Raw genomic sequence first — 110,942 nt, forward strand, 5'->3', positions numbered from 1 at the left:
CACGGCGACCACCTTCAGCAGGTCGACGGAGTCGGAGGGCTGCGCGGCGGCCGTGGCCGCCTCGGTGGACGGTGCCACCGTGGAAGCCGGTGCGCCACCGAGCAGTTCGGCCTCCAGGCTACGGGCGAACTGGGCGATCAGGTTGCCCGAGACGTCGGCGAGAACGCCGCGGCCGAACTGGGCGGCCTTTCCGGAGATCGCGAGATCGGTGCAGATCACCACCGTCGTCGAGTCGCCCTCGTCCTTGAGTTGCGCGGTCACGGTGGCGGCCGCGGTGCCGTTGCCCCGGGTTTCCTTGCCTTCGGCCTTGAGCACGATCCGCTGGGCGGCGCTGTCCTTCTCCTGATAGGTGGCAACACCCTTGTAGGACACGGTGATCGGTCCGACCTTGACCTTCACCGCACCGGTGAAGTCGTCGCCGTCGACGCTGAGCAGGGTGGCGCCGGGCAGGCACGGGGCCACCCGTTCGACATCGGTGAACACGTCCCAGACTGTGGCCGCGGGTACCGCGACCCGGAATTCGTTGTTGAGCTCCATGTTTCAGCGGGTCCCTTCTGCATGTGCCTCGATGAGTTCGATGATCTTGGCCGGGGTGGCGGGCATCTGGGTGACGGTCACGCCCAGTGGGGCCAGCGCGTCGTTGATGGCATTGATGACCGCCGGCGGCGATCCGATGGCGCCGCCCTCACCGGCACCCTTGTAGCCGCCGACGCCGGGTCCCGGGATCTCGATGTGGCCGAACTCGATAGCCGGAACCTCGGTGGCGGTGGGCAGCAGGTAGTCCACGAAGGTGGAGGCGATCGGGTTGCCTGCGTCGTCGTAGGCCAGCTGTTCGAGCAGAGCGCCGCCGATGCCCTGCACGGTGCCGCCGGCCACCTGGCCTTCGACCACATTCGGGTTGATCATCGGCCCGACGTCCTCGCTGACGATGTAGCGGGTCAGCGTGACCTGGCCGGTCACGATGTCGACTTCGCAGGTGCAGGCGTGGGTTGCGTTGGCCCAGTGGATCATCGCCTGCGAATTGAATCGTGCGGTCGCCTCCAGGGTGGGGGAGACGCCGGCCAGCTGAGCGGGGTCGTAGTAGGACCGGTACGCGATATCGGCGAAGCTGACGCTCTTGTCGCGGTCACCGATGAGGACGGCCCGGGAATCAGCGAGCTCGATATCGTCGGGCTCGGCGCCGAGTATCTGGGCCGCGATCGCGACGATCTGTCCGCGCAGGACGGTGCCCGCTTCGTTGACCGCGCCCGCGGTCATCGGTGCGCTGCGACTGCCTTGGGTGCCCGCGCCGTACGGTGTCACCGCGGTGTCACCCTGGATGGTGGCCACGTCGTTGATATTGGCGCCCAACACGTCTGCGGTGAGTTGGACGACGGTGGTCTCGATGCTGTTGCCGCTGGAGCCGCCGTTGACGTAGACGTTGATCTTGCCCGTCGATTCCATCCTGATGGTGGCGCCCTCGGTGGCGAGGTTTCCGGTCGCCGCGCCGGTGGGCTCGATATAGGCCGAGAATCCGAGCCCGATATAGCGGCCCTGAGCCAGCGCCTCGGCCTGTTCCTTGCGGAAGCCCTCGAGGTCGAGGATCTTGACCGCCTGCTCGAAGGTGTCCGCGGGGGCACAGTTGTCATACGGCATCCCGTTGGGATTGAAGAACGGCATCTCGTCGCCGCGCAGGATGTTGATGCGCCGCAGCTCCGCGGGGTCCATCCCGATCTTTCGCGCTGCGATGTCGAGAAGCATTTCCCGGGTGAGGGTTTCGTACTGCCACGGGCCGCGGTAGGCGTGCAGCCCGGGGGTGTTGGAGAACACCGTTTTGTAGTTGAAGCTCGCCTTGGGCACCCGGTAGGGGCCGGGGAAGAACATGCCGATCGCGGCGGTGGTGAGCACCGGGTACGGCGTGGGGTAGGAACCGATGTCCTGGACGAAGTCGATGTCGGCGGCCAGGATCTTGCCGTCGGCATCGAAGGCCATCCGGACGGTGCCGTCGACGTGCCGGGACTGCCCGGCCGACATCAGGTTCTCGCGGCGGTCCTCGATCCACTTCAGCGGCGCAGGCACCCGGCGCGCGGCGAGCATGATGCTCATGTCCTCGCGCATCGGGACGACCTTCTGTCCGAAGCCGCCGCCGGTGTCGCGAACGATGACCCGCACGCCGTGGGCGGGGATGCCCAGCAGCCGGGCGGCGAAGGCGCGCAGTTCGTGCGGTGTCTGCGTCGACCCCCAGATGGTGAGCTCGGAGGTGCCGGCCGTCCACTCGACGACAATGCCGCGGGTCTCCATTGGTACCGGCACATACATCTGCTGGTAGATCCGCTCCTGCACCACATGGGCCGCCGAGGCGAACAGTTCCTCGTCCGGCGGCATGCCGCCCATGCCGCCCGCGACGTTGTCGGGGTAGGCCTCGTGCACGACGACATCCGACCCGATTGCCGTGCGGAAGTCGGCGACGGCGGGCAGCTGGGTGTAGTCGACGTCGACGAGATCGACGGCATCCTCGGCCAGGCGGCGGCTCTCGGCGATCACGATGGCCACCGGGTCGCCGACGAATTTCACCTCACCTTCGGCCAGCGGCGGGCGCGGGGTGTCGGGGACATCCTTACCGGCGACGGCGTGCCAGGCCTCGTGCACGCCCGGGTTGATATCGGCGGCGGTGAACACGGCGTGCACACCGGGCAGCGCGAGCGCGGCCGCGGTGTCGATGCCGTTGATGGTGGCGTGCGCGAAGGGGCTGCGCACGAAGCAGGCGTGCAGCATGCCGGGCCGCTGCACGTCGTCGACGAAGGTGCCCCTGCCGGTGAGCAGACGGGCATCTTCGATGCGCGGCACCCGGGTGCCGGCGTAGCGGGCGGCGACGGTTCCCGTCACGGGGGCTCCTGTTCATCGACTACTTGCGCGTGTAAGTGGGCTGAGTCACACGCACTATGCGAGCGGCGTTAGCCTACCCCGAGAAGGAGCGTTCCAAAAGAAGAGAGTGGCGTTACCGCACGTTGGCGCTGGTAGTCAGGCCGGTTCGTGGTGGATTCGGCCGTCCACCGCGGTCAGCGGGCGGCCACCGCCGCCCCACCGGCACGCGATGATCTCGGCGACGATCGACACGGCCGTCTCCTCGGGTGTGCGCGCCCCGAGGTCCAACCCGATCGGGCTGGACAGTCGCGCCAGATCGGGTTCGGTGAGCCCCGCCTCGCGCAACCGGGCGAGCCGGTCGAGGTGGGTGCGCCGCGATCCCATGGCCCCGACATAGCCGATCTGCGGCAGGCGCAGTGCCACCTCGAGGGCGGGCACGTCGAACTTGGGGTCGTGGGTGAGCACGCAGATCGCGGTGCGGGCGTCGACGGCGCCGAGCTCCTGCTGACCGCGCAGGTAGCGGTCGGGCCAGTCGACGACCACATCATCGGCCGCCGGGAAGCGGGCCGCGGTGGCGAAGACCGGCCGTGCATCGCAGACCGTCACCCGGTAGCCGAGGAAGGTCCCCTGCTGGGCCAGGGCTGCCGCGAAATCGATGGCGCCGAAGATCAGCATGCGCGGCCGCGGGGCGTAGCTCGCGACGAACACCGCCATGCCGGTCTCGGCCGTCTCGTCCAGCCGCTCGCCGTCGGGTCCGTAGGACAGCACCGCGGTGCGGCCGGCCAGCAGCAGACCCCGGGCGTCGTCGGCGACCGCGGCATCGGCACGCGCGGACCCGAGACCACCGGTCGCGACATCCGGTTCGACGATGAGCCGGCGGCCCAGCCAGGCGGTATCGGGGTGGGCGATGATCGTGGCGACCGCGATCGGGCGGTGCGCGTCGATGGCGTCAGCGACCTGGGCGAGCTGTGGAAAGGTCTGCTGCGACACCGGTTCCACGAACACGTCCAGGATGCCGCCACAGGTCAGTCCGACGGCGAAGGCGTCATCATCGCTGAAGCCGTAGCGCTGCAACGCCGGTGTCCCGGTGTCCACCACCTCGGTGGCCAGTTCGTAGACCGCCCCCTCGACACAGCCGCCGGATACCGATCCCGCCACGCTGCCGTCGGGTGCGACCACCAGTGCGGCCCCGGCCGGCCGCGGCGCGGACTTGATGGTGCGCACGACGGTGGCCAGGCCGGCGGTGCCACCGGCCCGCCAGGTGGTCATCAGGTCGTCGAGGACTTCGCGCACATCTGGGAGTCTAGGTGCGTGGGTCGGGGCGACGGCTCGGCATCGATTAGCTGTGCTAATTTTTAGTGGGTGTCGGGTGCTCCCGATGGGCGCATCGATGACGTGTCGGGGGACTTGAGCATCGAATGCCGGCTTGGGAAGAGGGGAGATCATCGTGATCGGATTGAAGAAACTCGTACGGAGTGCGGGCATCGTGGGCGCGGTCGGCGCCGGATCGCTCGGAATGGTGCTGGGAATCGGCGCCGGGGCCGCCCATGCCGCGCCGCCCGGCGGTGGCGGTATCGAGTTCGCTCAGGACCCCCCGTGGGTCAAGGATCGGCACGACGACCGCGGGTGGCGCGGTCATGACAACGGCTGGCGTGACGACGGGCGCCGATCCGGTCTGCACATCAACCTTCCGTGCGTGACCGGCCCCTATGGCGTCGTGACGTGGTGCCCCTAGGGGGAGCGGACCCACAGGCAGTGCCCGGACATGGTGATATCGAACAGTCTGGGCGCCACCTCGAATGAAAGCTGTTGTCCCGGAGCGCCTTCGGTGATCGCCGGAGGCCCGACGACGCCCGCGCTGATGACGGTCTGCTGAGTCGCCGTGCATCGGGTGTCCGGGTCCAGTGGTGTCGCGGTCCAGGCGCCGGGCAGCAGATTGGGGTTGCGCAGACCTTCACCGTGCAGCGCGATGGCCGGACCGAAGCTGACCCAGCGGTCGCTGGGATCGGCGGGAGCCGCCGTCGCCCGCCAGCGTCCGCCCGAACAGACCAGCGGCGCCGAGGTGCCCGGGGGCAGTGTGGCGGCCGCGGTCAGATCCGGTGCGCACACCGAGTCCAGCTGCGGCACAGCCGGTTCGGCGTGGGCGGGAGCGGCCGAGGCGAAGGCCGCGCCGAGTAGGACGATGACGACGCCGCGCACGGCTACAGCTTGGTGAGATCGGTCTTGACCAGCCAGACGTTGTAGTCGTTCCAGACCGACAGGTTGAAGTACAGGTCGTCACCGGTGCCCAGGGTGGACGGCGACCACGGGTGCATCATCGGGGCGTAGATGCCGCCGCCTTGCTGACCCATCACGACGGTCGGGCCGGACCAGGCGCCCTCAGGAGTATCGGAGGTGCGCAGGATGACGTTGTTGAACTGATCGCCGTGCATCGCCACGTATTTGCCGAGCGTCTTGTTGTACTGCACCGACATCTCGCTGACCTGGTTGCCGGCCTTACCGACGCCGCAGGCGCCGCTCTCCTTGCCGAAGATCGGTGAGGCCTTCGACGGGTCGTTGCGGTACCAGCCCGCCTTGTAGGCGCCCCACCCGAAGATCCCGCCCTTGCTGCCCTTGCTGTAGTACTCGTATTTGGTGACGTTGAGGATGTCGGCCTCGGCGACCCGGGAGAGGTAGGCCTGGCCCTGCCGCCCGTTGGGCGTGCCGTAGGAGTACACGAAACCGTCACCGGGGCGCACGAAGGCGGCCTGCTGGAAGTTCTTGTTGCCGCCGATCGGCGAGTTGGTCCGCACACTCTGTGGCGCGACGTACCAGTTCTCGCCGTTGTCCTCGGAATAGGCGATCGCCGAGTAGTTCGTCGACCAGGAACCGGCCGCGCCCCACTGTTTGACCGACATGAAACTGAGGTACTGGGTGACCCCGAACTGGGTGCCCGGGGTGGGCACCGAGATGCCCGCGGTGGGGATGAGCGTCACCCCGGTCGGCAGACCACGCGGCAGCCGCTCCGGCAGGATGATCTGGCGGGCGTAGTGCTCCTCCCACAGCGGCGATCCGCCGAACATGTTGCCGTTGAGCCACTGCCCGTCCGGGACGGCCATTCCGTTCGACAGGTCACGGTCCGGGCTGCGGAACAGGGTGTTCAACCTCCAGGTGCCGGTCATGTTCGGCCCGCCGAAGGTGTCACCGAAGGCGATGAGGACCTGGTTCTCGTTGATGGGGGTGGCCGGGTCATCGGGAATTCCGTTGTCCCACATGGTCCCGATATCGGTACCCCAGATGCCATACCGGTTGAAGGTGTCGTTCGGTGCCCAGTTCCCGGTCACCCAGTCCACGAAACTGGTGGACTGACTGAACTGGTAGCCCGGACGGGGGAAGGTCGGGCGCGGGTTCACCGCGGCCAGCGCCCGCGAGATGGTGTCGGTGGCAACACCTCCGGTGGATACCGCGCTCGACGGGTTCATCCGGGTCAGCAGGTTGTCGACCTCGCGGCGGGCGAAGGCCAGCAGTGTCCAGGCCAATGTGGGGCTGGCCGGCGATCCGGGAACGGCGCCGGCCGCCCAGTCCAGCACCTTGGCCACCACCTTGACGACCGGCGTCAACGGGTGCGGCGGCGCCGCCGCGATCGGCGTGACCCGGCGCTCGACCTGTGTTGCGGTCGCCGATGCCAGGGCCGCTGCCGAGGCGAAGACGGCCACCTTGTCCGCGCTCTGGAGAGTGTCGGTGGGGTCTTCGGCCCGGACGGGTTCGGCGGCCAAGGGTGCTGTCGTCGTCACCGGTGCGGTGGCCGCCGCTGCGGTTGCCTTCGTTTCGGGAACCGCGGTGGACGCCGCAGGCCGGCCGGCCCGCCTCGGCGAGAACGGCTTCTTGTCGGCCGTGCGCAGGCTGGGCCGCGGCTTCACGGTGCTCGGCCTGTCCGGCTTCCCCGGATCGGTGATGGTGTCGGTCTCGGATGCGCCGTCGGACTTCGTATTCGTCTGGGTGTCGCCGGATTCGGTCGTGTCGCCGGAACCGGAGGTGGACTCGGACCCGGCGGAGCTGGTGGTGGAGTCCTTAGCTGAGGACCCGGCCGACGAGTCGCCGGGAGCGGCCGCGGCGATGCCGTGGCCGGTGGCGATCGCGGTGCCGACGCCGAGTGCGACGGCCAGGCCCCCGACCCGGCCGATTGCCAGCCCACCGCCCCGCCCAAAATAAGCCGATGAGCCCATGAAGGTGCCTCCGTGCTGTCCGCCCCCGGCCCAACAAGTACTGCAATCAAACCTCAGCGCGGCCGATAGTGGAAGAGGCAAATACCCCACGGGTCACAGGCGTTGCAGGTGATCTGGTCTTTCAGTGGATCAGACCGGCCTCGCGCAGGGCGTCGGTGTACAGGTCGGTGGCCTCGTCGAGGCCGTCGTTGACCCAGGCGTCGACGATGCCGACCCGGTCGGCGACGATCTGCACCCGGTTGACCCAGCTTTCGAAGTCGGCGTCGCGCCGCAGCTGGTCGATCTGCTGCGTACTGCCCTGCACCAGGAAGAAGCCGCCGAGTTCGCTGGTCTGCGGCCGCAGGATCACCGCGTCGTACCGTTCGATGCGGCCGGTCTCGGCGAGTTCGGCCAGGAAGGCCCGCGACCTCTTGAGCGTGTCGAGGGCCTGCGGTTCGCGACCCTGGGTCGGCAGACCCCACGCGATCCAGAATCCGGCGTCGGACATGGTGAACCTCCTGCTGGGCGTCTGCCCCGAAGCTACACAGCTCTCAGGGCGCCACCGCGGTGCGCAGCGTCCGTGTCGGCGGCGGGCGCAGCGCAGCCGCCAGGTCGGCCAGCGGCACCGGGTCGGTGACCAGGCGGTGCCACGGATGCCGGTCGAGCGTGCGGTCCAGGAATCGCACCGCCTCGTGCAGGTGCCGGGGCTCGTAGTTGTGCACCCCGGTGATGGTCAGCCAGCGCCGGACGACTGTCTCCGGATCCACGCCAAGCGTGGGCCCGGGTAGTACCGACCCGGCCAGCACCAGCACGCCGCCGATATCCAGCCGGGCCAGCGCACCACTCACCGCGTCGGTGGAGCCGGTGTAGTCGATGGCCACGTCGACGGGTCCGCCGTCGCTGGACAGCGCCCCGAATCCGGTGGCCAGTGCGAGCCGGTCGGGGTGATTGTCGATCACCTGGACCTGCGCGCCGGCGTCCAGGCATGCCGCGACGGCCGTCAGTCCGAGCATTCCGGCACCGCCGATCAGTACCCGCTTACCCGACAGCGGGCCGGCTGCTTCCAGGGTCGCCATCACGGTGGCCGTCGCGCAGGCCGCCGGCGCGGCGACGGCGTCGGGCATCCGGGCCGGCACCACGGCCACGGCGGTCCCGCGGGGCAGCACGATGTGCTCGGCGTAGGAGCCCGACAGCGGCCAGTCCCCGTGAAACGGTTCGTGACCGGTCTTGCGCACCGCCGTGCATTTGGCCGTGCGACCGGATCGGCACCGGGAGCATTCGCCGCAGCTCACCGTCACCGACCAGACGATGCGTTGTCCGCGTTCGGCGCTCGCGCCGGGCCCGACGGCGATGACGTCACCGACGGCCTCGTGCCCGAGCACCGACGGGCACGGCGCGGGCCGCCGCCCGGTGACGGTGTGCAGGTCGCTGCCGCAGATGGTGGCCAGCCGTACCCGGACCAGGGTCTCGCCGTCCCGCAACGGCGGGATGTCGACCTTTTCGAGCGAGATGCCGGATCCGCCCGTCCACACCGCGGCGGTGGTCACACCAGGCGCGAACGTATCCATCCGGACAGCCTTTCGATCGAGTACACGATGACGAAGATGATGATCACGATCGCGCCGGCCACATCGAAGTTCAGCGTCCGGATCGACTCGAAGAGCAGGAAGCCCACCCCGCCGGCGCCCACGATGCCCAGCACCGTGGAGGTGCGGATGTTGACGTCGAACAGGTAGAGACTCGATCCGACCAGCGCGGGCATCGACTGCGGAATGACCGCGGAGAACAACGTCTTCCACCAACCGCCGCCCACTGAGCGGACAGCCTCCATCGGTCCGGGATCGATCTCCTCGACCGCGTCGGCGACGAGTTTGGCCAGGAATCCCACCGAGCCGATGGCCAGGGCACAGGTACCCGCGATGGGTCCCAGACCCAGCGCGGCGACGAACACCACGGCCAGGATCAGTTCGGGTACCGCGCGCACGGCCAGGATCCAGCCGCGAGCCAGCCAGTACACGGTGGAGCTGGGAGAGACGTTGCGGGCGGCCAGGATTCCCACCGGGATGGACAACACCACGCCGATCGCGGTGGACACCACCCCGATCGCGACGGTCTGCGCGGCGGCGTCGAACAGGTCCCAGCCCAGCGCGCTGAAGTTGGGCGGGATCATCCGGGTGAACACCTCGGCGGACGGAATGATCCAGGTGAACAACGACAGCGGGTTGATCCGCAGTACCACGAACGCCGCGATGACGGTGCCGACGAGCAGGCCGGAGAAACCGAATCGCATGGCCCGGTCACGCCGCGGGTCGGACTGTGCCGGCGCCAACAACATTCGCCGGATCACGATGGACAGCAGTTCCATCGCGACGATGATCACCAGGATGACGCAGACGATGCCGAGCGCCCGCGGATAGATCAGGCCGCGCAACGCGTCCTGCAAGGCGAAGCCGATACCGCCGGCGCCGACGAATCCGAGCACCACCGACATCCGCAGGTTGATGTCGATGCGGTAGACGAACGTGCCGATCCAGGACGGGATGACCTGCGGGATGACGGCATTGAGCATCTCGCGGAAGTAGCCGACGCCGGTGCTGCGGACCGCCTCGCGGGGGCCGGGATCGGTCTGTTCGATGGCATCGGCGAACAGCTTGGCCAGCATGCCGATGGAGTGCAGTGCCAATGCCAGGATGCCCGGGAGAACCCCGATGCCGAGCGCGCGCACGAACAGCACCGCGAACAGCAGATCCGGCATGGCCCGGCAGAACGTGATGATCGCGCGGGCTACGGCGTAGACGGCCGGGTGCGGCGTGGTGTTGCGGGCGGCCATGAACGCCAACGGAACCGAGACGATCGCGGCGAGGACGGTGCCCAGCACCGCCATCAACAGGGTTTCGACGGCCAGCACGCCGATTCGCCCGGGGTCGTCGAGGCGCGGCGGCAGCATGCGTTCCAGCAGTCGCACGATGTCGTCGAATCCGTCGACGAGTTCGGATGGGAAGAAGTCGATCGACCACGCCGACAGCAGGGTGGCGATCAGCGCCGCCACCGCGACCAGGTGCAGCAGGTCCGGCCGCGGCCGCTTGGCGCGATCGGGGGCGGTGCGGCGGTCCGCGACGGGTACGGTCACGTCCGCTGCTTCACGGACGGATCGACGGCCGGGTCGACGCGCTGGTAGATCGCCATCACCTCGTCGCGGGTCATTCCGACGGCGGGCCGGTCGAGCACCTTCTCGCCGTTGCGCAGCCCCACCAGCCGGTGCGCCCAGCCCAGTGCGAGGTCGACCTGATGCAGGGTGCAGACCACGGTGAGCTTCTCCTCGACACAGATCTGGAACAGCAGATCCATGACGACACCGGCATTCTCGGGGTCCAGGGAGGCGACCGGCTCATCGGCCAGCAACAGCGCGGGACGCTGCATGAGCGTGCGTGCGATGGCGATCCGTTGCTGCTGGCCACCGGACAGCGTGTCGGCGCGGCGCTCGGCGAAGTCGGCCAGGCCGACCCGGTCGAGGTGCGCCAGGGCGGCTGCCCGCATGTGCTTCGGGTAGGTCAGCGCGCCGTAGCGGGGGAACTTCAGTTGCCCGAGACCGCCGATCAGCACGTTCTCCAGGCAGCTGAGCCGGCCGACCAGATTGAAATGCTGGAACACGAAACCCACCCGGGTACGCAATGCCCGCAGCTGGGCCGCCGAGGCCTGGTCGACCCGGGTGCCGCCGACGTCGATTTGGCCTGAGGTGACCGGGTGCAGCCCGTTGAAGCACCGCAGCAGTGTCGATTTCCCGGAGCCGGAGAGCCCGAGCAGCACCAACAGTTCGCTGCGCCGCACATCGAGCGAGACGTTGTTCAGCGCAACGGTGTCACCGAACTTCTTGGTGACGTCGCGGGCGACGATGACGAGGTCGTCGCCCGCGACGGGATGGCCGGGACCGACCGGGAGCGCCATATCAGCCCTTGCACTTCTCGGAGCCGGTGACGTCACAGACGTGGCGCACACCGTCGTAGTCGGCATCGGAGGCCGGGACGACACCCCAGGCGCGCTCGTCGGTGATGCGGCATTCGTCGCCCTTGCAGAAGCCCTCGGCCTCAAGGCTGTTGGCATTCACCTTCTCGGTGAACAGGGCGGTGAGCTTGTCGATGGCCTCGGTGCCCAGCGAGTCGTTGGCCGCGAACACCGAGCCCGCGATCATCTCCGACTTCCACACCGTCTTCAGCTGACCGGGCTGCAGATCGCCCTTCTCGATCATGGTCTGGTCGACCATGGTGTCGAAGGCGAAACCGGCATCGCAGTCACCGTTGGCGATGGACAGCGCCGAGGCGTCATGTCCGCCGGCGAAGACCGGCGACATGGCCGCCGATACATCGGCCTCCGACCCGGACGTGATGACGCCTTCTTCGATGAGGCCAGCCGTCGGGTAGAGGAAGCCGGAGGTGGAGCCCGGATCGACGAAGCAGACCTTCTTGCCGGCAAAGTCTTTGAGGCCGTTGATATCCGAGACATCGGAGCGCGTCAGTCCGTAGGACTGGTAGCCGGGCTGCTCGCCCTCCTCGCCGATCACCGCGCCGAGCGGGGTGATCTTGGCGCCGTTGACCTTGGCCACCACATAGGCGAACGGGCCGAAGAAGGCGAGGTCGACGTTCTCGGCGATCATGCCCTCGACGACACCGGCGTAATCGGAGGCCTGGACGAACTCGATCGTGGAGCCGGTCTCCTTCTCCAGCAGCTTGATCAGTGGTTCATAGCTGGCCTTGAGGTCCGAGGAGTTCTCGGCCGGGATGGCGGCCAGCGTGATGGTGTCCGGGAAGCCCTGGGCATTGGCGGCCTCGGAGCCGGAGTCGGTGCTCGAACAGCCGGACAGGGCGAGGGTCGCCGCTGCGGCTGCCACTACGGCGATACGGATCTTCATGTCTGAGAGGTCCTTTCAGTGCTGGGGGAGGAAGAGTGCGGGGAAATCAGCGACCGAGGCCACCACGTGGGTGGCCCCGGCGGCGGTCAGGGTGTCGGCGCCGTGCGCGCCGGTCAGGGTGCCTGCGACGACGGAGGCGCCGGCGCGCAGGCCGGACAGGATGTCGCTGGAGGTGTCGCCGAGCACGGCGACCTTGGCGACATCGTCGATACCGGTGCGCAGCAGGGAGTTCAGGATCAGGTCGGGGTAGGGCCGCCCGCGCCCGCCGTCGCCGGGAGCGAGCGCGAGATCGGCGATATCGGCCCAGTCGAGCGCGTCGATGATGCGCTGCTGGGTGGCTGGGCTGAAGCCGGTGGTGAGTGCGACCTTCACGCCGGCCGCACGCAGTCGGGTGATCGCCTCGGTGGCGCCGGGCACCGGGGCGACGCCGCCGTCGATGCTGTCGGTGTAGACCTGTTCGAAGGTCGCGTTGGCCTGCTGGGCACGGTCCTCGGCGCCGAAGAGGTGCCGGAACACCTCGATCTTGGACTGGCCCATGGTGTCGCGGACATAGGTGCGTGCGGCCTCGCGTTCCTCGCCGGATTCGGGGACCCCGACGGCGGTGGCCGCTTCGTCGAAGGCGCGCAGGACCAGTCCGTCATCGGTCACGGTGGTGCCTGCCATGTCGAGAACGGCGAGTTCGATCGTGTGCATGAGCCCACCCTGACAGTTGGTCTATACCAAGGCGTGTATCGATGGCGAACGCTCGGTGAACACCATTCAACGTCTTGGTCTAGACCATGGTCTATGCCAACGTTTGCTATGGTCAGAAGGGTGATGGGCAGTGCGCAGCCGCGGGTGCTGAAGCATCAGGTCGTGCGCGCGCAGCTGGATCGGCTGCTGGACGGGCTGCAGGTGGGCGACCCGTTCCCGGCCGAACGCGAGATCGCCGACATGTTCGACGTGGCCCGCGAGACAGTGCGCCAAGCGGTGCGCGAACTTCTGCTGGCCGGCCGCGTCGAACGGCGTGGGCGCACCACCGTGGTCGCCGCACCCAAGCTGCTGCAACCGCTGGGCATGGGGTCCTACACCGAGGCCGCCCGCGACGAGGGGCACAGCGTGGACCGGTTCCTGGTCGGCTGGACCACCTTCGATGCCGATGAGGCGCTGGCCGGGGTGCTGCACGTCGAGGTGGGTGCACCGATTCTGCAGCTGGAGCGTGTCTTCACCACCGACGGGGTACGGGTCGGGCTGGAAACCTCGAAGCTACCCGCGCATCGCTACCCGGGCCTGCGCGAGAGCTTCGACTACCGAACCTCGCTCTACGCCGAGATCCGCAGCAGGGGAGTGATATTCGGGCGCACCGTCGACACCATCGACACCGCGCTGCCGGATGCCCGGGAGTCGGCCCTGTTGACCGTCGACGCGCGCACCCCGATGTTCCTGCTGAACCGGGTGTCCTATGACCAGCACGGGGTGCCGATCGAGCAACGACGCTCGCTGTACCGCGGCGACCGGATGACGTTCACCATCACCATGGAGGACCGCTAGAAGGACTTGCCCTCGGCGTAGCGCTGACGGCGGAAGGCGCGTCCGCTGCCGCGGTTGCGGCTCTTGTAGGTCGGCAGCTGGGAATCGCAGTTCGGGCAGACCAGACGCAGGTTGTCGCGGCGGTTGTTGTCCGGGTTGCCGTCGATGTGGTCGAGGACCAATGTCAGCGGGAGGCCCTGCCAGGTGTTCAGGGCGCTGCAGATCGAGCAGCACCCGGACTGGTCGGCGATCAGGTACTCGCGGATGTAGTGGCCTTGATGGCTACCAGGTCTGGCCACGCCTGATTCCAACCACAGCATGGTGGCCGCAACTCGCCGAGCAGTCGCCTGGCATGCGTTGCCGCAGTATATTTTCTGGCTGCGCTTGGAAAGCGTTGCGCCACATTCGAGGCAGAGTCTCATGAGCTGACGCTACGGGTGGGCACCGACAAGTCGGATGACGCGTGGAGCCCCCGGTCGGGATTGAACCGACGGCCTACGCTTTACAAGAGCGCCGCTCTACCACTGAGCTACGGAGGCGTTGTTACGCCGGATAGCTTAGCGGTCCTCGTCGATGATCCGTTCGGAGACCACCGCGCGCGGCCCGCTGCTACTGCGCCGGCTGCGCTGCCGCGGCAGCGGGATGCGCCCGGCGATATTGCTCAGCGGATTGACCACCTGGCTGAGCGTGATGACGGCCTCGTGCAGGGCGTCGATCGTCGGGGCCAGGGCCTCCAGCCCGGGCGCCAGCCGGTTCAGGGTGTCGGCGACGTCGGCCAGCTTGAGCAGCGGGCCGTCCGGATCGGTCAGGGTGTCCAGCAGCCCGCCCTCGGACAGCAGGGTGTCGGCCACGCCGTCCTCACGCAGGATCCGCTCGATCAGTCCGTCGTCGGCGAGCAACTGGTCGGCCAGCCCGCCGGGTGCGATCACCCGGGACAGCGCGCCGCTGTCGGTGGTGAGCCGGTCGATCAGGCCGCCCTCGGCGGTGATCTGGTCGACGAGCCCGCCCTTGGCCAGGGCGCGGCCCACCGGGCCGTTTTCGGAGAGCAGCTGTTCGGCGACGCCGTCCTCACGCAGCGCCCGTTCCACCAGGCCCTCGTCGGCCAACAGCCGGTCGGCCAGCCCACCGGGGGCGATCACCCGCTGGACGACCCCACCTTCGACGGTCAGCCGATCCACCAGCCCGCCCTCGGCGGTCACCTGGTCGATCAGGCCGTCCGGGGCGAGGGCGCGGGCGACCGGCCCGCTCTGGGCGTTGAGCCGGTCCAGCAATCCGCCGGGGGCGGTGAGCTGGTCAACCAGCCCGCCCGGGCGGAGCAACTGATTGAGCGGGCCCTCCGGGGCCAGTGCCCGGCCCAGCGGGGCGTCATCGTCCATCAGCCGGGCCAGCCGGTTCGCCCGGTCGACGGCATCGTCTATGCCGAGCATCGCCGCAAAGCCGGTGGTGCCGCTGGACGGGCTCGCGTCGTTGAGCGACCGCTGGACGACCTTGAGCGTGCCACCTGCGATGTTCAGACCCAGATCGGCGACGGCGAGGCCGACCCGGACCGGGGCCGTAGCAACCTGCACGATCGAGTTGGCCAGGTTCATGCCGTCAGTCTAGGGCGACGCCCGACCGCATTCTCAGCAAGTTCACAACTACTACGCAGCTTGGCTTCATCCAGAGGGAGGACTGTGTAGGAATGGCAATGGCGGCAATATCGGAATCAGCGGACAGCATCCCCGAGGCGCGGGTGCTCGTCGTCGACGACGAGACCAATATCGTCGAACTGCTGTCGGTGAGTCTGAAGTTCCAGGGTTTCGAGGTGCACACCGCCTCCAGCGGCACCGATGCGCTGGACAAGGCCCGCGAGATCCGGCCCGACGCGGTGATCCTGGACGTGATGATGCCCGGTATGGACGGGTTCGGGGTGCTGCGCCGGATGCGGGCCGACGGTATCGACGCACCGGCACTGTTCCTCACCGCCCGCGACAACCTGCAGGACAAGATCACCGGCCTCACCCTCGGCGGTGACGACTATGTCACCAAGCCGTTCAGCCTCGAAGAGGTGGTGGCGCGGCTGCGGGTCATCCTGCGCCGCGTCGGCCGCGGCGTCGAAGAACCCCGCAATGCCCGGCTGTCGTTCGCCGATATCGAACTCGACGAGGAGACCCACGAGGTGTGGAAGGCCGGCGAACCGGTGTCGCTGTCGCCCACCGAGTTCACCCTGCTCCGGTACTTCGTCATCAACGCGGGCACCGTGCTGAGCAAGCCGAAGATCCTCGACCACGTGTGGCGCTACGACTTCGGCGGTGACGTCAACGTCGTCGAGTCCTACGTCTCCTATCTGCGCCGCAAGATCGACACCGGTGACAGACGACTGCTGCACACGCTGCGGGGCGTGGGCTACGTCCTGCGTGAACCGCGCTAGTCGCGGGGGATGACCAAGGGTCACGTCGGCGAGCGAAGCGACGGGGGAAACCGTCCGGGCGAGCGAAGCGACGGGGGAATGCTGCGCGGGGTTCCGCTCCGGGTCGGTTTGGTCGCGGCCACCCTGGTCCTGGTGGGACTGGGCCTGCTGGCGTCCGGCGTGGCGGTCACGTCGCTGATGCGGCACACCGAGATTCAGCGCATCGACCAGACGCTGCTGGAGGCATCGGGTGGCTGGGCGCGAGCGCCGATGATGACCCCGACGCACACGCCCGATCCGAGCCCGGCCTATCCGCCGTCGAACTTCTACGTGCGTGGCACCGACGCCGACGGCAGCGTCCGGCTGGCCGTCAAGAACGGGGTGTCCGACCCGGTGTTGCCCGCGAACAACGATGTCGGCCCGAACCCGGTGACCGTCGGCTCCGATGATGCCTCGGAGGTGGAGTGGCGGGCGGTGACGGTGCGTGGCCCCGACGGTGAGCTGACCACCGTCGCCATCGATCTGACCGAGGTCGAATCCACCATGCGGGCCCTGATCTGGTCGCAGTTCGCCATCGGGGCGGCTGTGCTTCTGGTGCTCGGCGTGGTCGGCTACGCGGTGGTGCGGCGCAGCCTGCGCCCACTCGCCGAAGTGGAGCAGACCGCCGCCGCGATAGCCGCCGGCGAGCTGGATCGCCGTGTGCCGCAACGTGATCCGCGCACCGAGGTGGGGCGGCTGTCGCTGGCGCTGAACGGGATGCTGGCGCAGATACAGCGCGCGATGGCGTCCTCGGCGCAGTCGGCGGAAATGGCACGCGAATCGGAGGAACGCATGCGGCGTTTCGTCGGCGATGCCAGCCATGATCTGCGGACCCCGCTGACCACCATCCGCGGCTATGCCGAGCTGTACCGCCAGGGTGCGGCCCGCGATACCGACATGCTGATGGGGCGCATCGAGAGTGAGGCCGGTCGGATGGGCCTGCTCGTTGAGGATCTGCTGCTGCTGGCCCGCCTGGATGAACAGCGTCCGCTCGACCAGCGCCGGGTGGATCTGCTGGCGCTGGCCAGCGATGCGGTGCACGATGCGCAGACGGTGGCGCCGGAGCGCAAGATTCGGATGGAGGTGTTCGACGGCCCGGGCACCCCCGAGGTGCTGGGGGACGAGGCCAGGCTGCGCCAGGTGTTCAGCAATCTGATGTCCAATGCGGTGCAACACACCCCGACGTCGGCCGGTATCACGGTCCGGGTGGGCACCGACGAGGACAACGCGGTGCTGGAGGTGTGCGATGAAGGACCCGGCATGAATGCCGAGGACGCCCAACGGGTTTTCGAGCGCTTCTACCGCGCCGACTCCTCGCGGACCCGCGCCAGCGGAGGGTTCGGATTGGGCCTGTCGATTGTCGACTCGCTGGTCGACGCCCACGGCGGTGCGGTATCGGTGGACACCGCACCGGGGCAGGGCTGCCGGTTCCGGGTCAGCCTGCCCAGAATCGTGGACGCGGCGGCTCAGTCCAGCTGAGCCAGCGCGGCCCTGATCTTGGCCTGTGCCTCGTCCAGGGACTCCGGTGACGGATCACGGTCGACGCCGGCGAACCCGAAATCGCTGAGGTTGCGGGCCGGGAACACATGCACATGCAGGTGCGGCACCTCCAGGCCGGCGATGATCACACCGGCGCGCTCGGCGTCGAAGGCCGCGCACACCGCCTTGCCGATCCGCTGAGCGACGGCCATCACCCGGCCGAACAGGGCGGGGTCGAGTTCCTGCCAGTTGTCCACCTCGGCGCGCGGCACGACCAGCGTGTGGCCCTGAGTCATCGGCTCGATCGTCAGGAACGCGACGATCTCGTCGTCCTCGTACACGAATCGACCAGGGATATCGCCGTTGATGATCATGGTGAATACGGTCGCCATGTGGTCGAGCATAGGCGGGTCGCTCAGCCAATTCACGGCCGCGCCATTTATGCTGATCTTGACCGCCACCTCGGCGCACTCCGCAGAAACCGACGTGCTGGAGCCACAACTCGGTGATCCGTAGCCCTCAGCGGCGACTTGGACGATTCCGACGGGATGTTTGGCTCATGCAGAAACCGATGGCAGATGCCGTGCTGTTGCACGAGCTTGAATCGATTGCCGAGGACAACGTCAACCGGCATCTGGCCACCACCAAGGACTGGTACCCGCACGACTATGTGCCGTGGCAGGAGGGCCGCAATTTCGCGGCCACCGGCGGCGCGGACTGGGAACCCGGGCAGTCCTCGCTCGGCGAGGTGGCGCGCGCGGCGATGATCACCAATCTGCTGACCGAGGACAACCTGCCGTCCTACCACCGCCAGGCCGCGGGCAGTTTCTCCCAGGACGGTCCGTGGGGTGCGTGGGTGAACCGTTGGACCGCCGAGGAGAACCGGCACGGTATCGCCATCCGCGACTATCTGGTGGTCACCCGCGCGGTGGATCTGGCTGCGCTGGAACGGGCCCGCATGGAGCATGTGACGAACGGTTTCGCGGCGACCAAAGAAGAACTGTCCAAATATGATTCGGACTTCCTGATGTCCGTCGCCTATGTGACGTTCCAGGAACTGGCCACCCGGGTGAGCCACCGCAACACCGGAAGGGTCTGCGACGACCCGATCGCGGATCGGCTGCTGAGCCGGATCGCAGCTGACGAGAACCTGCACATGATCTTTTACCGCAATATTTGTGATGCGGCTCTTGACCTTTCACCCGACCAGACACTGGATGCGGTGGCAGCCGTCGTGGAGAACTTCCGGATGCCCGGGCAGGGCATGCCCGACTTCCGGCGGAACGGGGTGATCATGGCCAAGCACGGAATCTACGATCTGCGTCAGCACCTGGACGAGGTGGTGGTGCCGGTGCTGCGCAAATGGCGGATCTTCGATCGCACGGATTTCAGCGCCCACGGCGAGGCCCGCCGCGACCAGTTGGCGGCCTTCCTGGAGGGCCTGGCCGTCAATGTGGTCCGGTTCGAGGAACAGCGCGATCGGTTGCTCGCCAGGGAGGCGGCCCGGCGCGAGTTGCGGGTCGGCTGAGCGGGCTACCGCGTGCCGATCAGCCCGTGCACTTCTTCGACGGTGTACGGCGCGGTGTCGTGGTGGTCGCGGTAGCCGATGAAACCCGGTGCCGGGCGGGCGAACTCGCCGACGAATCCGCCCGCGGCGATGAAGATCCGGCCGGTGACGTCCATGGCCAGATCGCTGGCCAGATACGCGTAGGTTGGGGCGACGTATTCGGGCGGCCCGGCGTCCAGTGCACCCGCCAGGCTGGCGTCGTCGAGTAGCCCCCGGCGGTTGAGGTCGGTGACGTGCTGTTCGTAGTCGGCACCGGTCGACAGCCGAGTCCTGGCACCGGGGCAGACCACGTTGGCCCGCACGTTGTGGGCCTTGAGTTCGGCCGCGACGGCCAGGGTGAGGCCGTTGACGCCGCCCTTGCCCGCCGGGTAGCCGGTGCCTCCGTAGTCACCGAGGAAGGCGAACGAGCTGGTGTTGACGATCGCCCCGGAACGCTGCCGCACCATATGCGGAGCGGCCGCCCTGGCGACCTCGAACGCGGTGAGCAGATGGGCGTCGAGCAACTCTCGGAACTCGGCACTGGTCGCATTCACGATCGAGGAGCCGGCCGGTTCGGCGGTCCCCGCGCAGTTGATCAGGATGTCGATGCTGCCGAATTCGGCCACACAGGCGTCGACCAGCGCATCGGCGACCTGTGGGTCGGCCGGCGAGCCGGCCTGACCGATACCCGAAACACGTTGTGCGGCTTCGTGCACCGCATCCGGGTCGCGACCGTTGACCACCACCCGCGCCCCCTGGGCGGCGAGCAGTTCGGCGACCGCGAGCCCGATACCGCGGGTGCCGCCGACCACGACCGCGGCGCGGCCGGCGAGCAATCCACTAATCGGCTTTCTCTCCCTCGGCGAATGTCATCGCGTCCATGTTCCAGTAGCCGCGCAAGTTCGTGATCAGCCCGGCGTCATCGACCCGGTAGGTGAACACGCCGCGCACGGTGGCGGTGAAGCCGTTCGGAAACTCGGTGCGCAGCACCAGGATGTAGGCGATCTCGGTCGGCGAGCTGGACGGGAACGTCTCCTCACAGGTGACCGTCAGGGTATTGGGGCCGATGTTCGCGTCGTAGAACGCGGCCAGTGCCTCCTTGCCCCGCACCCCGGTGCCGTCCGGGTTGGTGACGGCCTCACCGATGGGGTCTTCGACGACGATGTCCTCCGACATCAGCGCCAGCCACCCCTCCCGGTCACCGGATTGCACGCAGCGCCACGAGTTCTGAGACGCTGCGACAACCGGTGCCAATACCGTTTCGGTCATGACTGGCTACCGGTCCGCGTCGGTGTAGCGGATGACGCCGCGGATGTTGCGGCCCTCCAGCATGTCCTTGTAGCCGTCGTTGATCTGCTCCAGCTTGTACTGGCGGGTGACCATGTCGTCGAGGTTGAGACGCCCGGCCTTGTACATCGACAGCAACTGCGGGATGTCGTGATGCGGGTTGCCGCCACCGAAGATGGTGCCCTGCAGGTTCTTCTGCAGCAGGGTCAGCATCGACAGGTTCAGCGTCACATCGGACTTGGCCATGTTGGCGACCGCGGTCACCACGCACGTGCCACCCTTGGCGGTGATGTTGAGGTAGTTGTCGATCTCCTCGCCGTGCAGCTCACCGGTGGTGATGATGGTCTTGGAGGCCATGCGGCCCGCAGTGACCTCGGCGACGCCCGCCATCGCGGCGAAGATGTCGGGGTAGGCGTGGGTGGCGCCGAACTTCAAGGCCTGGTCGCGCTTCCACTCGACCGGGTCGACGGCGAAGATGTTGCGGGCGCCGGCGTTCAGCGCACCCTGCAGTGCACCCATGCCGACGCCGCCGATACCGGCGATGACGACGTCGTCGCCCGGGCGGACGTTCGCGCTGCGCACGGCGGAGCCATAGCCGGTGGTGACGCCGCAGCCCACGAGGCAGGCGACCTCGAACGGGATGGACGGATCGATCTTCACCACGGAGCTCTTGTGCACCACCATGTACGGGCTGAAGGTTCCCAGCAGCGTCATCGGGATCACGGGGGCGCCGTCGGCGGTGTGGATGCGGTGGGTGTTGTCCGAGACGGCGGTGCCCTGCAGCAGCATGGCCCCCAGGTCGCAGAGGTTGCGCAGGCCCGCCTGACACGACGGACACGCACCGCAGGACGGGATGAAGGAGAGCACCACGTGATCGCCGGGCTCGAGGCCTTCGACCCCGGGGCCGACCTCGGTGATGATCCCGGCGCCCTCGTGGCCGCCGAGCACCGGGAAGCCGGCCATCGGAATGTCGCCGGTCACCAGGTGGTGATCCGAGTGGCACATCCCCGAGGCTTCCATCTGGATCTTGACCTCGTCCTTCACGGGGTCGCCGATCTCGATCTCCTCGATCGCCCAGGGCTGGTTGAACTCCCTGATGAGAGCGCCTTTGGTCTTCATCCGCATGTGCCTTCCACTAGAGCTTCGATGCCCCCAGACTAGAGCCATTAGTTACGTGCGTCACAGCCACCCCCAAGCAACTGCTTGGCCGGGTTTTTCACCAGATGGGGACGGGTGCCTGACCCAGCGGGTAGTAGCCCGGGAGTTTCTCGCCGGCCATCGACCGCTCGATGCGCTTCTGCATGGTGGGCGTGAGGTCACCGGACTCGATGAGCTTCAGGAAGGCCTTCTGCACGTGCCCGAAGTCGAAGAAATCCCGCTGCCATTCGATGAGGAGCTGATCGTTGAGCCGGAACCAGCTGCCGCCGATCCCGTAGATCTCATCGCTGGTGCCGTCGCTCTTGTTGGCGATCTGCTTCCAGAAGCCGACGATCTCGTTCTGCTTCTCGTCGATGAGAGTTTTCTGGTACTCGTAGACCCAGTTCTCCAGACCCTCCATCTCCAGGCCGAGCGCGACATCGCGGATCTCGTCGCGGTTGACGCACATGACGTCTTCCTTGGGGCCGATGTTCCAGCCGTAGGTGGCGTCCTCGGTGTAGAAGTCCGCCAACGGTTTCCAGTCACCAGCCGCCTCGGCATCCTGGTTGGCCTTGAGCCAGCGGGCGACCCAGTCTTCCAATTGTTCGCGTGACGCCATTGTCATTGTCTCCTAGTCTTTTTCGATCAGGGTAAGGGCTCGGGTGGGACACATGTCGATTGCCAGCTCCACGGCATCGCGGAGCTCGTCGGGCGGTTCGGGGTCCAGGATCTCGACGACGCCACGCTTGGGCACCCGGAACACATCCGGGGCCTCCAGCTCGCACATGGCGTGGCCCTGGCACAGGTCCTCGTCGAGTTCTATTCGGTAGCAGCCCACCGAACTAATCCTTCGTACGCTTGCGGTAGCGCACCTTGGCCGGTTGTGCCAGCTGCACGACCATCTTGGAGTGGTCGTTCTGGTAGCTCTCCGGTGGCTGCGACAGTTCGAACTCATACTCGCGCAGCAGAACCGAGAAGATCGCCTTGATCTGCATCTGCGCGAACGCGGCACCGACGCAGCGGTGCTTGCCGGCGCCGAACGGGATCCAGGTCCACCGGTTGATCAGATCTTCCTGGCGGGGCTTCTCATAGCGACTGGGATCGAAGGCATCCGGGTCCGGGAAGTCCTCGGGAATCCGATTGGAGATCGCCGGCGAGGCGGCCACCATCTGGCCCTTGTGGATCGGATGGCCGGCGACCTCGAACTCGTCCTGGGCGACCCGCATCAGGATGATCAGCGGCGGATGCAGGCGCAGTGTCTCCTTGAGTGCGTTGTCGATCTTCGGGATCTGGCGCAGTGCATGGAAACTCACCTCCTGGCCGTCGGCGTAGAGCTCGTCGAGTTCGGTCTGGACTTGGGCGTAGAAGTCGGGATGGCGAAGTAGCTCGATCAGCGTCCACGACGAGGTGCCCGAACTGGTGTGGTGGCCGGCGAACATCAGTGAGATGAACATGCCGGTGACCTCGTTGGCGGTGAAGCGCGGGTTGCCCTCGTCATCCTTGATCGAGACCAGCACATCGAGCAGGTCGCGGTCGCTCTTGTCCGTGGGTGGGTTGGCGATCCGGCCATCCATGATTTCCTGCACCAGCGCAACGAGTTTGACGCGCGACTCGTCGCGGATACGGAAGCTCTCGATGTCCAGGTAGGGGTCGACGTAGCAGAGCGGGTCGGTGCCGCGCTCCAGCTGGTGGTAGTACTGGGCGAAACGGCTGTCGAGCTGCTCGCGGAACTTCAACCCGATGAGGCAGGCCGTCGAGGTGTAGATCGTCAGCTCCGAGAAGAAGTCGAGCAGCTCGATCTCGCCTTCGTCGCCCCAATCGGCGATGACCTTCTTGACCTCGTTCTCGATGGTCGCGGCATGGCCCTTCATCTGCTCACCGCGCAGCGCGGTGTTGTGCAGCATCTCCGCCCGGCGCTCGGGGTCGGCGTCGAACACCACGCCCTCCCCGAAGATCGGGGTCATGAAGGGGTAGGCCTCCGCCTGATTCAGCTCGCTGTCGCTGGAGCGGAAGAAGAACTCGTTCGCCTCGGCGCCGGACAGCAGAACGACCTGCTTGTCGGCGAGCTGGAACCAGCCGGCGTCACCGCATTCGTTGCGGACGCGCCACATCAGACCGATGGGGTCGGTGCGGAATTCCTCCAGGTGACCGTGCTCTTCCGCCTCGCCACCCGAGACGCGTTCCACTTCCTTCAGTGTCATGACGGCATTCCTTCTTCGCCGAGGGCGAGTTTCTGGCGGTCCTTGACGTCGGCCAGTGGAGCCTCGGGCTGCAGTTCCATGTTCGCGATGAAGCCGCCGCGTGGCGTCTCGGCGACAAAAGCGATGGCCCGCGCGAGATCGTCCGCGCGCAGGAAGTAGTCGTGGCGTGCCTGTCCCCACTTGGCCCAGTCCTCAAGTGCAGGACCGATCAGTTCGGCGGGCAGGCTCCAGCCCATGGAGGTCTTGGTCGGTCCCGGATGCACGATCGACGCGCGCACGCCGGTGCCTTCCAGCTCCATCTGATAGTTGTTGACCATCGCCACCAGGGCGGCCTTGGCCGCACCGTAGGCGCCCATATGCGGCCGCTGGCGCAGCGAGACATCGGATCCCACGAAGATCAGGTCGCCGCGGCGGCGCTCGATCATGCCGGGCAGCACCGCGGAGGCCACCCGGTTGGCGCCGACCAGATGGATCTGGATCTGCGAATCGAACTGCTCGGTGCTGATCGAGTCCAGCTTGCCGAAGTAGGTGTCGCCGGCGCCGGCCACCAGTACCTCGATGGCGCCGAGTTCGGAGGTGGTCTGTTCGACCGCGGCCTTCACCGAATCCGGGTCGGTGACGTCGAGGTGCACGGCGATGGCTTCGCCGCCGTCGGCGCGGATCTTGGCGACGATCTCATCGAGCTTCTCCACCCGGCGTGCGCCGAGCGCCACGGGGAAACCGTTGCGGGCGAGTCTGATCGCGGTGGCTTCGCCGATACCGGAGGAAGCACCGGCGACCAGGGCGGGACGACGGTCGGGAAGGGGGTCAAAACGGGGCATGCAGCGGGCCTTTCAGCGGAGCTGGACAGTTATCGGGAGATGAGCGAATCCGCGGACGCTGCTGGAGTGGACGCGGACGGCATTGGCCTCGTCGACCTCATATCCGCGGATTCGCTTGAACAACTCGGTCAGTGCCACCCGGGCCTCCATGCGCGCGAGATGCGCGCCGAGGCAGAAGTGGGCGCCGCTGCCGAAACTCACCAGCTTCGGTCCGATCTCGCGGTCGATGCGGTACTCGTCGGGGTTCTCGAAGACCCGCTCGTCGCGGTTGGCGGAGCCGATCAGCAGCACCAGTACGTCATCCGCGGGGACGACGGTGTCGTAGAACGTGAGGTCTTCGACGACCGCGCGCGCCAGGATCTGGCTGGAGGCGTCATAGCGCAGCGTCTCTTCGACCCACGGGGTGACCAGGTCGTGGTTGTCGAACACCGGGGCCAGCTGGTCGGGGTTCTGGTAGCCCCAATATGCGGCATTGGCAAGGAGTTTGGTGGTGGTCTCGTTGCCCGCGACGACCATCAGGAACAGGAACGCCATGATCTCGTCGTCGGTGAGCTTGTCCCCGTCGATCTCGGCCTCCACCAGTGCCGAGGTCAGATCATCGGAGGTGTGCTTGCGGCGAGAAGCGACCATGTCGGCGTAGTAGACCAGCAGTTCCCCGGACGCCTCGATGGCCGAGGTGGGCACGTCGGCGACACCGTCCTCGCGGTGCATCACCCCGTCGGCGAGGGCTCGGATCCGGACCCGATCCTCGTCCGGCACCCCCATCAGTTCGGAGATGACATCCATCGGCAGCTTGCCCGCGAACTCGTCGACGTAGTCGAACGAGGCGCTCTGCAGTGCCACATCCAGGTGTTGGTGGGCGATCTCGGTGACCCGTCCTTCGAGCTCGCGGATACGCCGCGGGGTGAAGCCCTTGGATACCAGCGTGCGCAGGCGAAGATGGCCGGGATCGTCGAGAGCCAGGAACGACATGACACGGTGGGCTTCGTCGTTGCGGGAGATCGGGTCCAGTGCCACACCGTGCTTGTTGGACAAGGTGACGCTGTTCCGGAAGCCCGCCACCACGTCCTTGTGCCGCGACAGCGCCCAGAAGTTGCGCTCCTCGTTGTGATAGAGCGGGGCTTCGTCGCGCAGGCGCTTGTAGTACGGGTACGGGTCTTCGTGGAAGTCGTAGTCGTAGGGATCGAGGATCGGCGGGGCTGTTTCGAGGCTCAACGGTTTTCTCCGAGCATGAGGCTGACCGAATACGTGAGCCGGTCGGCGATCTGGTGGTAGGTGAACGCGCCGCTGCCGGCGTTGACCAGCGCACCGAAGAACGTCATCTCCAGGGCTGAGACAATTCGGGCGTCGGCGTCGGGGCCGACCGCCGAACGGATGCGTTTGTGGATCTCGGCACCGATGCGGTCGCGGACGGTGCGCACGGCCGGGTCGCTGCCCCCACCCAGCAGGGCGGTGGTGCAGGCGGCGGCGACCTCGGGTTCGTCGGCGACAACCAGGGTCAGGGCGCGTACCGCCTTGTCGACGCGGGTGGTCATCGAGTCGTTGACGTCGGTGAAGTACGGGACTTGCTTCACCAGGTCGAGATAGACCTCGGCGATCAGATGGTTCTTCGACGAGAAGTAGGTGTACGCGGTGGCCGGCGCGACCTTGGCGCGGGCGGCGACGGCGCGCACCGTGAGGTCGGCATAGGACGACTCACGCAGCATCTCGACACCGGCTGCGAGCACCTTGCGGAAGGTTTCTTCCTGACGTCGGTTGCGCGGCGTTCCCACTGGCTCGCCGTCTGGCTGGGCTGTGACGGCAACCACCGAATCGCTGGACACATGTCCAAGTTATCGGAAAGGGTCGGCGATGGGCAAGCGATCCTGCGAAATTGCCAGTACAGATGGGTTGATGACTCATCGGGGTGCTTGGTGCACACGATCGGTCTTGCCACCGCCGCGCGCGTGAGGTTATGGTGCGGTGGATTGTTGTCGGACACTTGTCCAGAGAATATGGGTCACCAAAACCTAGGAGTGGGATGTCGATTCTGGCGGATCGCGAGAGCCGGTTGTTCATAGACGGCAAGCTCGTCGCCGGAAGCGGGGGAACGTTCGAGACGGTCAACCCCGCCACCGAAGAGGTACTGGGTGTTGCGGCCAACGCCGACGAAGCGGACATGAGCGAGGCCATCGGCGCCGCCCGCACCGCCTTCGACGACACCGATTGGTCCACCAACACCGAGCTGAGAGTGCGCTGCCTGCGCCAGCTCCGCGAAGCGATGCAAGCCAACCTGGAGGACCTGCGGGAGCTGACGATCAACGAGGTGGGAGCTCCACGGATGCTGACCTCGGGAGCTCAATTAGAGGGCCCGATCGACGATCTGGCATTCTCCGCCGACACGGCCGAGAACTACGCGTGGCGCTCCGATCTGGGATACGCGACACCGCAGGGTATTCCGACCAATCGCGTCGTCGCCCGGGAAGCCGTCGGTGTCGTCGGCGCCATCACCCCGTGGAACTTCCCGCACCAGATCAACCTGGCCAAGGTGGGTCCGGCGCTGGCCGCCGGCAACACGCTGATCCTCAAGCCCGCCCCGGACACCCCGTGGATGGCCGCGGTGCTCGGCGAGATCATCGCCGAGCACACCGATTTCCCGGCCGGCGTGATCAACATCGTCACCTCCGATGATCACGGTGTCGGTGCGCTGTTGTCCAAAGACCCGCGGGTGGACATGGTGTCGTTCACCGGATCGACCAACACCGGCCGGGCCGTGATGACGGACTCGGCGGTGACCATCAAGAAGGTGTTCCTGGAGCTCGGCGGCAAGTCGGCCTTCATCGTGCTCGACGACGCCGACCTGGGCGGTGCCTGCGCCATGGCGGCCTTTACCGTCGCCATGCACGCCGGGCAGGGCTGTGCGATCACCACCCGGCTGGTCGTTCCGAGGGCCAAGTACGACGAGGCGGTCGAGGCTGCGGCGGCAACGCTCGGCGGTATCAAGCCGGGGGACCCCAACAGCAAGCGCACCGTGTGCGGCCCGGTGATCTCGGCGCGCCAGCGCGATCGCATCCAGGGCTACCTGGACTCCGCGATCGCCGAGGGCGGCCGCTTCGCTTGCGGTGGCGGACGCCCGGACGACATGGAAACCGGTTTCTTCATCGAACCGACCGTCATTGCCGGACTGGACAACTCGGCCAAGGTGTCGCGGGAGGAGATCTTCGGACCGGTGTTGACGGTGATCGCCCACGACGGTGACGACGATGCGGTGCGCATCGCCAACGATTCCCCGTACGGTCTGTCGGGCACGGTGTTCGGCGACGACGACCGCGCCCAGGCCGTGGCGTCCCGGCTCCGGGTGGGCACCGTCAACGTCAACGGGGGTGTCTGGTACTCCGCGGACGCACCGTTCGGCGGCTACAAGCAATCCGGGGTCGGCCGCGAGATGGGTGTGGCCGGCTTCGAGGAATACCTGGAAACCAAACTCATCGCGACCATCGCGACCTAGACACACACTCACACAAACAGCTGCCGGCCTGCCGGCTCGGCGAGAGGAAATCATGGCGCAATATCCGGAATTCAAGGACAAGGTCGGCATCATCACCGGTGCCGGCGGCGGCATCGGTCAGGTGTACGCCGAGGCGCTGGCACGTGAGGGTGCGGCCGTGGTGGTGGCCGATATCAACCTCGAAGGCGCCCAGAAGGTCGCCGACGGTATCAAGGGCGAGGGCGGCAACGCGCTCGCCGTGCGGGTCGACGTGTCCGACCCGGAGTCGGCCAGGGAGATGGCGGCACAGACGCTTTCGGAGTTCGGCGGTATCGACTACCTGGTCAACAACGCGGCCATCTTCGGCGGCATGAAGCTGGACTTCCTGGTCACCGTCGACCCCGAGTACTACCGCAAGTTCATGAGCGTCAACCTCGACGGCGCGCTGTGGTGCACCCGCGCGGTCTACAAGAAGATGGCCAAGCGCGGTGGCGGAGCGATCATCAACCAGTCCTCCACGGCGGCCTGGATGTACGCCAACTTCTACGGTCTGGCCAAGGTCGGTATCAACGGTCTGACCCAGCAGCTGTCCCGTGAACTCGGCGGGCAGAACATCCGCATCAATGCGATCGCGCCCGGACCGATCGACACCGAGGCCAACCGCACCACCACACCGCAGGAGATGGTCGCCGATATCGTGAAGGGAATCCCGCTGTCCCGGATGGGCCAGCCGGAGGATCTCGTCGGCATGTGCCTGTTCCTGTTGTCGGATCAGGCCAAGTGGATCACCGGCCAGATCTACAACGTCGACGGCGGACAGATCATCCGGTCATGAGCGAGCCGAAGCTGGGGTACATCGGTCTGGGTAACCAGGGTGCCCCGATGGCCAAGCGGCTGGCCGACTGGCCGGGCGGGTTGATCGTCTTCGACGTCCGCACCGAGGCGATGACACCGCTGGTGGAACTGGGGGCCTCGCTGGCCGACAGCGTTGCCGATGTCGCCAAGGCCGACGTCATCAGCGTCACGGTGCTCAACGATGCCCAGGTGCGCGACGTGGTGACCCAGCTCGGCGAGCACGCCGCGCCGGGCACCGTCATCGCCATCCACTCCACCATCGAACCCTCGACCGCGCCCGAGCTGGCCGAGCAGCTGCGTCCCAAGGGGATTCACATCGTGGACGCGCCGGTCAGCGGGGGAGCCGGTGCCGCCGACAAAGGTGAGCTGGCCGTCATGGTCGGCGCCGACGAAGAGGCCTACAACACGGTCAAGCCGGTGTTCAAGAAGTGGGCCTCGCTGGTGGTGCGTGCCGGCGAACCGGGTGCGGGCACCCGGATGAAGCTGGCCCGCAACATGTTGACGTTCATCGGGTTCGCCGCGGCCAACGAGGCTCAGTTCCTGGCCCAGGCCGCCGGGATCGATCTGCAGAAGCTGGGCCGGGTGGTCCGGCACAGCGATGCACAGAGCGGCGGGCCCGGCGCGATCATCCTGCGCGACGACATGTCGCCGCTGACACCTGAGCACTGGTTGTTCGACATGTTCACCCACACCCGCGGTCTCGGCGAAAAGGACCTGGCACTGGCCCTCGGGTTGGGCGAGGCTGTGGGAGTGGATCTTCCGTTGGCTGAGGTGGCTTTGCAGCGCCTGGCCGACGGTCTCGGAGTACCGCACACGAAGGAGTGGTGAGTATGACCGATCGTCGCAAGCAGGGCCTGCAGAAGATGAACGAGGTCTACGGCTGGGAGATGCCCGACATCCAGGGCGACCCGTACTTCGATCTGACCGTCGAGCATCTCTTCGGCACCATCTGGACCCGGCCGGGACTGTCGATGCGGGACAAGCGTCTGCTGACGCTCGCCGCGGTGACCGCGGTCGGCAACTCGGATCTGGCCGAGATCCAGGTCAACGCCGCACTGCACAACGGGGAGATCACCGCCGAGGAGCTCAAGGAGGTCTCGGTGTTCCTGACCCATTACCTGGGCTTCCCGTTGGGCTCCAAACTGGACGGTGCGGTCAGCAAGGTGGTGCGCAACCGCAAGAAGGCCGCCGAAAAGGGCAGCGCTGAGGACAAGAAGAGCAACGTGAACGCCGCGGTGAAGATGCACTCCGGGAAGTCCCTCGATGATGAGTAGATACGCCTCGCTCACCCGTGACGAGCTGGCGACGTTGGTTCCCGAACTGCTGCTGATCGGTCAGTTGATCGACCGGTCCGGAATGGCCTGGTGCATCTCATCGTTCGGCCGCGAGGAGATGCTGCAGATCGCCATCGAGGAATGGGCGGCGTCCAGCCCGCTCTACACCCGGCGGATGCAGAAGGCGCTCAAGTACGAGGGCGTCGACATCTTCACCCTCTTCAAGGGTCTGCAGCTCGACATCGGCGCGCCGCCGCAGTTCATGGACTTCCGCTATGTCGTGCACGACCGGTGGCACGGCGAGTTCTACCTGGATCACTGCGGTGCGCTGCTCGACGTCGAGCCGATGGGCGAGGACTACGTCAAGGGCATGTGCCACGACATCGAGGACCCCACCTTCGATGCCACCGCGCTCGCCACCAACCGCAAGGCCCAGGTCCGGCCCATCCACCGGCCGCCCAGGACGCCGTCGGATCAGCACCCGCATTGCCGCTGGACCGTCATCATCGACGAGTCCTACCCGGAAGTCCCGTTCATACCGGCGATGGACATCGTCGGCGCCACCCACGCCCATTCGATCGAGCTCGATCCGATCGACCCGGATGACGAAGGCATGTCCGACTATTCGGGCGACCTGCTCGCCGATGTCGACTTCGGTGCGTTCTCCCATTCGGCACTGGTCCGGATCGCCGACGAGGTGTGCATCCAGATGCACCTGCTGGTGCGGTCCTTCACCATCGCCGTGGAGAAGCGCGCCAAGGATGATGCGGCACTGGCCCGCTCGATCCGCACCAAGCAGCTGATCGGCATCGCCGGTGTGGCCGCCGAGCGGATCCACAAGGCGCTCAAGCTGAGCACCGATGCCAAGGGTGCGTTGCGGGTGCTGGAGCTGCACCCGTTGCTCAACCCGGCGGCCTACGTGTCGGCCGACGTGGACCCGGACTTCGTGCACGTGCGCCGCTCGCCGGCCTACGAGGACGGATCCTGGATCTCGCTGGTCTCCCCGGTGGTGGATGCCCCGCTGCAGGCCATCGTCCAGGCCGTCGATCCGCACCTGCGGGCCGAGGTGTCGGGCACCGAGTCCGATTGGACCGTCCGCGTCATCGAGACCGACACGGCGGCAAAGAAGCTGCCCGAGGTCGAGGTGTGTGAGTTCAGTGGCGGCGCGTCCTGGGTGTTCGAGGAGCGTAAGTCGCTGCCGCTGACCGTCGTCTAGGTCCGCGATTTGTGGAGTCTCGGCCGTCCTCGTGGCGGCGGCGTCGCCTGCGCCGCTGCTGACTATCTGCATGAGCATGGGTTCACCTGCGGCACTGTTCGGCACCGTGCTTGCCGCATCCGCCACCGGGGGTGGCGATCGATACGCGGATCATCCGCCGCCTCACCTCGGTGTCACACGAGCACCACGTGTCCTTAAACCCCGCCACCCTGGAAAATCTCACTGACCGGACACGCGTCTCGTCGTTCCTCCCGACGTCATGGACGGTCTGTCTGCCGGAAGGATTGGCCGACAAGGGCGTCTTGCTTGCCAACGGGCAGCGGTCCGAGCTCTCAGGCGTCGTGACCGAGGCGGGGCCGTCCTACGGCACCAGCGGATAAGCACACGCTGGTATTCGCAGGGGTGCGGTACAGGCTACAGGGAGTTGACAACCACGGTAGGTGACATGTCTCGGAATAACGTGTCATGTCACGTAGTTGTTGGATATGAAACGCAACAAGCGTTTTCGACAACAGGAGGACGAGATGGCTCAGCTCGACGGAAAAACAGCACTGATCACCGGCGGCACATCCGGCATCGGTTATGCGGCGGCGCGCGCCTTCGCCGACGAGGGCGCCAAGGTGTTCATCACCGGGCGTACCCAACAGCGCGTCGACGCCGCCGCAGCGTCGCTGGGTTCCGGTGTCGTCGGTATAGCCAGCGATGTCACCCGCACCGAGGACCTGGACCGACTTGTCGGGGTCATCCGCGACGCAGGTGCCGGCCTTGACATCGTCTTCACCAACGCCGGCAGTGGCGAGTTCGCCACGCTGGAGGACGAAACACCCGAACACCTCGTCGACACGTTCAACCGCAACGTGGGCGGGACGGTGTTCACCGTGCAGAAGACACTGCCGCTACTCAATCCCGGTGCCTCGATCGTTCTGTCCGGCTCCACCGCGGCCACCAGGGGAACTTCGGCATTCGGCGCCTACGCCGCGGCCAAGGCTGCTGTCCGGTCCTTCGGCCGTACCTGGGCCACCGAGTTGGGCGAGCGTGGCTTCCGGGTCAACACGGTCGTACCCGGTCCCATCCTGACCGAGGGACTCACCGAACTGGTGCCTGACAAAGACGAGCGGCAGGTGTTCTTCGACGGTCTGGCAACGAACCCGATGAAGCGGATAGGTGGTCCTGCCGAACTGGCCGCCGCGGCGGTGTTCCTCGGCTCCGATGCGAGCAGCTTCATGACAGGTGCGGAAATCTTTGTCGACGGGGGCATGAACCAGGTTTAGCCGGTCTACGTGAGGTCGGGACGCGGCAAGGTGCCCTCGCGCAACAGACTCTCGTGTACAACGGCGAGGATGTCGGCGAGGGCATCCTCGTGCTCGGGATCCAGATCGGCGAAAAAAGCCCGGTGTACCCACTCTGCGTGCACCGGGGCGGCGCCGGCGAGCCGGTCCCAGCCCTCGTCGGTCAGGACGACGACAGTGCCACGACCGTCGGTCTCGCAGGTTGTGCGCTCGATCAGGCCGCGGCGTTCCATCCGCATCAGGTGGTGAGAAACCCGGCTACGTTCCCACCCCATCACCGTGGCCAGTGCGGTCAGCTGCAGGCGGCGATCCGGTGCGCGCGAGAGCGTACTGAGCACCGTGTAGTCGTAGAGTGAAAGGCCGCATTCGGTGCGCAGGTGACGGTTCACCTCATATTCGAACCGGTGATAGACGCGCATGAAATTCAGCCAGGCCCGCTGCTGCGTCGGCGTTAACGGGTACTCGTCGGAATCAGTCATCGCGCACCATGGACAGGCATGTCGCCTATCTAAGCAAAACTCAACCCCGATATGCGATTTCGGTGACTATCCGTGTCGACGACCACCGAGGGCTCGACGCCGGCCAGCCCGGCCCGGAACGCTTCGATGCGGCTAAAGCCGGCCGGCACGGTGAGTCCGTCGGCTGCGTCTTCTCCGAAGGTGGCCCGGGCGTTCGACCACCCAGTCATGAATCCCTGGAGTGTACCCAGCACACAAATCTAAGCCTGCCAATCGGCCTCCTCGTCACCGATTTGTGGTGATCGTGGCGGCGGAACCTCCATAAATCGCTAGGGGCGCAGCGCCGGGGCCACCCAGCGGCGCAGGTAATCCCGCAACGCGGCGCCGGTGCGGGGTGGACGTCCGGGGTCGATCACGAACGACTGGATGATGCGCAGCAGGTGCTCGGCGAGTTCGTCGAGGTCGTCATCGGCGAAACCAGCTGCCGCCCAGTCGACGTCGAACTGTCGCACCACCGACTGTGCGAATCGCAGTGCGATATCGGAGGTCACGGATTCGGTGAAGGTCGGCGTGCGCCCGGGCGCCAGCAGCAGCCCGATGTGTTTGTCCTGGGGCAGCCACTCCAGCGCGGTCGCGATGGCCTCGGTGGCCGCGTCGGCCGGATCGGTGATGCCCTGCAGGTGGGTGGACAGCCGCTCCAGGAAGTCGGTGGCCGCGACGACACCGGCCTGCATCAGCAGCGCCTCGGTACTGGGGAAGTAGCGGTACACCGTCTGGCGGGTGACGCCCAGCGTGCGGGCGACGTCGGCGATGGAGAAGTCCGCCCCGCGCTCGTCGATCGCCTTGCCCGCCGCAGCAAGAATCCGGCCGACGGCTTCCTCGTCACTCGCCGGCGCGGCTCCGGACCACCCGTGGGTTCGCACGCCGGAATTGTAGCGAGCTAGTGGTAGGAGACCTGCAGGTCCTTCACGCCGTTGATCCAGCCGGACCGAAGTCGTTTCGGCTCAGCCAGTTTCGAGATGTCGGGAATCTGGTTGGCGATCTCGTGGAACATCAGCTTGATCTCCATGCGGGCCAGGTTGGCGCCGATGCAGAAGTGTGCGCCGTTGCCGCCGAACGCCAGGTGCGGGTTCGGGTTGCGCAGGATGTCGAACTGGAACGGGTTCTCGAAGACGTCCTCGTCGTAGTTGGCCGAGCTGTAGAACAGCCCGACGCGCTGTCCCTTGCGGATGGTGACTCCGCCGAGTTCGGTGTCGGCTGTCGCGGTGCGCTGGAAGCAGTGCACCGGGGTGGCCCAGCGGATGATCTCCTCGATCGCGGTGTCGGGCCGCTCGCGTTTGAAAAGCTCCCACTGGTCCGGGTTTTCGAAGAAGGCGTTCATCCCGTGTGTCATGGCATTGCGGGTGGTCTCGTTTCCGGCGACGGCGAGCAGGATGACGAAGAACGCGAACTCGACCTCGGTGATCCCGGCTTCGTCTCCCATATCGGCCTGCACCAGCCGGGTGACGATGTCATCGGCCGGGCACGTCCGGCGCTGCTCGGCCATGGTGTACGCGTAACCCATGAGTTCGGCATTGGCGACCGTCGGGTCACTGTCGAAGTCGGGATCGTCGGTGTTCATGATGCTGTTGGACCAGTGGAAGATCTTCTCCCGGTCTGCTTCGGGCACGCCGATCAGGTCGGCGATGGCCAGCAGCGGCAGCGGCATCGCCACGTCGTCGACAAAATTGCCGGAGTTTCGTTCCGCGGCCGCGGCCACGATCTCGCGGGAGGCGACGGCCAGCTTCTCCTCCAGCGCGGCCACCGACCGCGGGGTGAACAGGCGGGACACCAGCTTGCGCAGCCGGGTGTGTTCGGGGGCGTCGTGGTTGATCAGCAGGGCCTTGGTCAGATCGAGCTGGTCGGCGGTCACCCCGTCGGGTAGCCGCATCACCGCGCCCTTGGCGTTGGTGGACCACAGCTCGCCGTTGCGCGAGATGGCCTTGATGTCCTCGTGTCGGGTCACGACCCAGTAGCCGCCGTCATCGAAGATCGACTCGCCCTGCTCGTTCCACCACACCGGGGCGGTCTTGCGCAGATGCGCGAACTCCGTGACGGGAATGCCCTGGAGCAGCACCTCGGGGTCGGTGAAGTCATATCCTGCGCCGAACGGGCAGGCATTCATGGTGGTCATTGGAGGTCCTCCCGCTGTGACGTACCGCACTCGCTGCACCGACCATACACCCAAATCAGAAGTGTATGGCCGCGGGTCTGGCGCCGTGCGGCCGCCGAGGCGATTAGGGTTGTTCACCGTGCGCGTCCTCGTCATCGGATCCGGAGCCCGTGAACATGCCCTGCTGCTCGCGCTCCGGCGCGACCCGCAGGTCGAGCGGCTGGCGGTGGCGCCCGGCAATGCCGGCACCGCTGCCGTCGCCGACCAGTACGACGTCGACATCAGCTCGGGTCGCGCGGTCGTCGCGCTGGCCCAGCGCCTCGGGTCCGACCTGGTGGTGGTGGGGCCGGAGGTGCCACTGGTGCTCGGTGTGGCCGACGCGGTGCGCGCCGCCGGAATAGCCTGCTTCGGGCCCTCCAGGGACGCCGCCCGCATCGAGGGCTCCAAGGCCTTCGCCAAGGATGTGATGGCCGCCGCCGGCGTGCGGACCGCGACCAGTGAGATCGTGGACAACCCCGCCAACCTGGATGCCGCGCTGAACCGGTTCGGTCCGCCGGCCGGGCAGGCCGCCTGGGTGGTCAAGGACGACGGGTTGGCCGCGGGCAAGGGCGTCGTGGTCACCACGGACCGTGACGCGGCGCGCGTGCACGCGGCCGGCCTGCTGGACGCCGGGCATCCGGTACTGCTGGAATCCTTCCTGGACGGCCCCGAGGTGTCGCTGTTCTGCGTCGTCGACGGTGAGACCGTGGTCCCGCTGCTGCCCGCGCAGGACTTCAAGCGGGTCGGTGACAACGACTCCGGTCCGAACACCGGCGGGATGGGCGCCTACACCCCGCTGCCGTGGCTGCCCGCTCAGGTGCTCACTCAGATCGTCGACGAGATCGTCAAACCCGTTGCCGCCGAGATGGTTTCACGGGGCAGCTCGTTCTCTGGCCTGCTCTACGCCGGGCTGGCGATCACCTCTGCGGGCCCGTCGGTGGTGGAGTTCAACTGTCGGTTCGGTGACCCGGAGACCCAGGCGGTGCTCGCCCTGCTGGACTCCCCACTGGGCGGGCTGCTCCATGCGGCGGCCACCGGCACGCTGGCGTCCTTCGAGGACCTGCGGTGGCGGGACGGGGCCGCGGTCACCGTGGTCGTCGCCGCCGAGAACTATCCGGGCCGGCCGCGGGTCGGTGACGTCATCGTCGGCTCCGAGGCCGACGCCGTCCTACACGCCGGCACCGCCCGGCGCGAGGACGGTGCGGTGGTGTCCACCGGTGGGCGGGTGCTCTCGGTGGTCGGAACCGGCGAAGATCTTGACGCCGCCCGCGCTGCCGCATACGAGGCGATCAAGTCAATTCGACTGCCGGGCAGCCATTTCCGCACCGACATCGGGCTGGCGGCGGCCGAGGGACGTATCTCGATCTGACCGGTCAGGCAACGAGTATCGGTGCCAGCCAGGAGATCTCGGCGGGAAGCTGGGAACTCCAGAACTCGCCGTCGTGCCCACCCGGGGAGAAGCCGCCGGCCGGCGGATTGCCGAGTTGGGCTATGAACGCACCTGTCGCGGCGGCGAACGGATCACCGTTCCCGCAGTCGATGCGGATCGGGATCGAGTCCAGCGCCGGCAGCCCCCACACACTGTTGGCCTCGTAGTCCCGGGCGCCGTCGAACGCGCCGGGAGCCGCCGCGCCGGGTGACGTCCACAACGCAGGGCTCACCGCACAGATCGCTGCGGTGCGGGCCGGGCCCAGTCGGGATCCGAGCAGCAAAGCGCCGTAGCCGCCCATCGACCAGCCGATGAATCCCACCCGCGAGGTGTCCAGCCCCTGGCCGGCCAGCATCGGAACCAACTCATCCAGCACCATCGCGCCGGCATCGTCCCCGGACTCGCGCTTGTGCCAGTAACCTCCGCCGCCGTCGACGGCCACCACAGCAAACGGTGGCAGGCCCGCTGTGACGGCTTCTGCGAGACCTTGCTCGACACCGCCGGCCATCACCGTCGCGGCGTCGCTGCCCTTGCCGTGCAGCGCGATGACCGGACGCAGCGGTGCGGTCTGTCCCGGCGGCCTGGCGATCGCCCAGTTGGTACGCACCCCGCCGCGCGCGGCCGAGACGAAGGAACCCGACTCGTAGGTGGCGGCGGGTTCGGCGGCGGCCCGGGGCAGGGCCCCCGCGCCGGCGGCGACGGCACCGAGGGCGGCGCCGAGACCCATCCGCAGCACGGTCCGACGGTTCTGGGCTGACATTCGCGCCATCTTGCCACTGCCCGCTGTGGCGCTGTCTGCCAACTTGTTGTGATTGCCGAAAACCGCCATACAACTGGGATTTTGCTGGCAGCATGCAAGGCGTGACAGCGGCGGTGACTCCCAAGGGAGAACGTCGGCGGGGCGCTCTGGTGAGCGCCGCCGCCGATCTGCTGTGCGAGGGCGGGATCGACGCGGTCCGCCATCGCGCGGTGGCGAGGCGTGCCGGCCTGCCGCTGGCGTCGACGACGTACTACTTCTCCTCACTCGACGATCTGATCGCCAAGGCCGTCGAGCATGTGGGCGCGCGCGAGGCCGAGCAGCTGGAGCTACAGGTCGCCGCATTGTCGCGCCGGCGTCGCGGTGCCGAGTCGACCGCCGACCTGCTGGTCGATCTCCTGGTCGGTGACAATCCCGGCGTGCGGGTGTCCGAACAGCTGATCTCGCGCTACGAGCGCTATATCGCCTGCGCGCGCCAACCCGAGCTCCGCGACATCCAGCGGCGGATTCTGCGGCAACGCACCGATGCCGTCCTTGAGGTCGTCGAACGGTCCGGTCGCGCCGTGCGATCCGAACTCGTGACCGCCCTGGTGTGCGCGGTGGACGGAGCTGTGGTTGCCTCATTGGTGGATGAGGGAGAGGGGCCGCGGGCCAACGCCCGCGCGACGCTGATCGATGTGATCGATGTGCTCGCACCCGTCGACGAACGGGCCGTGCACGTCTGAGGTGAGCAAAGGGGTGGGATGACGCAGTCGGAAACCACGGAGGAGCCACAACTTCGGCGGGTGATGGGTCCGGGGCTACTGCTGCTGTTCGTGGTGGGTGACATCCTCGGTACGGGTGTGTATGCCCTCACCGGACAGGTTGCCAAGGAAGTCGGTGGCGCGGCGTGGCTGCCCTTCCTGGTCGCCTTCCTGATCGCCACGATCACCGCGTTCAGTTATCTGGAGCTGGTCACCAAGTATCCGCAGGCCGCCGGCGCAGCGCTGTACGCGCACAAGGCCTTCGGCATCCAGTTCGTCACCTTCCTGGTGGCCTTCGTGGTGATGTGTTCCGGAATCACTTCCGCCTCAACGGCTTCGCGATTCTTCGCGGCGAATTTCTTCACCGCCTTCGACATCGACTGGGGCAAAGTCGGTGTGGTGGTGCTGGCGCTGTTGTTCATGGCACTGATCGCATTGGTGAACTTCCGGGGCGTCGGCGAGAGCGTCAAACTCAACGTGGTGCTGACCATCGTCGAGATCACCGGCCTGGCCATGGTGATCCTGGTGGGCGTCTGGGCGTTCACCGGCGGCGGCGCCGATGTGGACTTCGCCCGCGTCGTCGCCTTCGACACCCCGGCCGACAAGGGCACCTTCCTGGCCGTCACCACCGCCACCTCGCTGGCATTCTTCGCGATGGTCGGATTCGAGGACTCGGTCAACATGGCCGAGGAGACCAAGGACCCGGTGCGGATCTTCCCCAAGGTGCTGCTGACCGGGCTGGGAATCGCCGGCGTCGTCTACGTCGTCGTCGCCATCGTCGCGGTGGCGCTGGTGCCCGTCGGCGTCCTGGCGGACACCGAGACCCCGCTGATCGAGGTCGTCAAGGCGGGTGCGCCCGGGCTGCCGATCGAAGCGATCCTGCCCTTCATCTCCATGTTCGCGGTGGCCAACACGGCGCTGATCAACATGTTGATGGCCAGCCGGCTGATCTACGGCATGGCCCGCCAGCACGTCTTGCCGCCGGTGCTGGGGACCATCCACCCCAAGCGGCACAGCCCGTGGGTGGCCGTCGTCTTCACCACCCTCATCGCGTTCGGCCTGATCTTCTACGTCTCCGCGGTCGCCAACAGCAGCGCCATCGCGGTGCTCGGCGGCACCACATCGCTGCTGCTGCTGGCGGTCTTCGCGATGGTGAACGTGGCGGTGCTGGTGTTGCGCCGCGACGTGCAGGCCGCGGGCGGGCACTTCCGGACGCCGACGGTGCTGCCCGTCATCGGGTTCATCGCCTCGGCGTATCTGGTGCTGCCGTTCTCCGGGCGCCCCGCCCAGCAGTACGTGCTGGCCGGGATCCTGATCGTGATCGGGATCGTGCTGTTCGGCATCACCACCCTGATCAACCGCCAGCTCGGTATCCGCGGGAAAGGCATCCTCGATCCGACGCACCTGGGCGACTCCCCATAGGCGGCTCGTAAGCTGTGTGTTCGTGACGATCCCGAATGTTCTGGCCAACCGCTACGCCAGCGAGGAGATGACGGCCATCTGGTCGCCCGAGGCGAAGATCATCGCCGAGCGCCGACTGTGGCTGGCGGTGTTGCGGGCGCAGTCCGAGCTCGGCGTCCCGGTGCCCGACGGTGTCGTGCAGGACTACGAGCGGGTGCTGGAGAACGTCGACCTGGGCTCGATCGCCGCGCGCGAGCGGGTCACCCGCCACGACGTGAAGGCCCGCATCGAGGAGTTCAACGCGCTGGCCGGCCACGAGCACGTGCACAAGGGCATGACCAGCCGCGACCTCACCGAGAACGTCGAGCAGCTGCAGATCCGCCGCTCACTGGAACTGGTCTTCGCCCACGGTGTGGCGGTGGTGGCGCGGCTGGCCGAACGCTCGATCGTGTACCGCGACGTGGTGATGGCCGGGCGCAGTCACAATGTCGCCGCGCAGGCGACCACACTGGGCAAGCGGTTCGCCTCGGCCGCCGAGGAGATGTTGCTGGCGCTGACCCGGCTGCGCGAGCTGATCGACCGGTACCCGCTGCGCGGCATCAAGGGCCCGATGGGCACCGCCCAGGACATGCTGGACCTGTTCGACGGAGACACCGCCCGGCTCGCCGAACTGGAGAGGCGTGTCGCCCAATTCCTGGGATTCACAGATGTTTTCACCAGTGTCGGGCAGGTCTACCCGCGTTCACTGGACCACGATGCGGTATCTGCGCTGGTGCAACTCGGTGCCGGTCCGTCCTCATTCGCGCACACCATCCGGCTGATGGCCGGGCACGAACTGGTCACCGAGGGGTTCGCCCCGGGCCAGGTCGGTTCCTCGGCGATGCCGCACAAGATGAACACCCGGTCCTGCGAGCGGGTCAACGGCCTGCAGGTGGTGCTGCGTGGCTACGCGTCGATGGCGGCCGAACTGGCCGGCGCCCAGTGGAACGAGGGTGACGTGTTCTGCTCGGTGGTGCGCCGCGTCGCGCTGCCCGACGCGTTCTTCGCCGTGGACGGCCAGATCGAGACCTTCCTGACCGTGCTCGACGAGTTCGGCGCCTACCCCGCGGTGATCCAGCGTGAACTCGATCGCTACCTGCCTTTTTTGGCGACCACCCGCATCCTCATCGCGGCTGTGCGCGCCGGCGTGGGCCGGGAGTCCGCGCACGAGGTCATCAAGGAACATGCGGTCGCGGTGGCGTTGGCCATGCGGGAAAAGGGCCAGGAGCCCGACCTGCTGGACCGGCTCGCCGCCGATCCGCGGCTGCCACTGGACCGGGTGGCCCTGGATGCGGCGCTGGCGGACAAGGAAGCGTTCACCGGTGCCGCCGGCGCGCAGGTCGACGATGTGGTTTCCGCGGTCGATGATCTGGTCGGCCGCTACCCCGAGGCGGCCAAGTACACCTCGGGTGCCATCTTGTGACATTGGCCGACCTCACCGATCTCGACAACTTCGCCGCGGGTTTTCCGCACGATCTGTTCGAGGTGCACCGCCGTGAGGCTCCGGTCTACTGGCATGAGCCCACCGAGCACACCCCGGACGGGGAGGGCTTCTGGTCGGTCGCGACCTACGCCGAAACCCTTGCCGTGCTACGTGATCCGGAGACGTACTCGTCGGTGACCGGCGGAACCCGGCCGTTCGGCGGCACCCTGCTGCAGGATCTCTCCGTCGCGGGCCAGGTGCTCAACATGATGGACGACCCGCGGCATGCCCAGATCCGCAGGCTGGTCAGCTCGGGGCTGACACCCCGGATGATCACCCGGGTCACCGATGATCTGCGCAGCCGGGCCCGGACCCTGCTGGACGCTGTCGAGCCCGGGGTGGCGCTGGACTTTCTCGTGGAGGTGGCCGCCGAGCTGCCCATGCAGATGATCTGCATCCTGCTGGGAGTGCCTGAATCCGAACGGCATTGGCTGTTCGAGGCGATCGAGCCGCAGTTCGACTTCGGCGGTGCCCGCTCGGCCGCCGTCGGGCAGCTATCACCCGAAGAGGCCGGAACGCGGATGTACGAATACGGACAAGAGCTGATCGCGGCCAAACGCGCTGCGCCGGGCGATGACATGTTGTCGGTGGTGGCCAACGCCTTCCGCGATGACGAAGTTGCCGAGCTCTCCGACCTTGAGCTCTACCTGTTCTTCAGTCTGCTGTTCAGCGCCGGGGCGGAGACCACCCGCAACTCGGTGGCCGGGGGCCTGCTGGCGCTCATCGAGCACCCCGAGCAGATGCGCCGCCTGCAAGCCGACCCGGAACTGCTGCCGTCGGCGATCGAGGAGATGGTGCGCTGGACGACACCGTCACCGTCGAAACGGCGCACCGCCACGCGTTCGGTGACCTTGGGCGGCTGCGCCATCGAGGCGGGGCAGAAGGTGCAGATCTGGGAGGGTTCGGCGAATCGAGACCCGGCGGTGTTCCAGGATCCCGATGTCTTCGATATCGCGCGTAAGCCCAATGCGCACTTGGGGTTCGGTCATGGTGTGCACTACTGCCTGGGCGCCAACCTGGCACGGCTGGAGCTGCGGGTGCTGTTCGGGGAACTGATGCCCCGGTTCCGCAGCGCGCGGCTGGCCGCGCCGGTCGAGTGGACCCGCAGCAATCGCCACACCGGTATCCGGCACCTGTTCGTCGAATTCGACTGATCGCTACCCTCGCAGATATGGACTTCGGCCAGAACGACAACCTCCGAGTCTCCAATGCCGACCGCGCGCACGTGAGCGGCCTGCTCGAGCGCGCGGTCGCCGACGGCATGATCACGCTCGACGAGTTCGCCGAGCGCACCGATGCCGCGCTGGCCGCCCGCACCCGCGGCGAGTTGCGGGCCGTGCTGGTCGACCTGCCGGATATGGACCTGCATGCCGCGCAGGCGCCGGTGGCCCGGAGCAGCGCACAGCCGGAGGCACTGGGTGGCTGGATGACCTCGATCGTTCGGCGCGGGCCGTGGACGGTGGCGCCGGTCATCAACCTGAACACCCGAATGTGCAGCACCACCCTGGACTTCACCTCCGCGGTGCTGCCCGGACCGGTCGTCGAGGTGAACATCGACGACTACCTGAGTTCCACGGAGCTCATCGTGCCGGCCGGGGCCACCGCGGACCTCAACGGTGTCGACGCCATCGCCGGCAGCGCCACCGTCAAGGTGCGTAACCTCCGCCAGCCCGATCAGCTGCACGTCATCGTGCGTGGCAAGGTCAGGATGGGGTCGGTCAGTGTGCGGCACCCGTTCGGTAGCTGGCTGCGGCGTCTGCACGGCGGCTGAGCGCAAACTCGATCTCGGCGATCACCCGCTCCGGGTACTCGGTGAGATCCAGCCAAGTGAAACGCAGCACCTGGTAGCCCATCAGCGCGAGTTCGTTCTGCTTGACCCGATCCCGTTGGAAGGCTTCGGGGTCGGTGTGGAAGGCCAGGCCGTCCACCTCGATCGCGATCTTGGGACCGCGGAAGAGCACATCGATCTCCCAGCGGCCGAGGCGCTGGTTGGCCTTCCATCCGGTGATGCGTGCCTGCCGCAGCAGCCCCACCAGGAGCCGTTCCGCCTCGGAGTGCGCCCCGCTGTCGGCGGCCCGCAACAGTCTGCGCGCGGCGGGTGAACCGTGCCGGCCCTTGTTGCGCAGGTGAGCGCCCCAGAGGTCGCGCAGCTCCAACAGATGCCGCTGCAGTGCCGTGTCGATGATCTTCATGCCGCCGCCCCGGCGGGCGGCGGCCTCCACGACCGTCAGCGGTGGAGCGGTCACCCGCAGCCCCTGGCGCGTCACGCAATCGGCGGGGTCCAGGTCGCGGCGGCGGGTGCGGATGCCGGACCTCTTGGGCGGATCGCACACTTTGGGCACGGTGACGTCCACGGTGGCGGGCGGAAACTTCGTCAGCTCCAACCACCAGGCCGCCGTCATGCCGCTTGCCGCCGCGCGCGGACCGCAACCCCACACCGCGGCCCGGATCCGCGCACGGTCGGTGAACAGACGATCATCGACGAAATACACCCCGGGTGAGCAGCGCAGCCAGTGCCCGGAGCGGACCCTGCGGTACACCGCTTGGCGGCTCAATCCGGCCTGCTGCGCCTGGGCGAGGGTGATGACTCCGTCCTGGTCGCGGAGGTAGTCGTCGAGCATGCTCTCTTGGACGCGATGCCCGGCCGAACGGTTCCATTCCCTGCGATTTGTGTGAGATCTGTAACGGTGGTCGTTACGGATATCGCACAAGTCGCCGGGCTCAGAGCTTCACGCCCGCCGCATGGATCTCCAGCAGTGCCAGGCCGCGGATGGCCGGACGGTCGTCGCGGCGCCAGGCCCCGATCGGGTCGGGATCGATCGCGGTGAGCTTGGCCAGCGGCCGGTTGGCCAGTGCCCGCATCGCCAGCAGTTCCTGGCCGGCGTGCGTGGAGGCCAGCGTCAGCACCGTCAGCTTGCGCCGGAAGAACCGCAGGCGCAGGAACAGCCACGGCATGGCGACCGCCAGGATCGGGGTGGCCGCCACCGCCAGCGCCAGCACCCACGCCAGCCAGGTCGCGGTGCTGTCCAGACTCTGACCCGCGCCGGCGATCTCCCCGGCGGCGTCGCTGGCGGCGCGCAGCGGTCCGGCCAGCGCATCGCCGATCAACGGGAAGTCATCGGCGCTGTCGCCGGCGGTGTTCAGGTTGCCCGCGACCCCGTCGGCGCCGTCCTGCACCTGACGGCCCACTTCGGCGATGGTGGCCACCGCCGTATAGACCGCGCTGCCCACCATCACCCAGATCACCGTCCAGATGAGGACGGTGATGTCGCTGACAAGCTGGGCCAGCAGGCGGCCGGGCCGGGTGGCATAGGGCAGGTACCGCAATCTCATGGCCTCGATCCCAGCACATAGGGTGAGTCAATGCGCCCCGCTCTGACCGACTACCGGCATCTGGCCAGCGGCAAAGTTCGCGAGCTGTACCGCATCGACGACGACCACCTGCTGTTCGTGGCCAGTGACCGCATCTCGGCTTTCGACCACATCCTGGACACCGAGATTCCGGACAAGGGCCGGATCCTGACCGCGATGAGCGTGTTCTTCTTCGATCACCTCGGTGTCCCCAACCACCTCGCGGGCCCGCCCGACGACGAGCGGATCCCCGAAGAGGTCCTGGGCCGCGCCCTCGTCGTCCGTGCGCTGGAGATGCTGCCGGTCGAATGTGTCGCGCGCGGCTACCTGACCGGTTCCGGGCTGATCGACTACCGGCAGTCCGGATCGGTGTGCGGGATCGCGCTGCCCGCCGGGCTCGGTGAGGCCAGCAGGTTCGAGGAGCCGCTGTTCACTCCGGCCACCAAAGCCGAGTTGGGCGAGCACGACGAGAACGTGTCCTTCGACGCGGTGGTCGAACTGGTCGGTGCGCAGCGGGCAGCAGAACTGCGCGAGGCGACGCTGCAGATCTACCTCAAGGCCGCCGAGCATGCCCTGAGCAAGGGCATCATCGTCGCCGACACCAAGTTCGAGTTCGGGGTGGATGCCGAGGGCCGGCTGGTGCTGGCCGATGAGGTGCTCACGCCGGATTCGTCGCGCTACTGGCCGGCCGACAGCTACCGGCCCGGGGAGGTGCAGCCCAGCTATGACAAACAATTCGTCCGCAACTGGCTGACCGGGCCCGACTCGGGCTGGGACCGCCATGGTGACGCCCCGCCGCCACCCCTGCCCGCCGAGATCGCCGCGGCCACCCGTGCGCGTTATATCGAGGCCTACGAACGCATTTCCGGACTCAGCTTCGACGATTGGATCGGTGCATGACCTCAGCTCCTGTCGCCAAGCGGGTCGAGCATCGCCGTGAGCATCACGGCGATGTCTTCATCGACCCCTATGAGTGGCTGCGCGACAAGTCCAGCCCCGAGGTGATCGCCCATCTGGAAGCCGAGAACGCCCATACCGAGGCCGCCACCTCGGCACTGGCGCCGTTGCGGCAGAAGATCTTCGACGAGATCAAGGCGCGCACCAAGGAGACCGACCTTTCGGTCCCGACCCGCCGCGGTCAATGGTGGTACTACGCCCGTAGCTTCGAGGGGCAGCAGTACGGGGTCCACGCCCGTTGCCCGATCAGCGGCGTGGATGACTGGACCCCGCCGGAACTCGACGAGCACACCGCCATTCCCGGCGAGCAGATCCTGCTCGACGAGAACGCCGAGGCGCAGGGGCACGAGTTCTTCTCCCTCGGAGCCATCAGCGTCAGCGTCGACGGCAACATCCTGGCCTTCTCGGTGGACGTCAAGGGCGACGAGCGGTACACGTTGCGTTTCAAGGATCTCCGGACCGGTGAGCTCTACGAGGACACCATCACTGGGATCGGCGCCGGGGCGACCTGGGGCGCGGACAACCACTCCGTGTATTACGTCACCGTCGACGAGGCGTGGCGGCCGGACACGGTGTGGCGTCATCGCCTGGGGTCCGGTCTGCCCGCGCAGAAGGTGTATCACGAAGCCGACGAACGCTATTGGCTCGGCGTCGGGCGCACCCGCAGCGACAAGTACGTCATCATCGCCGCGGGCAGTGCGGTCACCTCGGAGGTGCGCTACGCCGATGCCGCCGACCCGGACGCCGAGTTCACCGTGGTGCTGCCGCGCCGCGATCAGGTCGAGTACTCGGTTGAGCATGCGGTGGTCGGCGGCGAGGACCGCTTCCTCATCCTGCACAACGACGGTGCGGTGAACTTCACCCTGGTCGAGGCTCCGGTGAGTGACCCGAGCGCGTTCCGCACGCTCATCGAGCACCGCGAGGATGTCCGCCTCGATGGTGTCGACGCATTCGAGAGTCACCTGGTGGTCAGCTACCGCCGCGAGGCACTGCCCCGAATTCAGTTGTGGCCCATCGGCGCCGACGGCAGCTACGGGGAACCGCAGGAGATCGCCTTCGAATCCGAGCTGATGTCGGCGGGGCTCAGCGGTAACCCGAACTGGTCCTCACCGAAGCTGCGGGTGGGCGCGGTGTCCTGGGTGATCCCGGTGCGTATCTACGACCTGGACCTGGTGACGGGCGAACGGACGCTGCTGCGCGAGCAGCCGGTGCTGGGGGACTACCGGCCCGAGGAGTACGTCGAGCGCCGGGACTGGGCGGTGACCCCCGACGGGGCCAGGGTTCCGATCTCGATCGTGCACCGCGCGGGTCTGGCGTTCCCGGCCCCGACGCTGCTGTACGGCTACGGCGCCTACGAATCATGCGAAGATCCGCGCTTCTCGATCGCCCGGTTGTCGCTGCTGGACCGGGGGATGGCCTTCGCCGTCGCCCATGTGCGCGGCGGTGGCGAGCTCGGTCGGCCGTGGTATGAGGACGGCAAGCTCCTGCACAAGCGCAACACCTTCACCGATTTCATTGCGGTCGCAGAGCATCTGGTGGTCACCGATCTGACCCGTCCGGCCAACCTGGTCGCCCTGGGCGGCAGCGCCGGTGGCCTGCTGGTCGGTGCGGTGCTCAACCTGGCCCCGCACCTGTTCGCCGGTGTGCTGGCCCAGGTTCCGTTCGTCGATCCGCTCACCACGATCCTGGATCCGTCGCTGCCGCTCACCGTCACCGAGTGGGACGAGTGGGGAAACCCGCTGGAGGACAAGGACGTCTACGAGTACATGAAGTCGTACTCGCCATACGAGAACGTCGCATCCCTGGATTACCCGGCGGTGCTGGCGATGACCTCGCTCAACGACACCCGGGTGTACTACGTGGAGCCCGCGAAATGGGTTGCGGCCCTTCGACACGCGCAGCTGGATCCGGTGGCCGGCGCAACCAGGGTGCTACTGAAGACCGAGATGGTGGCCGGGCACGGTGGGATCAGCGGTCGCTATGAACGCTGGAAGGAAGCCGCCTTCCAGTACGCCTGGCTGCTGGCGACCGCGGATCCGGTGAATCACGGCGACGGTCAGGCGGGCAGCCTGTTCGGTGGTCCGCGCGCCTGAGATCCATCTAGGCGCTGTCAAGATCGCAGTTATGATGGCTCGATGAACAAGCCGAGTTACCACCACGGCGACCTGCGGGCGGTGATCCTGGCCGAGGCGGCCAGCCTGGTGGCCGAGCGCGGCGCCGACGGTGTCTCGTTGCGCGAACTCGCCCGTGCTGCCGGGGTGTCCCACGCCGCCCCGGCGCATCACTTCGGGGATCGGCGCGGACTGTTCACCGCACTGGCCACCGAGGGGTTCCGGGTCCTGACAGCCGAACTGACCGACGCCCGGCCCGAGTTCATCGACGCTGCCAAGGCCTACGTGCGGTTCGCCCTGGCGCACCCCGGTCACTTCGAGGTGATGTTCGACAAGTCGCTCTACGACGCCGCCGACGAGCAGGTGCAGCAGGCGTCGGCGGCGGCGTACCTGGAACTGAACCGCGGCGTCGGCACACTCGCCGACCCGCACGCCGCGGCCGACCCCGAGGCCGCCGCCCTTGCGGCCTGGTCGATGGTGCACGGATTCGCCCAGCTCTGGCTCAACGACGCCGTCGACACCGCCGGTGACCCGCTCGCGACGGTCGAGAGGCTGGCGGCAATCCTGTTCGACGGCTAGCGTCGATCCGGTGAGCCTCAACCAGATTCCGCTGACCACCCTCGACGGCAAGGACACCACGCTCGGCGAATTGTCCTCTCATGCAACGCTGGTGGTGAACGTCGCCTCCAAATGCGGTCTGACCCCGCAGTACACCGCGCTGGAGAAGATCGCCAAGGACTATGCCGGCCGGGGTCTGACCGTGCTCGGCGTGCCGTGCAACCAGTTCATGGGCCAGGAGCCGGGCACCGCCGAGGAGATCCAGACCTTCTGTTCCACCACCTACGGCGTGACCTTTCCGCTGCTGGCCAAGACCGATGTCAACGGAGACGAAAGGCACCCGCTCTACGCAGAGCTGACCAAGGCCGCCGATGCCGACGGGCAGGCCGGTGACATCCAGTGGAACTTCGAGAAGTTCCTGGTGGCCCCGGGTGGTGACGTGGTCAAGCGGTTCCGGCCACGCACCGAACCGGATGCGCCCGAGGTGATCGCGGCAATCGAGGCCGTCCTGGGCACATAGCGGAGCCGAATGCTCACTTCGTGTCCGGGTGTTCGCAACCGTCGTGACATCTGATGTTGCGACACTGAAGTACGTGACCGCAGAGCTGATCGTCTCGATCTCCGGGATCAGGGACCGCACGCTGCCCGCCGTCGACACCTTCTGCGAGGAACTCGACGCTCGCGGTGTGCCGGTGTCCTTGTTGGTGGCTCCTCGCCTGAAAGGTGACTACCGGCTGGAGCGCGACCCCGCGACGTTGTTCTGGCTGGCCGAGCGCCGCGCCGGCGGGGATGCCGTCGTGCTGCACGGCTATGACGAGGCGGCGACCAAGAACCGCCGCAGCGAATTCGCCTCCCTGCAAGCGCATGAGGCGAATCTCCGGCTGATGGGTGCCGACCGGGTGATGGAACACCTGGGCCTGCGCACCCGGTTGTTCGCGGCGCCCGGCTGGGCGGTTTCCGAGGGCACCGTCATGGCGCTGCCGCGCAACGGCTTCCGACTGCTGGCCGGACTGAGCAGTGTCACCGACCTGGTGCGCGACAGCACCGCCCCGGCGCGCGTGCTCGGCATCGGCGCCGGATTCCTCACCGAACCCTGGTGGTGTCGCACCCTGGTGCTGTCGGCCGAACGCACCGCGCGCCGCGGCGGCACGGTACGGCTGGCGGTCTCGGCGCGTCAGCTGCGCCACGCCGGGCCTCGGCAGGCCGTCTTCGACGCCATCGACCTGGCACTCATGCACGGCTGTGTCCCGGAGACCTACCGCTGGGAGGCGGATCCCGCCCTCACCGACGCCGCCTGAGACTAAGTTGTCGGCATGGCCGATGCCGATGTGATCGTGGTGGGTGCGGGGCTGGCCGGACTGGTCGCCGCCGCGGAGTTGATCGAGCGGGGCCGGCGCGTCCTGATCGTCGACCAGGAGAATGCCGCCAACCTGGGCGGTCAGGCCTTCTGGTCGTTCGGCGGGCTGTTTCTGGTGGACAGTCCCGAGCAGCGCCGCCTCGGCATCAAGGACAGCCATGAGCTCGCCCTGCAGGACTGGCTGGGCAGCGCCGGTTTCGACCGCGAGGAGGACCACTGGCCGCGGCAGTGGGCGCACGCCTACGTGGATTTCGCCGCCGGGGAGAAGCGAAGCTGGCTGCGTGAGCGAGGACTGCAGACCTTCGCCATGGTCGGTTGGGCCGAGCGCGGCGGCTACGGCGCACTCGGGCACGGAAACTCGGTGCCGCGCTTCCACATCACCTGGGGCACCGGGCCGGCGCTGGTCGACATCTTCGCGCGCCGGCTGCTGGGTCAGCCCAGGGCGACGTTCGCCCACCGGCACCGCGTCGACGAGCTGATCGTCGAGGACGGTGCGGTGACCGGCGTCCGCGGCACCGTGCTGGAACCCAGCGATGCCGCGCGTGGCGTGGCGTCGTCGCGGGAATCATTGGGGGAGTTCGAGTTCCGGGCCCAGGCGGTGATCGTCGCCAGCGGCGGTATCGGCGGCAACCACGATCTGGTGCGCAAGAACTGGCCGCCGCGGATGGGACGAGTCCCGCAGCAACTGCTCTCCGGTGTGCCCGCACATGTCGACGGCCGGATGATCGGCATCAGCGAGACCGCAGGCGCCCGCGTCATCAACAGCGACCGGATGTGGCATTACACCGAGGGCATCACCAACTACGACCCGGTGTGGCCCACCCACGGCATCCGCATCCTGCCGGGCCCCTCGTCGCTGTGGCTGGACGCCACCGGTAAACGGCTGCCGGTGCCGCTGTATCCGGGGTTCGACACCCTGGGCACGCTGGAACACATCACCACCACCGGCCAGGACTACACCTGGTTCGTGCTCAACGCCCGCATCATCGCCAAGGAATTCGGCCTGTCCGGGCAGGAGCAGAACCCCGACCTCACCGGCCGCAGCGTCAAGGCGGTGCTGGCCCGCGGACGCGACGGCGGTCCGGCGCCGGTGCGGGCCTTCGTCGACAAGGGCGTGGACTTCGTCACCGGCAACTCGTTGCGCGAATTGGTGACCGCGATGAACGCCGTTCCCGATGTCGAGCCGCTGGACTATGCGACCGTCGAGGCCGAGGTGACCGCCCGTGACCGCGAGGTGGTCAACAAGTTCACCAAGGACAGCCAGATCACCGCGATCCGGGCGGCCCGCGAGTACCTACCGGACCGCATCGCGCGGGTGGTGGCCCCGCACCGTCTCACCGATCCGAAGGCCGGACCGCTGATTGCGGTGAAGCTGCACATCCTGACCCGGAAGTCGTTGGGCGGACTGGAAACCAACCTGGACTCACGGGTACTCAAGGGTGACGGATCGGTGTTCGACGGGTTGTACGCCGTCGGGGAAGCCGCCGGTTTCGGAGGCGGTGGCGTGCACGGCTATCGGTCCTTGGAGGGCACGTTCCTGGGCGGCTGCGTGTTCTCGGGCCGCGTGGCAGGCCGGGCCGCCGCCCGCGAAACCGCCTGAGGACCCGCGGCCAGCACCGCCAGGCAGACCGTCGCGGACGCCAGGAACACCGCACCGATGTTGTCGGTCAGATAGTGCAGGTCGGTGGCCGCCATGCTCAGCCCGCCGATCGCGGTGATCACGCCGGCCACCAGCAGCAGCCACACCGACACCCCGGCCGCCAGCACCAGCATGGCCATCACGGTGATGACGACGGTGGTGTGCCCGCTCGGGTAGGCCAGCGCATCGCCCTTGTAGCGGCCGAACAGCGGCTTGAGCAGCCGCGTCGCGATCACCGAGAGCACCGGGCACAGCGCCACCACCACAGCCAGCCGCCAGCGCCTGCGCACCAGCGCGATCAGCACCGAGATACCGAGGATCACCATCATCGGCAGAGCCCAACTGAAATAGAGCATCCAGTGCGGATCGGGGCCGAACACCCGCTGCATCACCCGCAGTGCCTGGTCGTCGAACGCGGTGGGCCCGTGGCCGACCACGAGGCCCAGCAGCACCATCGCGGTGATACCGATGGGTGGCCACCACAGCAGCAGAGTGCGCGGCCTCAGAACGCGGTTCCGTTCTCCGCGTCGAGCACCTGGAAGTCGGTGTCGGTCATCTCCGAGAGCCGGCTGTAGTAGATGCCCCGGGCGGACGGCTCGACGATGCCCTGGTGAATCGGGACGGCCCGGGCCGGCGCCACCGCCCGCAGGTAGTCGACCGCCTCGGAGATCTTCATCCACGGTGCCGCCGCGGGGACGGCGAGCACATCGATCGCCTCGTCGGGCACGAACAGGGCGTCCCCGGGGTGCATCAGCCGGGCCGGGTGGTCGGCGTCGCCGATCAGGTAGGACGTGTTGTCGATGACCGGGATCTCCGGGTGGATCACGGCGTGGGTGCCGCCGACGCCGCGCACCGAAAGGTGCCCGACGGTGAATGCGTCCCCGGCGTGCACGGCCTGCCACGGCTCGCCGAGCTGCGCGGCGGTCTGCGGGTCCGCGTACAGCTTGGCCTGCGGATTGGCGTCCAGCAGGGCGGGCAGTCGCGCGGTGTCGGCGTGATCGGGATGCTGATGGGTGATCAGGATGGCGTCCAGGCCGGTGATGCCCTCGAAACCGTGCGAGAAGGTGCCCGGATCGAACAGCACCGTGGTCTGGGCGCCGTCACCGGTGGCGAAGCCTGCCAGCAGGCACGAGTGGCCGAAGTGCGTCAGTTGCATGGCTCCATTGTGGCCCGAGACGTCGCCGGTAGAGTTATGACCGACCAAGACCGGTCCGAAACGAAGGAGTCCACGTGGCCCGCGTCGTAGTGCACGTGATGCCCAAGGCTGAGATCCTCGACCCGCAGGGGCAGGCGATCGTCGGCGCGCTGGGCCGTCTCGGCCATGGTGGTGTCGCGGATGTCCGTCAGGGCAAGCGGTTTGAACTCGAAGTCGACGATTCGGTGTCCGATGAGGCACTCAACGAGATTGCCGAATCGCTGCTGGCCAACACCGTCATCGAGGAGTTCTCGGTGAGTCGGGAGAATTCGTGACGCGCGGGGCTGGCGAAGCGACGGGGATCCAGGGCCGCATAGGGTCATCACCTTCCCGGCACGCTCGACGATGTCGACGCCGCGCGGGCGGTGCGCTTGGCCGGCGGGGAGGCCGTCAGCCTGTGGCACGGCGACGCCGACCTCAAGGGTGTCGACGCGGTGGTGGTGCCCGGCGGGTTCTCCTACGGCGACTATCTGCGGTGCGGCGCGATCGCCAAGTTCGCCCCCGTGATGGGCTCGGTCGTGGAAGCTGCCGGTCGCGGCCTGCCGGTGTTGGGTATCTGCAACGGTTTTCAGGTGCTGTGTGAGGCCGGGCTGCTGCCGGGCGCGCTGACCCGCAACGCCGGGCTGCACTTCATCTGCCGCGACGTGTGGCTGGAGGTCGCCTCGAATTCGACCGCCTGGACCACGCGCTACGAGACGGGTGCGGATCTGCTGGTGCCGCTGAAGTCTGGCGAGGGCCGCTACGTGGCCGCCGAGTCGGTGCTCGACGAGCTCGAGGGCGAGGGCCGGGTGGTCTTCCGCTACCGCGACAACCTGAACGGTTCCATGCGCGGCATCGCCGGCGTGAGCTCGGCCAACGGCCGCGTCGTCGGACTGATGCCGCACCCCGAGCACGCCACCGAACCGCTCACCGGTCCCTCCGATGACGGGCTCGGGTTGTTCTACTCGGCCCTGGATGCGGTGCTGACCGCGTAGATCCTCAGCGGTTCAGCGAGACCGAGGCCTCCGCGGTGTAGGACAGGAACGTGAAGGTCTCCTGCAGGTACAGCTGGATGCTGTCGGCATCGTGGGACAGGTAGCCGATGCACACGTCGGTGCCCAGCTGCAGATCGAAATCGCCTCCGCGGGTGGACAACACGAACGCACCGTCGATGGCCGGCGCCCAGATGATCTCGCCGCCCACCAGCCGGTTGAGATGCTCGCGGATCGGATAGCCGTTGACGGTGGTCTCGCTCACCTGTGTGTACACGTCGGCGGAGAGCAGCACGCTGTAGGGCCCGTCGACACCGGCGAGTCGCAGCTCTGAGAGCGCCTGGCTGATGATGTCGGGCATCTCCCGCGGATCGGCGGGCAGTGCGAGATTCGGGCACGAACTCGACTTGCGGATGCCCTCGATGGAGGCCGCTTCGTAGCCCTCGAAGATCGCGCGGTCCTCGGCGAACGCCAGCTTCTTGGCGGCGTCCTTGACCGGATCCCAGTCCGAGTCCTGCGAACCGCGCTCCACATCGTCGACGTCGCGGCGGCCCACGCTGAACGGCACCCGCAACCGCACCAACGGCTTGGACTCCCGCAGATGCGCGATGACCCCGTCGCCGGGGGAATCGACATCGCGCAGGTGTCCGGTGCTCACGGCGGCGGTCACTGAGCCGCCGGGCTCGCTGACGTCGACCACCCGGCGGCCCGCGATATGACGTTTGAAGGTCCGGGTGGCCTCCTGCTCGATCTCGGCCCAGGCCAACTCGGTGATGGGGGCGAGGTCGCGGTACAGGTTGTTCATTGCGGGGTTCCTTTCAGGCTGCCGATCGCAAGTGAGTAATCCGACGCCCGGACTTCGGCCGGGGCTTCCGGGATCGGAAGGGGCGGCGGGTCATCCAGGAAATCGACGGTGGGGACGAAGAACATCCCGCCGGTGACGGCGGTGGAAAAATCCAGGATCCGGTCGGTGTTACCGGGTGGGCTGCCGATGAACATGTTGGTCAGCATCCGCTCGGTGACCGCCGGTGTGCGCGAATAACCGATGAAGTAGGTGCCGAATTCGCCCTTGCCGACGGTGCCGTAGGGCATGTTGCGGCGCACGATTTTCAACTCTTTGCCGTCCTCGTCGGTGATGACGTTCAGCGCGATATGCGAATTGGCCGGCTTCACGTCGTCGTCCATCTCGATATCGTCGAACTTGGTGCGCCCGATCACGTTCTGCTGCTCGTCGACCGACAACGCCCGCCAGGCCGACATGTCGTGCACGTAGCGCTGAACGTGCACGTAGCAGCCGCCCGCGAAATCGGGATCCTCGTCGCCGATCATGGTGGCGTTGTCGGCGGTCGCACCGGTGGGGTTCTCGGTGCCGTCGACGAAACCGAGCAGATCGCGGTTGTCGAAATAGTTGAAGCCGTGCACCTCGTCGACGACCGTCACCGCCCCGGCCATCGCCTCCATGAGGCGGCCGGCGAGTTCGAAACAGACGTCCATGGTCTCGGCGCGGATGTGCCACAGCAGATCCCCCGCGGTGGCCGGGGCGTGATGGCGCGGCCCGGTCAGCGCGATGAACGGATGCAGGTCGGCAGGCCGGGGCCCGGCGAACAATCGGTCCCAGGCCGGCGAGCCGATCGATGTCACCACCGACAGCTTCTTGCTCGGGTCGCGGAATCCGATGGCGCCGACCATGCCCGAGATCTCGGGTAGCGCGTCGTGGACGGTCTGCTCGCCGCCGTCGTCGATCGTGGCGACCAGAAAGATGGCCGCCGACGTCAACGGATCGACTATCTGTTGCGGCAGCGGATCCGGCACAAAGTGACCCTAGCGCCACCGGCCTTCGCTGCGCGGGTCAAGATACAAAGATGGCAGCTAGCCCCCAGGGTCTGTGTGAGTTCATCGACGCCTCGCCGTCGCCGTACCACGTGTGCGCCACCGCGGCGCAGCGGCTGACGGCCGCGGGGTACCGCGAACTGTTCGAGGCGGACGCCTGGCCCGCCGCGGGCAGATTCTTCACCATCCGCGCGGGTTCACTGGTGGCGTGGGACTCCACCACCCCGGAGGTGCCGTTCCGGATCGTCGGCGCGCACACCGACAGTCCGAACCTGCGCGTCAAGCAGCACCCGGACCGGGTGATCGCCGGCTGGCAGGTGGTGGCGCTGCAGCCCTACGGCGGAGCGTGGCTGAACTCCTGGCTGGACCGCGACCTCGGGATCAGCGGCCGGCTGTCGGTGGTCTCCGCGGAGGGTCTTGTCGACCACCGGCTGGTCCGCATGGACGACCCGATCCTGCGGGTCCCGCAGCTGGCCATCCATCTCTCCGAGGACCGCAAGGGTGTCAGCCTCGACCCGCAGCGCCACGTCAACGCGGTCTGGGGAGTCGGCGACCGACGGTCCTTCCTCGGCTACGTCGCCGAGCGGGCCGGGGTCGACGAGTCCGCGGTGCTCGGCTTCGACCTGATGACCCACGACCTCACCGCATCGGCGATCACCGGGGCCGACGGGGATTTCATCAGCGCACCGCGGCTGGACAACCAGGCCACCTGCTATGCAGGGTTGGAAGCGCTGCTGGCCGCGCCCGCCACCGCGCACGTACCGGTGCTGGCGCTGTTCGACCACGAGGAAGTCGGCTCGCAGTCCGATCACGGCGCCCAGTCCGATCTGCTGTTGACGGTGCTGGAGCGCATCACCCTGGCCGGCGGCGGTGGGCGGGAGGACTTCCTGCGCAGGCTGTCCGCGTCGATGGTGGCCTCGGGGGACATGGCGCACGCCACCCATCCCAACTATCCGGAGCGACACGAGCCCGGCCATCAGATCGCGGTGAACGGCGGCCCGGTGCTCAAGGTGCAGCCGAATCTGCGCTACGCCACCGACGGCCGGACGGCGGCGGCGTTCGCCCTGGCCTGCCGGCAGGCCGGCGTGCCGCTGCAGCGCTATGAGCACCGCGCAGATCTGCCGTGCGGGTCCACCATCGGGCCGATGACCGCGGCGGGCACCGGCATCCCGACCGTCGATGTCGGCGCCGCGCAGCTGGCCATGCACTCGGCCCGCGAGGTGATGGGTGCGGCCGATGTCGCGGCGTACTCGGCGGCGCTGGCGGCCTTCCTGGCTCCCGCCTAAGGCATGTCGATGGTGGTGGTGACCGCCACCAGCTGCGGGTCGGTGGGGGCCGAGGAGAACCCGAACCGCACCGGCGGATCCAGGTCGGCCAGCCGGCCCAGCGGCACCTCGCCGAACCGCCCGGACAGTGCAGCGATGCGCCGCGAGCGTCGCACCCCGTAGTACTCGCGTCGCCCGCCGCCCGCGGTTCCGGCGGTGTGCACTCCCGGCGCCAGCAGCCCGGCGACCGGATTGATGACCCGCAGCCACCACGGTGCGCTCGCCAGTGGCCCGGGAACCAGGCGCAGCAGCCGGTCGAACCGTGCCGGGCCGCCCAGCTCGACGGTGACATCGAGGTCCGCCGCGGTGACGGTGAGCCGATCGGCCGCCAGCTCCGCGGTGACCGCGCCGACCCGCACGTCGTCGAACGCGTAAGTGTCCGAGACGAACTCGGCGACCTCCGTGGTGGGTGCGAGCAACAGCCGCTGATCGTCGGCGGTCTGGACCATCACATCGGCGAAGGCCCCGAACGGGGAGGACTGCCACACGCCGACCACCATCCGGATACCCGCATCGGTCCCGAAGCCGGCGATGTGGCCGCTGAAGGCAAGTCGTGTGCGCACATGTCGATTGTGCCTAGATCTCCGAAGCGCTGTAGCGGATGACGTTCTCCACCACGATCCCGTCGCGGGTGCGCACCCGGTCCATCCCGCGGATCGTGATCGGGCCGGATGCGGTCGTCCCGGTGCCGGTGTAGTGCAGGAACACCAGCTCCTCGCCCGCAGTGGGGCCCGGGACCGTCGCGCTGTCCACCAGCGTCAGCCGCAGGTCGGGGACGGCGGTCACCAGCTCGGCGATCTTGCCGACGTAGGCGGTGCGCCCACGCACCGGCGACGGGGCATCGGGCCAGTGCCCGACGATGTCCTCGGCCAGCAGCCCGGCCACCCGGGCGGGATCGGGCGCGGTCCAGAACGCCGCCCAGGTGTCGGCGGTGAACTTCGGTGCGGTGGGTGTCTGTGTCATGCCCGACAGCCTGCGGGGGCGGGGACGAATCCTCAATTACCCGGGAGGTAGTCGGTGCCCTGTCCTAGGGTTGGGCCATGGCATTGAGTGTGGAGATGATCACGTTCGATTGTGTGGATCCCGACGGTCTCGCCGACTGGTGGTCCAAGGCGGCCGGCGGTGACGTGAACGCCGTGGCGCCAGGCGAATTCGTCATGGTCACCAGCGAGGGGCGGCCCGCGCTGGGCTTCCAGCGGGTACCCGACCCGACTCCGGGAAAGAACAAGGTTCACCTGGACTTCCATTCCGCGGACAAGGAGGCCGAAGTTGCCCGGCTGGTCGCTCTCGGCGCTACCGAGACCGGGCGCAACAGCTTCGGCGACGAGTTCCAGTGGGTGGTGCTGGCCGACCCGGAAGGCAACGCCTTCTGCGTCTCCGGCGGCTAACTTCGGCTCGGTTTGCCCGCTTCACTAGACTGTTCGCGTGACGCTGGAGCCCACTGCACAGACCGATACCGTCGAGCGGGCAGCCGCCACCCCCGACCAACCTCAGCCCTTCCGTGAGCTGGGTCTCAAGGATGACGAGTACCAGCGCATCCGCGAGATCCTGGGCCGCCGCCCCACCGATGCCGAACTGGCCATGTACTCGGTGATGTGGAGCGAGCACTGCTCCTACAAGTCCTCCAAGGTGCACCTGCGCTACTTCGGTGAGACGACCACCGACGAGATGCGGGCCGGGATGCTGGCCGGTATCGGTGAGAACGCCGGCGTGGTGGACATCGGCGACGGCTGGGCGGTCACCTTCAAGGTCGAGTCGCACAACCACCCGTCCTACGTGGAGCCGTATCAGGGCGCGGCCACCGGTGTCGGTGGCATCGTCCGCGACATCATGGCGATGGGCGCCCGCCCGGTCGCCGTGATGGACCAGCTGCGCTTCGGCGCCGCCGACGCCCCCGACACCCGTCGCGTGCTCGACGGCGTGGTCCGCGGCATCGGCGGCTACGGCAACTCGCTGGGCCTGCCCAACATCGGCGGTGAAACCGTCTTCGACGCGTCCTACGCGGGCAACCCGCTGGTGAACGCGCTGTGCGTCGGTGTGCTCCGCAAGGAGGACCTGCACCTGGCCTTCGCGTCCGGCACCGGCAACAAGATCATCCTGTTCGGCGCCCGTACCGGCCTGGACGGCATCGGCGGCGTGAGCGTGCTGGCCAGCGAGACCTTCGGCGGTGACGAGGGATCCGGCCCCGGGCGCAAGAAGCTTCCCGCGGTGCAGGTCGGCGATCCGTTCATGGAGAAGGTGCTCATCGAGTGCTGCCTGGAGCTCTACGCCGCCGACCTGGTGGTCGGCATCCAAGATCTCGGTGGTGCCGGACTGTCCTGTGCCACATCGGAACTGGCGTCCGCCGGCGACGGCGGCATGCGGGTGGAGCTGGAAGCGGTACCCCAGCGCGCCGCCGACATGACCCCGGCGGAGATCCTGTCCTCGGAGTCCCAGGAGCGCATGTGCGCGGTGGTGACACCGGAGAACGTGGACAAGTTCATGGCCGTCTGTCGCAAGTGGGATGTGCTGGCCAGTGTCATCGGAGAGGTCACCGACGGTGACCGCCTCGAGATCACCTGGCACGGTGAGACAGTCGTGGACGTGCCGCCGCGCACGGTGGCCCACGAGGGCCCGGTCTATCAGCGGCCCGTCGCGCGGCCGGACACCCAGGACGCGCTGATCGCGGACACCTCGGCCAAGCTGCCCCGGCCGGCCACCGGCGACGAGCTCAAGGCGACCGTGCTTGCGCTGCTGGGCAGCCCGCACCTGTGCAGCCGGGCCTTCATCACCGAACAGTACGACCGCTACGTGCGCGGCAACACCGTGCTCGCCGAGCATGCCGACGGGGGCGTGCTGCGCATCGACGAGGCCACCGGGCGCGGCGTCGCGATCTCGACGGACGCATCCGGGCGCTACACCCAGCTCGACCCCTACGCCGGTGCCCAGCTGGCGCTGGCCGAGGCCTACCGCAATGTCGCCGTCACCGGCGCCACCCCCGTCGCGGTCACCAACTGCCTGAACTTCGGCTCGCCGGAGGATCCGGGTGTCATGTGGCAGTTCTCCCAGGCGGTCCGCGGGCTCGCCGACGGGTGTGCGGCGCTGGGGATTCCGGTTACCGGTGGCAATGTCAGCTTCTACAACCAGACCGGCAGTACACCGATCCTGCCCACCCCGGTGGTGGGTGTGCTGGGCGTCATCGACGATGTCACCCGCCGCATCCCGACCGGACTCGGCAACGAACCCGGCGAGACGTTGCTACTGCTCGGTGACACCCGCGACGAGTTCGACGGCTCGATCTGGGCGCAGGTGACCGGCGACCACCTCGGTGGCGTGCCACCGCAGGTCGACCTGGCGCGCGAGAAGCTGCTGGCCGAGGTGCTGACCGCGGCCTCACGGGACGGATTGGTCTCGGCCGCACACGATCTGAGCGAGGGCGGGCTCATCCAGGCCGTCATCGAGGCATCCCTGGCGGGGGAGACCGGCAGCCGCGTGGTGCTGCCCGAAGGTGTGGACCCGTTCGTCTACCTCTTCTCCGAGTCGGCGGGCCGCGTCCTGGTCGCGGTACCGCGTACCGAGGAGAGCCGGTTCCGGGCCATGTGCGAGGCGCGTAGCCTGCCGGTGACCCGCATCGGCGTGTCCGACGAAGGTAGCCAGTCGATCGAAGTGCAGGGCCAGTTCACCGTGACGCTCGCCGAACTGCGGGCCACCTCCGAGGGCGTGCTGCCCGGGTTGTTCGGGTGATTGACCGGACCACATTCCGGCACCCGTTACTGGTGTGGGCCTGGAGTCTGGTCCGACTCGATTTCGTCGGCATACCCGTCGGCGCATTGTTCTTCTGCCTGTCCCTGACCCCGTCGCTGCTGCCCAGGGACTGGCTGTTCGCCGGGCTGATCGGCGGTATCAACGCCGCCATCGGTTACGGAATAGGCGTGTTGATTCGGAAAGTGCTGCACCGCTTCGTGTTACGGGACCGGTCGTGGTGGCCGCCGAGCACATCGGCGTTGCGGGTGGCCAAGGTCGTGGTGGTGGCGGGCGCGCTGACGGTGCCCGTGTTCATCGTGATCCCGGCCGCCCGGTGGCAGCGCCAGGTATCCGCGCTGATGGGCATCGAGGGTCCGGCTACGTTGGGCTATCTGCGGACGGTGTTGCTGGCCGTCCTGGTCGGTGCGGCCTGCATCGCCGTGTGGCGTGTGCTGGCCGATCTGGTGAAGCTCATCGCCCGCCTGCTGATCCGCCGGTGGCGGCTGCACAGCGAGGTGGCCTTCTTCATCGGCACCGCGATCATCGCGGTGCTGTTCGTGATGACGGTCAACGGCGTGCTGTACCGCGGGTTCCTGCTGGGCGCCAGCCAGGTCTTCCAGCCGCAGAACTCCACCAGCATGGCTGGTGTCGTCCAGCCGATGGAGCCCGAGAAATCCGGTAGTCCAACATCATTCGCGTCCTGGGATTCGCTCGGCTTTCAGGGGCGCAACTTCGTGGCGGGCGGGCCGCGCGCCGCCGAGCTCACCCGGCTCAACGGTGCGCCCGCGCTGGAGCCGATCCGGGTGTACGCCGGGCTGCAGACCGCAGACACCGACGAGAGCCGGATGGCGGTACTGCTCAGCGAGTTGGAACGCACCGGGGCCTACGAGCGCGAACTGCTCGTCATCATCCCGACGACCGGCACGGGCTGGGTCAACCCGGTCGCCGCGCGCGCCGTCGAGTCCATGTACAACGGCGACACCGCACTGGTCGGCATGCAGTATTCGTATCTGCCCAGCTGGATTTCGTTCCTCGGCGACCGGCAGAAGTCCGTCGAGTCGGCCCGGATGATGATCGACGGTATCCACCGGCGGTGGTCGGAGCTGCCGGAGAACGACCGGCCGAAACTGGTGCTGTACGGCGAGAGCCTGGGCTCCTACGCCGGTCAGGGCGCTTTCGGCTGGCTACCCGATATCGCCGAGATGGACTTCTCGGGGGTGCTGTGGGTCGGTCCGCCACACGAGAGCTCGTTGTGGAGCGGGCTGGTGCTGCGCCGCGACCCGGGCACCCCGGAGGTCGAACCGCGCTACGACAACGGCAGCACGGTGCGCTTCTCGCAGGCGGCCGACCCGTCCGACGTGCAGCGGGTCGCCGCCCCGCCGTGGAGCGGCACCCGGGTGCTGTTCCTGCAGCACGCTTCCGACCCCATCGTCTGGTGGTCGCCGAATCTGCTGTTCTCCCGGCCGGATTGGCTGCGGGAGCCGCCGGGTGCCGACCGGACCGCGTCCATGCGCTGGTACCCGATCGTGACGTTCTGGCAGGTCAGCGCAGATATGACGAATGCGGCGGGGGTGCCGGAAGGCCACGGGCACAACTACTCCGACACCGTGCTCGACGGTCTGGTGGCCATCGCCGCACCGGATGGGTGGACGCCGGCCGACACCGAGCGCATCCGCCACGACCTGGATGACAAAGCGGGCGTGGACGGCCCGGAGATCTAGACGTCTCGGATATCGGCCACCAGCTCGTGCGGATCGGTGTCCGGGTCGTCGATCCCGAAGCTGATGATGCGGGTGGGGGTGATCCTGATGATGCCGGCGTCGAGCTCGTCTCCGGACTTGCCCGCGGCGGGTTGCGTCCAGGCCTGCTCGGCGGTGCCCCGGATCTCCAGGCAGCGCACCCGCCACGGATCGCGGGAGGCGATATCGTCCACCACGAACGCCACCTTCGGGTGGTGTGCGATGTTGCGCCATTTCTGACTGGCCGACATGCGGTACCCGGCGATGTCGATGGTGCCCAGATCGGCGTTGTAGCTGAATCCGACCGGACTGTTCTGGGGTGTGCCGTTGCGTTGTACGGTCGCGAGGCGGCCGAGATCGGTCCGGTTCAGGAAATCGATCTCGTGCGGTTTCATGGACATGCCGCCACCGTAGAACCTCAATGTACGTTGAGGTCAAGGGCTCAGGGATTGATGGTGGGCGCACCGATCTGGCGGCCCCACACGTACTCGGTGAAGATCGGCTGGCCCAGCTCGAAGTGGTTGTAGGGCGCAATCGACAGCCCGGTGTCCATCACCAGATACGGTGCCGGCCACAACTCGCGGGTGATCTTCTGCCAGCACCCCGGTCGCCCGCCCGGCCCGCCGCGGGCATTCACCCGCGGCAGATTGTCCGGGAACACATAGGTATTGGGCACACCCATGCCGAAGATCGTGCCCGCCGAGGCCAGCGAGTACCCGTTGTCACCGCCGAACACCTCGGCCATCAGCGGGGCGGCGTCGTGGTAGTTGCGAATGGTGCAGAACAGTTGTGGGCTGTAGTAGTCGAACAATTCGGAGGTGGGGATCAGGTCCTGCGCACCACGGACCAGGTACGGGCCGCCCCGGTCCAGGATGTCACCGGCGGTACCACTGATTCCGATGGCCGCCATGAGCGCGTCGTCGACCGCTGCGCGCTGATCGTGCAGGGTCGCTGCGGTCAGTGCGGCCGCAGCGAGTCCGTCGAACAGATCGGGTGCGGCGTCGGCGTAGCTATCGGCCAGTGCGGTCAGGCCGCGCAGATCACGTCGGAACCGCGGCATCTGGGCGTTGAGGCGTTCCAGGATCGCGTTGCCGTCGGTCACCGACTCGCCGAACCTGGTGCCCATCCCGTCGAGCGCCTGTGCCGCCGCGGTCAGGGTCTGGTTCAGCTTCACCGGGTCGACGCGCTCCGAGATCGCCATGAGCGTCTCGAAGAGGGTGTTGAACTCGGTGCTCACCCAGGTCGCGGTGATCTCGGTGCCGGCCGTCATCCGTTGGGGTGAAGGGTTTTCCGGTGAGCGCAGCGCGATGTACTTGTTGCCGAACACGGTGCTGGCGTTGATGTCGGCACTGACGTTCGCCGGGATGAGGTGAAGATACCTCGGGTCGACCTGCAGCGTCAGCCGGGCATGCGGACTACCCGCGATGCTGGTCGCCGTGATGTCGCCGACCCGGCCGATCTCCACACCGTTGAGCGTCACCTTGGATCCCGGGTCGACGACCAACCCGGCCCGCGGCGATATCAGCGTGAGATCGGTGCGTAAGCGGAAATCGCCTCGGAACTGTCCCCAGATCAGCGCGGCGCCGACGATCAGCAGGATCAGGGCGATGGCGCCGACCGTCTTGTACGGCGGTGCCGCACGGTCGACGACAGCCACTTTGCGACACTAAACCGATGGTGGCCCGTCGCACTGCGGATCCGGCAGAGACACGCGCCGCGGTGCTCGCGGTGGCGCAGTGGTTGCGCGACGAGTCCGCGCCGGCACCGGCGCGTGACGAGCTGGCCGCCGCGGTGCGCCTCACCGCGCGCACGCTGGCCGCGATGGCGCCGGGCGCCAGCGTCGAGGTCCGGGTCCCGCCGTTCGTGGCGGTGCAGTGCATCGAAGGGCCCCGGCACACCCGGGGCACACCTCCCAATGTCGTGGAAACCGATCCGCGCAGCTGGCTGTTGCTGGTCACCGGGCTGATCGGCCTCGACGCGCCGGCGCTGCACATGTCGGGTTCACGCGCCGCCGAGATCGCCCACTGGCTGCCGCTGCTGACGCTGGATTCCTAACGGAAGTACGGATACTCCTGCACCCAGTGGAACCCACGGTTGCGCAGCGTGAAGCTCGACAGGTCGACCTCGCGCAGCGACATGCTGACGGGGCGTCCCTCCAACTGCCCGGCCAGCTCCAGGCGGTCCGGTGCCGGATGGGTGACGCGGAAGTCGGCGAACGGCGCCGGATCCGGCACGACGGCGGTCTTCCCGTCCGGCGGCGGCAGCGGCGCGGTGACCGTGAGGTGCCCGCCGTCCACCTGCGCGGGCGCGTCCCGCAGCGTGCCGTCCATCAGCTGGAAGGTGATCAACCCGGGCCGGTCGACGACGAGGTGGTTCCACCGGAACCGATCGGTGGTCAGCGGGGGCGCCACCCGCCCATCGACGCTGAACTCGGAGACCGCCCAGATGCCGTACAGCTCCGGCTTGGGCCGTCCGTCGCCGTACTCATGCCAGGACTGCCAGCCCACGACGACGAGACCGATGCTGACCCAGATGCCCAGACCCACCTGCACGGCCGTCGCGATACCGTTGGTGCGCTGCCCGGTGAACAGCTGCGGTGCACGCACCGGTTCCGAACGGCGTTCCAGCACAAGAACATCGGCCAGCCGTCGGAGATGAGGTGCGAGCAGCACCAGACTGATCAGCAGCAGGTGGGAGGACAGAATCTTCACCGGCACGTCGAAGGCCATGTTCATCAGGAAGACCTGCCCCATGCTCAGCGCGCTGAGCAGCGCGCCCAGCACCGCGGTCCGGGGCCAGAACAGCAGCAGTCCCGCGGCGACCTCCACCGCGCCCAGCGCCATCTCGTAGGGATGCGAACTGCCGACCTGCAGCCACAGCACCGACATCGGGCTGAACTGCCCGAACGGCTGTAGCAGTGCCGACAGTGGCGGGGCAGGCATCTGGGTGGGGATGAGCTTCGCGAAACCGTAGAACAGCATCTGCCCGCCCAGGCACAACCGCAGGAAGACGGTGAACCAGGCGGCCAGCTTGGTGTACTGGGTGCGCCGCCGGTCCAGCACCGACCACACCGCGGTACCGATGAGCGCGATCAGCAGCAGGCAGGCCATGGACACCCAGATCGCGGCCTGGTCCCCGCTGCCCGACCCGGGACGCAGGGTCGCGTCGACCCCGAACAGCGTGCGGCCCATCCAGCCGGTGGCCGGCGCGGTCAGCAGCATCTGCCACATCACCGCGCCCGCGGGCAGCCAGATCGCCAGGATGCCGGCGAACGCGTAGGTGATCTGGGCGAACCACAGACAGAACAATCCGAAGTACAGGAAGCAGAACCGGAATGCGACGCGCGTCACTGGATGCCACACGTCGCCCCACGGTAGTCGGTGGGAATGTAGACCCCCGGCTCTGCGGTTGGCTCAGGGGACGACGAAAACCGGCGTCCGGTTGAGTTATTCGGGCCGGATGACCGTAGACTGGGCCACGTCACCCACAGCCCCCAGGGAGCAGCCATCGTGACCTTCGAGCCTGTCGTGCCGGAAGAGAACGAGCCAAAAGAGGAATGCGGCGTCTTCGGCGTCTGGGCCCCGGGCGAGGATGTGGCCAAGCTCACCTATTACGGCCTTTATGCGCTACAGCACCGTGGCCAGGAGGCGGCCGGCATCGCCGTCGCCGACGGCTCCCAGGTGTTGGTGTTCAAGGACCTCGGTCTGGTCAGCCAGGTATTCGACGAGCAGACCCTGGCCGCCATGCACGGCCATGTCGCGGTCGGGCACTGTCGCTACTCCACCACCGGCTCGACCACCTGGGAGAACGCCCAGCCGGTCTTCCGGAACACCGCCGCAGGAACCGGGGTGGCGTTGGGCCACAACGGCAATCTGGTCAACACCGCCGAATTGGCCACCCGGGCCCGCGACGCGGGGCTGATCGAGACCCGCGGCGCCCCGGCAGCCACCACCGACTCCGACATCCTGGGCGCGCTGCTGGCGCACGGCGCCGCCGATTCCACGCTGGAGCAGGCCGCACTGGAACTGCTGCCCACCGTGCGTGGCGCGTTCTGCCTGACCTTCATGGACGAGAACACCCTCTACGCCGCCCGCGATCCACACGGCGTGCGCCCGCTGTCGCTCGGCCGGCTGGACCGCGGCTGGGTGGTCGCCTCCGAGACCGCGGCCCTGGACATCGTCGGCGCCTCGTTCGTCCGCGATATCGAACCGGGCGAGCTGCTGGCCATCGACGCCGACGGCGTGCGCTCCACCCGCTTCGCCAACCCCACCCCCAAGGGCTGCGTCTTCGAGTACGTCTATCTGGCCCGGCCCGACAGCGTCATCGGCGGCCGTTCCGTACACGCCACCCGCGTCGACATCGGACGCCGACTGGCCGCCGAGAACCCGGTGGAGGCCGATCTGGTGATCGGTGTCCCGGAGTCGGGGATACCGGCCGCGGTCGGGTATGCGCAGGGTTCGGGCATCCCTTACGGCCAGGGGCTGATGAAGAACGCCTACGTCGGCCGCACCTTCATCCAGCCCTCGCAGACCATCCGTCAGCTGGGCATCCGGCTGAAGCTGAACCCGCTCAAGGAAGTCATCCGCGGTAAACGGCTGATCGTGGTCGATGACTCGATCGTGCGCGGCAACACCCAACGGGCGCTCATCCGGATGCTGCGCGAGGCGGGTGCGCTCGAGGTGCACGTGCGGATCGCCTCCCCGCCGGTGAAGTGGCCCTGTTTCTACGGTATCGATTTCGCCACCCCGGCCGAACTGATCGCGAACGCGGCGAGCAACTCCGCCGACGAGGACGAGATGCTCGAAGGCGTGCGGCGCGCGATCGGCGCCGACACCCTCGGGTACATCAGCCACCACGGCATGGTCGCGGCGACCGAACAGCCGGCCACCCGGCTGTGTTCGGCATGCTTCGACGGCAACTACCCGATCGAGCTGCCCGGCGAGACCGCGCTGGGCAAGAACGTCATCGAGCACATGCTGGCCAATGCGGCACGCAACGGCATCCCGCTGGAATCGGTCAAGGCGGGCGGCGACAACGCCGACGCGCTGCGGCGACCCTGACGGCACCGCGGTCGCGGCGACCCTGACTACTCCGGCGCCGCCGGGCTGAACCGCAGCAGATGGCGTTTGCCGCCACGGGTTCCCGTGCCGTCCTGGGCCAGCGCCTCCCGGACCGCGTCCCGATAGCCGGTCAGACCGCCGGCCGGTGGCGCGATCACCGAGTCGATATCGTGCTCGTGCATCACTGCATCGCATTCCAGTGATTCGACCAGTGGCCGGGCCAGACCCGACGGGATCGGCGTGACCAGTCCGACCCACCAACTCGCGATCGTCGGGGTCAAGAACGGGAGCACCACGATCACGCGCGGTCGCAGGCCCGCGATATCGGCGTAACCCTGCATCGCGTCGCCGTACTCCATCACATCGGGCCCCCCGATATCCCAGGTCCGCGACGACGGCACCGGTGCCGTTGCGGCCTCCGTGAGGTAGTGCAGCGCATCGGCGACCGAGATCGGCTGGATCTTGTTGTGCACCCATTTGGGGGTCGTCATCGCGGGCAGCCGGTCGGTGAGGTGACGGATCATCTCGAACGAGGCCGAACCCGACCCGATCACGATGCCCGCCTGCAGCACCACGGTCTCGATACCCGACTCGATGAGGATCTGTCCGACCAGCGCGCGCGACTTGAGGTGGCGCGACAGCTCGATGCCCTCGGGGTGCAGACCGCTGAGATAGACGATGCGGCGCACGCCGGCGCTCTTGGCCGCAGCCACCACATTGCGTGCCGAGCGCTCTTCCTCGGCGACGAAGTCCTTCGAGGTGCCCATCGAGTGCACCAGGTAGTAGATGACGTCGATGCCTTCGAAGGCTGCGGTCAACGAGTCGGGGTCACCGAGGTCCCCGCGGGCCACCTCGATGCGGTCCCGCCAGGGGCGGTCGTCCAGCTTCGCGGGGGTGCGGGCCAGCGCACGCACCGGGTAGCCGCGTTCCAGCAGCATCGGCACCAGGTTTCCGCCGATATAGCCTGTCGCACCGGTCACCAAGCAGCGTGGGTTCGTATCCGGCACGGGTCCTCCGATTCATGACGGCGTCTCATGAGGTATTCGGAGCCGACGCGGATCTGGATACCCGGGTGCGGCTCACTCAAACGGGCAACCCGGGTTGGGGACCGGGTTGGCCTGCGCAGAACCCGCCGGATCGATATAGCCGACCCACATCACCAGCGGGTCGGGTCCGAGGTTTCGGCCGAGGTGGACATACCCGGGACCGCTCTGCTCGGTGATCGCACCGCCGGTCGGATAGACGCCGTCGATGTCGCAGTCCGCCCCGTAGTGGGTCAGCGTGCCGGCCCGGATCACGCCGTACACCTGGCCCGGGTGCCAATGCCAGCCGGTGCTCCCGCCGGGGGCGATGGTGAGCTCCTTGGTGATGAAGTCCTGACCGTCCGAGGTGGATTGGGACAAGATCCGTGCCTCGACGCCGACGCTGGGTGTCGCGGACGCGGCCGGCGCCGGAACCAGCGCCGCGCAGGCGACGGCGGCCAGTGCCAAGGAGCGAATTGCTGTCATGAACGGTCACGGTGTCACAGTGCGCGCGCTCGCGGCGGTACTCGGGAGAAAGCGTTGAGGTCACCGCCCATGCGGTGCGCGGGGTGCGACCGGTAACCTTGGGCACGATGAGCGAGCTTCGACTGGCGAGCCGGTGACCATGGGTAAAGGCCGCGCCGAACAACACGGCATCTCGTATGCAACCGCCGGAGTGGATATCGAGGCGGGCGATCGCGCCGTCGAGCTGTTCAAACCCCTTGCCAAGAAGGCCACCCGGCCCGAGGTCCGCGGTGGCCTCGGTGGGTTCGCCGGGCTGTTCGCCCTGCGAGATGGCTATCGCGAGCCGCTGCTGGCGTCCTCGACCGACGGCGTCGGCACCAAACTGGCCATCGCCCAGGCGATGGACAAGCACGACACCGTCGGCCTGGACCTGGTCGCCATGGTGGTCGATGACCTGGTGGTGTGTGGCGCCGAGCCGCTGTTCCTGCAGGACTACATCGCCGTCGGCCGTACCGTGCCGGAACGGGTCGCCGCGATCGTCTCAGGCATCGCCGACGGTTGCGTGCTCGCCGGGTGCGCCCTGCTGGGCGGCGAGACCGCCGAGCATCCCGGGCTGATGGAGCCCGACCACTACGACATCTCGGCCACCGGCGTCGGTGTCGTCGAGGCCGACAACGTGTTGGGCCCGGAGCGGGTCAAGCCCGGAGACGTGATCATCGCGATGGCCTCGACCGGACTGCATTCCAACGGTTACTCGCTGGCCCGCAAGGTGCTCCTGGAGATCGACCGGATGGACCTCTCGGGTCATGTCGAGGAGTTCGGTCGCACGCTCGGTGAAGAACTGCTCGAGCCGACCTACATCTACGCCAAGGACTGCTTGGCGCTGGCCGCCGAGACCCATGTGCGCACCTTCTGCCACGTCACCGGTGGCGGTTTCGCGGGCAACCTGGAACGCATCATCCCGCCCGGCCTGGTGGCCGAGGTGGACCGCGGCACCTGGACCCCGGCACCCGTCTTCGGCATGATCGCCCAGCGCGGGCGCATCGAGCGCGCCGAGATGGAGAAGACGTTCAACATGGGCGTCGGCATGGTCGCCATCGTCGCGCCGGAGGACACCGACCGCGCGTTGGCGATTCTCACCGCACGCCACCTGGCCTGCTGGACGGTCGGAACCGTCGCAAAGGGCACCAAGGATGGGGTGCGAGCTCAGCTCGTCGGGCAGCATCCGCGGTTCTGAGAGGAACACGCGGCGGGCCGCCGGGCGGTCAGCGCCGCCAGTCGTCCTCGTCGGCGTAGCGGTCGGAGGGACCGTCGCTGGTGTTGAAGTCGTCGGCGGCGCTGCTGTTGGACAGCTCGCGCTGAAGCCGCTCGAAATCAGTCTCCGGCGTGTTGTATTTCAGGTCACGAGCAACCTTGGTCTGCTTTGCCTTAGCTCGGCCGCGGCCCATTGGGACCCCCTCGCGCAATAACGGAGCGGCCCGACATGCAGGCGGCTCCGATCTGTGTGTGTCTAATTGTCCTGCCAACACTTTACCGTGCCCCGCGCCGGGCCGCTGGTAGGCCCTTCCTTGCCGCGGTTCTAACCGCCTCCGCTGCGCAGGCGCTCCACCGCCAGCCGTCCCGCACCGACGCCGTCGACGTCCGGGACCGAGTCCGCATCGATCACCGCCGCCACCGCCGACTCGCCACCGGTGGTCAGCTCGGTACCGGCGGGCAGTGCTCGTTTCACCAGCGCCAAGGCGATCGGGCCGTCGTCGACGTGGTCGACGACGGAGCCCAGCCGCCCCACCGCGCGGCCTCCGGCCAGCAGCGGATCGCCGGTCGCCGGACGGTCTGCGGACCCGTCCAGGTGCACGAGCACCAACATCCGGGGCGGTTTCCCGAGATTGTGGACGCGTGCGACGGTCTCCTGGCCGCGATAGCAGCCCTTGTCCAGGTGCACTGCACCCACACCGGGGCCGCCGATCCAGCCGATCTCGTGCGGAATGGTGCGCTCATCGGTGTCTATGCCCAGTCGCGGGCGGATGGCGGCCACCCGGTGCGCCTCATAGGCCCACACGCCGGCCCTGGTGACGCCCGCGGCGGTCAGCGCGGCGATCCAGTCGTCCTTGGCTGCCCGCGGCACCAGCAGATCGTATTCGCCGGGGTGGGTGCCGCGCAGGAATCCGCCCGCGGGCAGCGGTACCGCGGTCCACGGGGCGGGCAGTGCCTCGACCCCGAGAGCCCTCAGCACGTCGGGCCCGGACAAGCCGGGGCCCAGCAGTGAGAGCACCGCCAGGTCGGCGGGTTCGACGGTGACATCGGCCCAGAAGATCATCTTGTGCAGGAAGGCCAGCAGCGGTTCGCCGCGCCACGGTTCGGTGTCCAGCACGGTGACCCCGTCGAGCTCGGTCTGGATCCAGTGATCTTCGACACGACCCTGCCCGTCCAGGCTCAGATTTTGTGCGACAGCCCCGTCGGGTAGGTCGCTGACGTGCTGGCTGGAAATGGTGTGCAACCAGCTGCGGCGCGCCGGACCGGTCAGTTGCAGGACCGCGCGGTGCGAGCGGTCCACCACGACGGCGGCGCCCTCCGCGGCGCGTTGCTCGCCGAGCGGGTCGCCGAAATGCCAGACGGCGCCGGCGTCGGGTCCGGTTTCAGGTGCGGGAACTGCAGACATACCGCCACCTTACGGCGGTTACGCTCGGGCCATGGCTGCCCGATCCGCGGATGTGGTGGTGGATCTCGACGGCGTCCGGCACAGGCCCGCGGCCCCGCTGGTGCGGGCCGTGGACCCGCTACTGACCCACGGTGACGGTGTCTTCGAGACCACGCTGCTGCGCGCCGGCCGTCCGTGTCTGCTGGAAGCCCATCTGGCACGCCTGGTCCGCTCCGCGGCGGTCGCCGGCCTGCCCGGGCCGGACGCGGCCCGCTGGCGCGCGGCGGTGGATATCGCGGCAGCTCACTGGGCTGCCGGGGATGGTGGCGCCGCCGACGGCGTGCTGCGGCTGGTGCACGGGCGGGATGCGTCGTTCGTGGCCGTGTCCGCGGTGCCGGCCCGTGTCGTCGCCGCCCGCCGGGACGGGGTGGCGGCGGTGACGCTGAACCCCGGTCCGCGCAGTGCACTGACGGGTGCCAAGTCGTTGTCCTATGCGCTCAATGTCGCGGCGCTGCAGGAGGCGGCGCGCCGTGGCGCCGGCGACGCGATCTTCGTCGACCACGACGGGTGGGTGCTGGAGGGGCCGCGCTCCTCGGTGGTGATCGCCCAGAGCGAAACCCTGCTGAGCCCGCCGCCGACGATGCCGATCCTGGCCGGCACCACGGTCGGCGCGCTGTTCGAGATCGCGCCGCGCACCGCCTACCGCCCGCTGCGCGTGCCGGATCTTATTGCTGCCGAAGGGATTTGGCTGCTGTCCTCGGTGACGCTCAGCGCGCGCGTGCACACCCTCGACGGGGTGGTGCTGCCGCCGGCGCCGGCCGCCGGCGAGCTGGCCCGTCTGGTGGAGCTCGCGATGTGGCGCTAAATCGGTTGTCGGGTCACGGTTTCGGGAGTACGGTCGCTCGTACACAGGAGAGGAGGTGGTCCGAGAAATTGAGTGACATACGGACAAGTGAGGTGGCTGCTAGCTAGCAGCACCAGGAGTGTGACGGAGCTCTTGGCTCTTTCGCACATGCGCATCGTGCATCCTGCGAGCGCTGGCGAATTCCAAGCAGCCACCCGGCCCCCGAGCCCTTGGTTTGTCCAACCAGGAACAACGGCTCGGGGGCTGCTCCATGTCCGGGGCCGGTCAGCCGATGTAGCGGACCAGCCGAGCCGACAGGTGCGGCACCAGGCCGCCGTCGGCGTCCACCCGCTCCTCGACATAGGCGAGGTCACCGCCCTCGACGATTCCGTAGAGCCGTTTGGCGCCGCCGACGAGCACGCCGGACTTGCTGCGGGCCAGTGCGTCGGTGGCCAGCTCCCAGGATGCCTGGTTGAGCGGGCTGCCGTAGAACAGCTCGACGAAGCCCGCCGAATGGGCGAGCAGCAACTCGATGGCCTGGTTTTCGTCGAGATCGGCGGGGTCGTTGACGAACCGCCAGTACCCGGTCTCGCGGAGATCGGGGGCCTGGAAGTCACCGTCCGCGTTCAACCGCCAGGACCGGGAGTCCCAGTTCAGGTAGTCGCCGCCGTCATGGGAGACGATGATCTGCTGGCCGAAACGGTAGTCACCGTCGGCGTCGCGGCCCTCGCCCTCGCCACGCCACACACCGACGAGCGGCAACAGGGCCAGCAGCGCGGGATGCAGGTCGGCGCCCGCGCGCAGATTCGCGGTGTCCGCGGCGATCGGCAGATCGTCGAAGGCGGGAATGTTGCGGGCCGCGGTGATCTTGGCCCGCTCCAGCGCAGAGGCGACCGCCCGGTCACCAGAGCCGGGAACTGCGTCGCTGTCGGAGCTCACCCCTCGTCGGTGACGAGCCGATAGACGGCGTACAGCGCAAACCAGGTGATGACGACGACGGCCACCACGAGCAGGAATTCGAAGAACAGAACCACGGGGATGATCCTAACCGCCAGAGGTCACCGCGCTCGAGTCGAGGCTCGAGCGCGGTGACGGTGGAGTGACTGAAGCGTCCTCGGCCTAAGCGACCTTGACGTCGATCTCGTGGATGCCGGCACCGGTGGGGGCGATGGTGGCATCGCCGTTGCCGGCGGGGGACAGCGCACGCAGCGTCCAGTTGCCGGGGGCGGCGAAGAACCGGAAGTCACCGGTGGCCGACGCGACGACCTCCGCGGTGAACTCGTCCGAGCCGTCCAGCAGGCGCACGAACGCACCGCCGACGGTCTGGCCGGAGCCGTCCACGACGCGGCCGGTGATGACCGTTTCCTTCTCCAGGTCGACGCCGGCGGGCAACGTCAGTCCTTGCTTCGGTGCAGAGCACATATCAACTTCCCAACTCGATCGGGGCGCCCACGAGGGAGCCGTATTCCGTCCAACTACCGTCGTAGTTCTTGACGTTCTTATGACCCAGCAGCTCCTGCAGCACGAACCAGGTGTGCGAGGAACGCTCACCGATGCGGCAGTAGGCGATGGTCAGCTTGTCGCCGTCCAGACCGGCCTCGGCGTACAGCTTCGCCAGGTCCTCGTCGGACTTGAAGGTGCCGTCCTCGTTGGCCGCCTTGCTCCACGGCACGCTGATGGCGGTGGGGATGTGGCCGGCGCGCTGGCTCTGCTCCTGCGGAAGGTGCGCCGGGGCAAGGATCTTGCCGGAGAACTCGTCGGGGGAGCGGACGTCGACCAGGTTCTTCTCACCGATCGCGGCGATGACCTCGTCGCGGAAAGCGCGGATGTCGTTGTTGGGCGCCGCGGCACTGTACGAAGTAGCAGTACGGGCCGCGACTTCTGTCACCAGGGGGCGCCCGTCGAGCTCCCACTTCTTGCGCCCGCCGTCGAGCAGCTTGACGTCCTCGTGCCCGTACAGCTTGAAGTACCAGTAGGCGTAGGCGGCGAACCAGTTGTTGTTGCCGCCGTACAGGATGACGGTGTCGTCATTGGCGATGCCCTTGTCGGACAACAGCTTCGAGAACTGCTGCTGGTCGACGAAGTCGCGCTTCACCTGATCCTGCAGCTCGGTCTTCCAATCCAGGCGCACGGCGCCCTGGATGTGACCGCCCTCGTAGGCGGACGTGTCCTCGTCGACCTCGACGAAGACCGTTTTCGGCGCGTCGAGATTGCTCTCGGCCCAGTCGGTGGAGACCAGGACGTCGGAGCGTGCCATGAAGTGGTTCCTTTCGGTTGTGTGGTGCGTGAAGGTCAGGCGGGAACGCGGCGGAACCGCGCGACGAGCGGGTAGATCTGGCAGCCCAGGCAGATGCCGAAGGCGGCGTTGAGAAATGCGGCGAACAGTGCGAAGCCGGTGGCGATCAGGCCGGCCGGCGCAACATCGAGTGCGAAGCCGACGGTGCCGACGGCTCCGAAGACGAATCCGACCAGCTGTGCGAACTGCAGCGGAGCGACCGGTTCGCGCTCGGTGACGGGGCTCAACCGGGGTGCGATGAACGTGGCGAACACCGCGCCGTAGGGATGTCGCCGGGGACCCCGCGCGGCACCGATGGCGAAAACCACTGTCTGCAGACCCAGGATGGCGGCGGCGACGGGCATGCTCACCGACGAGGCGAGCAGGGTGACGATCAGGACAGCAGTGGTGATCCAGGCGACGAACCGGGGTCCGCGGACGTCCACCTGGTCGGTATCGGCTGACATGTGAATGCTCCTGTTGCTTGGCTGGGCTGGGCTGGCAGGCCACGAAGGCGCCGGGTGAAAGCGGCGCACCAAGATGAGGGCGCGGCTATCAGCAGCTACGACAACAACAGCAACAACCCGCGGTGCGGCACAGATCGACTGCGCGGCGTTTGGTGAGCAGAAGCTCAAGACGGGCGGTCACGACGTACACAATACCTGTAGGCACCGCCATCAAGCCAATAGCGGTTCGAGCGCCGAGCGCAGGTCAGCGGCTTTCGGGACGCCGGTGGTCCGGTACCGCGGGCGCCCGTCGCCGTCGAAGATGATGGTGGTCGGCAGGGACAACACCGAAAGCCGGCGCGTAGCTTCGGGATTCTGGTCCATATCGATCTCGACATGGGCCACCGCCGGAAGGTCGGCGCACACCTGATCGACCACCCGGCGCACCGCCGCGCAGGGGCCGCACCACGTTGCGGTGAAGTGCAGGATGGTCGGTCCGGTGGTGGAGAGGCCGAGCCCGCTGGTGTCGATATCGGACGCTTCGGCCGCTGCCCGCAACATCCCCGACCGCAGCGTGATCATCTTGCCCACCAGGTACCCGATGCCGAGCACCGCGATCACGATCACGATGACGAGCGTCAGCGAGGTGTTCATGACTGTCTGAACTCGTCCAGTCGCACGGTTAGTCCCTCCGTGATGCCCTCGACGATGATGTCCGACCCGCGGGCGCCCGCGGTCGTGGGTGTCAGGCCGAACGGCAGCCGCTGACCCGGTATCCGGGTGCTGAATGCCTTCAGCACGGCGGCGGTCTTGTCCTCGGGTACCGCCTCGTCCGCGGTGCCGGGTCCGGTCAGTACCCCGGTCGCGGTCAGGACCAGCGTGCTGCCGTCGGGATCGGCGACGGTCAGGTCCACCGCGACGCTGACCCGCTCGTCCAGGTCCGCGGCCGTCGGGGTGCCGGTGAACACCAGATCCTTGCCGCTGGAGATGCCCGACTCGGTGACGCCCTTGAGGCCGTCCTCGGTTTCCCGGGTCGGTGCCTCGACCAACAGGTCCTTGATGCCCATGAACTTTCCGACGTGCGTCGAGTCGATGATGATCCGGGCCTCGGCGACGCCGACCGGCAGGGTTGCGTCCGGGCCGATCAGCCAGGTCGAGTCCGCCAGGTCGATCGAGTGCAGCGTCGCCTCCAACGACACCCTGCCGGTGACCGGGTGCGGCACGCCGTTGGCGCGGATCTCGATCTCACGGTAATGATGCGCGCGTGCCTGGGTGATGAACGGGAATCCCAGGATGCTGGCCCACGGGTCGAAGTGCAGCTGCGCGGCGGTGCGCACGCTGCGGGCCAGCCGGTATTCGGCGTAGATGGCCGCGCCGAAATCGGTTCCGACGGCGCCGAGCACCACCGCCAGGATGGTGGCGAGGACACCGGTCAGCAGCTTGCGCACTGCCACATTCTGTCGCACGCACCGGGCCGCCGAACGGACACCTATCGGTTCCGGTCTGCTAACCAGCAGGTAGCACGGTATTGTTAGGCGATCGTCGGTCGTAACGGCCACGTGTCAACCATGAATCTGGAAGATGACCTCCGACACCGATGTCCCGGGGATGATCCAGGACTCAGGAGGACATTTTGGAACTATTACTTCTGACCGTTGACCCGCACCCGGACACCGTGCTGCCTTCGCTTTCGCTGCTGGCGCACAACGTGCGGACGGCACCGACCGAAGTATCTTCCCTGCTCGAAGCCGGAACCGCCGACATTGCGATCGTCGACGCGCGCACCGACCTGGCCGCCGCGCGTGGCCTGTGTCGTCTGCTGGGCACCACCGGGACCTCGATCCCCGTGGTGGCCGTGGTGAATGAAGGCGGCCTGGTCGCCGTCAACGTGGAATGGGGACTCGACGAGATCCTGCTGCCCGGCACCGGGCCCGCCGAGATCGACGCGCGGCTGCGGCTGTTGGTCGGTCGTCGCGGCGGGGTCGCCGATCAGGAGAGCGTGGGCAAGGTGACGCTCGGCGAGCTCGTCATCGACGAGGGCACCTACACCGCGCGGCTGCGCGGGCGCCCGCTCGACCTCACCTACAAGGAGTTCGAACTCCTCAAGTACCTCGCCCAGCACGCGGGCCGGGTGTTCACGCGTGCCCAGCTGCTGCAGGAGGTCTGGGGGTATGACTTCTTCGGCGGCACCCGCACCGTCGATGTGCACGTGCGGCGGCTGCGTGCCAAGCTCGGGCCGGAGTACGAAGCGTTGATCGGGACCGTCCGCAATGTCGGGTATAAGGCGGTTCGGCCCGCGCGCGGGCGCACGCCGGCCCCGCCGGCCGATGAACTCGAGGACACCGACGACTACGACGGGGAACTCGACGGGGACCTCGGCGAATCCGACTTCGCTTCGGCCGCAGGTTCGTTCGGCCCGCTGCACAGCCAGTGATCGAATGGCGCACCGGGCTGTCCGCCACGGACCGGGCCGGGATCACCGACATCGTCACGTCGGCGACCGCACGCGACGGCGTCGCCCCGGTCGGCGATCAGGTACTGCGTGAGCTGGCCCGCGACGACACCCGGCACCTGCTCGCCCGCGACGGGGACGCGGTGCTCGGCTATCTGAACCTCGCGCCCGGTATGGCGGAGGCCGTGGTCCATCCCGACGCGCGGCGCCGCGGTATCGGGACCGAGTTGGTCCGCACCGGGCTTGCCGAGGGCGGGCCGCAGACCCGGATCTGGGCGCACGGAGATCTACCGGCCGCCCGGGGCCTGGCCTCCGGGCTGGGCCTGCACCCGGTCCGGGAGTTACTGCAGATGCGCCGCCCGCTCAACGACCTGCCTTCCGGGGCGAGCGAAGCGACGGGTAGGCCTTCCGGGGCGAGCGAAGCGACGGGTAAGGCGGCTACCGCCGGGACGCACGAGATCCGCACCTACGCCGGCCCCGGCGACGATGCCGAGTTGCTGCGGGTCAACAACGCTGCCTTCTCCTGGCATCCCGAGCAGGGTGGCTGGACCGAGGCCGACATCGACGAGCGCCGCGCCGAATCGTGGTTCGATCCCGCCGGACTGTTCCTGGCCTTCGAAGGGCCGCGGCTGTTGGGTTTTCACTGGACGAAGGTCCATTCCCGGGATCTCGGTGAGGTGTACGTCGTCGGTGTGGACCCCGACGCGCAGGGACGCGGCCTCGGTGCCGAGCTGACGTTGCTGGGGCTGCATCATCTTGCCGCGCGACTGGGCCCCGAGGCCGACGTCACGCTGTACGTGGAGGGCGACAACACCGCCGCGGTGAAAACCTATCGGCGGCTGGGGTTTGTCGTCTACAGCGCCGATGTCGCCTATGCCGGCAGCTCAGGTGCAGCAGTGGGGATCGAGCACCGCGCATAGCGCTGCGACGGCGTCCCGGCGCGCCGTGTGAAACACACTCATGCCCCGCCGCTGAGACTCCACCAGGCCCGCCTTCCGAAGCTGGGAGAGGTGATGGCTGACGGTCGACTCGGCAAGCCCGAGGGCGCGGGCGAGATCGCTGCTGTTCTCCTCGTCGGCCGAACTGCTGAACAGTAGGGACATCAGCTTGACCCGCGCCGGGTCGGCGAGAGCCTTGAGGCGCAGGGCGATTTCCAGCGCCGCCTGATCGCCCAACGGGCCCGCGGCCACGGGTGCGCAACACACCGGCGCGGACATGTCGAGTAGCGGTAGTGACTTCGGCATGACGACAACTCTACCCACTGCATTGACATATGTCGAAAAGGTGGCATCCTGATGTCGGCGCGCCAATTCGATATAAGTCACACAGGTATGGAGGTATCTGAAATGTCCCGTGTTCAGCTCGCTCTCAACGTCGATGACCTCGATGAGGCCGTCACGTTCTACTCCACGCTCTTCAACACCGAACCGGCCAAGGTGAAGGACGGGTACGCGAACTTCGCGATCACCGAGCCGCCGCTGAAGCTGGTTCTGTTCCAGAATCCCGGTCAGGGCGGCACCATCAACCATCTGGGTGTCGAAGTGGAATCCAGTGCGACGGTGCACTCGGAGATCGCCCGACTCAGCGCCGAGGGCATGTTCACCGATGAGGAGATCGGCGCCACGTGTTGTTTTGCCAAGCAGGACAAGGTCTGGGTGACCGGCCCGGCCGGCGAGAGGTGGGAGGTCTACACCGTGCTGGCCGATTCGGACTCGTTCGGGACCAGCCCGCAGCATTCCGATGATGGTGGTCCCGAAGGCGAAACCTGCTGCGGCAGTTCGGCCCCGGCGACCGATGATGCCAAGGTGGGAGTGGCAGCGAGCTGCTGCTAGTGCACCGCGGCGGCACCGGAAACGGTGAGCGCCTTCAGTGCGGGGATGCCGACAGGTTCGGTCGCCAGTAGCGGTACCACCGCTACCCGACCTGCCTGATCGGCTCGCACCTTGTCGATCTCGGGCAGTTCGGCGACCGCCCGGCGGCGAAGCAAGGGTGAGGTGGGGTGCGCGGCGGCAAGCGAGTTGTCGATGACCCACGCCCACGGGTGGATCTGTGCGCGCACGAGCTCACGCTGCAGGCCCGCTGCTTCGAGCACGGGGGTGGTCTCGGCCAGCGTGACGATGATGACCTTGGTCAGCTCGGGATCCTGCAACCGCATCAGCGGGGTGGTGAAATGCCGGTCGCCCAGTTGTCGGGCGATCTCGCGGTGGTAGGAGCCGGTGGCATCCAGCAGCAACAGTGTGTGGCCGGTCGGGGCGGTGTCGACGACCACGAACATCTTGCGTGATTCGCCGATGGCACGCGAGAAGGCCTGGAACACGGCGACTTCCTCGGTGCAGGGCGAGCGGAGATCCTCTTCGAGCAGCGCTTTTCCCCGGTCGTCGAGGGCGGCGCCCTTGGTGGCCAGCACATGATCGCGGTAGGCGCGGGTCGCCTCGACCGGGTCGATGCTGGAGACCTGCAGATTGTCCATGCTGCCGTGCAGCATGTCGGCGAGGTGGCCGGCGGGATCCGTGGTGGTCAGGTGCACGCTGTGGCCACGCTCGGCGAGGCCGACGGCGATGGCGGCGGCAATGGTGGTCTTGCCGACGCCACCTTTGCCCATGCACATGATCAAGCCGTGGTCCCCGATGGCGAGCTCGTCGACCAGAGCCGCCAGCGGGGCATCGGCCACGTCCAGGGCCAACGGTTCCCCTGTATCGGGGGCACCCGCATCGGGTGTGAACAGTGATGTGAGCGCATCGAGTCCGACGATGTTCGTGGTCTTGAGATCCACCAGATCCATCGGGAGCGAACGCAGTTCCTCGGGCAGATCGGCGATGGCGCGCTGCTCGCGGGTGCGGATCGCTTCGGCGAGCGGGTCGCCGGCGGTGGCAGCGGCAGGCAGCACCCCGTTGATCACGACGTACTGATGGGTGAGGCCTATCGCCGCGAGCTCGCGACGCGTACGGGTGATTTCGGCCAGGGTGGACCTCTGCGCGCGAGCGACGAGCACCAAGCGGGTGCGCCGCGGGTCGGCCAGGGCCGCCACGGCCCCGGCGTAGAGCGCGCGCTGTTTGTCGAGTCCGGACAGTGGCCCCAGGCACGAGGCGTCGCCCTTGCCTTCGTTGAGAAAGTCGGTCCACGAGCCGGGCAGCTGCAGCAGCCGGATGGTGTGCCCGGTCGGCGCGGTGTCGAACACGACGTGATCGAACTGCGTCATCGGGCCGTCCGAATCGGTGAGCAATTCGGTGAATTCGTTGAAGGAGGCGATCTCGGTGGTGCACGACCCGGACAGCTGTTCGGTGATCGACTGTATTTCCTTGTCGGGCAACAGGCCACGCACCGGTCCGATGATCCGCTCGCGATACGCCTCGGCGGCCTGATCCGGATCGATCTCCAGTGCCGACAGCCCTTCTACGGAGGGGATGGCGGTGACGGTGTTGCCGATGGTCAGTCCGAAGACCTGGCCCACGTTGGACGCCGGGTCCGTGCTGACCAATAGAACCCGCTTGCCGTCACGAGCCAGGTGGATCGCGGATGCGCAGGCGATCGAGGTCTTGCCGACCCCGCCCTTGCCGGTGAAGAACAGGAACCGCGGGGACTCCGCCAGGAACTTCACGAGTTCAGCAACAACCGGAAGCATCGGAATCAGTGCTGCCACAGCAACTGTCGCCGAGCAGATTCGTTGTGGCCACGTCGACTCCGGCCCAGATGACCAGCTGGTGGCGATCGGGGTAGCGCCCGGTCATGGCGGTGACGCCATCGACCAAGGTCAACGGGAGACCTTCGGAACCGGCGATCTGGAGGAAGGTACGCACAGATTCGTTCTCGGCGAACGCGCTCGGCTCGCTGGCCAGATTGTAGCGGCAGACATCGCCGCCGCGGCCGGCGACGAAATCCAGGTCGGCGGAGAACGTCACCAGTTGCTGATCCACGTCCTCGCCGCACACGCCTGTCGCGCAACACAATGCGGGCTCGAATACTTCGACCTTGCTCATCGAACAGTCTCCTTGAGTTGGGCCATGAGATCGGCGACCCGGGCCGCGATGTCGTCGCGTACCAGGCGCATCCGTTCGATGCCGTCGATTCCGCGTTCGGAGGGCTCATCGGTGTCCCAGTTCTGGAACTCGGTGCCGGGGACCGGTTCGAGCCGGGCTTCCCGTCCGAGGATCACCACTACGTCGACATCGCGAACCAGTTGTGGATCAACTGCTTTCGGTGTTTCGTCGCTGATATCGACCCCGACCTCGCGCAGGCTCTCCGCGGAGAGCGCGTTGATGGTGGATCCCGGTGTGGTACCGGCGGAATATACGTCCACGTCGTCGTCGGCGAGTTGGCGCATCAGCCCGGCCGCCATCTGCGATTTGCCGCCGTTCTTCGCGCAGACGAACAACACGGCTGGTTTGCGGGTCATTTCTGCTCCTCGACCGCGGGGGTGGACGGTGAGGCGAATCGTCCACGCAGCGCCAGCGATACGTACACCAGCGCAACCAGGACGGGGACCTCGATGAGTGGGCCGACGACTCCGGCGAGGGCCTGCCCGGACGTCACGCCGTAGGTGGCGATGGCCACCGCGATCGCCAGCTCGAAATTGTTGCCTGCTGCGGTGAACGCCAAGGTGGTGGTGCGCTCGTAGCCGAGTCCGATCGCGGCGCCCAGCAGGTAGCCGCCGCCCCACATGATGGCGAAGTAGGCCAGCAACGGTAGCGCGATCCGCGCGACATCCCACGGTCGCGAGATGATCTGATCACCCTGCAGGGCAAAAAGAATGACGATGGTGAAGAGCAGGCCGTAGAGCGCCCACGGCCCGATCTTGGGCAGGAACCGGGACTCGTACCAGTCGCGGCCCTTGGCTTTTTCGCCGAACCGGCGGGTGAGGTAGCCGGCTATCAGCGGAATGCCGAGGAAGATGAGGACCGACTTGGCGATCTGCCATACCGAGGTGTCGATGGACGTCTGCTCCAGACCGAGCCAGCCCGGCAGCACGGACAGGTAGAACCAGCCGAGCACGGCGAACATGAACACCTGGAACACCGAGTTGATGGCGACCAGAACGGCGGCGGCCTCCCGGTCTCCACATGCGAGGTCGTTCCAGATGATGACCATGGCGATGCAGCGGGCCAGGCCCACGATGATCAGTCCGGTGCGGTACTCCGGTAGGTCCGGCAACATCAGCCAGGCCAGTGCGAACATCAGCGCCGGACCGAACACCCAGTTCAGTACCAGCGAGGACAGCAGCAGCTTGCGGTCCCCGGTCACCGAGTCGAGGCGGTCGTAGCGGACCTTGGCCAGCACCGGATACATCATCACCAACAGGCCGATGGCGATCGGGAGCGAAACGCCGTCGAACTCGACGGCACCGAGCGTGTCGCCGAGGCCGGGAATGAGCCTGCCGAGCAGCAGGCCTGCCACCATGGCGATGCCGATCCACACCGGCAGCATGCGGTCCAGCGCGGACAGTTTCTTGACCACCGCGGACTGATCGGCGGTGGTGGGGGTGGTGCTCATCGCACGGTCTCCTCGGTACACGCATCGGATGGTGTGGGGGTTCCGCTCTCGACCTGCAGGATGGTCGAAAGCTGTTGTAGTGCTTCGGGAATGGCCCGGTAGTACACCCACGAGCCGCGTCGCTCGCTGTCCAGGATCCCGGCGGCGCGCAGCACCTTGAGGTGGTGGGAGATGGTCGGCTGGGACAGGTCGAAGGTGCTGGAGATGTCGCAGACGCACGCTTCGCCGCCGGCACTGCTGGCGATCAGGCTCAGCAGGCGCAGCCGGACCGGATCTCCCAGTGCCTTGAACATCTGGGCCAGCGGCGTGCATGTGTTTTCGTCGAGTGCTGCGCGCCCGATGGGCGGGCCGACCCTTAGCAGTGACTTCGACATATATCTATATTGACATCTATCGAATCTGCACACAATGGGCCGGACCACGGCACACCTATGCGTGCACCGGCACGTCGAGTTCGGCGAGCAGGATGCGAACCCGCCGCTCGATCTCGTCGCGGATGGGCCTGACCGCGTCGACGCCCTGGCCGTGCGGGTCTTCGAGCACCCACTCCTCGTAGCGGCGTCCCGGGAAGATCGGACAGGCATCGCCGCACCCCATGGTGATGATCGCGTCGGCTGCCTGCACGATCTCGTCCGTCCACGGCTTCGGGTACTCACGGGAGATGTCGATGCCCCGTTCGGCCATCGCCGCGACCGCGGCGGGGTTCACTTCGTCGCCGGGTTCGGAACCGCCCGACCACGCGACCGCGGCATCGCCGGCGAGATGGGTGAAGAAGCCCAACGCCATCTGCGAGCGGCCGGCGTTGTGGGTGCACAGGAACAGCACGATCGGCTTTCCGTCGTTGGCCTTGCCCTCGACCTTGGCCAGGGCGCGCAGGCGTTGACGGGCGAAGCGCTCGGCGAGCAGGGGCAGAAAGTTGGGCACGCTGGCCCGGCCGGCGAACTGTTCGTAGGACGTGTGCAGGAACAGCTCGATCGTCTCGGTGCCGAACATGCTCTCGAAGTCCTTCTGAAGCCGTGTTGCGGCTGTCTTCAGGGCCAGTCGCTGGTCGATCGACAGGTCGTGACGCAGGTGCGGATGGCTCTCGGTGATGTTGTCGCTCATGTGCTGCTCCCTAATCAGAGGGGTTGGAGGGTGGGGGCGATGCGGTCGATGCGGTCGGTGAGTTCGTGCACCGCGTCGTCGAAGGCGGCAGGCAGAGCTGTCCGTGCGGGATCGCGGACCGACCAGTGCATGCGGGTGAGCTCGGGCGGCAACTCTTCGTGCGCGTTGTCGCACACCGCGATCACGAGATCCGACGGAGTCAGAATGTCGTCGAGATGGCGGGGTTTGGTCGGACGCAGGTCGAGGTTGTTGCGCCGTGCCGCGTCCACGGCGCCGGGGTGTACCTGCCGGGCCGGTTGGGTGCCGGCCGAGGTGGCGGGCACCGGGCTGTGCCGGTTCCAGATGGCCGCGGCCAGTTGGCTGCGAGCCGAGTTCTGGGTGCAGACGAAGACCACGCGATGTGCCCGTCGGCTCACCGCCGGAACCAGGGTCTCCAGCGCGGCGTGATTGAGCCTGAGATAGATGCGCCGGCGGTCGGCCTCCGAACGGGACCTCTCGACGACGCGAGCTCGCTCCAGCACCTTCAGGTGGTGGGCCAGCAGGTTGGAGGGCATCGACAGCATCGCCTGCAGTTCCGACGGTGAAGCGTCGGCGCCGAGCAGGTGATCGACGATGGCCAGTCGCACCGGATCGGCGAGGGCGCCGAACACCGCGACCCGGTCGGTGCTTCCGGCATTCACCTCAGTAGACATTGACTCAATATTTACTGAGTCAATTCGCTGATGTCAACGCCGCTGGCGCGTTCTTCCCGGTCGGCCCTTGTCGGTTCATCTCTCGTTCACCATCCGTAGGGCATCGATTCACGGGTGGCCCCTAGGTTCACAGCCGAGCGACGAAAGATCTGCTCGACGCGACATGCGTTTCCTCCCTACACATCCGTATTTGAAGGAGCTTCGTGAAGGCCAATCGATCTGGTGCCGCGCTGAGCATGTTGGCCGCCGGCACCCTGCTGCTGTCCGCATGTGGAAGCGACAACAACTCGGGCAGCACCGCCACCAGCGGCTCGGATTCCGGTACGTCGTCGGCGTCCGCGGACTGCGGCGGCAAGAACTCGATCACCGCCGAGGGTTCGACCGCGCAGCAGAACGCTGTCGCACTGTTCAACCAGGTGTGGGGCCAGAAGTGCCAGGGCAAGAACCTCTCGTACAACCCCACCGGCTCGGGTGCGGGCCGTGAGCAGTTCGTCGCGGGCAACGTGGATTTCGCAGGCTCCGACTCGGCGATCAAGGAAGATCAGGCGCAGCAGGCCGCCGAGCGTTGTGGTGGCAACCCGGCCTGGAACCTGCCGCTGGTCTTCGGTCCCATCGCGATGGCCTACAACATCGAGGGCGTCGACGGCCTGGTGCTCAACGGTGACACCCTGGCCAAGATCTTCCAGGGCCAGATCACCACGTGGAACGACCCGGCCATCGCCGCGCTGAACGAGGGCAAGACCCTGCCCGACACCGACATCACCCCGATCTTCCGTTCCGATTCCTCGGGCACCACCGACAACTTCCAGAAGTACCTGGACGCCGCCTCGGCCGGCGCGTGGACCAAGGGCGACGGCAGCGAGTTCCAGGGCGGCGCGGGCGAGGGTGCGCAGAAGTCCGCGGGCGTGGCGCAGGCCGTGCAGGCCACCCCGGGCTCCATCGGCTACGTGGAGAAGGGCTTCGCCGATCAGGCAGGCATTCCCTACGCGCAGATCGACAACGGCGGCGGCGCGGTCGAACTGACCGACGAGTCCGCCGGTAAGGCCATCGACGCCGCCAAGTTCGCCGCCGAGGGCAATGACCTGACGCTGGATCTGGCCTCGCTGTACGGCACGCAGGAGCCCGGCGCCTACCCGCTGGTGCTGGCCACCTACGAGGTCGTCTGCTCGGACGGATACGACGCCGAGACCGCCGCGGCCGTCAAGTCGTTCCTGACCGTCGCCGCCAATGACGGGCAGGCCGGACTGTCCTCGGCCGGCTACGTGCCGCTGCCGGAGAAGTTCAAGGAGCGTCTGCTGACCTCCATCGAGGCCATCGGGCCGGCTTCCTAGTCCACTGGCGTAGCGGCTAAATCGAGGCGAGGATGGGTGCGGAGACCGCATGACGTATCAAGGTATCGAGAAGGGTTCAGACGGTAGTTCCGTGACTATTCCGAATCCAGCAGACTCGGGGTCGGGTGGGGCCCTTGCCGCACCCTTCCCCGAGCCCACTCCGATCTCGACGGACCCGTCGAAGAACTCGAAGATGCGGCCTGGCGACCGCATCTTCAGCGGGCTCGCCACCGGCTCGGGCGTCCTGGTCATCGCGATCATCGCCGCGATCGGCATCTTCCTGCTGTGGCGGGCGATCCCGGCGCTGACCCGCAATCAGGAGAACTTCTTCCTCTTCGGCGGCAACTGGATCACCACCGACACGTCGGCGATGTCGTTCGGCATCCTGGACCTGCTGCAGGTCACGGTGTTCGTCTCGGTGTTCGCCCTGCTGCTGGCGATGCCGGTGGCCCTCGGTATCGCGATCTACCTGACCAACTATGCGCACAAGCGGGTCAAGGGCCCGCTGGCCTACCTGGTCGACCTTTTGGCCGCGGTGCCGTCGATCATCTACGGCGTATGGGGTCTGTACGTCCTCGCCCCGGCCATCAAACCGGTGGCGGTGTGGCTCAACGAGAACATGAGCTGGCTGTTCCTGTTCTCCACGGGCAACGCGTCGGTGGCCGGCGGTGGCACGATCTTCACCGCGGGCATCGTGCTCGCGGTGATGATCCTGCCGATCATCACCGCCGTCACCCGTGAGGTGTTCGTCCAGACACCGCGCGGCCAGATCGAGGCCGCGCTGGCGCTGGGCGCCACCCGCTGGGAGGTCGTGCGCACGACGGTGCTGCCGTTCGGCATGTCGGGCTACATCAGCGGCGCCATGCTCGGCTTGGGCCGCGCCCTCGGTGAGACCATCGCCCTGCTGATCATCCTGCGCGGCACCCAGACCGCGTTCGGTTGGTCGCTGTTCGACGGTGGCTTCACCTTCGCCAGCAAGATCGCCTCGGCCGCTTCGGAATTCAACGACCAGTACAAGGCCGGTGCCTATATCGCGGCAGGCCTGGTGCTGTTCATCCTCACGTTCGTGGTGAACTCGCTGGCCCGTGCCGCGGTTTCCGGAAAGGACCGGTCCGCCTCATGACCGCAACGCTGGATCAACCGATCAAGGCCCCCACCTTCCAGGGCGTCAGTGGCAGAAGGAAGTTCACCGACAATCTCGCCACGGTGCTCGTCACCGCGTCGGTGGTCGTGGCGATCGTCCCGCTGGTGTGGGTGCTCTACACCGTGGTCTCCAAGGGCATCGGTGTGGTGCTGTCGAGCACCTGGTGGATGAACTCGCAGGCAGGTATGACGGCCTTCCAGCCCGGTGGCGGTGCTTACCACGCCATCGTCGGCTCGCTGCTGCAAGCCCTGGTCTGTGCGGTCATCTCCATCCCGATCGGCATCTTCGTCGCCATCTATCTGGTGGAGTACGGCGGCGGAACCCGACTGGGCAAGGTGACCACCTTCATGGTCGACATCCTCACCGGCGTGCCCTCCATCGTGGCGGCCCTGTTCATCTATGCGCTGTGGGTGGCGACGCTGGGCTTCCAGCGTTCCGGCCTGGCGGTGTCACTCGCCTTGGTGCTCTTGATGATTCCGGTCATCGTGCGCGCCACCGAGGAGATGCTCCGCATCGTGCCGATGGACCTGCGCGAGGCGAGTTACGCACTCGGGGTGCCGAAATGGAAGACCATCTCGGCCATCGTGGTGCCCACCGCGCTGTCGGGCATCGTCACCGGCATCCTGCTGTCGCTGGCCCGCGTCATGGGCGAGACGGCGCCGCTGTTGATCCTGGTGGGCTACGCCCAGGCCATGAACTTCGACATGTTCAGCGGCTTCATGGGTTCGCTGCCCGGCATGATGTTCGATCAGACTTCGGCGGGCGCCGGCGCCAACCCGGTTCCGACCGACCGGCTGTGGGGCGCTGCGCTCACTCTCGTGGTCCTCATCGCGCTGCTCAATGTCGGCGCGCGGTTCATCGCCAAGTTCTTCGCCCCCAAGAAGGTTTAGGAGTTATCTGACATGGCCAAGCGGCTGGATCTCAAAGACGTCAACATCTACTACGGTGCGTTCCACGCCGTGCAGAACGTGTCGCTGTCGGTCGAACCGCGCAGCGTGACGGCGTTCATCGGCCCGTCGGGCTGCGGCAAGTCCACCGTGCTGCGCACGCTGAACCGCATGCACGAGGTCATCCCCGGCGCGTACGTCAAGGGCTCGGTGCTGCTGGACGGCGACGACATCTACGGCGCCGGCGTCGACCCGGTGGGTGTGCGCAAGACCATCGGCATGGTGTTCCAGCGTCCGAACCCGTTCCCCACCATGTCGATCCGCGACAACGTGGTGGCCGGTCTGAAGCTGCAGGGCGTCCGCAACAAGAAGACCCTCGATGAGACCACCGAGCGTTCGCTCAAGGGCGCCAACCTGTGGAACGAGGTCAAGGACCGCCTCGACAAGCCCGGTGGTGGCCTCTCCGGCGGTCAGCAGCAGCGTCTGTGCATCGCCCGCGCCATCGCGGTGCAGCCCGATGTGCTGCTGATGGATGAGCCGTGTTCGGCGCTGGATCCGATCTCCACGCTGGCGATCGAGGACCTGATCTCGACGCTGAAGCAGGATTTCACCATCGTCATCGTCACGCACAACATGCAGCAGGCCGCCCGGGTCAGCGATCAGACGGCGTTCTTCAACCTCGAGGCCACCGGCAAGCCCGGCCAGCTCATCGAGATCGACGACACCGAGAAGATCTTCTCCAACCCCACCCAGAAGGCCACCGAGGACTACATCTCCGGCCGCTTCGGCTAGGGGACCAGCACCACCCTGGTGCCGGACGGCTCGGCGGTGGTCCAGGCGTCGGTGACCTCGGCCAGCGGGCGGGTTCGCGTGCGCAACTCGATGGCGCCGGTGGCGACCATGTCGAAGAGCCGCGGCAGGGCGTCGGTGCGTATCCGCGCCAGCACCTCCGGGGGCACACTGCCGATACCGACACCCGACATGGTGATGCCGGTGCCGCGCAGGATGGCGGCCGGCAACTCGATATCGGGTCCGGCCATCGATCCGATCTGCACGAACCGGGTGTGGTGGTGGTGCGCGGCCGGGTGGCCGGCGGCCAGCGCGGTGAGGGTCTTCGCGGCCGGCTCGCCCCAGAGGTAGTCCAGCACCACGTCGAACGGTCGCTCGGTATGCAGTGTGCTGATCTGCTCGCTCACACCGGCGTCGCCGAGGTTGAGGGCCTCGTCGGCGCCGACGGTGCGTAGCCACTGCAGCCGGCTCTCGTCGCGGCCGGTGACGACCACGCGCCCGGCGCCGAACACCGACCTGGCCAGCTGCACGGCCATCGATCCGGTGACGCCGGTCGCCCCAAGAACCAGCACGCTCTGTCCGGGTTGCAGGCCGGCGGCGAACTCCAGTGCGGCCCAGGCCGATATGCCGGGATTCGGTACGGCGGCAGCGGTCACGAGATCCACGCCCTCCGGCAGCTCGACGAATCCGTGGGCGCTGATCAGCGTGCGCTCGGCCATCATGCCGTAGGGCGCCACCGCGCCGGTGTACACCCGGCGGCCGTCGTCGAGCCGGGCCACGCCGTCCGCTCCGGGGATCGCGGGAAGCGTGAGTTCGCCACTGGCGTAATGCTTCCCGCTGATGAGCGCCTTGGTGAGGTTGGTCAGTGCGCAGGCTTCGACCGTCGCTGCGACGGTACCGTCACCGGGCCGCGGGTCGGCGAAGTCGGTGTAGGTGGGTGACTGGCCCCATTCGGTGACGACCGCTGCCTTCATGATCTGCTCCCATGGTTTCCATGAATATGGTTTCTATGGAAACAATGTACGGCGCGAGCCCGGGGATGGCAATATGGTTTCGGTGAAAACCAAATTGGCGCTGATCGACGCGATCAACACGCTGATCGGCGTGGTCGGGGACAAGTTCGATGCCGACGAGGACGGCGACCCGGAGCGCGATTTCATCGCCCAGCGTTGCCCGAAACGGCTGGAGGGGACCGTTCGCGGACTGCCGACACTGTCGATGCACCTGCTCGGCGCCATCGCGGACGGGCCGATGAGCCTGGTCGGGCTGGCCGGCAAATCCGGCCAGCTCAAGGGAACGGTGTCCAAGCATGTGCAGCGCCTGGTCGAGGCCGGTCTGGTGGTGCGCGCGCCGGTGCCCGGCAACCGCAAAGAGATCCAACTGGAGCTCACCGCGGACGGGGCGCTGGTCAGCGCCGCGCACCGGGAGATGCACGCCGAGATGGACCTGGGCCTGCGTGAATTCCTGCAGCGCTACAGCAACGCCGACCTGAAGGTACTGGAAACGGTGCTACGGGACCTGCTGGCCGCCCGCAAGGAGGGAGTGCGGATCGTGGCGGCCGAGAGCTGACGTCAGCGCGGCTCGTCGAACGTCGTGTCCTCCGGGAACGATCCGGTGGCGGTGAAGATCACCCGGCGGGCTACTTCGACGGCGTGGTCGGCGAAGCGCTCGTAGAAGCGACTCAGCAACGTCACATCGACGGCGGCGGTGACGCCGTACTTCCAGTCCTTGTCCATCAGCACCGAGAACAGGTGGCGATGCAGATCGTCCATCGCATCGTCTTCCTCGCGGATCCGGGAGGCCTTCTCCGGGTCCAGGGTCTCCAGCACCTCTTGCGCGCTACGGCTCAATTCGACTGCAACCCGGCCCATTTCGGCGAAGTACCCGTTGACCTCCTCGGGCAGGGCGTGCTGGGGATGGCGGCGGCGGGCGATCTTGGCGACGTGCAGGGCGAGCGCGCCCATCCGGTCCACATCGGCAACGATCTGGATCCCGCTGACGATCGCGCGCAGATCTCCGGCAACCGGTCCCTGCAGGGCCAGCAGCATGAAAGCGGCTTCCTCGGCGCGGACGCTGATCTCGCTGATGCGGTCGTGGTCGGAGATGACCTGTTCGGCCAGTGCCAGATCCGCCTGCAGCAACGACTGGGTCGCACGTTCCATGGCCACGCCGGCCAGGCCGCACATCTCGCCGAGCTGAACGGTCAAGGAAGACAGCTGTTCTTGATACGCAGTACGCATGGGATTACCTTACGGTTGCCGGGCCCGAAGGTCACGATGCCACAGATGAACGAAAGGTGAATGCCCATCGCGCGGGTGGGATCGAACTATTCGCAGGTTGTGTCGGCCGCGTTGGTGACGGTGAGATCTTCGGGGAGTTCGGTGGTCGGCGCACTGCTGGTTCCGCGCACCATGTGCACCTGCACCGGCGATCCGCTCGGCGAGGGCGGGGTCACGGAGCTGAAATCGGAGCCGAGCACCACCCGCACCACGTCGCCCATCCCCGTCACCCGTTCGATGGTGGCGTTGTCGAACGACGAGGCCACGGTCGCGGCGGCCTGCTCGTTGCCCGGCGAGAAGAACACCGTCGTCGAGCTCAGCGGGCCGGGGTAGTCATCGGGGGTGTCGATGTTGAATCCGTGTTGCTGCAACACATCGGCGGCATTGCTGGCCAGTCCGGATTCGCCGGTCGAGTTCGACACCCGCACCGTGACCGCACCGGGATCGGTGGCCACCGCGTCGACCAACTCGCCGTCCGGATCCGCCGATGACGGTGAGTGGCTGCCGGTTTCGGAGGACTCGGGCACCGGGGTGTTGTCCGCGTTGCGTTCCTCGGGCAGCGGATCGTCGTTGATGATCGCCTCGAACAGCGCGGCCATATCGTCGACGCGGGGCTGCTCGTTGCCGTAGTCGTCGGCGTAGCCGGTGGTGGGCACCGTGACAAAGGTGATCCGTCCGGCGTTCACACCCTGCACGGACTGGCCGAGGTCGACGAGATCCTTCGTTCTGATGTTGTCGACGAAACTGTCCTCGATGAACATGTTGACGACGTTGTTGAGCTTGCTGAGGCTGAAGAACACCTCTTTGGAGATCAGGGAGCGCAACAGCGAGGACAGAAAGAGCTGCTGGCGCTTGATGCGGCCGTAATCGCCGTTGACCTCGGTGGTCACCTGGCGGGCGCGCACGTAGTTCAGCGCGGTGTGTCCGTCGACCATCTGCCGGCCCGGGTTGGCCAGCACGGTGCCCAGTTCGTAGTCCTCCAGCGGGGTGGTGCTGCACACCTCGACGCCGCCGAGCGCGTCGACCATCTTGGCGAAGCCGGTGAAGTCGACGGCCATGAAGCGGTTGACCGACAGGCCGGAGAGCTTCTGGATCACCTTCACCAGGCACTTGGGTCCGCCGACGGCGTAGGCGGAATTCAGCTTGGTCTCGGTCCAGGCCTCGTCCATGCCGTACATCGGAGATTCTTCGTCGGTGATCGGTCCGTAGATCCCGGTCTCGGGATCCCACGGTTCGCACTTGATCGGCGTGATCGCCAGATCTCGCGGGAACGACACGGCGACAACACGTTTGCGGTCAGCCGGAATGTTGACCAGCATGATGGTGTCCGACCGGGCGCCTGCCGCGTCATCGGTGGTGCCCGCGCCGACCTCACTGTTCTGGCCGATGCGGGTGTCGGTGCCGACGATCAGGAAGTTCTCGTCGCCGAACTGGGCGTTGGGGTCGACGATATCGCGCGAATTGGGGTCCAGCGCGGACACCTGGTTGAGGCTGTTGTTCTTCATCGACTGCCATTGCCAGGCGCCGCCGGTGAGCGCCAGCGCACACACCGCGATCAGGGCGGCGGCCACCCGGCCGAGGGTGCGGGCCCGGTGATGCTGCACCGGCGCCGGGCGCGAGGTGTGCAGGGGCCGCGGCGGCCGGACCGCCGCCAGGTCGGGCAGTTCGGCGGCGTAGGCCGAGGGCACGTGCATGACCTCGGTGACGGGTTCGGTCGGGTCGCGCCGGAGCGGGTCATCGGACGGGGCCGGCTCGAAGATCACGGCGTCGATCGGTTCGACCGGGTCGGTGATCTCGGCGGCACTCTCGGGGGCGGGTGTCTCGTCGTCCTCGTCGGGGTCCGCCCGGCGCCGTTTACGGCCGGTGCCGGTGGGCTGGTCGGCCGCCAGTTTGGCGATCAGGTCGGCGACGGTCACGCCGTCGGTGTGGTTACCGGTCGCGGTATCCGGCGGAACCGACTGCTGGGCGCGTTCCCACGGCGTGGCGCCTGGTGCCGATCGCGGGGATCGGGTAAGCCATTGATTGTCCGCCCCGGGCGCGCGGTCGGGCCGGTCAGGAGTGGCGTTATCGCCGTCACTCATGTCCTACCGGCCTTCGGCTCGTGGGGTCGTGCGCGCCGTTGCACACGTTCTCATCGGTGCTTAATGAAAAGCTGCTGCTAATCCTTTTAGCAGCACTGCACGTGGCTCCGCCACCGGAGCCCGGTCAGGTGGCCTTTCATCGTACTGAGACAACCTGAGAGTCGGACAGCGCGCTGACGTGACGGAGCGGTCTCGGGATCATCTCGCCAGAGTCAGCCGCCGGAGTTCATCACATCCGCGCCGGTGGGCACCGTCAGGTCATCGGGATCATCGAGCCAACCCTGGGGCAGGCTGACCGATCCGGGGGAGCCCTGGCGGCCGCGCGGCCCGCCCGCGACCTCCGGGAACGGCACATCCGCGTCGAGTGCACCGAGCAGTTCGTCGAGCTCACTCATGGTCTTGACCAGTGCCAATGCCCGACGCAGGTCGGCGCCGGCGGGGAAGCCGTGCATGTACCAGGCGACATGCTTGCGGATGTCGCGCATGCCCTTGTCCTCACCGAAGTGGGCGGCGAGCAACTCGCCGTGGCGACGCACGATATGGGCGACCTCGCCGAGCGTCGGTGGGGTCGCGATCGGGCGCCCGTTGAAGGCCGCCGACAGTTCGGCGAACAGCCATGGCCGGCCCAGGCAGCCGCGGCCGATGACGACTCCGTCACACCCGGTCTGTTCCATCATCGCCAGGGCGTCGGTGGCGTCGAAGATATCGCCGTTGCCGAGCACCGGGATGGTGGTCACGTGCTGCTTGAGCGCGGCGATCTGGCTCCAGTCGGCGGTCCCCGAGTACCGCTGTGCGGCGGTGCGGGCGTGCAGCGCCACGGCCGCCGCGCCCTCGGACTCGGCGATGCGGCCGGCGTCCAGGTGGGTGTGGTGGTCGTCGTCGATGCCGATCCGGAACTTCACCGTCACCGGGACATCGGTGCCCTGTGTCGCCCGTACCGCGGCCGCGACGATCTTGCCGAACAGCTTGCGCTTGTAGGGGATCGCCGACCCGCCGCCGCGCTTGGTGACCTTGGGGACGGGGCAGCCGAAGTTCATGTCGATGTGGTCGGCCAGATTCTCCTCGACGATCATCTTGGCCGCCGCGTAGGTGGTGTCCGGGTCCACGGTGTAGAGCTGCAGCGACCGCGGCGACTCGTCGGGCGCGAAGGTCGTCATGTGCATGGTGACCGGGTGCCGCTCGACGAGGGCACGCGCGGTGACCATCTCGCAGACGTAGAGACCGCTGACGGTGCCGGCCCGGGCCACCTCGAGTTCACGGCACAGCGTCCGGAACGCGACATTTGTCACACCCGCCATCGGCGCCAGCACGACCGGGCTGCGCAACGCGAGCGGCCCGATCTGTAAGCCAGACCGGGCCGTTTCGCTGGGTGCTGGGGCTAGGAGGCTGCCGATGATGTCACCAACAGGTTCTTCATGGCCTTCTTCTCGGCGACCTTGCGCTCGCGCTCCAGGCGGCGCTCCTTGGCCACTTCGAACTTCACGCAGGTGTCCTCGAGCTCCTTGACCAGCTCGCCGAGGTCGTCACGCAGCCGGGCGCCCTCGCCGGTGAAGTCCTCACGTTCGAAGATGCGCCATTTCTTGAGCACCGGCATCACGACGTCCTCGAGGTGGATGCGCGGGTCGTACACACCGCCGACGGCGATGGTGACGGCCTTGCGGCGGAACTCGGGCACGGTGTACCCGGGCATCTTGAAGTTGCGCAGCACCCGGTGCAGCGACTTCATCGCCTGGTTGGGCACCATGTCCAGACCGGCGGCGCTGACGTCGCGGTAGAAGATCATGTGCAGGTTCTCGTCGGCGGAGATTCGGCCCAGCAACTGATCGGCGATGGTCTCTTCACAGGCCTTGCCGGTGTTGCGGTGCGAGACGCGGGTGGCCAATTCCTGGAAGGTCACGTAGACCACGGAGTCGAACAGGGTGGACGCGAACAGGTCGCCCTGCTGGTTCTGGCCGGGGGAGAAGCCGCGGGTGACCTGCTCGACGCGCAGCTCTTCGAGTTCGACGGGGTCGATGGCGCGGGTGACCAGCAGGTAGTCGCGCAGCGCGATCCCGTGCCGGTTCTCCTCGGCGGTCCAGCGGTTCACCCACCAGCCCCACGGGCCGTCCATGGTGAAGTTCATCGCGATCTCGCGGTGATAGGAGGGCAGATTGTCCTCGGTCAGCAGGTTCTGCACCATCGCGGTCTGGGCGACCTCGGAGAGCTTGGACTGCTCAGGGTGCCAGTCCTGCCCGCCGAGGGCGTAGAAATTCTTGCCGTCCGACCACGGGATGTAGTCGTGCGGATTCCAGTCCTTGCGCATGGCGAGGTGCCGGTTGATGTTCTTCTCGACGACAGGCTCGAGCTCGCGCAGCAATTGCACGTCGGGTAGGTCTTGCGACACGTTCACTCCCAGTTATCTGTACCTGTTGGTAGCACTCAATATATCTGTGCCCACCAGTGACATCAAGTTACGCCGCCTGTGCGTCTGGTAACGGTTCCACATCGACCCGCGGCGTCCCGCTGGCAAAGGCTCAGCGCACGGTAGCGCGACTGAGCAGCATGTCGGTGCAGTAGTCGACGAATTGCTCGCGGGTGGCGGTCAGGCGGCCGTTCAGATAGGCGGTGAACAACGCCGTCAGAGCTCCGACGAGGCCGGTCGCGACCATTGCCTGCAAAGCCGGGTCGGTGATCTCGGTGAGCTTGTGCTGCAGCAGCGCGATGAAGTTGGGCATCCATTCCGCGCCGGACTTGGTGAGCACCGGTTCGCGCTCGGGGGCCAGCAGCAGGACCCGGCCGCGGCTCGGATCGTCGACCATCAGCGCCACGAACGCCTCGACGGCGTCACGGGGCGTCTGCGAGGACAGCAGGGCCTTCATCGCGGTGCTGCAGACATCGTCGTAGACGGCGCGCACGAATTCGTCGCGGTCGGTGAAGCTCTCGTAGAAATACCGCTCGGTGAGGCGCGCTTCGCGGCAGGCCGCGCGCACCGTCAGCGCCGGGCCGGCCGCTCCCCCGAGCAGGGTCACCCCGGCGGCGATGAGTTCACCGCGCCGCAGTGTCTGGCGATCCTGCAGGGGAACGCCGGACCATCGACCACGTCGTTGACCGGACGGCACATCACTCCTAAGCTGCGTAGTGACAACGAGTGTAGTCAGAATTGATCTGACCGGGACGGGAAGTTCGCCAGTGACTCAAGATACGTCCGAGACGTGCCCGGTGACCAGCGCATCGGCCGAGGTGGCGGCGGGCTGCCCAGTCAGTTCCGGCGGCTATGACGCCCCCGCGATGCCGCTCGGGCCGGACTCGCTGACCTGGAGATATTTCGGCCAGTGGACGGGCCTGTTCCAGGGCACCTGGGCCGGGTCGATGCAGAACATGCACCCACAGCTCGGCGCGGCGGTCGAGGAACACTCCATCTTCTTCATCGAGCGGATCCCGCGGCTGCTGCGCTCGATCTACCCGATCGGTGGTGTGGTCTTCGACGGGGACCGCGCACCCAAGACCGGCGCCGAGGTGCGCGACTATCACATCGGCATCAAGGGTGTGGACAAGCAGGGGCGCCGCTACAGCGCGTTGAATCCCGACGTCTTCTACTGGGCGCACGCCACGTTCTTCAAGTCCACCCTGTTGGCCGCCGAGAAGTTCGGCGGCGGGATCTCGCTGGCCGACAAGCGTCAGCTGTTCGACGAGCACGTCAGCTGGTACCGGATGTACGGGATGAGCATGCGGCCGGTGCCGAACTCCTGGGAGGAGTTCGAGCAGTACTGGGATCACATGTGCCGCAACGTGTTGGAGAACAACTATGCCGCGCGCGAGGTCATGGACCTCTCGACCATGCCCAAACACCCTTCCCTGCAATGGATTCCGGACCCGCTGTGGGCGCTCAACCTGAAGGTCATGCAGCGATTCCTGACCTTCATGACCGTCGCCCTCTACGACCAGCCGGTGCGTGACCTGATGGGGTACACGTGGACGCCGCGCCAGCAGTTCTTGCACGACCGGCTCTGCAGCATCATCACCGTGGCGACCAAGGTGCTGCCCAGGCGCGCACTGATGCATCCGCGCAAGCGTTCCGCGGTGGACCGGGCCGCGGGCCGGTTGCCCGCGGACTCCCCGCTGGTCGAGACCCCGGCGCGCAACCTGCCGCCCATCGAGTACCGGGACAGCCCGAACTTCTACTGCCCCAAGGTCGGCTAGCGCTGCCGTTGCGCGCATCGCGCCGCGAGATTGCGGTTGTCGTGGTGTCTTCTCGAACTTCTGCGCGATAACCGCAACTTCGCGGCGAGGTCGCGTGCTGCGGTGCCTTGCGGGCTGCAACGCCGGGCTACCGTAGGGCCCATGCAGGGGCCCGACATACTCGGCGGCCGCTACGAACTGCGGGGGATGCTCGGCCGCGGCGGTATGGCGGAAGTCCACGACGGCTGGGACACCCGACTCGGTCGCGCCGTCGCGATCAAGCTGATGTACCCGGCGCTGGCCGCGCAGCCCGAGAACCGCCGCCGCTTCGAGGTCGAGGCCCGCGCGGCGGCGCGGCTCAGCCACCCGCACATCGTCGCGGTGCACGACAGCGGTGAGCACGATGGCACGCCGTACATCGTCATGGAGCGCCTGAGCGGGCGCACCGTCGCCGACACGATCGCGCAGGGACCGATGTCCCTGCCACAGCTCCGCGCACTGCTCGACGATGTGCTCTCCGCACTGTCGGCGGCGCACGCCGCCGGTGTCCTGCACCGCGATATCAAGCCGGCGAACATCTTGCTGACCGACGACGGTGTGCCCAAGGTCGCCGATTTCGGCATCGCGAAGAGCCCGGAATCCAGCCACACCATGACCGGTCTGGTGATCGGTACGTTGGGCTATCTCAGCCCGGAGCGACTCGCCGGGCAACCTGCGACGACCGCCGACGATCTGTACGCGGTCGGAGTGCTGGCCTTCGAGGCGCTCACTGGACGCGTCCCCGGCCCGCAGGACAACCTGGCCGCGCTGCGACCGGACATCGACCCGGGGCTGGCATCGGTCGTGCAGCGCGCCACCGCGGCGGACCCGCGGGCCCGGTTCGCCGGTGCCGACCAGATGCGGGCCGCCCTGACTGCGGCGCGGCCCCAGACGCTGTTCCTGGACCAGCCGCTGCCCGATCCGGCGACCGCGTACGTGCCGGTGCCGGCGCCGCGCAGCAACCGCCGAAAGCTGATGGGTATCGCCGGTGCGCTGCTGGCCGTGCTGGTGCTCGTCATCGCCTTCGTGGTGGACACCGCCTCCCGTTCCGGCACGCCCACCCCGGTGACGACCACCACGCAGCCGCCCATCACGACCACCGCGGTACCGGCGCCCACGCCCACCGCCACGACCACACCGGTGGACCAGCAGCAGCCGGCCCCGACGCGGGGACGCGGCAACAGTGAGGAGAAGAGGGGCGAGAACGGCAAGGGCCCGAAGCCCAAGCGCGGTGAGGACGGATGAGGCGCCCTGTGGTGCCCCCACCAGGGCTCGAACCTGGGACCTGCGGATTAAAAGTCCGTAGCTCTACCAACTGAGCTATAGGGGCGTGGTGCAAAAGGATACTGGGCGGCCCTCCCGGACGGATGGGGGTATCCGGTTTGGGAATTCGCAGGGCCGTGTCCTAAGCTATCGAAGCTTCCAACGTCACCGGCGTTGAGAGCGGCCCGAAGAAATTCGGATAGGCCCCCATCGTTTAGCGGCCTAGGACGCCGCCCTTTCACGGCGGTAGCACGGGTTCGAATCCCGTTGGGGGTACGGCGCGACGGTGGTGACACACCGGAGCGAAGCAGTAAAGAGCAAGGCCCTGTGGCGCAGTTGGTTAGCGCGCCGCCCTGTCACGGCGGAGGTCGCGGGTTCGAGTCCCGTCAGGGTCGCCATTTCGGCGAGGTTTTCCGGTCGCAAGGCCGGAGCCTTCCGGCCAGGTAGCTCAGTTGGTACGAGCGTCCGCCTGAAAAGCGGAAGGTCGCCGGTTCGATCCCGGCCCTGGCCACCACGATTTCTCACGGCAGCGTTGCGCCCACCTCCACCTTGGCGACAAACGGCGATGTCATGGCCCGCACGAGTGCGCTGTAGCCGACACCGAAGTCGATCTCGTCGCCGACCACGGCCTCATGATCTCCGAGATCGACCACCAGATGATCGCTGCTCATTCCCAGGATCGTGATGCCCGGGGGAGGCCGCAGACCGTCGGGGTCCACGTCCTGGCGACCGAGAGCCAGGATCGCCTGATGCACGTTCCCGCTGCCGGTGCGTGCCGGAGCCGCCCCGAACGCCGCCTGGGCGCGGTCCCCCCAGGGCTGCGCCGGTTTCATGGCGATTTCGATGATCTCGGCGGTCAGGGTGAAGATGTCGGTGTGCAGGCCGGGGATCGGGGTCCGGTCCAGCGGATCGACACCGAGCAGGATGGCTTCGCCGAGTCGGAGCTCGTCGATCCGGCCGACGTCACGGGTGTGTAGAGCCCAATTCAGGTTCGCCGAGTTGCCCCCGGACACGACGCCGAGCGAGATCCCGTGCCGTGCCTCGATATCGTCGGCGAGCCGGGTCAGGACGCCCATGTTCCGGTCATCGGGGACCACCCCGTTCTGGCAGGCGAGGTTGGCCCCGAGCCCGGCCAGGCGCAACGAGGAGTGGCCGAGGACGGCGCGCACCGCCTCGGGCACGTCGTCGAGCGAGATGCCCTCACGAAGGTCGCCCAGTTCGACCACCAGCACCACGGCGTGCATCCGCTTCTGTTCGGCCGCGGCCTGATCGAGCGCCGCCAGGACGACGGCCTCGGTGTTCAGGCTGATGTCGGCGACCCCGACCACCGATGCCACCTGGCTGAGCATGGGTGAGCGGATCAACGTGCGCAGCGGCCATCGGTCGAGGCCGGCCAGCCGGGCCAGGTTCTCCACCCGGGAGTCACCCAGGCCGCCGGCCCCGCCGCGCAGCATCGCCGCACCGACTGCCGGGGAACCCAGCACGGCCTTGGTGACCCCGGTGACCCGGATGCCCGATACCTGGAGCAGATCGACGAGGGTCCGGGTGTTCTGCTCGACCTTGTCGAGATCGGTCTCGATGCGAAGCGTCACACGGGGGTGATCGCCGCGAGCGCGGGCAGGCCGGCCAGCACCATATCGACCAGATCGGACGCGGGGCGCGTCAGGGGATCGGTGACGGGCAGTCCGAGCTGCGAATGATGTTCGGAGATCGCGGTATTCAGCTCGTCCTCGGTCATCTGCTCGTGGTTGATCGTGACCCCGATGACGCGGGTGTCGGCGAACGCCTCGATCAGTGCGATCTCGCTCGCCGCGGTCGGCATCGCCACCATCGGGAAGTCGCCGAGCACCGCGCGCTTGGGCGCGTGCTGCACGATCACCGCGGCGGGGCGGCTGCCACGCAGGATATGCGCCGATGTCAGGTACGCGGGGTGGCTGAGCGCGCCCTGGCCCTCGACCACGATCACGTCCGGGTCTTCGCCCTCGAACGCGGCGACCACCTGGTGTTCGACCTCGCCCGAGCAGAACTGGGGGACCAGCGCATCGAGTGCGACGCCGTACTTGCCGCCCTGGATCAGGGTGGTCTGACCGGTGCCGACCATGACCGCCTTGATGCCGTGCGCATTGAGCGCCTGGACCAGCAGGGTGGCGGTGGTGCGCTTGCCGATCGCCCCGTCCGTGCCGAGGATCGCGATCCGGGGGCAGGAGACGTCGAAGATCCGGCCGGAGAACAGGTGCAGATCGCGCTTGGCTTTCGGCCGGCGCACGTCGGTGATGGTGATACCGGCGATCACGGCTGCCGCCGCGAACTCGGGATCGTCGTTGAGGAACTCGTGCAGGCCGTTGATGATGTGCATGCCGCGGGCGATACCGTCGAGCAGCACGATCCGTTGCCTGCCGGACATCAGGCCGTCGGCGGGTGCCAACCCACAGATCAGGTAGTCCGGCACGCGTCCGGCGTGCGCGATGGACTCGGCGAGTGAGGCCAGCACCGGGATGCCGTTCGCCGTGCCGTCGAGGAGTTTTCCGGCATCCGCACCGGCCCGCAGGCTGTCGATGACGCTGAGGATCTCGTATCTCTCCGAGTGCCGGACCAGTCCGTTGGCGGTCTTGCCGTCCTGCTCGCCGAACTGTCCCTCGCAGTAGACGATGGCCGTCGAACCCCCGGGCAGTGCGAAGGGCGGTGCGGGGAGGGCGCGTTCGCGCTGTTCGGAGGCATGAAGAGATGAGGTGTCACTGGTACGCGAAGACATGAGATCCTCTGAGAAGTCCCAGAGAAGGCGACGCAATCGAGGCGGGGCGTTCTAGCCCGACGTTCAACGAAGTGGTCTGCCCTGAGGGCCGGCAATATTACCGACGTGTTAACGCTACCTGATCGATCTTGACTGACCTGCATCTACCGGCCTGCGCAGTGAATTGTCGGCTCCGTAACATTCGCCCCACTGATCACGATCAAGTTCACGTGTCGCACACATTCGGGGATGAAAAGCGCAGTCGTCTGAAGACCGTCATCGGCGCCGTGCTCGTCGCGTTGGCGTTCGCGTGCGGGGTGGCGCCGCAGGCCGCCGCCCAACCCGCAGGCAAGGATTTCACCAAGCCCGCGATCGTGATCCTGGGCTACGGGCTCACCCCGGACGGCTGGATGCGCCCGATCCTCTACACCCGGGTGCTGACCGGATTGGCCGTCGCGCAGGCCTTTCCGCAGTCCCCGATCATCGTCACCGGTGGCAACCCGAAAAAGGGGCGCACGGAGGCGGGCGAGATGCGCAACCTGCTGCGGCTGCTCGGTTTCCCCGCGAACAGGATCATCGTCGAGGACAAGGCCAACAGCACGGTCCAGAACGCCCAGTTCTCGGTACCGCTGGCCGAGAAGGCCGACACCACGGGGATCATCCTGGTGACGTCCTCGACCCATCAGGGTCGCGCCGACAGGAACTTCGCCGACGCGGGCGGCAACATGCTGGCCACCGTCAGCTTCCCGGACGGCAATCCGCAGACCAACATCACCCAGTTCATCCGTGACGTGCTCAGCCCGCTGACCCCCATCGGCTGAACCGTTCTAAGGTGGCCGGGTGACAACGGACGCTGCCGCGGCCGATTTCCGGGCCCGCCTCCTTGTGGCGTTCGAGGCCTCGATCGCCGAAGACGGCTACGCCAAGACGACGATCGCGGACATCGTGCGCCGCGCCCGGACCTCGCGCCGGACGTTCTACGAGCACTTCTCCAGCAAGGACGAGTGCTTCATGGCGCTGCTCGCCGAAGCCAACGCCGAACAGGTCCGGTCCATCGCCGGTGCCGTCGACCCCGAGGCGCCGTGGCAGCAGCAGGCCCGCCAGGCCATCGAGGCGTGGATCGCCTCGGGAGAGTCCCGGCCCGACCTCACCCTGAGCTGGATCCGCGACGGCCCCTCGCTCGGGGCGGCGGGCCGCGAGCTCACCCGGGAGTCCATGGAGCATTTCGTCGACATGGTCACCGCACTGATGGACAGCGCACAGTTCCGCGCCGCCGGGATCGGCCCGGTGTCGCGGCAGCGCATCGTCATGTTGCTCGGCGGCCTGCGCGAACTCACCGCCATCACCGTCGAGAACGGCGGGAAGATGAGCGATATCACCGAGGAGGCCGTCGACGCCACCATCGCGCTGTTCGCCCCGCGCTGACCGGAGTCGACGTCTCGACCTCTCCGGTACGTTGAGCTGATGGTTCGGCCCGCTCAGACGGCGCGCAGTGAGCGTACGCGCGACGCGCTCCGCCAGGCGGCGATGGTGCGTTTCCTCGCCCAGGGCGTGGAGGACACCTCGGCCGAACAGATCGCCGCCGACGCCGGGGTGTCGCTGCGGACCTTCTACCGGCATTTCTCGTCCAAGCATGATCTGCTGTTCGTCGACTACGACGCCGGCCTGGAATGGTTCCGCACCGCGCTGGCCAACCGCTCCCCCCAGGAGCCGATCGTCGAGGCAGTGCACTCGGCGATCCTGCAATCCCCCTACGACGTGGACGCGGTGGCCAAGATCGCCGAGCTGCGCGCCGACGAGCTCGACCCGGGCCGCATCGTGCGCCATATCCGGCAGGTCGAGGCGTCCTTCGCCGAGGTCGTCGAGGAGCACCTGCGCCAGGACGATCCGCCGCGGCCGGGCTCCGATGCCGCGCTGCGGGTCACCGTCGCCGCCCGTTGCATCGCCGCGGCGGTGTTCGGCGCCATGGAGGTGTGGATGCTGGCCGAAGTGCGCTCACTGCCCGAACTGGCCAGGCTGTGCCGGATGGCGCTCGACTCGCTGGAATCCGGGGTCATCCCGGCAGGATAGTTTTGTCATTATTGACAAAACATTGGCCGGGGTGGAACCTGGGCTGATGCCGGACTACGACGCGATCGTCATCGGCGCGGGCCACAACGGCCTGGCCGCCGCCGCCCTGCTGCAACGCGCCGGGATGCGCACCCTGTGCCTGGACGCCAAGCTCTATGCCGGCGGAATGGCTTCCACCGTAGAGCTTTTCGACGGATACAAGTTCGAGATCGCGGGCTCGTTGCAGTTCCCGACCTCGGCGGTGGTCAGCCGCGAACTGGGCCTCGACACGCTGCCATGCGTCGATGTCGACGTCATGTCGGTATCGCTGCGCGGCATCGGTGACGAGCCCGTCATCTACTACACCGATCCGATGAAGCTGCTCACCCACCTCAACGAGGTGCACGGCGCCGAGGCGGTCAACGGCATGGCCGGGCTGATGGCATGGAGCCTGGCGCCCACCTGCGCGCTCGGCCGCTTCGACGCCGATACGCCGGCGAAGACTCTCGACGAGATGTATGCCTGTGCGCACAACGAATTCGAGCGTTCGGCCATCACAGACATGCTGTTCGGCTCGGTCACCGATGTGCTCGATCGCTATCTGCCCGACGCCGAGAAGCACGGTGCGCTGCGCGGCATGCTCAGCTTTCTGGCCGTCAACACCACCTACCGCGGACCGGCCACACCCGGCAGTGCAGCAGCTCTGGCCTTCGGGCTGGCCGTGCCCGATGAGAACGCCGTGCTGATGAAGAAACTACGCGGCGGCATCGGCGCGCTCACCGCGCATCTGAGTGACCTGCTGACCGCGGGCGGGGGAGAACTGCGGTTGCGGTCCCAGGTCGAGGAGATCCTCACCGCCGAAGGCCGCGTGACCGGGGTGCGGTTGGCGGACGGTTCCACCATCGGGGCGCCGGTCGTCATCTCGGCGCTGGCGCCCGACCTCACCGTGACGAGCCTGCTGGATTCCGCGGCCGTGCCCGCCGAGGCGCGCGAGCGCTACACCCACATCGACCACCGTGGCAGCTACCTGCAGATGCACTTCGCACTCGACGGCATCCCGACCTTCGCCGACCCGTACGGCATGCTCAACGACCCCGAAATGCAGTCGGCCATCGGCCTTTTCAGCACACCCGAGGAACTGCAGCAGCAGTGGGAGGATTGCCGGCGCGGTATCGTGCCCGCCGATCCGGCCATCGCCATGCAGATGCCGTCGGTGCAGGATCCCGGCCTCGCCCCGCCCGGCAAGCACGCGGTGTCGGCATTCTCGCTGTGGTTTCCGGTGGAGGACACGGGGGGATCTTCATACGGTGAGCTGAAGAACGAGATGGGTCAACGGGTGATCGACAAGATCAGCAGACTGGCACCGGATTTCGAGAGCCTGATCTCCCGGCACACCACCTTCACCCCGAAGCACATGGGCACCATGTTCGGGGCGCCGGGCGGTGACTACTGCCATGGCCTGATCCACCCCGAACAGATGGGACCCAACCGGCCAGGCCCCAGAGGCTACGGCGATCAGGAACTCCCGGTCGCCGGGCTGTACCTGGGCAGCGCGGGATGCCATGGTGGGCCGGGCATCACCTTCATCCCCGGCTACAACGCCGCCAAGGCGGCACTTGCCGAGGCGCGTTAAGCGTCGTCGACCGCGCTGCCTTCGGCGGTGGCGCCGCCCTCGTCGGACCAGTCCGCCCGGTCCCCGGCGCCCTTGGCGGGATCGCTCTGGACGTCGTCCTCGGCACCCTCGGGGCCTGCGTCTGACTCGGTGGTCTTGGGATCTGCACTCACGGAAGCGGACTACCCGTTTCGTCGGCTCCGGAAACGGTGCGCACCACCTCGGCCCGACTTCACCACCGCCGGTCAGCCGCCCTGAAGCCGGCGCATCCAGTCCCGGGGTACCCGATCACGCGGTCCCGGAGTCGGTTGGTCGGCCGGGTGCGCCTGCGGCGCAGCCAGATCGGGGCCGTCGTAGTACTCGTCGGTGGCGTAGTTCCAGAACCAGTCCTCGCCGGGTTCGAAGCTGCGGATGATGGGATGCCCGGTGTCACGCCAGTGCTGGGAGGCGTGTTTGGCCAGCGAATCGTCGCAGCAACCGATATGGCCGCAGGCCGCGCACCGGCGCAGGTGTACCCACCATCCGCCGTCGGCGTCGCACTCCACGCATCCGGTACCGCTCGGGGGCTTGGCGGGGTCGATGTCCACCTGGCCGAGTCTACTTCCGCTCCCGCCAGGCCCGCTCGAACGGCAGCCGCCACGCGTTGGGGGCGATCAGTTGGTGGATCGCGTTCGGGCCCCAGGTGCCCGGCTGGTACAGCTTGGCAGGCGGCGGATCGTCGAGCAGATGAGCCGAACGCTCCCAGAGGGATTCGATGCCCTCGGCGGTGGTGAACAGTGTGTGGTCGCCGCGCATCGCATCCAGGATGAGCCGCTCATAGGCCTCCAGCACGTCGCCGTTGCTCGGGATCTCCGTGGTGGAGAACTGCATGGACATCTTGTCCAGCTTCATGCCCGGCCCGGGGCGCTTTCCGTAGAAGGACAGCGACACCTTGGAATTGTCGGCCAGATCGAAGGTCAGGTGGTCGGGGCCCTGGGAGCCCACGCCCGACCCGGCCGGGAACATGGTGCGTGGGGCCTCTTTGAAGGCGATGGAGATGATGCGCATACCCTCGGCCATCTTCTTGCCGGTCCGCAGATAGATCGGCACACCGGCCCAGCGCCAGTTGTCGATGCCGACCTTGAGGGCGATGAAGGTCTCGGTATCGGAATCTCTTGCCACACCGTCGAGGTCGCGGTATCCGGCGAACTGTCCGCGCACCACGTCGTTGCACTGGATCGGCAGCATCGAGCGGAACACCTTGTTCTTCTCCTCGCTGATCGCGCGCGGTTCCAGCGCGGTCGGCGGTTCCATCACGACGAAGGCCATCACCTGGAATAGGTGAGTGACCACCATGTCCTTGTATGCGCCGGTGCTCTCGTAGAAGTTGGCGCGCTCGTCCAGACCGAGCATCTCCGGGATGTCGATCTGGATGTGGTCGATGAAGTTACGATTCCAGATCGGCTCGAACAGTCCGTTGGCGAATCGGAACGCCAGGATGTTCTGCGCGGCCTCCTTGCCCAGGAAGTGGTCGATCCGGAACACCTGACGTTCCTTGAACGTCTCGTGCACGAAGTCGTTCAGGGCCACCGCGCTGGCCAGGTCGGTGCCGAACGGCTTCTCCATCACCACCCGCGAGCGTTCCACCAGATTGGCCTCACGCAGCATGGTGATGACCGCGCGGGCCGCCTTGGGAGGCACCGAAAGGTAGTGCAGCCGTTGAGCACTCCCACCGAGTCGGGCCTCGGCGGCGGCGACGGCTTCGGCGAGCGCCTCCGGGCCGGCTCCCTGCGGGACGTAGCTGAGCATCTTGGAGACATCGGCCCACTGCTCGTCGGTGAGCTTGTGCGTGCCGAACCTCTCGATCGCGTCCTTGGCCAGCGCGCGGAACTCGTCGTCGGTGAGATCCTCCAGCGAAGTCCCGACCACCTGAATGTTGGGTGCCAGCTCCGACTGGTCCAGGTAGGCCATCCCGGGCAGCAGCTTGCGTTTGGCGAGATCGCCGGTCGCCCCGAACAACACGATGACGTGGGGTTCGAGCGGGTCGGTGTCCCGACGGTGCGGGCGGGCACCCGGTGCGGGGTAGGCGATGGTCTGCGGGTTCTCGGCGGCCATGGCCGCGATGTTGCCATCCGTACGTTAACGCTGCGCGACATCGCTACTGTCAGGCCATGGCAACCAGCGTTTCCCGTGAAGTGGTGATCGAGGCGTCCCCCGAGGAGATCTTCGCCGTCGTCGCCGACGTCGAATCCACCCCGAGCTGGTCACCCCAGTACCAGAAGGCCGAGGTGGTGGACCGCGACGGCGAGGGCCGTCCGCACCGGGTCATCCAGACCATCAAGACGGTCGGCATCAGCGATCAGCTGACCATCGACTACACCTGGGAGGAGTACAAGGTCAGTTGGGTCCTGGTGAAGGCCAGTCAGCTGAAATCCCAGGAGTGCAGTTACACGCTGACCCCCGAGGGCGACAAGACGCGCGTCCGGTTCGACATGACCATCGACCTGGCGATCCCGCTGCCCGGGTTCGTGCTCAAGCAGGTGATGAAGGGCGCCATCGACGTCGCGACCAGCGGCCTGCGCAAGCAGGTGCTGAAGGTCAAGAAGGGATGACGCCGTCCGGCCCGCTGGCCGGTGTCCGGGTCCTCGAACTCGGTGGCATCGGGCCCGGGCCGCATGCGGCGATGATGCTGGCCGATCTCGGTGCCGACGTGGTGCGGGTGCGCAGGCCCAGCCGGGCGAGCGAAGCGACGGGGGAAACAGGGCCTGAAGATGCCGGCCGAGAACGTCGACCTGCTGCACCGCGGCAAGCGGATCGTCGACCTGGACGTGAAAGCCGACCCGCAGGCGTTATTGGACCTCGCCGCCAAGGCCGATGTGCTGCTGGACGGCTTCCGGCCGGGCACCTGCGAGCGCCTCGGGATCGGGCCTCAGGACTGCGCCGCGGTGAACCCGCGGCTGATCTTCGCGCGCATCACCGGGTGGGGGCAGGATGGGCCGCTGGCACAGACCGCGGGGCACGACATCAACTATCTGTCGCAGACCGGGGCGCTGAGCGCCATCGGCTACCGGGACCGGCCGCCGGTCGCGCCGCTGAATCTGGTCGCCGATTTCGGCGGCGGTTCGATGCTGGTGCTGGTCGGCATCGTCGCGGCCCTGTTCGAGCGCGAGAAATCCGGTGCCGGGCAGGTGATCGACGCCGCCATGGTCGATGGGGTCAGCATGCTGGCGCAGGTGATGTGGACCATGAAGGCGACGGGTTCGCTTGCCGATCAACGGGAGTCGTTCCTGCTCGACGGCGGCGCCCCGTTCTATCGGGTCTACGAGACCGCCGACGGCGGGCACATGGCGGTGGGTTCCATCGAGCCGCAGTTCTTCGCGGCGCTGCTCGCCGGACTCGGCGTGGATGCAGGGGAGGTGCCCGCCCAGTCCGACCGGGACCGCTGGCCCGCCATGCGTGCGGTGTTCGAGGCCCGGTTCGCCACCCGCACCCGGGCGCAGTGGACGGCGATCTTCGCGGGCACCGATGCCTGCGTCACCCCGGTGCTGAACTGGGCCGAGGCCGCCGAGGACGAGCATCTGCTGGCCAGGGACACGCTGGTCGACGAGCACGGGGTGCGTCAGGCCGCGCCGGCGCCGCGGTTCTCCCGTACCCCGGCCGGGCCGATCGGCCGACCGCCGCAGCAGACCACGGCGCTGGACCAGGTCGGCTGGTGAGCCGGATTTGCTGCTGTCGGCGGTGTAAATTGGCAATGCCCAGTTGGTCGAAATCCTTGCGCCAGTTTAAGGGCAGTCTTATATTTGCCTGATGGCTGTCAGAGCGTCGAGAGAAATCCTCTTCGACGCCTCGCCGGAGGCGATCCTTGATGCGCTCGCCGACATCGACGAGGTGCCGACCTGGTCCACCCTGCATCGGTCCGCGGAGGTGGTGGACCGCCATCCCGACGGCAGGCCCCATCACGTCAGGGCGACGGTGAAGATCATGGGGATCACCGACAGGGAGATGCTGGAGTACCACTGGGGCGACGACTGGATGGTCTGGGACGCCCAGAACACCTTCCAGCAGCGCGGCCAGCACGGCGAGTACAAGCTGATCCGTGAGGGTGACCGCACCCGCGTCCGGTTCGATCTCTTCATCGATCTGGTCGCGCCGATCCCGGAGTTCCTGTTGCGCAGGGCCAAGGCGATGGTGCTCGACGCGGCGGTGAACCGTCTTCGCACCCGGGTCACCCGCTTCCACGGCTGAGCGCCCGACGGATCCGAAACAGCGGCGCAACACGACCGGCCTAATCTGAGCCGATGGGGGTGCGGCGCTCGGTTCTGCTCGAATGCCTGGTCGCCGAACGGGCGGGCACCTCCCAGGACGGTGTGCTCGGCGAACTGCGGCGCGCCATTCTGGACGGTGGCGTCCCGCCGGGCACGCAGATTCCGCTGGCCGAGGTCGCCGAAATTTTCGGGGTGAGTCAGATCCCGATCCGCGAGGCGCTGAAGACCCTTGTTGCCGAGGGGCTTATCTCGCACCGCCGCAACGGTGGTTACACCGTCGCGCTGCTGACCGCGCAGGAACTGCGCGAGATGTACATCGTGCGAGAAACATTGGAATCGGCATCGCTGGCCGCCGCGGTGCACAACGCCACCGACACCGATCGCGCCACCGCGGTGATCGCCAACCAGCGCCTGGAACAAGCCATCCGGGACGGGGATGCGGCCGCATATCATCGCGGCAGCAGGCAATTTCATGCCGCGCTGACCGGCCCCTCACGGATGCACCGGCTGCTGCACATGCTGGAGGCCGCCTGGAACGTCACCGAACCGGTGCAGTCGATGGTGCATGTCAGCCCCGCCGATCGGGCTGAACTGCACGCCGATCACCGCGCCATGCTGGAGGCGTTCCTGGCCGGCGATATCGATGCGCTGCTGGCCATTTCCGAACAGCATGCCGCCCGGCTCAACGCCGTCATCGCCACCCTGCCGCGCGACACCGGCCTGCTGGCGTGAGCGAATATATTTCCCGTGCAACGGACCGATAAGTCCGCCGAAACGGTGGGGAAACAATCCGGTCCCATAGTCGGCAACCATGACCGATACCGTTGTACCTCCGCATGACGCGCCCCCGGGAGCCGTTGTCGGTGCTGGTGACATCGTCGAAGCCGCCGGCCATCCGGTCGGCGGCGGCGTCATCAAGCCCGGCTACGACCCGCGCCTGACGAACGAGGATCTCGCCCCGCTGGGCAAGCAGACCTGGACGTCCTACAACATCTTTGCGTTCTGGATGTCCGATGTGCACAGCGTCGGCGGCTACGTCACCGCCGGCAGCCTGTTCGCGCTCGGCCTGGCCAGCTGGCAGGTGCTGATCGCACTGCTGGTCGGCATCAGCATCGTGTACTTCTTCTGCAACCTGGTGGCCAAGCCCAGCCAGGCGACCGGGGTGCCGTATCCGGTGATCTGCCGCACCGTGTTCGGTGTGCTGGGCGCCAACATCCCGGCCATCATCCGCGGTTTGATCGCGGTGGCCTGGTACGGCATCCAGACCTTCCTGGCTTCGGCGGCACTGGACATCGTGCTGATCAAACTCTTTCCCAGCCTGGCCCCCTACGCGGTGGTCGCGGACTACGGATTCGCTGGATTGTCACTGCTGGGCTGGGGTAGCTTCCTGCTGCTGTGGGTGTTGCAGGCCTGCGTGTTCTGGCGCGGTATGGAGTCGATCCGCAAGTTCATCGACTTCTGCGGGCCCGCCGTCTACGTTGTCATGTTCATGCTCTGCGGTTACCTGATCTACGAGGCCGGTTGGGCCGCCATCGATCTGAACCTCGGTGGGGTCACCTACACCGGCTGGTCATCGGTTCCGGTGATGCTGGGCGCCATCGCCCTGGTGGTCTCCTACTTCTCCGGCCCCATGCTCAACTTCGGCGACTTCTCCCGCTACGGAAAGTCGTTCGCGGCCGTCAAGAAGGGCAACTTCCTCGGCCTGCCGGTCAACTTCCTGGTGTTCTCGGTGCTGGTGGTCGTCACCGCATCGCTGACCCTGCCGGTGTTCGGTGAGCTCATCACCGACCCGGTCGAGACGGTGGCCCGCATCGACAGCACCTTCGCGATCGTGTTGGGCGCGTTGACCTTCGCCATCGCCACCATCGGTATCAACATCGTTGCCAACTTCATCTCCCCGGCGTTCGACTTCTCCAACGTCAGCCCGCAGCGCATCAGCTGGCGCGCCGGCGGCATGATCGCCGCCGTCGGTTCGGTGCTGATCACACCGTGGAACCTGTACAACAACCCCGAGGTCATCCACTACACGCTGGAGACACTGGGCGCCTTCATCGGCCCGCTCTTCGGTGTGCTGATCGCCGACTACTACCTGATCCGCAAGCAGAAGGTGGTGCTGGACGATCTGTTCACCATGGATGAGTCCGGGAAATA

120 protein-coding genes, 5 tRNA genes and 1 pseudogene (2 of these 126 only partly in view) are annotated in these 110,942 nt (G+C 67.4%); 55 read left to right on the forward strand and 71 right to left on the reverse strand.

What is annotated here, in order from left to right:
• The 3 genes from EXE63_RS19290 to EXE63_RS19300 form a co-directional block, all read right to left on the reverse strand.
• Positions 1-537, reverse strand: partial view of an SRPBCC family protein gene (locus EXE63_RS19290; protein ID WP_067992865.1) — the 5' portion only. It extends 144 nt beyond the left edge of the window; 537 of the gene's 681 nt are visible here — the first part of the coding sequence; it begins with the start codon at positions 535-537; its stop codon lies off the left edge, out of view.
• Positions 538-540: 3 nt separating this feature from the next.
• Positions 541-2,865, reverse strand: a complete 2,325-nt coding sequence (locus EXE63_RS19295) for a xanthine dehydrogenase family protein molybdopterin-binding subunit (RefSeq protein WP_168143246.1) — start codon at positions 2,863-2,865, stop codon at positions 541-543.
• A 135-nt stretch (positions 2,866-3,000) separates the two neighbouring features.
• Positions 3,001-4,137, reverse strand: coding sequence for an XdhC family protein (locus EXE63_RS19300; protein ID WP_168143247.1), 1,137 nt, complete (start codon positions 4,135-4,137; stop codon positions 3,001-3,003).
• A 154-nt stretch (positions 4,138-4,291) separates the two neighbouring features.
• Between EXE63_RS19300 and EXE63_RS19305 the strand changes: the two genes are divergently transcribed.
• On the forward strand, positions 4,292-4,579 hold the full coding sequence (locus EXE63_RS19305; protein ID WP_168143248.1) for a hypothetical protein: 288 nt from the start codon (positions 4,292-4,294) through the stop codon (positions 4,577-4,579).
• Here the strand turns inward: EXE63_RS19305 and EXE63_RS19310 are convergent.
• The 8 genes from EXE63_RS19310 to EXE63_RS19345 all read right to left on the reverse strand — a co-directional run bounded on the left by EXE63_RS19310 (position 4,576) and on the right by EXE63_RS19345 (position 12,627).
• Positions 4,576-5,043, reverse strand: coding sequence for a hypothetical protein (locus tag EXE63_RS19310; protein ID WP_234904186.1), 468 nt, complete (start codon positions 5,041-5,043; stop codon positions 4,576-4,578). The genes EXE63_RS19305 and EXE63_RS19310 overlap by 4 nt on opposite strands.
• A gap of 2 nt (positions 5,044-5,045) precedes the next feature.
• Positions 5,046-7,049 carry a glycoside hydrolase family 183 protein gene (locus EXE63_RS19315; protein WP_168143249.1) on the reverse strand — a complete coding sequence of 668 codons (2,004 nt, stop codon included), beginning with the start codon at positions 7,047-7,049 and terminating at the stop codon, positions 5,046-5,048.
• A 121-nt stretch (positions 7,050-7,170) separates the two neighbouring features.
• Positions 7,171-7,536: a hypothetical protein gene (locus EXE63_RS19320; protein ID WP_168143250.1), complete on the reverse strand. Its 366-nt coding sequence runs from the start codon at positions 7,534-7,536 to the stop codon at positions 7,171-7,173.
• 43 nt (positions 7,537-7,579) lie between these two features.
• Positions 7,580-8,596, reverse strand: coding sequence for a zinc-binding dehydrogenase (locus EXE63_RS19325; RefSeq protein ID WP_168143251.1), 1,017 nt, complete (start codon positions 8,594-8,596; stop codon positions 7,580-7,582).
• Positions 8,572-10,158: a phosphonate ABC transporter, permease protein PhnE gene (phnE, locus tag EXE63_RS19330; RefSeq protein ID WP_168143252.1), complete on the reverse strand. Its 1,587-nt coding sequence runs from the start codon at positions 10,156-10,158 to the stop codon at positions 8,572-8,574. The genes EXE63_RS19325 and phnE overlap by 25 nt, the downstream gene beginning before the upstream one ends.
• The gene (gene phnC, locus EXE63_RS19335) at positions 10,155-10,973 is read right to left on the reverse strand and encodes a phosphonate ABC transporter ATP-binding protein (RefSeq protein WP_168143253.1); all 819 of its coding nucleotides are present in this window, start codon (positions 10,971-10,973) and stop codon (positions 10,155-10,157) included. The genes phnE and phnC overlap by 4 nt, the downstream gene beginning before the upstream one ends.
• Position 10,974: 1 nt before the next feature.
• The gene (locus EXE63_RS19340) at positions 10,975-11,934 is read right to left on the reverse strand and encodes a phosphate/phosphite/phosphonate ABC transporter substrate-binding protein (RefSeq protein ID WP_168143254.1); all 960 of its coding nucleotides are present in this window, start codon (positions 11,932-11,934) and stop codon (positions 10,975-10,977) included.
• A gap of 15 nt (positions 11,935-11,949) precedes the next feature.
• A complete protein-coding gene (locus EXE63_RS19345) occupies positions 11,950-12,627 on the reverse strand; it encodes a phosphonatase-like hydrolase (protein ID WP_168143255.1) in 678 nt (225 codons plus the stop codon).
• A gap of 123 nt (positions 12,628-12,750) precedes the next feature.
• Between EXE63_RS19345 and EXE63_RS19350 the strand changes: the two genes are divergently transcribed.
• Positions 12,751-13,464 (forward strand): GntR family transcriptional regulator, encoded by a 714-nt coding sequence (locus EXE63_RS19350; RefSeq protein WP_210000824.1) that lies wholly within the window; start codon positions 12,751-12,753, stop codon positions 13,462-13,464.
• Here the strand turns inward: EXE63_RS19350 and EXE63_RS19355 are convergent.
• The 3 genes from EXE63_RS19355 to EXE63_RS19365 form a co-directional block, all read right to left on the reverse strand.
• Positions 13,461-13,865: an HNH endonuclease gene (locus EXE63_RS19355; RefSeq protein ID WP_168143256.1), complete on the reverse strand. Its 405-nt coding sequence runs from the start codon at positions 13,863-13,865 to the stop codon at positions 13,461-13,463. The two genes, EXE63_RS19350 and EXE63_RS19355, sit on opposite strands and share 4 nt — an antisense overlap.
• A gap of 42 nt (positions 13,866-13,907) precedes the next feature.
• A tRNA-Thr gene (locus EXE63_RS19360) sits at positions 13,908-13,982 on the reverse strand.
• Positions 13,983-14,000: 18 nt separating this feature from the next.
• Complete coding sequence (locus tag EXE63_RS19365) at positions 14,001-15,032, reverse strand: hypothetical protein (protein WP_168143257.1); 1,032 nt, start codon at positions 15,030-15,032, stop codon at positions 14,001-14,003.
• Between the two features lie 92 nt (positions 15,033-15,124).
• Here EXE63_RS19365 and EXE63_RS19370 point away from each other — a divergent pair, with 92 nt between their 5' ends.
• Positions 15,125-15,853: a response regulator transcription factor gene (locus EXE63_RS19370; RefSeq protein WP_105365193.1), complete on the forward strand. Its 729-nt coding sequence runs from the start codon at positions 15,125-15,127 to the stop codon at positions 15,851-15,853.
• A 78-nt stretch (positions 15,854-15,931) separates the two neighbouring features.
• Complete coding sequence (locus EXE63_RS19375) at positions 15,932-17,350, forward strand: sensor histidine kinase (RefSeq protein ID WP_168145661.1); 1,419 nt, start codon at positions 15,932-15,934, stop codon at positions 17,348-17,350.
• Here EXE63_RS19375 and EXE63_RS19380 read toward each other — a convergent pair.
• Positions 17,338-17,742 (reverse strand): HIT family protein, encoded by a 405-nt coding sequence (locus EXE63_RS19380; protein ID WP_168143258.1) that lies wholly within the window; start codon positions 17,740-17,742, stop codon positions 17,338-17,340. The two genes, EXE63_RS19375 and EXE63_RS19380, sit on opposite strands and share 13 nt — an antisense overlap.
• 179 nt (positions 17,743-17,921) lie before the next feature.
• Here EXE63_RS19380 and EXE63_RS19385 point away from each other — a divergent pair, with 179 nt between their 5' ends.
• Positions 17,922-18,878, forward strand: a complete 957-nt coding sequence (locus EXE63_RS19385) for an acyl-ACP desaturase (RefSeq protein WP_436277568.1) — start codon at positions 17,922-17,924, stop codon at positions 18,876-18,878.
• A gap of 5 nt (positions 18,879-18,883) precedes the next feature.
• Here the strand turns inward: EXE63_RS19385 and EXE63_RS19390 are convergent, their stop codons facing one another.
• The 9 genes from EXE63_RS19390 to EXE63_RS19430 all read right to left on the reverse strand — a co-directional run bounded on the left by EXE63_RS19390 (position 18,884) and on the right by EXE63_RS19430 (position 26,165).
• Entirely contained in the window at positions 18,884-19,732 is an 849-nt protein-coding gene (locus tag EXE63_RS19390; protein WP_168143260.1) for an SDR family NAD(P)-dependent oxidoreductase, read from the reverse strand.
• A 4-nt stretch (positions 19,733-19,736) separates the two neighbouring features.
• Positions 19,737-20,165, reverse strand: a complete 429-nt coding sequence (locus EXE63_RS19395) for a nuclear transport factor 2 family protein (protein ID WP_168143261.1) — start codon at positions 20,163-20,165, stop codon at positions 19,737-19,739.
• A 6-nt stretch (positions 20,166-20,171) separates the two neighbouring features.
• Positions 20,172-21,302 (reverse strand): NDMA-dependent alcohol dehydrogenase, encoded by a 1,131-nt coding sequence (locus EXE63_RS19400; protein WP_105365220.1) that lies wholly within the window; start codon positions 21,300-21,302, stop codon positions 20,172-20,174.
• A 97-nt stretch (positions 21,303-21,399) separates the two neighbouring features.
• The gene (locus EXE63_RS19405) at positions 21,400-21,939 is read right to left on the reverse strand and encodes a nuclear transport factor 2-like protein (RefSeq protein ID WP_168143262.1); all 540 of its coding nucleotides are present in this window, start codon (positions 21,937-21,939) and stop codon (positions 21,400-21,402) included.
• A 12-nt stretch (positions 21,940-21,951) separates the two neighbouring features.
• Positions 21,952-22,158, reverse strand: a complete 207-nt coding sequence (locus EXE63_RS19410; RefSeq protein WP_168143263.1) for a ferredoxin — start codon at positions 22,156-22,158, stop codon at positions 21,952-21,954.
• A 4-nt stretch (positions 22,159-22,162) separates the two neighbouring features.
• Positions 22,163-23,521, reverse strand: coding sequence for a lanosterol 14-alpha demethylase (locus EXE63_RS19415; protein WP_168143264.1), 1,359 nt, complete (start codon positions 23,519-23,521; stop codon positions 22,163-22,165).
• A complete protein-coding gene (locus EXE63_RS19420) occupies positions 23,518-24,342 on the reverse strand; it encodes an SDR family oxidoreductase (RefSeq protein ID WP_168143265.1) in 825 nt (274 codons plus the stop codon). Before EXE63_RS19420 ends, EXE63_RS19415 begins: the two co-directional genes overlap by 4 nt.
• A 12-nt stretch (positions 24,343-24,354) precedes the next feature.
• Positions 24,355-25,557, reverse strand: a complete 1,203-nt coding sequence (locus EXE63_RS19425; protein WP_168143266.1) for a cytochrome P450 — start codon at positions 25,555-25,557, stop codon at positions 24,355-24,357.
• Positions 25,554-26,165 (reverse strand): TetR family transcriptional regulator, encoded by a 612-nt coding sequence (locus tag EXE63_RS19430; RefSeq protein WP_168143267.1) that lies wholly within the window; start codon positions 26,163-26,165, stop codon positions 25,554-25,556. Before EXE63_RS19430 ends, EXE63_RS19425 begins: the two co-directional genes overlap by 4 nt.
• A gap of 197 nt (positions 26,166-26,362) precedes the next feature.
• Here EXE63_RS19430 and EXE63_RS19435 point away from each other — a divergent pair, with 197 nt between their 5' ends.
• From EXE63_RS19435 to EXE63_RS19460, 6 genes are all read left to right on the forward strand, one after another.
• The gene (locus EXE63_RS19435) at positions 26,363-27,829 is read left to right on the forward strand and encodes an aldehyde dehydrogenase (protein WP_168143268.1); all 1,467 of its coding nucleotides are present in this window, start codon (positions 26,363-26,365) and stop codon (positions 27,827-27,829) included.
• A 52-nt stretch (positions 27,830-27,881) separates the two neighbouring features.
• Positions 27,882-28,643 carry an SDR family oxidoreductase gene (locus EXE63_RS19440; protein ID WP_057167781.1) on the forward strand — a complete coding sequence of 254 codons (762 nt, stop codon included), beginning with the start codon at positions 27,882-27,884 and terminating at the stop codon, positions 28,641-28,643.
• Positions 28,640-29,491, forward strand: a complete 852-nt coding sequence (locus EXE63_RS19445) for an NAD(P)-dependent oxidoreductase (RefSeq protein WP_168143269.1) — start codon at positions 28,640-28,642, stop codon at positions 29,489-29,491. The genes EXE63_RS19440 and EXE63_RS19445 overlap by 4 nt, the downstream gene beginning before the upstream one ends.
• Positions 29,492-29,493: 2 nt before the next feature.
• On the forward strand, positions 29,494-29,937 hold the full coding sequence (locus EXE63_RS19450) for a carboxymuconolactone decarboxylase family protein (protein WP_168143270.1): 444 nt from the start codon (positions 29,494-29,496) through the stop codon (positions 29,935-29,937).
• Positions 29,927-31,153: a hypothetical protein gene (locus EXE63_RS19455; RefSeq protein WP_168143271.1), complete on the forward strand. Its 1,227-nt coding sequence runs from the start codon at positions 29,927-29,929 to the stop codon at positions 31,151-31,153. Before EXE63_RS19450 ends, EXE63_RS19455 begins: the two co-directional genes overlap by 11 nt.
• A gap of 524 nt (positions 31,154-31,677) precedes the next feature.
• The gene (locus tag EXE63_RS19460) at positions 31,678-32,424 is read left to right on the forward strand and encodes an SDR family oxidoreductase (protein ID WP_168145662.1); all 747 of its coding nucleotides are present in this window, start codon (positions 31,678-31,680) and stop codon (positions 32,422-32,424) included.
• 5 nt (positions 32,425-32,429) lie between these two features.
• Here EXE63_RS19460 and EXE63_RS19465 read toward each other — a convergent pair whose 3' ends face one another.
• The 4 genes from EXE63_RS19465 to EXE63_RS19480 form a co-directional block, all read right to left on the reverse strand.
• On the reverse strand, positions 32,430-32,921 hold the full coding sequence (locus tag EXE63_RS19465; protein ID WP_168143272.1) for a MarR family winged helix-turn-helix transcriptional regulator: 492 nt from the start codon (positions 32,919-32,921) through the stop codon (positions 32,430-32,432).
• Positions 32,922-32,950: 29 nt separating this feature from the next.
• Positions 32,951-33,130 carry a hypothetical protein gene (locus EXE63_RS19470; protein ID WP_168143273.1) on the reverse strand — a complete coding sequence of 60 codons (180 nt, stop codon included), beginning with the start codon at positions 33,128-33,130 and terminating at the stop codon, positions 32,951-32,953.
• Between the two features lie 99 nt (positions 33,131-33,229).
• A complete protein-coding gene (locus EXE63_RS19475; RefSeq protein WP_168143274.1) occupies positions 33,230-33,823 on the reverse strand; it encodes a TetR/AcrR family transcriptional regulator in 594 nt (197 codons plus the stop codon).
• A 17-nt stretch (positions 33,824-33,840) separates the two neighbouring features.
• Positions 33,841-35,073 carry a cytochrome P450 gene (locus tag EXE63_RS19480; RefSeq protein WP_168143275.1) on the reverse strand — a complete coding sequence of 411 codons (1,233 nt, stop codon included), beginning with the start codon at positions 35,071-35,073 and terminating at the stop codon, positions 33,841-33,843.
• A gap of 118 nt (positions 35,074-35,191) precedes the next feature.
• Between EXE63_RS19480 and purD the strand changes: the two genes are divergently transcribed.
• Positions 35,192-36,460: a phosphoribosylamine--glycine ligase gene (gene purD / locus EXE63_RS19485; protein ID WP_168143276.1), complete on the forward strand. Its 1,269-nt coding sequence runs from the start codon at positions 35,192-35,194 to the stop codon at positions 36,458-36,460.
• 4 nt (positions 36,461-36,464) lie between these two features.
• On the opposite strand, the gene EXE63_RS19490 is transcribed toward purD, so the two are convergent.
• The gene (locus EXE63_RS19490) at positions 36,465-37,289 is read right to left on the reverse strand and encodes an alpha/beta hydrolase (RefSeq protein WP_168143277.1); all 825 of its coding nucleotides are present in this window, start codon (positions 37,287-37,289) and stop codon (positions 36,465-36,467) included.
• 83 nt (positions 37,290-37,372) lie between these two features.
• On the opposite strand from EXE63_RS19490, the gene EXE63_RS19495 reads away from it, so the two are divergent.
• Genes EXE63_RS19495 through EXE63_RS19515 form a run of 5 tightly spaced genes read left to right on the forward strand, consistent with a single transcriptional unit; the run spans position 37,373 to position 42,714 of the window.
• The gene (locus tag EXE63_RS19495) at positions 37,373-38,002 is read left to right on the forward strand and encodes a TetR/AcrR family transcriptional regulator (RefSeq protein WP_168143278.1); all 630 of its coding nucleotides are present in this window, start codon (positions 37,373-37,375) and stop codon (positions 38,000-38,002) included.
• 18 nt (positions 38,003-38,020) lie between these two features.
• Entirely contained in the window at positions 38,021-39,442 is a 1,422-nt protein-coding gene (locus EXE63_RS19500; RefSeq protein ID WP_168143279.1) for an APC family permease, read from the forward strand.
• Positions 39,443-39,464: 22 nt separating this feature from the next.
• Positions 39,465-40,883: an adenylosuccinate lyase gene (gene purB / locus EXE63_RS19505; RefSeq protein ID WP_105365222.1), complete on the forward strand. Its 1,419-nt coding sequence runs from the start codon at positions 39,465-39,467 to the stop codon at positions 40,881-40,883.
• Positions 40,880-42,097, forward strand: a complete 1,218-nt coding sequence (locus tag EXE63_RS19510) for a cytochrome P450 (RefSeq protein ID WP_168143280.1) — start codon at positions 40,880-40,882, stop codon at positions 42,095-42,097. The genes purB and EXE63_RS19510 overlap by 4 nt, the downstream gene beginning before the upstream one ends.
• Before the next feature lie 17 nt (positions 42,098-42,114).
• The gene (locus tag EXE63_RS19515; protein WP_168143281.1) at positions 42,115-42,714 is read left to right on the forward strand and encodes a DUF1707 SHOCT-like domain-containing protein; all 600 of its coding nucleotides are present in this window, start codon (positions 42,115-42,117) and stop codon (positions 42,712-42,714) included.
• Here EXE63_RS19515 and EXE63_RS19520 read toward each other — a convergent pair.
• Together EXE63_RS19520 and EXE63_RS19525 are read right to left on the reverse strand one after the other, a co-directional pair.
• On the reverse strand, positions 42,662-43,564 hold the full coding sequence (locus EXE63_RS19520) for a type IV toxin-antitoxin system AbiEi family antitoxin domain-containing protein (RefSeq protein WP_168143282.1): 903 nt from the start codon (positions 43,562-43,564) through the stop codon (positions 42,662-42,664). The two genes, EXE63_RS19515 and EXE63_RS19520, sit on opposite strands and share 53 nt — an antisense overlap.
• 100 nt (positions 43,565-43,664) lie before the next feature.
• Positions 43,665-44,276: a hypothetical protein gene (locus EXE63_RS19525; protein WP_168143283.1), complete on the reverse strand. Its 612-nt coding sequence runs from the start codon at positions 44,274-44,276 to the stop codon at positions 43,665-43,667.
• A 30-nt stretch (positions 44,277-44,306) separates the two neighbouring features.
• Here EXE63_RS19525 and EXE63_RS19530 point away from each other — a divergent pair, with 30 nt between their 5' ends.
• The 6 genes from EXE63_RS19530 (at position 44,307) to EXE63_RS19555 (ending at position 50,877) form a co-directional block, all read left to right on the forward strand.
• Positions 44,307-45,194 (forward strand): phosphoribosylaminoimidazolesuccinocarboxamide synthase, encoded by an 888-nt coding sequence (locus tag EXE63_RS19530; RefSeq protein WP_168143284.1) that lies wholly within the window; start codon positions 44,307-44,309, stop codon positions 45,192-45,194.
• Positions 45,191-47,344, forward strand: a complete 2,154-nt coding sequence (locus EXE63_RS19535) for a S9 family peptidase (protein ID WP_168143285.1) — start codon at positions 45,191-45,193, stop codon at positions 47,342-47,344. The genes EXE63_RS19530 and EXE63_RS19535 overlap by 4 nt, the downstream gene beginning before the upstream one ends.
• Before the next feature lie 42 nt (positions 47,345-47,386).
• Positions 47,387-47,941, forward strand: a complete 555-nt coding sequence (locus tag EXE63_RS19540) for a TetR/AcrR family transcriptional regulator (RefSeq protein ID WP_168143286.1) — start codon at positions 47,387-47,389, stop codon at positions 47,939-47,941.
• A 10-nt stretch (positions 47,942-47,951) separates the two neighbouring features.
• The gene (locus tag EXE63_RS19545) at positions 47,952-48,440 is read left to right on the forward strand and encodes a glutathione peroxidase (RefSeq protein WP_168143287.1); all 489 of its coding nucleotides are present in this window, start codon (positions 47,952-47,954) and stop codon (positions 48,438-48,440) included.
• 73 nt (positions 48,441-48,513) lie between these two features.
• Positions 48,514-49,218 carry a DUF2334 domain-containing protein gene (locus EXE63_RS19550; RefSeq protein WP_168143288.1) on the forward strand — a complete coding sequence of 235 codons (705 nt, stop codon included), beginning with the start codon at positions 48,514-48,516 and terminating at the stop codon, positions 49,216-49,218.
• A 15-nt stretch (positions 49,219-49,233) separates the two neighbouring features.
• Positions 49,234-50,877 (forward strand): FAD-binding dehydrogenase, encoded by a 1,644-nt coding sequence (locus EXE63_RS19555; RefSeq protein WP_168143289.1) that lies wholly within the window; start codon positions 49,234-49,236, stop codon positions 50,875-50,877.
• Here EXE63_RS19555 and EXE63_RS19560 read toward each other — a convergent pair.
• Positions 50,790-51,371: a phosphatase PAP2 family protein gene (locus EXE63_RS19560; RefSeq protein WP_168143290.1), complete on the reverse strand. Its 582-nt coding sequence runs from the start codon at positions 51,369-51,371 to the stop codon at positions 50,790-50,792. The two genes, EXE63_RS19555 and EXE63_RS19560, sit on opposite strands and share 88 nt — an antisense overlap.
• 47 nt (positions 51,372-51,418) lie before the next feature.
• Entirely contained in the window at positions 51,419-52,072 is a 654-nt protein-coding gene (locus EXE63_RS19565; RefSeq protein WP_168143291.1) for an MBL fold metallo-hydrolase, read from the reverse strand.
• A gap of 74 nt (positions 52,073-52,146) precedes the next feature.
• On the opposite strand from EXE63_RS19565, the gene purS reads away from it, so the two are divergent.
• Together purS and purQ are read left to right on the forward strand one after the other, a co-directional pair.
• Positions 52,147-52,386 (forward strand): phosphoribosylformylglycinamidine synthase subunit PurS, encoded by a 240-nt coding sequence (gene purS, locus EXE63_RS19570; protein WP_057167889.1) that lies wholly within the window; start codon positions 52,147-52,149, stop codon positions 52,384-52,386.
• A gap of 90 nt (positions 52,387-52,476) precedes the next feature.
• Complete coding sequence (gene purQ, locus EXE63_RS19575; RefSeq protein WP_168143292.1) at positions 52,477-53,085, forward strand: phosphoribosylformylglycinamidine synthase subunit PurQ; 609 nt, start codon at positions 52,477-52,479, stop codon at positions 53,083-53,085.
• A gap of 4 nt (positions 53,086-53,089) precedes the next feature.
• On the opposite strand, the gene EXE63_RS19580 is transcribed toward purQ, so the two are convergent.
• Together EXE63_RS19580 and EXE63_RS19585 are read right to left on the reverse strand one after the other, a co-directional pair.
• Entirely contained in the window at positions 53,090-53,887 is a 798-nt protein-coding gene (locus EXE63_RS19580) for a family 1 encapsulin nanocompartment shell protein (RefSeq protein WP_168143293.1), read from the reverse strand.
• A complete protein-coding gene (locus tag EXE63_RS19585) occupies positions 53,884-54,894 on the reverse strand; it encodes a Dyp-type peroxidase (protein WP_168143294.1) in 1,011 nt (336 codons plus the stop codon). The genes EXE63_RS19580 and EXE63_RS19585 overlap by 4 nt, the downstream gene beginning before the upstream one ends.
• 50 nt (positions 54,895-54,944) lie before the next feature.
• Here EXE63_RS19585 and EXE63_RS19590 point away from each other — a divergent pair, with 50 nt between their 5' ends.
• The gene (locus EXE63_RS19590; RefSeq protein ID WP_168143295.1) at positions 54,945-56,198 is read left to right on the forward strand and encodes a M18 family aminopeptidase; all 1,254 of its coding nucleotides are present in this window, start codon (positions 54,945-54,947) and stop codon (positions 56,196-56,198) included.
• Here the strand turns inward: EXE63_RS19590 and EXE63_RS19595 are convergent.
• Positions 56,195-56,800, reverse strand: coding sequence for a hypothetical protein (locus tag EXE63_RS19595; RefSeq protein ID WP_234904187.1), 606 nt, complete (start codon positions 56,798-56,800; stop codon positions 56,195-56,197). The genes EXE63_RS19590 and EXE63_RS19595 overlap by 4 nt on opposite strands.
• Before the next feature lie 13 nt (positions 56,801-56,813).
• Positions 56,814-57,200 (reverse strand): nuclear transport factor 2 family protein, encoded by a 387-nt coding sequence (locus EXE63_RS19600; protein WP_168143296.1) that lies wholly within the window; start codon positions 57,198-57,200, stop codon positions 56,814-56,816.
• A gap of 77 nt (positions 57,201-57,277) precedes the next feature.
• Between EXE63_RS19600 and EXE63_RS19605 the strand changes: the two genes are divergently transcribed.
• From EXE63_RS19605 to EXE63_RS19615, 3 genes are read left to right on the forward strand one after another with little or no spacing between them, the layout of a single operon-like run.
• A complete protein-coding gene (locus EXE63_RS19605; RefSeq protein WP_168143297.1) occupies positions 57,278-57,625 on the forward strand; it encodes a VOC family protein in 348 nt (115 codons plus the stop codon).
• Between the two features lie 37 nt (positions 57,626-57,662).
• Complete coding sequence (gene purL / locus EXE63_RS19610; RefSeq protein ID WP_168143298.1) at positions 57,663-59,960, forward strand: phosphoribosylformylglycinamidine synthase subunit PurL; 2,298 nt, start codon at positions 57,663-57,665, stop codon at positions 59,958-59,960.
• Positions 59,957-61,681 (forward strand): alpha/beta hydrolase, encoded by a 1,725-nt coding sequence (locus EXE63_RS19615; protein ID WP_168143299.1) that lies wholly within the window; start codon positions 59,957-59,959, stop codon positions 61,679-61,681. Before purL ends, EXE63_RS19615 begins: the two co-directional genes overlap by 4 nt.
• Here the strand turns inward: EXE63_RS19615 and EXE63_RS19620 are convergent.
• Together EXE63_RS19620 and EXE63_RS19625 are read right to left on the reverse strand one after the other, a co-directional pair.
• Positions 61,678-62,100, reverse strand: a complete 423-nt coding sequence (locus EXE63_RS19620) for a PPOX class F420-dependent oxidoreductase (protein WP_168143300.1) — start codon at positions 62,098-62,100, stop codon at positions 61,678-61,680. The genes EXE63_RS19615 and EXE63_RS19620 overlap by 4 nt on opposite strands.
• A 41-nt stretch (positions 62,101-62,141) precedes the next feature.
• Complete coding sequence (locus EXE63_RS19625; RefSeq protein WP_168143301.1) at positions 62,142-63,356, reverse strand: MCE family protein; 1,215 nt, start codon at positions 63,354-63,356, stop codon at positions 62,142-62,144.
• A 17-nt stretch (positions 63,357-63,373) separates the two neighbouring features.
• On the opposite strand from EXE63_RS19625, the gene EXE63_RS19630 reads away from it, so the two are divergent.
• Positions 63,374-63,754 carry a sterol carrier family protein gene (locus tag EXE63_RS19630; RefSeq protein WP_168143302.1) on the forward strand — a complete coding sequence of 127 codons (381 nt, stop codon included), beginning with the start codon at positions 63,374-63,376 and terminating at the stop codon, positions 63,752-63,754.
• Here EXE63_RS19630 and EXE63_RS19635 read toward each other — a convergent pair.
• Positions 63,751-65,049, reverse strand: coding sequence for a DoxX family protein (locus EXE63_RS19635; RefSeq protein WP_234904188.1), 1,299 nt, complete (start codon positions 65,047-65,049; stop codon positions 63,751-63,753). The genes EXE63_RS19630 and EXE63_RS19635 overlap by 4 nt on opposite strands.
• A gap of 159 nt (positions 65,050-65,208) precedes the next feature.
• Here EXE63_RS19635 and purF point away from each other — a divergent pair, with 159 nt between their 5' ends.
• Complete coding sequence (gene purF / locus EXE63_RS19640) at positions 65,209-66,759, forward strand: amidophosphoribosyltransferase (protein ID WP_168143304.1); 1,551 nt, start codon at positions 65,209-65,211, stop codon at positions 66,757-66,759.
• A gap of 26 nt (positions 66,760-66,785) precedes the next feature.
• On the opposite strand, the gene EXE63_RS19645 is transcribed toward purF, so the two are convergent.
• Both EXE63_RS19645 and EXE63_RS19650 read right to left on the reverse strand, forming a co-directional pair.
• Positions 66,786-67,697, reverse strand: a complete 912-nt coding sequence (locus tag EXE63_RS19645) for an NAD(P)H-binding protein (RefSeq protein ID WP_436277757.1) — start codon at positions 67,695-67,697, stop codon at positions 66,786-66,788.
• Between the two features lie 141 nt (positions 67,698-67,838).
• Positions 67,839-68,267 carry a cupin domain-containing protein gene (locus EXE63_RS19650; RefSeq protein ID WP_168143306.1) on the reverse strand — a complete coding sequence of 143 codons (429 nt, stop codon included), beginning with the start codon at positions 68,265-68,267 and terminating at the stop codon, positions 67,839-67,841.
• Positions 68,268-68,406: 139 nt separating this feature from the next.
• Here EXE63_RS19650 and purM point away from each other — a divergent pair, with 139 nt between their 5' ends.
• A complete protein-coding gene (gene purM / locus EXE63_RS19655; protein WP_168145664.1) occupies positions 68,407-69,483 on the forward strand; it encodes a phosphoribosylformylglycinamidine cyclo-ligase in 1,077 nt (358 codons plus the stop codon).
• A gap of 28 nt (positions 69,484-69,511) precedes the next feature.
• On the opposite strand, the gene EXE63_RS19660 is transcribed toward purM, so the two are convergent.
• Both EXE63_RS19660 and ygfZ read right to left on the reverse strand, forming a co-directional pair.
• Complete coding sequence (locus tag EXE63_RS19660; protein ID WP_105363494.1) at positions 69,512-69,694, reverse strand: DUF3073 domain-containing protein; 183 nt, start codon at positions 69,692-69,694, stop codon at positions 69,512-69,514.
• Between the two features lie 131 nt (positions 69,695-69,825).
• Positions 69,826-70,905 carry a CAF17-like 4Fe-4S cluster assembly/insertion protein YgfZ gene (gene ygfZ / locus EXE63_RS19665; RefSeq protein ID WP_168143307.1) on the reverse strand — a complete coding sequence of 360 codons (1,080 nt, stop codon included), beginning with the start codon at positions 70,903-70,905 and terminating at the stop codon, positions 69,826-69,828.
• A 52-nt stretch (positions 70,906-70,957) separates the two neighbouring features.
• Here ygfZ and EXE63_RS19670 point away from each other — a divergent pair, with 52 nt between their 5' ends.
• Positions 70,958-71,749: an aminodeoxychorismate lyase gene (locus EXE63_RS19670; protein WP_210000835.1), complete on the forward strand. Its 792-nt coding sequence runs from the start codon at positions 70,958-70,960 to the stop codon at positions 71,747-71,749.
• 264 nt (positions 71,750-72,013) lie between these two features.
• Here the strand turns inward: EXE63_RS19670 and EXE63_RS19675 are convergent, their stop codons facing one another.
• From EXE63_RS19675 to lmeA, 7 genes are all read right to left on the reverse strand, one after another.
• Positions 72,014-72,667 carry a heme-binding beta-barrel domain-containing protein gene (locus EXE63_RS19675; protein ID WP_168143309.1) on the reverse strand — a complete coding sequence of 218 codons (654 nt, stop codon included), beginning with the start codon at positions 72,665-72,667 and terminating at the stop codon, positions 72,014-72,016.
• Positions 72,668-72,847: 180 nt separating this feature from the next.
• A complete protein-coding gene (locus EXE63_RS19680; RefSeq protein WP_168143310.1) occupies positions 72,848-73,150 on the reverse strand; it encodes a DUF1416 domain-containing protein in 303 nt (100 codons plus the stop codon).
• A 1-nt stretch (position 73,151) separates the two neighbouring features.
• Entirely contained in the window at positions 73,152-73,985 is an 834-nt protein-coding gene (locus EXE63_RS19685) for a sulfurtransferase (RefSeq protein ID WP_105364832.1), read from the reverse strand.
• Positions 73,986-74,020: 35 nt separating this feature from the next.
• Complete coding sequence (locus EXE63_RS19690; protein ID WP_168143311.1) at positions 74,021-74,470, reverse strand: DUF4395 domain-containing protein; 450 nt, start codon at positions 74,468-74,470, stop codon at positions 74,021-74,023.
• Positions 74,471-74,558: 88 nt separating this feature from the next.
• Positions 74,559-74,681, reverse strand: coding sequence for an Ms5788A family Cys-rich leader peptide (locus tag EXE63_RS33500; RefSeq protein WP_366515282.1), 123 nt, complete (start codon positions 74,679-74,681; stop codon positions 74,559-74,561).
• Entirely contained in the window at positions 74,681-75,103 is a 423-nt protein-coding gene (locus EXE63_RS19695) for a thioredoxin family protein (RefSeq protein ID WP_168143312.1), read from the reverse strand. The genes EXE63_RS33500 and EXE63_RS19695 overlap by 1 nt, the downstream gene beginning before the upstream one ends.
• Positions 75,100-75,915: a mannan chain length control protein LmeA gene (lmeA, locus tag EXE63_RS19700; protein WP_168143313.1), complete on the reverse strand. Its 816-nt coding sequence runs from the start codon at positions 75,913-75,915 to the stop codon at positions 75,100-75,102. Before lmeA ends, EXE63_RS19695 begins: the two co-directional genes overlap by 4 nt.
• 167 nt (positions 75,916-76,082) lie before the next feature.
• On the opposite strand from lmeA, the gene EXE63_RS19705 reads away from it, so the two are divergent.
• The gene (locus tag EXE63_RS19705) at positions 76,083-76,883 is read left to right on the forward strand and encodes a winged helix-turn-helix transcriptional regulator (RefSeq protein WP_168143314.1); all 801 of its coding nucleotides are present in this window, start codon (positions 76,083-76,085) and stop codon (positions 76,881-76,883) included.
• On the forward strand, positions 76,880-77,821 hold the full coding sequence (mshD, locus tag EXE63_RS19710; protein ID WP_168143315.1) for a mycothiol synthase: 942 nt from the start codon (positions 76,880-76,882) through the stop codon (positions 77,819-77,821). Before EXE63_RS19705 ends, mshD begins: the two co-directional genes overlap by 4 nt.
• Here mshD and EXE63_RS19715 read toward each other — a convergent pair.
• The gene (locus EXE63_RS19715) at positions 77,786-78,145 is read right to left on the reverse strand and encodes an Rv2640c family ArsR-like transcriptional regulator (protein WP_168143316.1); all 360 of its coding nucleotides are present in this window, start codon (positions 78,143-78,145) and stop codon (positions 77,786-77,788) included. The two genes, mshD and EXE63_RS19715, sit on opposite strands and share 36 nt — an antisense overlap.
• Before the next feature lie 102 nt (positions 78,146-78,247).
• Here EXE63_RS19715 and EXE63_RS19720 point away from each other — a divergent pair, with 102 nt between their 5' ends.
• Positions 78,248-78,733, forward strand: coding sequence for an ArsI/CadI family heavy metal resistance metalloenzyme (locus EXE63_RS19720; protein WP_168143317.1), 486 nt, complete (start codon positions 78,248-78,250; stop codon positions 78,731-78,733).
• Here EXE63_RS19720 and arsA read toward each other — a convergent pair.
• Genes arsA through EXE63_RS19755 form a run of 7 tightly spaced genes read right to left on the reverse strand, consistent with a single transcriptional unit; the run spans position 78,730 to position 84,184 of the window.
• A complete protein-coding gene (gene arsA / locus EXE63_RS19725) occupies positions 78,730-80,499 on the reverse strand; it encodes an arsenical pump-driving ATPase (protein WP_168143318.1) in 1,770 nt (589 codons plus the stop codon). The genes EXE63_RS19720 and arsA overlap by 4 nt on opposite strands.
• 4 nt (positions 80,500-80,503) lie before the next feature.
• Positions 80,504-80,878 (reverse strand): arsenite efflux transporter metallochaperone ArsD, encoded by a 375-nt coding sequence (gene arsD, locus EXE63_RS19730; protein ID WP_168143319.1) that lies wholly within the window; start codon positions 80,876-80,878, stop codon positions 80,504-80,506.
• The gene (locus EXE63_RS19735) at positions 80,875-81,294 is read right to left on the reverse strand and encodes an arsenate-mycothiol transferase ArsC (protein ID WP_168143320.1); all 420 of its coding nucleotides are present in this window, start codon (positions 81,292-81,294) and stop codon (positions 80,875-80,877) included. Before EXE63_RS19735 ends, arsD begins: the two co-directional genes overlap by 4 nt.
• Positions 81,291-82,388 carry an ACR3 family arsenite efflux transporter gene (gene arsB, locus EXE63_RS19740; RefSeq protein ID WP_168143321.1) on the reverse strand — a complete coding sequence of 366 codons (1,098 nt, stop codon included), beginning with the start codon at positions 82,386-82,388 and terminating at the stop codon, positions 81,291-81,293. Before arsB ends, EXE63_RS19735 begins: the two co-directional genes overlap by 4 nt.
• Complete coding sequence (locus EXE63_RS19745; RefSeq protein WP_168143322.1) at positions 82,385-82,762, reverse strand: ArsR/SmtB family transcription factor; 378 nt, start codon at positions 82,760-82,762, stop codon at positions 82,385-82,387. Before EXE63_RS19745 ends, arsB begins: the two co-directional genes overlap by 4 nt.
• Positions 82,763-82,817: 55 nt before the next feature.
• The gene (locus tag EXE63_RS19750) at positions 82,818-83,492 is read right to left on the reverse strand and encodes an arsenate reductase ArsC (protein WP_168143323.1); all 675 of its coding nucleotides are present in this window, start codon (positions 83,490-83,492) and stop codon (positions 82,818-82,820) included.
• A 14-nt stretch (positions 83,493-83,506) separates the two neighbouring features.
• Positions 83,507-84,184: an arsenate reductase/protein-tyrosine-phosphatase family protein gene (locus EXE63_RS19755; protein WP_168143324.1), complete on the reverse strand. Its 678-nt coding sequence runs from the start codon at positions 84,182-84,184 to the stop codon at positions 83,507-83,509.
• A 236-nt stretch (positions 84,185-84,420) separates the two neighbouring features.
• Here EXE63_RS19755 and pstS point away from each other — a divergent pair, with 236 nt between their 5' ends.
• The 4 genes from pstS to pstB are packed head-to-tail and all read left to right on the forward strand — an operon-like array spanning position 84,421 to position 88,338.
• Entirely contained in the window at positions 84,421-85,515 is a 1,095-nt protein-coding gene (pstS, locus tag EXE63_RS19760; RefSeq protein WP_168145665.1) for a phosphate ABC transporter substrate-binding protein PstS, read from the forward strand.
• A gap of 49 nt (positions 85,516-85,564) precedes the next feature.
• Positions 85,565-86,638 carry a phosphate ABC transporter permease subunit PstC gene (gene pstC / locus EXE63_RS19765; RefSeq protein WP_168143325.1) on the forward strand — a complete coding sequence of 358 codons (1,074 nt, stop codon included), beginning with the start codon at positions 85,565-85,567 and terminating at the stop codon, positions 86,636-86,638.
• A complete protein-coding gene (gene pstA, locus EXE63_RS19770) occupies positions 86,635-87,549 on the forward strand; it encodes a phosphate ABC transporter permease PstA (RefSeq protein WP_168143326.1) in 915 nt (304 codons plus the stop codon). The genes pstC and pstA overlap by 4 nt, the downstream gene beginning before the upstream one ends.
• A gap of 12 nt (positions 87,550-87,561) precedes the next feature.
• Positions 87,562-88,338 carry a phosphate ABC transporter ATP-binding protein PstB gene (pstB, locus tag EXE63_RS19775; RefSeq protein WP_168143327.1) on the forward strand — a complete coding sequence of 259 codons (777 nt, stop codon included), beginning with the start codon at positions 87,562-87,564 and terminating at the stop codon, positions 88,336-88,338.
• Here pstB and EXE63_RS19780 read toward each other — a convergent pair.
• Positions 88,335-89,309: a quinone oxidoreductase family protein gene (locus EXE63_RS19780; RefSeq protein ID WP_168143328.1), complete on the reverse strand. Its 975-nt coding sequence runs from the start codon at positions 89,307-89,309 to the stop codon at positions 88,335-88,337. The genes pstB and EXE63_RS19780 overlap by 4 nt on opposite strands.
• Before the next feature lie 82 nt (positions 89,310-89,391).
• On the opposite strand from EXE63_RS19780, the gene EXE63_RS19785 reads away from it, so the two are divergent.
• Positions 89,392-89,904 (forward strand): MarR family winged helix-turn-helix transcriptional regulator, encoded by a 513-nt coding sequence (locus EXE63_RS19785; RefSeq protein WP_168143329.1) that lies wholly within the window; start codon positions 89,392-89,394, stop codon positions 89,902-89,904.
• A 2-nt stretch (positions 89,905-89,906) separates the two neighbouring features.
• On the opposite strand, the gene phoU is transcribed toward EXE63_RS19785, so the two are convergent.
• From phoU to EXE63_RS19810, 5 genes are all read right to left on the reverse strand, one after another.
• Entirely contained in the window at positions 89,907-90,575 is a 669-nt protein-coding gene (gene phoU / locus EXE63_RS19790; protein ID WP_168143330.1) for a phosphate signaling complex protein PhoU, read from the reverse strand.
• 86 nt (positions 90,576-90,661) lie between these two features.
• On the reverse strand, positions 90,662-92,695 hold the full coding sequence (locus EXE63_RS19795) for an LCP family protein (RefSeq protein ID WP_168143331.1): 2,034 nt from the start codon (positions 92,693-92,695) through the stop codon (positions 90,662-90,664).
• Between the two features lie 212 nt (positions 92,696-92,907).
• Positions 92,908-93,993, reverse strand: coding sequence for a tRNA dihydrouridine synthase DusB (gene dusB / locus EXE63_RS19800; RefSeq protein WP_234904189.1), 1,086 nt, complete (start codon positions 93,991-93,993; stop codon positions 92,908-92,910).
• Between the two features lie 80 nt (positions 93,994-94,073).
• Positions 94,074-95,078 (reverse strand): acyl-ACP desaturase, encoded by a 1,005-nt coding sequence (locus tag EXE63_RS19805; RefSeq protein WP_168143333.1) that lies wholly within the window; start codon positions 95,076-95,078, stop codon positions 94,074-94,076.
• 130 nt (positions 95,079-95,208) lie between these two features.
• Positions 95,209-95,793, reverse strand: a complete 585-nt coding sequence (locus EXE63_RS19810) for a TetR/AcrR family transcriptional regulator (RefSeq protein WP_168143334.1) — start codon at positions 95,791-95,793, stop codon at positions 95,209-95,211.
• A 70-nt stretch (positions 95,794-95,863) separates the two neighbouring features.
• Here EXE63_RS19810 and EXE63_RS19815 point away from each other — a divergent pair, with 70 nt between their 5' ends.
• Both EXE63_RS19815 and EXE63_RS19820 read left to right on the forward strand, forming a co-directional pair.
• Positions 95,864-96,874 carry an oxygenase MpaB family protein gene (locus EXE63_RS19815; RefSeq protein ID WP_168143335.1) on the forward strand — a complete coding sequence of 337 codons (1,011 nt, stop codon included), beginning with the start codon at positions 95,864-95,866 and terminating at the stop codon, positions 96,872-96,874.
• A gap of 141 nt (positions 96,875-97,015) precedes the next feature.
• Positions 97,016-98,137 carry a serine/threonine-protein kinase gene (locus EXE63_RS19820; RefSeq protein WP_168143336.1) on the forward strand — a complete coding sequence of 374 codons (1,122 nt, stop codon included), beginning with the start codon at positions 97,016-97,018 and terminating at the stop codon, positions 98,135-98,137.
• A gap of 9 nt (positions 98,138-98,146) precedes the next feature.
• Here the strand turns inward: EXE63_RS19820 and EXE63_RS19825 are convergent.
• Positions 98,147-98,222, reverse strand: a tRNA-Lys gene (locus EXE63_RS19825).
• A 136-nt stretch (positions 98,223-98,358) separates the two neighbouring features.
• Here EXE63_RS19825 and EXE63_RS19830 point away from each other — a divergent pair.
• From EXE63_RS19830 to EXE63_RS19840, 3 genes are all read left to right on the forward strand, one after another.
• Positions 98,359-98,431 (forward strand) — tRNA-Glu (locus EXE63_RS19830).
• 45 nt (positions 98,432-98,476) lie between these two features.
• Positions 98,477-98,553: transfer RNA gene (locus EXE63_RS19835), tRNA-Asp, on the forward strand.
• A 39-nt stretch (positions 98,554-98,592) separates the two neighbouring features.
• Positions 98,593-98,669: transfer RNA gene (locus EXE63_RS19840), tRNA-Phe, on the forward strand.
• A 7-nt stretch (positions 98,670-98,676) separates the two neighbouring features.
• Here EXE63_RS19840 and EXE63_RS19845 read toward each other — a convergent pair.
• On the reverse strand, positions 98,677-99,747 hold the full coding sequence (locus EXE63_RS19845) for an alanine/ornithine racemase family PLP-dependent enzyme (protein ID WP_168143337.1): 1,071 nt from the start codon (positions 99,745-99,747) through the stop codon (positions 98,677-98,679).
• Positions 99,744-100,907, reverse strand: a complete 1,164-nt coding sequence (locus tag EXE63_RS19850; RefSeq protein ID WP_168143338.1) for an N-acetyltransferase DgcN family protein — start codon at positions 100,905-100,907, stop codon at positions 99,744-99,746. Before EXE63_RS19850 ends, EXE63_RS19845 begins: the two co-directional genes overlap by 4 nt.
• A gap of 209 nt (positions 100,908-101,116) precedes the next feature.
• Here EXE63_RS19850 and EXE63_RS19855 point away from each other — a divergent pair, with 209 nt between their 5' ends.
• The 4 genes from EXE63_RS19855 to EXE63_RS19870 are packed head-to-tail and all read left to right on the forward strand — an operon-like array spanning position 101,117 to position 104,568.
• Entirely contained in the window at positions 101,117-101,707 is a 591-nt protein-coding gene (locus EXE63_RS19855; protein ID WP_209999769.1) for a YdcF family protein, read from the forward strand.
• A 19-nt stretch (positions 101,708-101,726) separates the two neighbouring features.
• On the forward strand, positions 101,727-102,311 hold the full coding sequence (locus EXE63_RS19860) for a TetR/AcrR family transcriptional regulator (RefSeq protein ID WP_168143339.1): 585 nt from the start codon (positions 101,727-101,729) through the stop codon (positions 102,309-102,311).
• Between the two features lie 39 nt (positions 102,312-102,350).
• On the forward strand, positions 102,351-102,956 hold the full coding sequence (locus tag EXE63_RS19865) for a TetR/AcrR family transcriptional regulator (RefSeq protein ID WP_168143340.1): 606 nt from the start codon (positions 102,351-102,353) through the stop codon (positions 102,954-102,956).
• A 46-nt stretch (positions 102,957-103,002) separates the two neighbouring features.
• Positions 103,003-104,568, forward strand: coding sequence for a phytoene desaturase family protein (locus EXE63_RS19870; protein ID WP_168143341.1), 1,566 nt, complete (start codon positions 103,003-103,005; stop codon positions 104,566-104,568).
• On the opposite strand, the gene EXE63_RS19875 is transcribed toward EXE63_RS19870, so the two are convergent.
• From EXE63_RS19875 to zwf, 3 genes are all read right to left on the reverse strand, one after another.
• Positions 104,565-104,720 (reverse strand): hypothetical protein, encoded by a 156-nt coding sequence (locus EXE63_RS19875; RefSeq protein WP_168143342.1) that lies wholly within the window; start codon positions 104,718-104,720, stop codon positions 104,565-104,567. The genes EXE63_RS19870 and EXE63_RS19875 overlap by 4 nt on opposite strands.
• Before the next feature lie 72 nt (positions 104,721-104,792).
• Positions 104,793-105,134, reverse strand: coding sequence for a UBP-type zinc finger domain-containing protein (locus tag EXE63_RS19880; RefSeq protein WP_168143343.1), 342 nt, complete (start codon positions 105,132-105,134; stop codon positions 104,793-104,795).
• Between the two features lie 10 nt (positions 105,135-105,144).
• A complete protein-coding gene (zwf, locus tag EXE63_RS19885) occupies positions 105,145-106,641 on the reverse strand; it encodes a glucose-6-phosphate dehydrogenase (protein WP_168143344.1) in 1,497 nt (498 codons plus the stop codon).
• Between the two features lie 56 nt (positions 106,642-106,697).
• On the opposite strand from zwf, the gene EXE63_RS19890 reads away from it, so the two are divergent.
• The 5 genes and pseudogenes from EXE63_RS19890 to EXE63_RS19910 all read left to right on the forward strand — a co-directional run.
• Positions 106,698-107,138: an SRPBCC family protein gene (locus tag EXE63_RS19890; protein ID WP_168143345.1), complete on the forward strand. Its 441-nt coding sequence runs from the start codon at positions 106,698-106,700 to the stop codon at positions 107,136-107,138.
• Positions 107,135-108,242, forward strand: a pseudogene (locus EXE63_RS19895) (CaiB/BaiF CoA transferase family protein). The gene EXE63_RS19890 and the pseudogene EXE63_RS19895 overlap by 4 nt, the downstream one beginning before the upstream one ends.
• Positions 108,243-108,333: 91 nt before the next feature.
• Entirely contained in the window at positions 108,334-108,771 is a 438-nt protein-coding gene (locus tag EXE63_RS19900; RefSeq protein WP_168143346.1) for an SRPBCC family protein, read from the forward strand.
• A gap of 53 nt (positions 108,772-108,824) precedes the next feature.
• Positions 108,825-109,523 (forward strand): GntR family transcriptional regulator, encoded by a 699-nt coding sequence (locus tag EXE63_RS19905; protein ID WP_168143347.1) that lies wholly within the window; start codon positions 108,825-108,827, stop codon positions 109,521-109,523.
• A gap of 79 nt (positions 109,524-109,602) precedes the next feature.
• A protein-coding gene (locus EXE63_RS19910; RefSeq protein WP_168143348.1) for an NCS1 family nucleobase:cation symporter-1 crosses the window boundary here: on the forward strand, positions 109,603-110,942 show its 5' portion. Its footprint extends 208 nt past the window's final position; only the first 1,340 of its 1,548 coding nucleotides appear in the window; its start codon is at positions 109,603-109,605; its stop codon lies beyond the right edge, outside the window.

This window comes from Mycolicibacterium frederiksbergense, assembly GCF_012223425.1.
Lineage (GTDB): Bacteria > Actinomycetota > Actinomycetes > Mycobacteriales > Mycobacteriaceae > Mycobacterium > Mycobacterium frederiksbergense.

Coding starts and splice junctions, on each gene's coding strand:
- EXE63_RS19315 (WP_168143249.1), bottom strand. CDS start 7,049: ATGGGCTCATCGGCTTATTTTGGGCGGGGCGGTGGGCTGGCAATCGGC.
- EXE63_RS19320 (WP_168143250.1), bottom strand. CDS start 7,536: ATGTCCGACGCCGGATTCTGGATCGCGTGGGGTCTGCCGACCCAGGGT.
- EXE63_RS19325 (WP_168143251.1), bottom strand. CDS start 8,596: ATGGATACGTTCGCGCCTGGTGTGACCACCGCCGCGGTGTGGACGGGC.
- phnC (WP_168143253.1), bottom strand. CDS start 10,973: ATGGCGCTCCCGGTCGGTCCCGGCCATCCCGTCGCGGGCGACGACCTC.
- EXE63_RS19340 (WP_168143254.1), bottom strand. CDS start 11,934: ATGAAGATCCGTATCGCCGTAGTGGCAGCCGCAGCGGCGACCCTCGCC.
- EXE63_RS19345 (WP_168143255.1), bottom strand. CDS start 12,627: ATGCACACGATCGAACTCGCCGTTCTCGACATGGCAGGCACCACCGTG.
- EXE63_RS19350 (WP_210000824.1), top strand. CDS start 12,751: ATGGGCAGTGCGCAGCCGCGGGTGCTGAAGCATCAGGTCGTGCGCGCG.
- EXE63_RS19355 (WP_168143256.1), bottom strand. CDS start 13,865: ATGAGACTCTGCCTCGAATGTGGCGCAACGCTTTCCAAGCGCAGCCAG.
- EXE63_RS19365 (WP_168143257.1), bottom strand. CDS start 15,032: ATGAACCTGGCCAACTCGATCGTGCAGGTTGCTACGGCCCCGGTCCGG.
- EXE63_RS19370 (WP_105365193.1), top strand. CDS start 15,125: ATGGCAATGGCGGCAATATCGGAATCAGCGGACAGCATCCCCGAGGCG.
- EXE63_RS19375 (WP_168145661.1), top strand. CDS start 15,932: ATGCTGCGCGGGGTTCCGCTCCGGGTCGGTTTGGTCGCGGCCACCCTG.
- EXE63_RS19380 (WP_168143258.1), bottom strand. CDS start 17,742: ATGGCGACCGTATTCACCATGATCATCAACGGCGATATCCCTGGTCGA.
- EXE63_RS19385 (WP_436277568.1), top strand. CDS start 17,922: ATGGCAGATGCCGTGCTGTTGCACGAGCTTGAATCGATTGCCGAGGAC.
- EXE63_RS19395 (WP_168143261.1), bottom strand. CDS start 20,165: ATGACCGAAACGGTATTGGCACCGGTTGTCGCAGCGTCTCAGAACTCG.
- EXE63_RS19400 (WP_105365220.1), bottom strand. CDS start 21,302: ATGAAGACCAAAGGCGCTCTCATCAGGGAGTTCAACCAGCCCTGGGCG.
- EXE63_RS19405 (WP_168143262.1), bottom strand. CDS start 21,939: ATGGCGTCACGCGAACAATTGGAAGACTGGGTCGCCCGCTGGCTCAAG.
- EXE63_RS19415 (WP_168143264.1), bottom strand. CDS start 23,521: ATGACACTGAAGGAAGTGGAACGCGTCTCGGGTGGCGAGGCGGAAGAG.
- EXE63_RS19420 (WP_168143265.1), bottom strand. CDS start 24,342: ATGCCCCGTTTTGACCCCCTTCCCGACCGTCGTCCCGCCCTGGTCGCC.
- EXE63_RS19435 (WP_168143268.1), top strand. CDS start 26,363: ATGTCGATTCTGGCGGATCGCGAGAGCCGGTTGTTCATAGACGGCAAG.
- EXE63_RS19440 (WP_057167781.1), top strand. CDS start 27,882: ATGGCGCAATATCCGGAATTCAAGGACAAGGTCGGCATCATCACCGGT.
- EXE63_RS19445 (WP_168143269.1), top strand. CDS start 28,640: ATGAGCGAGCCGAAGCTGGGGTACATCGGTCTGGGTAACCAGGGTGCC.
- EXE63_RS19450 (WP_168143270.1), top strand. CDS start 29,494: ATGACCGATCGTCGCAAGCAGGGCCTGCAGAAGATGAACGAGGTCTAC.
- EXE63_RS19455 (WP_168143271.1), top strand. CDS start 29,927: ATGATGAGTAGATACGCCTCGCTCACCCGTGACGAGCTGGCGACGTTG.
- EXE63_RS19460 (WP_168145662.1), top strand. CDS start 31,678: ATGGCTCAGCTCGACGGAAAAACAGCACTGATCACCGGCGGCACATCC.
- EXE63_RS19465 (WP_168143272.1), bottom strand. CDS start 32,921: ATGACTGATTCCGACGAGTACCCGTTAACGCCGACGCAGCAGCGGGCC.
- EXE63_RS19470 (WP_168143273.1), bottom strand. CDS start 33,130: ATGACTGGGTGGTCGAACGCCCGGGCCACCTTCGGAGAAGACGCAGCC.
- EXE63_RS19480 (WP_168143275.1), bottom strand. CDS start 35,073: ATGACCACCATGAATGCCTGCCCGTTCGGCGCAGGATATGACTTCACC.
- EXE63_RS19490 (WP_168143277.1), bottom strand. CDS start 37,289: ATGGCGCGAATGTCAGCCCAGAACCGTCGGACCGTGCTGCGGATGGGT.
- EXE63_RS19495 (WP_168143278.1), top strand. CDS start 37,373: ATGCAAGGCGTGACAGCGGCGGTGACTCCCAAGGGAGAACGTCGGCGG.
- EXE63_RS19500 (WP_168143279.1), top strand. CDS start 38,021: ATGACGCAGTCGGAAACCACGGAGGAGCCACAACTTCGGCGGGTGATG.
- EXE63_RS19515 (WP_168143281.1), top strand. CDS start 42,115: ATGGACTTCGGCCAGAACGACAACCTCCGAGTCTCCAATGCCGACCGC.
- EXE63_RS19520 (WP_168143282.1), bottom strand. CDS start 43,564: ATGCTCGACGACTACCTCCGCGACCAGGACGGAGTCATCACCCTCGCC.
- EXE63_RS19525 (WP_168143283.1), bottom strand. CDS start 44,276: ATGAGATTGCGGTACCTGCCCTATGCCACCCGGCCCGGCCGCCTGCTG.
- EXE63_RS19530 (WP_168143284.1), top strand. CDS start 44,307: ATGCGCCCCGCTCTGACCGACTACCGGCATCTGGCCAGCGGCAAAGTT.
- EXE63_RS19535 (WP_168143285.1), top strand. CDS start 45,191: ATGACCTCAGCTCCTGTCGCCAAGCGGGTCGAGCATCGCCGTGAGCAT.
- EXE63_RS19540 (WP_168143286.1), top strand. CDS start 47,387: ATGAACAAGCCGAGTTACCACCACGGCGACCTGCGGGCGGTGATCCTG.
- EXE63_RS19555 (WP_168143289.1), top strand. CDS start 49,234: ATGGCCGATGCCGATGTGATCGTGGTGGGTGCGGGGCTGGCCGGACTG.
- EXE63_RS19560 (WP_168143290.1), bottom strand. CDS start 51,371: ATGGTGCTGCTGGGCCTCGTGGTCGGCCACGGGCCCACCGCGTTCGAC.
- EXE63_RS19565 (WP_168143291.1), bottom strand. CDS start 52,072: ATGCAACTGACGCACTTCGGCCACTCGTGCCTGCTGGCAGGCTTCGCC.
- EXE63_RS19580 (WP_168143293.1), bottom strand. CDS start 53,887: ATGAACAACCTGTACCGCGACCTCGCCCCCATCACCGAGTTGGCCTGG.
- EXE63_RS19590 (WP_168143295.1), top strand. CDS start 54,945: ATGGCAGCTAGCCCCCAGGGTCTGTGTGAGTTCATCGACGCCTCGCCG.
- EXE63_RS19600 (WP_168143296.1), bottom strand. CDS start 57,200: ATGACACAGACACCCACCGCACCGAAGTTCACCGCCGACACCTGGGCG.
- EXE63_RS19605 (WP_168143297.1), top strand. CDS start 57,278: ATGGCATTGAGTGTGGAGATGATCACGTTCGATTGTGTGGATCCCGAC.
- EXE63_RS19620 (WP_168143300.1), bottom strand. CDS start 62,100: ATGTCCATGAAACCGCACGAGATCGATTTCCTGAACCGGACCGATCTC.
- EXE63_RS19630 (WP_168143302.1), top strand. CDS start 63,374: ATGGTGGCCCGTCGCACTGCGGATCCGGCAGAGACACGCGCCGCGGTG.
- EXE63_RS19645 (WP_436277757.1), bottom strand. CDS start 67,697: ATGCTGCTGGAACGCGGCTACCCGGTGCGTGCGCTGGCCCGCACCCCC.
- EXE63_RS19650 (WP_168143306.1), bottom strand. CDS start 68,267: ATGACAGCAATTCGCTCCTTGGCACTGGCCGCCGTCGCCTGCGCGGCG.
- purM (WP_168145664.1), top strand. CDS start 68,407: ATGGGTAAAGGCCGCGCCGAACAACACGGCATCTCGTATGCAACCGCC.
- EXE63_RS19660 (WP_105363494.1), bottom strand. CDS start 69,694: ATGGGCCGCGGCCGAGCTAAGGCAAAGCAGACCAAGGTTGCTCGTGAC.
- ygfZ (WP_168143307.1), bottom strand. CDS start 70,905: ATGTCTGCAGTTCCCGCACCTGAAACCGGACCCGACGCCGGCGCCGTC.
- EXE63_RS19680 (WP_168143310.1), bottom strand. CDS start 73,150: ATGTGCTCTGCACCGAAGCAAGGACTGACGTTGCCCGCCGGCGTCGAC.
- EXE63_RS19685 (WP_105364832.1), bottom strand. CDS start 73,985: ATGGCACGCTCCGACGTCCTGGTCTCCACCGACTGGGCCGAGAGCAAT.
- EXE63_RS19690 (WP_168143311.1), bottom strand. CDS start 74,470: ATGTCAGCCGATACCGACCAGGTGGACGTCCGCGGACCCCGGTTCGTC.
- EXE63_RS33500 (WP_366515282.1), bottom strand. CDS start 74,681: ATGGCGGTGCCTACAGGTATTGTGTACGTCGTGACCGCCCGTCTTGAG.
- EXE63_RS19695 (WP_168143312.1), bottom strand. CDS start 75,103: ATGAACACCTCGCTGACGCTCGTCATCGTGATCGTGATCGCGGTGCTC.
- EXE63_RS19715 (WP_168143316.1), bottom strand. CDS start 78,145: ATGCCGAAGTCACTACCGCTACTCGACATGTCCGCGCCGGTGTGTTGC.
- EXE63_RS19720 (WP_168143317.1), top strand. CDS start 78,248: ATGTCCCGTGTTCAGCTCGCTCTCAACGTCGATGACCTCGATGAGGCC.
- arsD (WP_168143319.1), bottom strand. CDS start 80,878: ATGAGCAAGGTCGAAGTATTCGAGCCCGCATTGTGTTGCGCGACAGGC.
- EXE63_RS19735 (WP_168143320.1), bottom strand. CDS start 81,294: ATGACCCGCAAACCAGCCGTGTTGTTCGTCTGCGCGAAGAACGGCGGC.
- arsB (WP_168143321.1), bottom strand. CDS start 82,388: ATGAGCACCACCCCCACCACCGCCGATCAGTCCGCGGTGGTCAAGAAA.
- EXE63_RS19745 (WP_168143322.1), bottom strand. CDS start 82,762: ATGTCGAAGTCACTGCTAAGGGTCGGCCCGCCCATCGGGCGCGCAGCA.
- EXE63_RS19750 (WP_168143323.1), bottom strand. CDS start 83,492: ATGAGCGACAACATCACCGAGAGCCATCCGCACCTGCGTCACGACCTG.
- EXE63_RS19755 (WP_168143324.1), bottom strand. CDS start 84,184: ATGTCTACTGAGGTGAATGCCGGAAGCACCGACCGGGTCGCGGTGTTC.
- pstS (WP_168145665.1), top strand. CDS start 84,421: ATGTTGGCCGCCGGCACCCTGCTGCTGTCCGCATGTGGAAGCGACAAC.
- pstC (WP_168143325.1), top strand. CDS start 85,565: ATGACGTATCAAGGTATCGAGAAGGGTTCAGACGGTAGTTCCGTGACT.
- pstA (WP_168143326.1), top strand. CDS start 86,635: ATGACCGCAACGCTGGATCAACCGATCAAGGCCCCCACCTTCCAGGGC.
- pstB (WP_168143327.1), top strand. CDS start 87,562: ATGGCCAAGCGGCTGGATCTCAAAGACGTCAACATCTACTACGGTGCG.
- EXE63_RS19780 (WP_168143328.1), bottom strand. CDS start 89,309: ATGAAGGCAGCGGTCGTCACCGAATGGGGCCAGTCACCCACCTACACC.
- phoU (WP_168143330.1), bottom strand. CDS start 90,575: ATGCGTACTGCGTATCAAGAACAGCTGTCTTCCTTGACCGTTCAGCTC.
- EXE63_RS19795 (WP_168143331.1), bottom strand. CDS start 92,695: ATGAGTGACGGCGATAACGCCACTCCTGACCGGCCCGACCGCGCGCCC.
- dusB (WP_234904189.1), bottom strand. CDS start 93,993: ATGGCGGGTGTGACAAATGTCGCGTTCCGGACGCTGTGCCGTGAACTC.
- EXE63_RS19820 (WP_168143336.1), top strand. CDS start 97,016: ATGCAGGGGCCCGACATACTCGGCGGCCGCTACGAACTGCGGGGGATG.
- EXE63_RS19850 (WP_168143338.1), bottom strand. CDS start 100,907: ATGTCTTCGCGTACCAGTGACACCTCATCTCTTCATGCCTCCGAACAG.
- EXE63_RS19865 (WP_168143340.1), top strand. CDS start 102,351: ATGGTTCGGCCCGCTCAGACGGCGCGCAGTGAGCGTACGCGCGACGCG.
- EXE63_RS19870 (WP_168143341.1), top strand. CDS start 103,003: ATGCCGGACTACGACGCGATCGTCATCGGCGCGGGCCACAACGGCCTG.
- zwf (WP_168143344.1), bottom strand. CDS start 106,641: ATGGCCGCCGAGAACCCGCAGACCATCGCCTACCCCGCACCGGGTGCC.
- EXE63_RS19890 (WP_168143345.1), top strand. CDS start 106,698: ATGGCAACCAGCGTTTCCCGTGAAGTGGTGATCGAGGCGTCCCCCGAG.
- EXE63_RS19900 (WP_168143346.1), top strand. CDS start 108,334: ATGGCTGTCAGAGCGTCGAGAGAAATCCTCTTCGACGCCTCGCCGGAG.
- EXE63_RS19905 (WP_168143347.1), top strand. CDS start 108,825: ATGGGGGTGCGGCGCTCGGTTCTGCTCGAATGCCTGGTCGCCGAACGG.